The 115343-nt window shown below is 59.3% G+C and carries 99 protein-coding genes and 2 pseudogenes (1 of these 101 running past the window's edge); 64 read left to right on the top strand and 37 right to left on the bottom strand.

The genetic code is table 11. From position 1 onward, the window contains the following. On the bottom strand, positions 1–1066 hold the 5' portion of the coding sequence (locus HMPREF2967_RS01835; protein WP_070597284.1) for a nitrite/sulfite reductase. It extends 605 nt beyond the left edge of the window; the window shows 1066 of its 1671 coding nt (coding positions 1–1066); it begins with the start codon at positions 1064–1066; its stop codon lies off the left edge, out of view. Between the two features lie 229 nt (positions 1067–1295). On the opposite strand from HMPREF2967_RS01835, the gene HMPREF2967_RS01830 reads away from it, so the two are divergent. The 3 genes from HMPREF2967_RS01830 (at position 1296) to HMPREF2967_RS01820 (ending at position 4119) form a co-directional block, all read left to right on the top strand. Next, on the top strand, positions 1296–2648 hold the full coding sequence (locus tag HMPREF2967_RS01830; RefSeq protein ID WP_070684127.1) for an FAD-dependent oxidoreductase: 1353 nt from the start codon (positions 1296–1298) through the stop codon (positions 2646–2648). Positions 2649–2830: 182 nt separating this feature from the next. After that, positions 2831–3415, top strand: a complete 585-nt coding sequence (locus HMPREF2967_RS01825; protein ID WP_070530865.1) for a hypothetical protein — start codon at positions 2831–2833, stop codon at positions 3413–3415. Positions 3416–3456: 41 nt separating this feature from the next. Then, positions 3457–4119: a hypothetical protein gene (locus HMPREF2967_RS01820; RefSeq protein ID WP_070530868.1), complete on the top strand. Its 663-nt coding sequence runs from the start codon at positions 3457–3459 to the stop codon at positions 4117–4119. A gap of 93 nt (positions 4120–4212) precedes the next feature. On the opposite strand, the gene HMPREF2967_RS01815 is transcribed toward HMPREF2967_RS01820, so the two are convergent. Genes HMPREF2967_RS01815 through HMPREF2967_RS01805 form a run of 3 tightly spaced genes read right to left on the bottom strand, consistent with a single transcriptional unit; the run spans position 4213 to position 6759 of the window. Then, the gene (locus tag HMPREF2967_RS01815) at positions 4213–4842 is read right to left on the bottom strand and encodes a DUF2625 family protein (protein ID WP_070530870.1); all 630 of its coding nucleotides are present in this window, start codon (positions 4840–4842) and stop codon (positions 4213–4215) included. A 57-nt stretch (positions 4843–4899) separates the two neighbouring features. Continuing rightward, positions 4900–6267 carry a phosphomannomutase/phosphoglucomutase gene (locus tag HMPREF2967_RS01810; RefSeq protein ID WP_070530873.1) on the bottom strand — a complete coding sequence of 456 codons (1368 nt, stop codon included), beginning with the start codon at positions 6265–6267 and terminating at the stop codon, positions 4900–4902. Between the two features lie 48 nt (positions 6268–6315). Continuing rightward, positions 6316–6759 (bottom strand): DUF3499 domain-containing protein, encoded by a 444-nt coding sequence (locus HMPREF2967_RS01805; protein ID WP_083299235.1) that lies wholly within the window; start codon positions 6757–6759, stop codon positions 6316–6318. A gap of 93 nt (positions 6760–6852) precedes the next feature. Between HMPREF2967_RS01805 and HMPREF2967_RS01800 the strand changes: the two genes are divergently transcribed. Continuing rightward, a complete protein-coding gene (locus HMPREF2967_RS01800) occupies positions 6853–7323 on the top strand; it encodes a metallopeptidase family protein (protein WP_070530875.1) in 471 nt (156 codons plus the stop codon). A 128-nt stretch (positions 7324–7451) separates the two neighbouring features. On the opposite strand, the gene HMPREF2967_RS01795 is transcribed toward HMPREF2967_RS01800, so the two are convergent. The 3 genes from HMPREF2967_RS01795 to HMPREF2967_RS01785 all read right to left on the bottom strand — a co-directional run bounded on the left by HMPREF2967_RS01795 (position 7452) and on the right by HMPREF2967_RS01785 (position 10216). Then, complete coding sequence (locus HMPREF2967_RS01795) at positions 7452–7700, bottom strand: WhiB family transcriptional regulator (protein ID WP_005528147.1); 249 nt, start codon at positions 7698–7700, stop codon at positions 7452–7454. A gap of 489 nt (positions 7701–8189) precedes the next feature. Then, the gene (locus HMPREF2967_RS01790) at positions 8190–9284 is read right to left on the bottom strand and encodes a mannose-1-phosphate guanylyltransferase (RefSeq protein ID WP_070684728.1); all 1095 of its coding nucleotides are present in this window, start codon (positions 9282–9284) and stop codon (positions 8190–8192) included. Between the two features lie 56 nt (positions 9285–9340). Beyond that, complete coding sequence (locus HMPREF2967_RS01785) at positions 9341–10216, bottom strand: glycosyltransferase family 2 protein (protein WP_070565257.1); 876 nt, start codon at positions 10214–10216, stop codon at positions 9341–9343. 89 nt (positions 10217–10305) lie between these two features. On the opposite strand from HMPREF2967_RS01785, the gene HMPREF2967_RS01780 reads away from it, so the two are divergent. The 3 genes from HMPREF2967_RS01780 to HMPREF2967_RS01770 are packed head-to-tail and all read left to right on the top strand — an operon-like array spanning position 10306 to position 13449. After that, positions 10306–11958 carry an LCP family protein gene (locus HMPREF2967_RS01780; protein ID WP_193629808.1) on the top strand — a complete coding sequence of 551 codons (1653 nt, stop codon included), beginning with the start codon at positions 10306–10308 and terminating at the stop codon, positions 11956–11958. 45 nt (positions 11959–12003) lie between these two features. Next, entirely contained in the window at positions 12004–12702 is a 699-nt protein-coding gene (locus HMPREF2967_RS01775) for a TIGR03089 family protein (protein WP_070684726.1), read from the top strand. A 24-nt stretch (positions 12703–12726) separates the two neighbouring features. Beyond that, complete coding sequence (locus HMPREF2967_RS01770) at positions 12727–13449, top strand: sulfite exporter TauE/SafE family protein (protein ID WP_070684725.1); 723 nt, start codon at positions 12727–12729, stop codon at positions 13447–13449. An 88-nt stretch (positions 13450–13537) separates the two neighbouring features. On the opposite strand, the gene HMPREF2967_RS01765 is transcribed toward HMPREF2967_RS01770, so the two are convergent. Then, the gene (locus tag HMPREF2967_RS01765; protein WP_070684771.1) at positions 13538–14470 is read right to left on the bottom strand and encodes a type IV toxin-antitoxin system AbiEi family antitoxin domain-containing protein; all 933 of its coding nucleotides are present in this window, start codon (positions 14468–14470) and stop codon (positions 13538–13540) included. 156 nt (positions 14471–14626) lie between these two features. Beyond that, positions 14627–15508, bottom strand: a complete 882-nt coding sequence (locus tag HMPREF2967_RS01760) for a LysR family transcriptional regulator (protein ID WP_232770575.1) — start codon at positions 15506–15508, stop codon at positions 14627–14629. Between the two features lie 130 nt (positions 15509–15638). Between HMPREF2967_RS01760 and HMPREF2967_RS01755 the strand changes: the two genes are divergently transcribed. Genes HMPREF2967_RS01755 through HMPREF2967_RS01745 form a run of 3 tightly spaced genes read left to right on the top strand, consistent with a single transcriptional unit; the run spans position 15639 to position 19695 of the window. Further along, the gene (locus tag HMPREF2967_RS01755; RefSeq protein ID WP_070684721.1) at positions 15639–17294 is read left to right on the top strand and encodes a thiamine pyrophosphate-dependent enzyme; all 1656 of its coding nucleotides are present in this window, start codon (positions 15639–15641) and stop codon (positions 17292–17294) included. 12 nt (positions 17295–17306) lie between these two features. Beyond that, positions 17307–18641 carry an aromatic amino acid transport family protein gene (locus tag HMPREF2967_RS01750; RefSeq protein WP_070565234.1) on the top strand — a complete coding sequence of 445 codons (1335 nt, stop codon included), beginning with the start codon at positions 17307–17309 and terminating at the stop codon, positions 18639–18641. Positions 18642–18654: 13 nt separating this feature from the next. Continuing rightward, on the top strand, positions 18655–19695 hold the full coding sequence (locus tag HMPREF2967_RS01745) for a histidinol-phosphate transaminase (protein ID WP_070684719.1): 1041 nt from the start codon (positions 18655–18657) through the stop codon (positions 19693–19695). Here the strand turns inward: HMPREF2967_RS01745 and HMPREF2967_RS01740 are convergent. Next, the gene (locus HMPREF2967_RS01740; RefSeq protein WP_083312563.1) at positions 19692–20459 is read right to left on the bottom strand and encodes a TetR/AcrR family transcriptional regulator; all 768 of its coding nucleotides are present in this window, start codon (positions 20457–20459) and stop codon (positions 19692–19694) included. The two genes, HMPREF2967_RS01745 and HMPREF2967_RS01740, sit on opposite strands and share 4 nt — an antisense overlap. Before the next feature lie 48 nt (positions 20460–20507). Between HMPREF2967_RS01740 and HMPREF2967_RS01735 the strand changes: the two genes are divergently transcribed. The 6 genes from HMPREF2967_RS01735 (at position 20508) to HMPREF2967_RS12690 (ending at position 29158) form a co-directional block, all read left to right on the top strand. Continuing rightward, positions 20508–22019 (top strand): flavin monoamine oxidase family protein, encoded by a 1512-nt coding sequence (locus HMPREF2967_RS01735; RefSeq protein ID WP_070684717.1) that lies wholly within the window; start codon positions 20508–20510, stop codon positions 22017–22019. 2 nt (positions 22020–22021) lie between these two features. Then, on the top strand, positions 22022–22966 hold the full coding sequence (locus HMPREF2967_RS01730) for a universal stress protein (protein ID WP_070684110.1): 945 nt from the start codon (positions 22022–22024) through the stop codon (positions 22964–22966). Continuing rightward, positions 22963–24516, top strand: coding sequence for an APC family permease (locus HMPREF2967_RS01725; RefSeq protein ID WP_070684715.1), 1554 nt, complete (start codon positions 22963–22965; stop codon positions 24514–24516). The genes HMPREF2967_RS01730 and HMPREF2967_RS01725 overlap by 4 nt, the downstream gene beginning before the upstream one ends. 25 nt (positions 24517–24541) lie before the next feature. Beyond that, positions 24542–25918: an NAD-dependent succinate-semialdehyde dehydrogenase gene (locus HMPREF2967_RS01720; RefSeq protein ID WP_070684713.1), complete on the top strand. Its 1377-nt coding sequence runs from the start codon at positions 24542–24544 to the stop codon at positions 25916–25918. 553 nt (positions 25919–26471) lie between these two features. Continuing rightward, the gene (locus tag HMPREF2967_RS01715; RefSeq protein ID WP_070684711.1) at positions 26472–27656 is read left to right on the top strand and encodes a class II histone deacetylase; all 1185 of its coding nucleotides are present in this window, start codon (positions 26472–26474) and stop codon (positions 27654–27656) included. Continuing rightward, entirely contained in the window at positions 27653–29158 is a 1506-nt protein-coding gene (locus HMPREF2967_RS12690) for an APC family permease (protein ID WP_232770574.1), read from the top strand. The genes HMPREF2967_RS01715 and HMPREF2967_RS12690 overlap by 4 nt, the downstream gene beginning before the upstream one ends. A 204-nt stretch (positions 29159–29362) precedes the next feature. Here the strand turns inward: HMPREF2967_RS12690 and HMPREF2967_RS01705 are convergent, their stop codons facing one another. Continuing rightward, positions 29363–30592 (bottom strand): aromatic amino acid transport family protein, encoded by a 1230-nt coding sequence (locus HMPREF2967_RS01705; RefSeq protein ID WP_070684706.1) that lies wholly within the window; start codon positions 30590–30592, stop codon positions 29363–29365. Positions 30593–30670: 78 nt separating this feature from the next. After that, positions 30671–31999, bottom strand: coding sequence for a 4-aminobutyrate--2-oxoglutarate transaminase (gene gabT, locus HMPREF2967_RS01700; protein WP_070684704.1), 1329 nt, complete (start codon positions 31997–31999; stop codon positions 30671–30673). A 117-nt stretch (positions 32000–32116) separates the two neighbouring features. Between gabT (HMPREF2967_RS01700) and HMPREF2967_RS01695 the strand changes: the two genes are divergently transcribed. Continuing rightward, a complete protein-coding gene (locus tag HMPREF2967_RS01695) occupies positions 32117–33562 on the top strand; it encodes a PucR family transcriptional regulator (RefSeq protein WP_070597262.1) in 1446 nt (481 codons plus the stop codon). 4 nt (positions 33563–33566) lie between these two features. Here HMPREF2967_RS01695 and HMPREF2967_RS01690 read toward each other — a convergent pair whose 3' ends face one another. Next, entirely contained in the window at positions 33567–34976 is a 1410-nt protein-coding gene (locus tag HMPREF2967_RS01690; protein WP_070684702.1) for a helix-turn-helix domain-containing protein, read from the bottom strand. Between the two features lie 228 nt (positions 34977–35204). Between HMPREF2967_RS01690 and gabT (HMPREF2967_RS01685) the strand changes: the two genes are divergently transcribed. From gabT (HMPREF2967_RS01685) to HMPREF2967_RS01655, 7 genes are all read left to right on the top strand, one after another. Next, positions 35205–36530 (top strand): 4-aminobutyrate--2-oxoglutarate transaminase, encoded by a 1326-nt coding sequence (gene gabT / locus HMPREF2967_RS01685; protein WP_070523350.1) that lies wholly within the window; start codon positions 35205–35207, stop codon positions 36528–36530. A 35-nt stretch (positions 36531–36565) separates the two neighbouring features. After that, the gene (locus HMPREF2967_RS01680) at positions 36566–38014 is read left to right on the top strand and encodes a flavin-containing monooxygenase (protein ID WP_070684700.1); all 1449 of its coding nucleotides are present in this window, start codon (positions 36566–36568) and stop codon (positions 38012–38014) included. A 15-nt stretch (positions 38015–38029) separates the two neighbouring features. Then, positions 38030–39010, top strand: coding sequence for an alpha/beta hydrolase (locus tag HMPREF2967_RS01675; RefSeq protein ID WP_070597256.1), 981 nt, complete (start codon positions 38030–38032; stop codon positions 39008–39010). Positions 39011–39109: 99 nt separating this feature from the next. Beyond that, positions 39110–40420, top strand: coding sequence for a YkvI family membrane protein (locus tag HMPREF2967_RS01670; RefSeq protein ID WP_070597254.1), 1311 nt, complete (start codon positions 39110–39112; stop codon positions 40418–40420). Between the two features lie 32 nt (positions 40421–40452). Beyond that, positions 40453–42171 (top strand): helix-turn-helix domain-containing protein, encoded by a 1719-nt coding sequence (locus HMPREF2967_RS01665; RefSeq protein ID WP_070597251.1) that lies wholly within the window; start codon positions 40453–40455, stop codon positions 42169–42171. 118 nt (positions 42172–42289) lie between these two features. After that, positions 42290–43408 carry an alcohol dehydrogenase catalytic domain-containing protein gene (locus HMPREF2967_RS01660; protein WP_070597250.1) on the top strand — a complete coding sequence of 373 codons (1119 nt, stop codon included), beginning with the start codon at positions 42290–42292 and terminating at the stop codon, positions 43406–43408. Positions 43409–43509: 101 nt separating this feature from the next. Continuing rightward, positions 43510–45042, top strand: coding sequence for a permease family protein (locus HMPREF2967_RS01655; protein ID WP_070530937.1), 1533 nt, complete (start codon positions 43510–43512; stop codon positions 45040–45042). 166 nt (positions 45043–45208) lie between these two features. Here the strand turns inward: HMPREF2967_RS01655 and HMPREF2967_RS01650 are convergent, their stop codons facing one another. Continuing rightward, a complete protein-coding gene (locus HMPREF2967_RS01650) occupies positions 45209–45898 on the bottom strand; it encodes a TetR/AcrR family transcriptional regulator (RefSeq protein ID WP_070684698.1) in 690 nt (229 codons plus the stop codon). A 144-nt stretch (positions 45899–46042) separates the two neighbouring features. On the opposite strand from HMPREF2967_RS01650, the gene HMPREF2967_RS01645 reads away from it, so the two are divergent. From HMPREF2967_RS01645 to HMPREF2967_RS01635, 4 genes are read left to right on the top strand one after another with little or no spacing between them, the layout of a single operon-like run. Continuing rightward, entirely contained in the window at positions 46043–47551 is a 1509-nt protein-coding gene (locus HMPREF2967_RS01645; RefSeq protein ID WP_070523376.1) for a flavin monoamine oxidase family protein, read from the top strand. A gap of 13 nt (positions 47552–47564) precedes the next feature. Continuing rightward, positions 47565–48455: a universal stress protein gene (locus HMPREF2967_RS12685; protein WP_083299233.1), complete on the top strand. Its 891-nt coding sequence runs from the start codon at positions 47565–47567 to the stop codon at positions 48453–48455. After that, positions 48452–49975 (top strand): APC family permease, encoded by a 1524-nt coding sequence (locus HMPREF2967_RS01640; RefSeq protein ID WP_070523379.1) that lies wholly within the window; start codon positions 48452–48454, stop codon positions 49973–49975. Before HMPREF2967_RS12685 ends, HMPREF2967_RS01640 begins: the two co-directional genes overlap by 4 nt. Positions 49976–49983: 8 nt before the next feature. After that, the gene (locus HMPREF2967_RS01635) at positions 49984–51357 is read left to right on the top strand and encodes an NAD-dependent succinate-semialdehyde dehydrogenase (RefSeq protein WP_070523382.1); all 1374 of its coding nucleotides are present in this window, start codon (positions 49984–49986) and stop codon (positions 51355–51357) included. A gap of 47 nt (positions 51358–51404) precedes the next feature. On the opposite strand, the gene HMPREF2967_RS01630 is transcribed toward HMPREF2967_RS01635, so the two are convergent. After that, positions 51405–52586 carry an acyl-CoA dehydrogenase family protein gene (locus HMPREF2967_RS01630; RefSeq protein WP_070523385.1) on the bottom strand — a complete coding sequence of 394 codons (1182 nt, stop codon included), beginning with the start codon at positions 52584–52586 and terminating at the stop codon, positions 51405–51407. Between the two features lie 87 nt (positions 52587–52673). Here HMPREF2967_RS01630 and HMPREF2967_RS01625 point away from each other — a divergent pair, with 87 nt between their 5' ends. The 5 genes from HMPREF2967_RS01625 (at position 52674) to HMPREF2967_RS01605 (ending at position 56053) form a co-directional block, all read left to right on the top strand. Beyond that, a complete protein-coding gene (locus tag HMPREF2967_RS01625; RefSeq protein ID WP_070523388.1) occupies positions 52674–53084 on the top strand; it encodes an acyl-CoA thioesterase in 411 nt (136 codons plus the stop codon). A gap of 77 nt (positions 53085–53161) precedes the next feature. Then, a complete protein-coding gene (locus tag HMPREF2967_RS01620) occupies positions 53162–54133 on the top strand; it encodes an NAD(P)H-dependent flavin oxidoreductase (protein ID WP_070523392.1) in 972 nt (323 codons plus the stop codon). Between the two features lie 2 nt (positions 54134–54135). After that, entirely contained in the window at positions 54136–54936 is an 801-nt protein-coding gene (locus HMPREF2967_RS01615; protein WP_070523396.1) for an enoyl-CoA hydratase-related protein, read from the top strand. A gap of 234 nt (positions 54937–55170) precedes the next feature. Then, a complete protein-coding gene (locus HMPREF2967_RS01610; RefSeq protein WP_209167619.1) occupies positions 55171–55551 on the top strand; it encodes an MmcQ/YjbR family DNA-binding protein in 381 nt (126 codons plus the stop codon). A gap of 55 nt (positions 55552–55606) precedes the next feature. After that, positions 55607–56053, top strand: a complete 447-nt coding sequence (locus HMPREF2967_RS01605) for a MarR family winged helix-turn-helix transcriptional regulator (protein WP_070523402.1) — start codon at positions 55607–55609, stop codon at positions 56051–56053. Between the two features lie 21 nt (positions 56054–56074). On the opposite strand, the gene HMPREF2967_RS01600 is transcribed toward HMPREF2967_RS01605, so the two are convergent. Then, positions 56075–57310 (bottom strand): M20 family metallo-hydrolase, encoded by a 1236-nt coding sequence (locus HMPREF2967_RS01600; RefSeq protein WP_070684696.1) that lies wholly within the window; start codon positions 57308–57310, stop codon positions 56075–56077. 9 nt (positions 57311–57319) lie between these two features. Continuing rightward, a complete protein-coding gene (locus HMPREF2967_RS01595; RefSeq protein ID WP_070684694.1) occupies positions 57320–58912 on the bottom strand; it encodes an amidohydrolase in 1593 nt (530 codons plus the stop codon). A 141-nt stretch (positions 58913–59053) separates the two neighbouring features. Between HMPREF2967_RS01595 and HMPREF2967_RS01590 the strand changes: the two genes are divergently transcribed. From HMPREF2967_RS01590 to HMPREF2967_RS01565, 6 genes are all read left to right on the top strand, one after another. Beyond that, complete coding sequence (locus HMPREF2967_RS01590; RefSeq protein ID WP_070684767.1) at positions 59054–60193, top strand: helix-turn-helix domain-containing protein; 1140 nt, start codon at positions 59054–59056, stop codon at positions 60191–60193. A 138-nt stretch (positions 60194–60331) separates the two neighbouring features. Further along, complete coding sequence (locus HMPREF2967_RS01585) at positions 60332–61684, top strand: MFS transporter (protein ID WP_070597226.1); 1353 nt, start codon at positions 60332–60334, stop codon at positions 61682–61684. Positions 61685–61749: 65 nt separating this feature from the next. Beyond that, a complete protein-coding gene (locus HMPREF2967_RS01580) occupies positions 61750–62358 on the top strand; it encodes a cation efflux transmembrane domain-containing protein (RefSeq protein WP_070597224.1) in 609 nt (202 codons plus the stop codon). Positions 62359–62765: 407 nt separating this feature from the next. Continuing rightward, entirely contained in the window at positions 62766–64148 is a 1383-nt protein-coding gene (locus HMPREF2967_RS01575; RefSeq protein ID WP_070597222.1) for a hypothetical protein, read from the top strand. Positions 64149–64367: 219 nt separating this feature from the next. After that, a complete protein-coding gene (locus tag HMPREF2967_RS01570) occupies positions 64368–65522 on the top strand; it encodes an alpha/beta hydrolase (RefSeq protein ID WP_070684692.1) in 1155 nt (384 codons plus the stop codon). A 50-nt stretch (positions 65523–65572) separates the two neighbouring features. Further along, positions 65573–66967, top strand: a complete 1395-nt coding sequence (locus HMPREF2967_RS01565; RefSeq protein ID WP_070684765.1) for a GntP family permease — start codon at positions 65573–65575, stop codon at positions 66965–66967. Here HMPREF2967_RS01565 and HMPREF2967_RS01560 read toward each other — a convergent pair. From HMPREF2967_RS01560 to mmuM, 3 genes are all read right to left on the bottom strand, one after another. Next, a complete protein-coding gene (locus HMPREF2967_RS01560) occupies positions 66964–67455 on the bottom strand; it encodes a gluconokinase (protein WP_070523424.1) in 492 nt (163 codons plus the stop codon). The two genes, HMPREF2967_RS01565 and HMPREF2967_RS01560, sit on opposite strands and share 4 nt — an antisense overlap. A 68-nt stretch (positions 67456–67523) precedes the next feature. After that, positions 67524–67910 (bottom strand): hypothetical protein, encoded by a 387-nt coding sequence (locus HMPREF2967_RS01555; RefSeq protein WP_070684690.1) that lies wholly within the window; start codon positions 67908–67910, stop codon positions 67524–67526. Positions 67911–67953: 43 nt separating this feature from the next. Then, on the bottom strand, positions 67954–68844 hold the full coding sequence (mmuM, locus tag HMPREF2967_RS01550; protein WP_070684688.1) for a homocysteine S-methyltransferase: 891 nt from the start codon (positions 68842–68844) through the stop codon (positions 67954–67956). A 555-nt stretch (positions 68845–69399) separates the two neighbouring features. Here mmuM and HMPREF2967_RS01545 point away from each other — a divergent pair. Both HMPREF2967_RS01545 and HMPREF2967_RS01540 read left to right on the top strand, forming a co-directional pair. Next, positions 69400–69954, top strand: a complete 555-nt coding sequence (locus tag HMPREF2967_RS01545) for a CAP domain-containing protein (protein ID WP_070565169.1) — start codon at positions 69400–69402, stop codon at positions 69952–69954. A gap of 82 nt (positions 69955–70036) precedes the next feature. Next, positions 70037–71377 (top strand): AAA family ATPase, encoded by a 1341-nt coding sequence (locus tag HMPREF2967_RS01540; protein ID WP_070684686.1) that lies wholly within the window; start codon positions 70037–70039, stop codon positions 71375–71377. Positions 71378–71535: 158 nt separating this feature from the next. Here the strand turns inward: HMPREF2967_RS01540 and HMPREF2967_RS01535 are convergent, their stop codons facing one another. Beyond that, positions 71536–73050: a sodium:solute symporter family protein gene (locus tag HMPREF2967_RS01535; protein WP_070597212.1), complete on the bottom strand. Its 1515-nt coding sequence runs from the start codon at positions 73048–73050 to the stop codon at positions 71536–71538. A 240-nt stretch (positions 73051–73290) separates the two neighbouring features. Here HMPREF2967_RS01535 and HMPREF2967_RS01530 point away from each other — a divergent pair, with 240 nt between their 5' ends. Next, positions 73291–74007 carry a FadR/GntR family transcriptional regulator gene (locus tag HMPREF2967_RS01530; RefSeq protein WP_070523448.1) on the top strand — a complete coding sequence of 239 codons (717 nt, stop codon included), beginning with the start codon at positions 73291–73293 and terminating at the stop codon, positions 74005–74007. 9 nt (positions 74008–74016) lie between these two features. On the opposite strand, the gene HMPREF2967_RS01525 is transcribed toward HMPREF2967_RS01530, so the two are convergent. From HMPREF2967_RS01525 to HMPREF2967_RS13365, 5 genes are read right to left on the bottom strand one after another with little or no spacing between them, the layout of a single operon-like run. Next, positions 74017–74727 (bottom strand): N-acetylmannosamine-6-phosphate 2-epimerase, encoded by a 711-nt coding sequence (locus tag HMPREF2967_RS01525; protein WP_070523451.1) that lies wholly within the window; start codon positions 74725–74727, stop codon positions 74017–74019. A 41-nt stretch (positions 74728–74768) separates the two neighbouring features. Next, positions 74769–75710, bottom strand: coding sequence for an ROK family protein (locus tag HMPREF2967_RS01520; protein WP_070597211.1), 942 nt, complete (start codon positions 75708–75710; stop codon positions 74769–74771). 31 nt (positions 75711–75741) lie between these two features. Next, on the bottom strand, positions 75742–76686 hold the full coding sequence (locus HMPREF2967_RS01515; protein WP_070523457.1) for a dihydrodipicolinate synthase family protein: 945 nt from the start codon (positions 76684–76686) through the stop codon (positions 75742–75744). 45 nt (positions 76687–76731) lie between these two features. Next, complete coding sequence (locus HMPREF2967_RS01510) at positions 76732–77310, bottom strand: 3'-5' exonuclease (protein ID WP_232770573.1); 579 nt, start codon at positions 77308–77310, stop codon at positions 76732–76734. Further along, positions 77307–77477, bottom strand: a complete 171-nt coding sequence (locus tag HMPREF2967_RS13365) for a hypothetical protein (protein ID WP_232770572.1) — start codon at positions 77475–77477, stop codon at positions 77307–77309. The genes HMPREF2967_RS01510 and HMPREF2967_RS13365 overlap by 4 nt, the downstream gene beginning before the upstream one ends. 187 nt (positions 77478–77664) lie before the next feature. On the opposite strand from HMPREF2967_RS13365, the gene HMPREF2967_RS01505 reads away from it, so the two are divergent. Continuing rightward, entirely contained in the window at positions 77665–79527 is a 1863-nt protein-coding gene (locus HMPREF2967_RS01505) for a DUF262 domain-containing protein (protein ID WP_070597206.1), read from the top strand. A gap of 120 nt (positions 79528–79647) precedes the next feature. Next, the gene (locus HMPREF2967_RS01500; protein ID WP_070597203.1) at positions 79648–80154 is read left to right on the top strand and encodes a GNAT family N-acetyltransferase; all 507 of its coding nucleotides are present in this window, start codon (positions 79648–79650) and stop codon (positions 80152–80154) included. Positions 80155–80231: 77 nt separating this feature from the next. Here HMPREF2967_RS01500 and HMPREF2967_RS01495 read toward each other — a convergent pair whose 3' ends face one another. Continuing rightward, complete coding sequence (locus HMPREF2967_RS01495; protein ID WP_070684684.1) at positions 80232–81944, bottom strand: bifunctional metallophosphatase/5'-nucleotidase; 1713 nt, start codon at positions 81942–81944, stop codon at positions 80232–80234. A gap of 128 nt (positions 81945–82072) precedes the next feature. Then, positions 82073–82534: an ASCH domain-containing protein gene (locus HMPREF2967_RS01490; protein WP_070523473.1), complete on the bottom strand. Its 462-nt coding sequence runs from the start codon at positions 82532–82534 to the stop codon at positions 82073–82075. 319 nt (positions 82535–82853) lie between these two features. On the opposite strand from HMPREF2967_RS01490, the gene HMPREF2967_RS01485 reads away from it, so the two are divergent. The 7 genes from HMPREF2967_RS01485 to HMPREF2967_RS01455 all read left to right on the top strand — a co-directional run bounded on the left by HMPREF2967_RS01485 (position 82854) and on the right by HMPREF2967_RS01455 (position 90302). After that, the gene (locus tag HMPREF2967_RS01485) at positions 82854–84047 is read left to right on the top strand and encodes an ATP-binding protein (RefSeq protein ID WP_083306827.1); all 1194 of its coding nucleotides are present in this window, start codon (positions 82854–82856) and stop codon (positions 84045–84047) included. A gap of 409 nt (positions 84048–84456) precedes the next feature. After that, complete coding sequence (locus HMPREF2967_RS01480; RefSeq protein ID WP_070684682.1) at positions 84457–85704, top strand: arginine deiminase; 1248 nt, start codon at positions 84457–84459, stop codon at positions 85702–85704. Between the two features lie 269 nt (positions 85705–85973). Further along, positions 85974–87248, top strand: coding sequence for a hypothetical protein (locus HMPREF2967_RS01475; RefSeq protein ID WP_070684680.1), 1275 nt, complete (start codon positions 85974–85976; stop codon positions 87246–87248). Positions 87249–87278: 30 nt separating this feature from the next. Then, positions 87279–87851, top strand: coding sequence for a hypothetical protein (locus HMPREF2967_RS01470; RefSeq protein WP_070523482.1), 573 nt, complete (start codon positions 87279–87281; stop codon positions 87849–87851). 3 nt (positions 87852–87854) lie between these two features. Next, positions 87855–88436 carry a hypothetical protein gene (locus tag HMPREF2967_RS01465; RefSeq protein ID WP_070684066.1) on the top strand — a complete coding sequence of 194 codons (582 nt, stop codon included), beginning with the start codon at positions 87855–87857 and terminating at the stop codon, positions 88434–88436. Positions 88437–88645: 209 nt separating this feature from the next. Next, on the top strand, positions 88646–89899 hold the full coding sequence (locus tag HMPREF2967_RS01460) for an ATP-binding protein (protein WP_070684763.1): 1254 nt from the start codon (positions 88646–88648) through the stop codon (positions 89897–89899). Between the two features lie 55 nt (positions 89900–89954). Beyond that, complete coding sequence (locus tag HMPREF2967_RS01455) at positions 89955–90302, top strand: DUF2200 domain-containing protein (protein WP_070684678.1); 348 nt, start codon at positions 89955–89957, stop codon at positions 90300–90302. Between the two features lie 34 nt (positions 90303–90336). Here the strand turns inward: HMPREF2967_RS01455 and HMPREF2967_RS01450 are convergent, their stop codons facing one another. Further along, on the bottom strand, positions 90337–90567 hold the full coding sequence (locus HMPREF2967_RS01450) for a hypothetical protein (RefSeq protein ID WP_070597191.1): 231 nt from the start codon (positions 90565–90567) through the stop codon (positions 90337–90339). A 1-nt stretch (position 90568) separates the two neighbouring features. Next, positions 90569–91147 (bottom strand): nucleotidyltransferase family protein, encoded by a 579-nt coding sequence (locus HMPREF2967_RS01445; protein WP_232770571.1) that lies wholly within the window; start codon positions 91145–91147, stop codon positions 90569–90571. A gap of 466 nt (positions 91148–91613) precedes the next feature. On the opposite strand from HMPREF2967_RS01445, the gene HMPREF2967_RS01440 reads away from it, so the two are divergent. The 8 genes from HMPREF2967_RS01440 to HMPREF2967_RS01405 all read left to right on the top strand — a co-directional run bounded on the left by HMPREF2967_RS01440 (position 91614) and on the right by HMPREF2967_RS01405 (position 100507). Further along, complete coding sequence (locus HMPREF2967_RS01440) at positions 91614–92576, top strand: DUF2891 family protein (protein WP_070684674.1); 963 nt, start codon at positions 91614–91616, stop codon at positions 92574–92576. A 156-nt stretch (positions 92577–92732) separates the two neighbouring features. Next, positions 92733–93731, top strand: a complete 999-nt coding sequence (locus HMPREF2967_RS13360; protein ID WP_232770570.1) for a sortase family protein — start codon at positions 92733–92735, stop codon at positions 93729–93731. A gap of 296 nt (positions 93732–94027) precedes the next feature. After that, positions 94028–94765, top strand: a complete 738-nt coding sequence (locus HMPREF2967_RS01430; RefSeq protein ID WP_070684672.1) for a hypothetical protein — start codon at positions 94028–94030, stop codon at positions 94763–94765. Between the two features lie 419 nt (positions 94766–95184). Next, positions 95185–95550, top strand: coding sequence for a hypothetical protein (locus HMPREF2967_RS01425; protein ID WP_070684670.1), 366 nt, complete (start codon positions 95185–95187; stop codon positions 95548–95550). Positions 95551–95773: 223 nt separating this feature from the next. After that, positions 95774–96535 (top strand): 5-oxoprolinase subunit PxpA, encoded by a 762-nt coding sequence (locus HMPREF2967_RS01420; protein ID WP_070684667.1) that lies wholly within the window; start codon positions 95774–95776, stop codon positions 96533–96535. After that, positions 96535–98082 carry a 5-oxoprolinase subunit B/C family protein gene (locus HMPREF2967_RS01415; protein ID WP_070684665.1) on the top strand — a complete coding sequence of 516 codons (1548 nt, stop codon included), beginning with the start codon at positions 96535–96537 and terminating at the stop codon, positions 98080–98082. Before HMPREF2967_RS01420 ends, HMPREF2967_RS01415 begins: the two co-directional genes overlap by 1 nt. A 24-nt stretch (positions 98083–98106) precedes the next feature. Next, a complete protein-coding gene (locus tag HMPREF2967_RS01410; protein ID WP_070684663.1) occupies positions 98107–99885 on the top strand; it encodes an acetyl/propionyl/methylcrotonyl-CoA carboxylase subunit alpha in 1779 nt (592 codons plus the stop codon). A 22-nt stretch (positions 99886–99907) separates the two neighbouring features. Beyond that, positions 99908–100507, top strand: a complete 600-nt coding sequence (locus HMPREF2967_RS01405) for a GntR family transcriptional regulator (protein WP_070523521.1) — start codon at positions 99908–99910, stop codon at positions 100505–100507. 94 nt (positions 100508–100601) lie between these two features. Here the strand turns inward: HMPREF2967_RS01405 and HMPREF2967_RS01400 are convergent, their stop codons facing one another. The 3 genes and pseudogenes from HMPREF2967_RS01400 to HMPREF2967_RS01390 all read right to left on the bottom strand — a co-directional run bounded on the left by HMPREF2967_RS01400 (position 100602) and on the right by HMPREF2967_RS01390 (position 104824). Beyond that, positions 100602–102653 carry a KAP family P-loop NTPase fold protein gene (locus HMPREF2967_RS01400; RefSeq protein ID WP_070684661.1) on the bottom strand — a complete coding sequence of 684 codons (2052 nt, stop codon included), beginning with the start codon at positions 102651–102653 and terminating at the stop codon, positions 100602–100604. A gap of 236 nt (positions 102654–102889) precedes the next feature. Then, positions 102890–103670 (bottom strand): annotated as a pseudogene (locus HMPREF2967_RS01395) (putative hydro-lyase). After that, positions 103661–104824: an NRAMP family divalent metal transporter gene (locus tag HMPREF2967_RS01390; protein WP_185963349.1), complete on the bottom strand. Its 1164-nt coding sequence runs from the start codon at positions 104822–104824 to the stop codon at positions 103661–103663. Before HMPREF2967_RS01390 ends, HMPREF2967_RS01395 begins: the two are co-directional and overlap by 10 nt. Before the next feature lie 324 nt (positions 104825–105148). Between HMPREF2967_RS01390 and HMPREF2967_RS01385 the strand changes: the two genes are divergently transcribed. From HMPREF2967_RS01385 to HMPREF2967_RS13515, 5 genes and pseudogenes are all read left to right on the top strand, one after another. Further along, complete coding sequence (locus HMPREF2967_RS01385; protein ID WP_070684659.1) at positions 105149–106309, top strand: acetyl-CoA C-acyltransferase; 1161 nt, start codon at positions 105149–105151, stop codon at positions 106307–106309. Next, positions 106310–108496 carry a 3-hydroxyacyl-CoA dehydrogenase/enoyl-CoA hydratase family protein gene (locus tag HMPREF2967_RS13500; RefSeq protein ID WP_070684657.1) on the top strand — a complete coding sequence of 729 codons (2187 nt, stop codon included), beginning with the start codon at positions 106310–106312 and terminating at the stop codon, positions 108494–108496. Positions 108497–109387: 891 nt separating this feature from the next. Then, positions 109388–109687 (top strand): IS3 family transposase, encoded by a 300-nt coding sequence (locus HMPREF2967_RS13520; protein WP_311523059.1) that lies wholly within the window; start codon positions 109388–109390, stop codon positions 109685–109687. Then, the gene (locus HMPREF2967_RS12970; protein WP_166684816.1) at positions 109684–109923 is read left to right on the top strand and encodes a DDE-type integrase/transposase/recombinase; all 240 of its coding nucleotides are present in this window, start codon (positions 109684–109686) and stop codon (positions 109921–109923) included. The genes HMPREF2967_RS13520 and HMPREF2967_RS12970 overlap by 4 nt, the downstream gene beginning before the upstream one ends. A 90-nt stretch (positions 109924–110013) precedes the next feature. Continuing rightward, positions 110014–110232: pseudogene (locus HMPREF2967_RS13515) on the top strand (integrase core domain-containing protein); the annotation flags it as partial. Between the two features lie 28 nt (positions 110233–110260). Here HMPREF2967_RS13515 and HMPREF2967_RS01365 read toward each other — a convergent pair. From HMPREF2967_RS01365 to HMPREF2967_RS01350, 4 genes are all read right to left on the bottom strand, one after another. Beyond that, positions 110261–111076, bottom strand: coding sequence for an ABC transporter ATP-binding protein (locus HMPREF2967_RS01365; RefSeq protein WP_049156256.1), 816 nt, complete (start codon positions 111074–111076; stop codon positions 110261–110263). Then, the gene (locus HMPREF2967_RS01360) at positions 111076–112200 is read right to left on the bottom strand and encodes a FecCD family ABC transporter permease (RefSeq protein WP_080975109.1); all 1125 of its coding nucleotides are present in this window, start codon (positions 112198–112200) and stop codon (positions 111076–111078) included. The genes HMPREF2967_RS01365 and HMPREF2967_RS01360 overlap by 1 nt, the downstream gene beginning before the upstream one ends. Then, positions 112197–113354, bottom strand: coding sequence for an ABC transporter substrate-binding protein (locus HMPREF2967_RS01355; RefSeq protein ID WP_049156259.1), 1158 nt, complete (start codon positions 113352–113354; stop codon positions 112197–112199). Before HMPREF2967_RS01355 ends, HMPREF2967_RS01360 begins: the two co-directional genes overlap by 4 nt. Positions 113355–113506: 152 nt before the next feature. Then, a complete protein-coding gene (locus tag HMPREF2967_RS01350; RefSeq protein WP_231732355.1) occupies positions 113507–114868 on the bottom strand; it encodes an MATE family efflux transporter in 1362 nt (453 codons plus the stop codon). Positions 114869–115343 lie beyond the last annotated feature (475 nt).

Here is a 115343-nt window from a genome sequence, read left to right as displayed (position 1 = left end):
CCACAGTGGGCTTGACACCCACGTAGAACTTGCCGTCCCGCTGGCGGTGCACGCCGAGGTGGTCGCGGTTACCGGGGGCGATGGGGAGCGGGAGGCCGTCGAGAAGCGGCGCGTCCAGATACTCCTCTTCTAGGACCCTGCGGAACTTCTCAATGCCCCACTGCGCCACCAAGAATTTCAGGCGCGCGCGGTTGCGGTTTCGGCGGAAGCCATAGTCGCGGAAGATGCGCGCAACACCGGCCCACACCTCCGGGACGCGCTCAAGCGGGATCCACGCGCCAAGGGATTGCGAGAGCATCGGGTTGGTGGACAGGCCTCCGCCCACGAAGCAATCGAAGCCCGGCCCGTACTCGGGGTGCTCGGTGCCAACAAAAGCGATGTCCTGGATTTCGTGCGTCACGTCCTGCCGGGAGTTACCAGAAATGGCGGTCTTAAACTTGCGCGGGAGGTTGTGAAACTCCTCGCGCGGGAGATAGTTGTTCTTAATCTCCTCGATGGCCGGGGTGGCGTCGATAATCTCGTCGGCCGCCACACCCGCTACCGGTGAGCCAAGGATGACGCGGGGCACGTCGCCGCAGCCCAGCAAGGTATCCAAGCCGACGGAGCGCAGTTTCTCCCAAATAGCGGGGACATCTTCAATCTGAATCCAGTGCAGCTGAATGTTCTGGCGGTCCGTAAAGTCCGCGGTGGAACGGGCATAATCGCGGCTAATCTCGCCTACCGCGCGCAGCTTGGCGGGATCCGCGCGGCCCCCGTCGAAGCGCACGCGCATCATGAAGTATTCATCCTGCAGCTCGGCGTTGGTGAGCTTGGAGGTCATCTCACCGCCCAGGTTCTGGTTGCGCTGGGTATACAGGCCCAACCACTTAAAACGCGGGGCAAGATCCTCGGCGGGGATGGAGGAGAAGCCCTGCTTCGAGTAGACATCGATGACGCGCTGGCGCACGGCTAAAGCGTCGTCGGCCTGCTTGATCTCCTCGTCAGCGTTAAGCGGGGCGGTGCCGTCGATCTTCCACTGGCCTTCCGGTTTTTTCGTGCGTGGCTTTCGCTGTGTGGCGGTGGTCATAATCTGCTGCCTTTCGTCGGTTACTGAAAACCTACCGGTCTAGCCAAAACAGACAAAGCAGTCTTTTTTATTTTCGCCCGAATATGCAAAGCACGCTGGGTTTATGCCACAATGTTCTCCGAATGTAATTAGGCCCAGTTGCCCTACAGCAGACAAGCCGGTTCAATGAAACCCACGCTTGTTTAGACCTAAGCTTTCGTTAGTTACTACAACATTCCGAAAGGCCATCATGACCCAGCAGCCCCTGAAAGTAGCCGTCATCGGCGCCGGCCCAGCCGGCATCTACGCCTCCGACATCCTGGTGAAGAAGACCGGCGGCAACGTTCAGATCGATCTCATCGAGCAGATGCCAGCCCCCTTCGGGCTCATCCGCTACGGAGTGGCTCCGGACCACCCGCGTATTAAGGGAATCATTAACTCCCTGCACCGAGTGCTCGACACCGAACAGATCCGCCTTCTGTCCAACATCACTGTGGGCCGCGATGTCACCGTCTCCGAGCTTGAGGAATACTACGACGCCGTCGTCTTCGCCACCGGCGCCGTTGGTGACCGGGGCATGCAGATCCCGGGCTCCGATCTCGAGGGCGTCCACGGCGCCGGCGAGTTCGTCGGTTTCTACGACGGAAACCCGCGCTTCGAGCGCTCCTGGGACTTGTCCGCCACCGACGTCGCCGTGATCGGCGTGGGCAACGTGGGCCTCGACGTGGCCCGCATCCTGGCCAAGACCGGCGATGAGCTTAAGGAAGCCACCGAGATCCCCGATAACGTCTACGAGTCCCTGGCCAAGAATCAGGCCACCACCGTGCGAGTCTTCGGCCGCCGCGGTCCGGCACAGGCTAAGTTCACCCCGCTGGAGCTCAAGGAGCTCGACCACTCCCCCACCATCAACGTGGTGGTGGACCCGGAGGACATCGACTACGACGAGGCCTCCCTCAAGGCCCGCGAAGAGGCCAAGTCCTGCGATCTGGTGTGCCAGACCTTGGAGGGCTACGCCATCCGTGAGCCCAAGGATGCGCCGCACACCCTGCAGATCCACCTCTTCGAGCAGCCGGTGGAGTTCATCGGTGAGAACGGCAAGGTCACAGCAGTAAAGACCGAGCGCACTGCCCTCAACGGCGATGGCTCCGTCACCGGCACCGGCAAGTTCACCGAGTGGCCGGCACAGGCCGTCTACCTGGCCGTGGGTTACCGCTCTGATGCCATCGAGGGCGTTCCCTTCAATAAGCAGAAGAACGTCATCAACAATGACGGCGGCCACGTTGTCGACCTCGACGGTGACGTCGTGCCGGGCCTCTACACCACCGGCTGGATCAAGCGCGGCCCGGTGGGGCTCATCGGTAACACCAAGTCCGATGCCACGGAAACCATCGGCATGCTGCTTGCCGACGCCGATGCGGGCAACCTCTCCCACTCCCGCGAGGAGGACATCGTGGAACTCTTCAAGTCCAAGGGCTTGGAGCACCTGACCTGGGAGGGCTGGAAGAAGCTCGACGCCGCCGAGCGCGCACTGGGTGAGGCCGAGGGCCGCGAGCGCAAGAAGTTCGTCGAGTGGGAAGAGATGGTCACCCACTCTCGTGACTAAGGCGCACGCGCCGAGCACCTAACCGTGCATGTCTAAGACAAACACAGCGGGCGCGGGGAGGAAGCACACACGCTTCTCCCTGCGCCCGCTGTGCGTTTCGGGAGGCCCGCGCAGCCAATCGTTACGATGGTGGCGCGCTCGTCTTTATAATGAAGCCCACCCTCATACAAGGCGGATAAGATTTGACTTTCGAGATTGCATATAACCAGCCCACAGCGTTTTTCTGGCAAGACCTTGAATCCACCATCGCCACCGTCAAGAGCGACTTTGATCCGCTTTTTCTCAACTTCGTTGAAATTGACAAACCCGCTAAGCCACTATCAAATCTCGATCGAGTCTGGATCTTCCAAGAGCAAAACGGAATAACCGCGGTGAGCTATTCGCTCGACGAGTCAGATCGCCTGTTCCAGCTCCTCATTCACACACATGAAGAACTCGAACATCCGCCCCTAGGGATGGCGATTACGAAGACCGAGGTTTCCCGGCAATGGGTACTCATTGCTTACTCGAATCAGCTAGATGCGATGACGCGTTCCTACTCCCAACATTGGCTCGGGAAAGAGACCACCGAAGATTCAATGGCTCCCGACTTTCCAGTAAAAGCTCAAGATATGAACGAACAGCGCATTCTCGAATTCCTTGAAGAAAACGGCCTCGACGTTGCCATGTCTTCAGCTTCACCAAGAAGTGCACGATATTTCCTCGTCACAAACCGAGAACTGACTCTAGAGGAGTGGGAGGAATACTACTCTCGCATGGGAAACTGAGTTACTCTACAACCAACAATGGCACCAGCGACGGAGCAACAATGAGCACAGAACGAGTAATCATCCACCTCCCAACCACTCCAGCCGCGCCAGATGAGATCTACAACCTCGTGATCTCCGCTAGCCAGGCAGAAAACCACTTCTCGCAACAAGCTCTGCAGCTCTACCAATACCTCACCAAAGTATTAGCGCCACACAAGATAGCTGTGGAGCTCACCGGATCAAATTGCCTTGCCATCAGCGATTTCGACGACCACATCGCCCAGTTACTCCTATCCGTCAGCCCCGTGCTTTCCTACTTCGCAACGTTCACCGTCCTCGAGAACGAGCAGTTGGTGTGGACATTTGGTGATGAAAACTCAAACTTCACCACCGAAACGATGGAGTACCAAGCGCCTTGGGCTAGTCTCCGCAGCATTCCTTACTGGATTGATTACATCACTACAAATGCTTGGTCGCTAGCGAACCTCAATGTGGGAACCGATCCGCGGGATTTCCTGATCATCAGTGACAACACCAAAATTGAGCATTACATCCAGTGTTACTTCAGCCCAGACAGCAACAACTACCGCGTAGAAATGCGCCTCGGCGATGCTCTGCACCACTACTGGTGCGATAAGAACGACGCCGCAAGTGTCATCCAAGAACTCTCCACCTGGATGACTGCCCCCCCAACCACTCCACCGCTGGGTGGAACAAACTAGATATTTCATAGCTCACGTCTCAAGGTTGCACGTGTGGTGAAAGCAGTTTGAGTAAATTGAGCTGACCCGTGCCCACTTCTAGGCGGTGCAGTCCTACTTGGTGCCCAGTAGCTCCTGGATGCTGACGACCGACTTCGTCGCCTTACTCACGTCGCTGCCCTCGACAGAGGAGGGCGGCGGGTAGAGGAAAATGCCCTGCGTCAGTGCCAAGGACGCCACATCGTCCTGCCAGCCAGGCCAGCGCAGCCCCTCGAAGACCACATCGAGGCCGCCACCCAGCGCAGCAAGAAGGAAAGCCGAGTAGCCGCCACCAAGCCCATCCCATGTGAGGGTGTCAGGCCCGAAATAGCAGACCTCGCCGGGCGCAACACCCAGCGCACCGCCATCGATGGCGAATAGGCCGCCGAGGACATCATGCCCGACAATCAGCTCGCCGGGCGGCGCCGACATGTCGCCGCCCAACCCGTTAGCTTCCGCGATACTCGGCAGGTGTTCGCTGCCGCCGCCGTACAAACGTATCCAGCCGTGGTCGACGACGATACCGCCGGTGTGCAAAGCAACGGCTCCCATCGGTGATGCGGCGGTAACCTGCAGCTCCCACAGAGAGCGCCGCCCTCGCTCTGAGTCAATGGGCAGCACGACTGCATCAGATTCAGCCAGTGGCTTCTGCAAGTGGGGCCAGGCCGGTTCGTCGACGGCAATGAGGCTTTCGATGTCACGCATGGAGGCTCCTTCGCTTGTCATGTTCATGCCTTCAGCTGGAGGGGCGGTGGCGGTTTTCTAGGCGCGGATGATGCCGAGGACCTCGTCGACGATGGCCTGCACCTCATCAGCGGTCTTGGCCTCAACGTTGAGGCGCAGCAGCGGCTCAGTGTTGGAGGCGCGGACGTTGAACCACGCGTCGGTGCCCTTCAGCTGTACGGTCACGCCGTCGAGCTCGTCGACGGACTCAATCTTGTCCGCCAACTCATCGAGCACGCGCTGCGTCGTAGCCTTCTGGTCATCCACGGTGGAGTTGATCTCACCCGAGGCCTCATAGCGCGAGTACTGCGCCATGAGCTCGCTCAGCGGCTTGTCCTGCTCACCCAGAGCAGCCAGCACGTGCATGGCAGCGAGCATGCCGGAGTCCGCATTCCAGAACTCCTGGAAGTAGTAGTGCGCGGAGTGCTCGCCACCAAAGACCGCCTTCTCCTTGGCCATCTGGGCCTTGATGAAGGAGTGACCCACGCGGGTACGCACGGCCTTGCCGCCCTTCTCCGCGATGAGCTCCGGAACGGTCTTGGACGTAATCAGGTTATGGATGACGGTGGCACCAGGGAACTTATCCAGGTAGCGCTCCGCGACCAACGCACAGATGGCGGACGGGGACACCGGCTGGCCCTTCTCATCCACCACGAAGCAGCGATCCGCATCGCCGTCGAAAGCAAGGCCGATATCCGCCTTCTGTTCGACGGTGAACTTCTGCAGGTCCACCAAGTTCTTCGGATCCAGCGGGTTAGCCTCGTGGTTGGGGAAGGTGCCGTCGAGCTCAAAGTAGAGATCCCGAACGTCGAAAGGCAGGCCCTCAAAGACCGCCGGGACGGTGTGGCCACCCATGCCATTCGCGGCGTCGACAGCCACGACCAATGGGCGGGAGTTCTCCAGCGGCACCAGGCCGCGAAGGAATGCCGCGTAGTCCGGAAGAACCTCACGCTCAGTGACGGTGCCCGGCTCACCGTCGAAGGCCGGGGTGCCGTCGATCAGCATGTCCTTGATCTGCTCCAGCCCCGTCTCCTGCCCCACCGGAACAGCGCCCGCGCGGCAGAGCTTGATGCCGTTGTACTTAGCCGGGTTGTGGGAGGCGGTGAACATAGCGCCCGCGCAATTGAGGTGGCCGGCGGCAAAGTACAGCTCATCGGTGGACGTGAGGCCGAGCTGGATAACATCAAGGCCCTGCGCGGCAGCGCCCTCAGCAAAGGCGGCTGCCAGCTGCGGGGAGGACGGACGCATGTCGTGGCCTACTGCCACGGTGGTCTCCCCTTCCCCGCGGAGGATGGCGGCGTAGGCCGCTCCAGTATCGCGGACGAGGGTTTCGTCGATGTCCTCGCCCACCACGCCACGGACGTCATAGGCCTTGATCACTGCATTGAGCTGTTCACGAGTTCGCATAGCCCACAAGCATACCCCCGTCGGTCGCGGTAATCCGCGTGCGACGAACTAGTCGGCGTCCGGAACCACCGTCAGGTGAGCGCGGCGGCGCTGGCGGGCATCGTGGACGCGGCGGGTTCGGAACACGGGGTGGTTCGAATTCCGCGGATCCGCGCCGTCGAAAGTAGCGGAATAGTCAATGGGATCGGCGCCGGAACCAGCAGTGGAATCATCCACCAAGCCAGTGGTCACGCGCCCAGCCTCACGGACCGCCTCGGCGAGAGCTGTAAGGTCATCATCCTCATCGAGCTCGATGCGGTCAACGCGCACCATTTCCCATCCTTGCGGGGCGGTAATTCGTGCGCTGTGCTTTTCGCACAGATCCCAGGCATGGGGATCGGTTTCTTCGGAGAGCGGGCCCACGACGGCGGTTTGCTGCGCATAGGCATAGGTCAACGTCGCCACGGCGGGACGGCCGCAGCCGGGGCGGGAGCAATGGCGAGAGCTATTCACGGGCCCAAGTCTAAACCCTAACTTGAGATTTAGATAGTTCAGCGCGGCGCGTCTCGCCGCGAGCCCACCTCGATGCGGCTTAGACTAAGCCGCATGACCACGCCCCGCCCGCATATTCGCCCGGCCCGCCACCGCCATGGCCGTGGTGCCCGCGGACCGCTGTTGCCGCAGAATACGCCGCGCTACCGCAGCAGCGCCGAGCGCTTCGACATGGCCGCGCTCGAGGCCTACGCCCCCATTCACAATGCCTTTGCCGAGCAGCTCACCGGACTCGATCTCGCCGTTGATACCGTGCCCCGCATGCGCCTCTCAGTTGATATGACTGTGTTGCCGGATGAAATCATCGCCGATGGCCCTGTTCCGCTCGGGCGCATCGTCCCGGCGGGCGTGGATTCCAAAGGCCAACCCACGCGCGCCCGACTCGTCATTTTCCGCATGCCCGTGGAGGAGCGCGTGCACTCCGCGCAGGAGCGTGAAGAGCTACTGTCCACGGTGCTAACCGCTCTGGTGGCCAATTACCTCAACGTCGATCCCGGTGATATCGATCCGCGTTTTACTTGGTAAAGGCTAGGGGTGCAGAGCGACCCTGCCCTAAAACCACTTCTCCCCCTCACCGCCGAGACCCGAGCCAAATGACATAGGACTGTGCAGTGAGGGGGAGCACTGATGCTGGTTAGTAGCTGCTTTGAGCTCTAACCAATCTCACGCTTGAGGCGGCGACGCTCACGGTCCGAAAGCCCGCCCCAGATACCGAAGCGCTCGTCATGCTCCAAGGCATACTCGAGGCATTCATCACGCACCGCGCAGGCCTGGCAGATGCGCTTGGCCTCGCGGGTAGATCCTCCCTTCTCCGGGAAGAATGCTTCTGGATCCGTCTGGGCGCACAGCGCCTGGTCTTGCCACTCCTGCTCGACGGCACCAAAGAGTTCATCGAGCGACATCTCTGCAGCAGCACCGCCACGGAGAATAGCGCTGTTATTCGTTGTATTGTCCACGCCGCTTCCTTTCTCCGAGGTCGTTTCTCTCTTGATTCGATGGCACCGACCCTACACCGAAAAGATTTTCCGGTGCCGTGCCCGCCGTGCCGTTGATTACACTGATGTCATTTCACACCGAATCACTAAATATCGTCAACCTGTCGCGGGAGATTTTTCGGCGGCTCCAGCGAAAACGCTGTACATCATCCTCAACTTTCACATCCGTCACAGTTTACCTATCTAGGGGGCAATCATCGGGGGTACTACATGTAGTGGCCACCCCCAACCCTGTGAACAATTCTAAGGTTGCTTCGGCGTGTCGCCACCCAGTTGGACAAAACACATGGATCTCAATCGCACCATGAAAACCATGCGTCACGCCCAAAAGATACGGAAAGCACCGAGAAGGTTCCTTCCTCCTCGGTGCCTTGTCCTCCTTTTACGGCGCAGCGCTTAGGCGTCGGAGCTGAAACGCACGCCAGCGTCCGGAATGCTCACACCCGGGAAGACGCGCATGCCGCCCTGCAGTTCGCAACGCGCGCCAATGGTGGCGCCTTCACCAATAACGCAGCCATCGATATGCGCGTTGGCACCGATGTGCGCGCCCGAGGCAATGATGGAGTTATTAATGATGGCACCCGGCTCAATGGTCACGCCATCGAAGACCACCGTGCCGTCCAGACGCGACCCCGCCCCAATGACAGACCCGCGGCCCACAGCCGTACCCGACAGCAACAGCACGCCACCGGCAATACCCGCGGACCCATCCACCACGGACTCGCCCGTGCGGCCCACCAGCAACGGTGAATGTGCAATGCCGCGCACCAAATCGGAGGAACCGCGGACGAAATCATCCGGGCGGCCCATGTCGCGCCAATAGGAATTATCCACGTGACCAACAACTAGGCGGCCGGACTCCAGCAGCTGCGGGAAGGTCTCGCGCTCCACGGAAACCACGCGGCCCTCCGGGATGGTCGCAATAACATCCTTCTTGAACACGTAGCAGCCAGCGTTAATCTGGTTCGTCGGCGGATCCTCGGTCTTCTCCAAGAAAGCGGTCACCCGCCCGTTGGAATCCGTCGGGACGCAGCCAAACGCGCGGGGATCGGCAACGTTGAGCAGGTGCATCGTCACGTCGGCATCCTTCGAGTGGTGAGTATCGAGGATGCCGTTGAGGTCCATACCGGATAGAACGTCACCGTTGAACACCATGACCGTATCCTGGCGCAGCTTGTCGTAGACATTGCGGATACCGCCGCCCGTACCCAGCGCGGTTTCCTCCACGACGTACTCGATCTCCAGACCCAGATCTGAGCCGTCCCCGAAGTACTCCTCAAAAACCTCCGCCTTATAGGAGGTGGAGAGCACCACGTGCTCAATCCCCGCGTCCTTGATGCGGGCGAGGAGGTGCTGAAGGAATGGGTAGTTGGCCGTGGACAGCATCGGCTTCGGTGTGCCAATCGTCAGCGGGCGCAGGCGAGTGCCGCGACCTCCCACCAGAATGACGGCATCGGCCGTCGATCCCCACTGGGGCGCTGATTCAGTCATATCGTTCCTTAATCTCTTTTCAGATAAGCCACCGTTAGTGTATAGGCGCACCTAGCTCAGGAGCCGTCGCGGCACGCGCTTAATACCAGCCCACGTACGCGCAGCCCCAGCCACAAGGCCACGCGCAGGGGCGCTTGGTACCAGTGCGGGTGCCTGTCCGCCTGGAAGCGATAGGCCGAATCATGGTGCGCGCGCAGCATTGCGCCGCGGTGCGCCTGCGTCGAATGGCCTTTGGCGTGGGTAATCACCGCCGTGGGGCAGAAGATATTGCGCCAGCCGGCGCGGACGAAGCGGTCACCTAAGTCCACATCCTCCAAATACATGAAGTAACGCTCATCAAAGCCGCCAATCTGTGCAAAAGCCTCCCAGCGCACCAACAGACAGGAGCCGGATAGCCAGCCGGCGGGGCGCTCGCTGTCCATGTCGGCGTCATCGCGGTAGGCGCGCGACCACGGGTTGGAGGGCCAGATCGTTCCGAACAGCGCATGGCCAATTCCCGTGAGCAACGTGGGCACTGCGCGCGCCGAAGGATAGTTACTGCCGTCCGGCTCCACGATGCGCGGCCCCACCGCCGCGGCATCCGGGTGACGGCGTGCGCACGCAATCAGCTCATCCAGGGAGCCTTCGCTAAAGGTCACGTCCGGGTTGGCGATGAGGAAAAATTCGTCATCGACCCCACGCGCACGCACAAAGCGCGCGCCGGCATTCATCCCCGCGCCGTAGCCGATGTTGCCGCCGGTATCGAGGAATTCCACGTCCACGTGTTCCCGCGCGGCGGCTTCCGGCACCCCGTCGGTCGAGCCGTTGTCGGCAAGGATGGTGAGGGTAGGGCGGGACGTCGCCAAGCGCAGCGATGCCAAGAAGTCGCTGAGGTAACGGCCAGGAGAAAAGGTCACGGTGACCACGGCCAGGGGTTTCTGTAAATTCTTCACGATGAATCTGAGCGTACCCAACGCCAACGCGCGCACGCGCCCGCGACACTGCTTCACGTTTTTGCAGCGAGCTCACCTAAACTAGTCCCGTGACTTCCCCGAACTCCCCGCGCGCCGCCCGCCATATCCAGGCCGCGCCCTCGCAGTCCGCGCCCACCGCCCAACGAGGATCGACGCCGGTGAAAGCCATCGTCGCTTTCTTGTCCGCCGTTGTCCTCGTGGTCTCCGGCGTGGGTTACTTCACCGTGGGCAAGCTGGGAAATGACATCTCCTCTGCGTCGAACCTGGCACTGGGTAACCAGGGTGGTTTCAAGGACAGCAGTCTCGATGGCGCGGTCGATATCCTGCTCGTGGGCAAGGACTCCCGCACCGATGCCAAGGGGAATCCGCTTTCCGAACAGGAGCTGGCAGATCTGCATGCCGGCGTGGACGAAGGTGAGGAAAACACGGACACCATCATGGTGATCCGTATTCCGAACGACGGCTCGCGCGCGACTGCCGTGTCTATCCCGCGCGATACCTATGTCCACGACAGCGAGTTCGGAAACACCAAGATCAATGCTGTCTTCGCGCTCCACAAGTCCGCCAAGATGGAGGAGCTCCAGCAGGAGAACGCTGAAGCTGAGGCAGCAGGTAAAAAGCCTCCCTACACGGAGAAGGAGATGGAGAAGGAGAGCACGGAGGCCGGCCGTGCTGGTCTCATCTCGATGGTGCGCACGCTCACGGATGTCAGCGTTGATCACTACGCTGAGGTGGGGCTCTTGGGCTTCGTGCTGCTTACCGACGCCGTCGGGGGCGTCGACGTCTGCCTCAACAATGATGTGGATGATCCGATGTCCGGGGCGAAGTTCCCGAAGGGGCGCCAGACCCTCAAGGGCTCCGAGGGCTTGTCCTTCGTGCGCCAGCGCTACGACCTGCCGCGCGGCGACCTCGACCGCATCGTGCGCCAGCAGGCCTACATGGCCTCGCTGACCTCGAAGGTTTTGGATTCGGGAACGCTGACGTCCCCGGGCAAGCTCAACAAGATCGCCGATGCCGTGGAGCGCTCCGTTGTCATCGATGATGGCTGGGACATCATGGGATTCGTCACCCAGCTGGCCGGACTGGCCGGCGGCAACGTGACGTTTACGACGATCCCGGTGACCTCCATTACCGGCGTGGGTGACTATGGCGAATCGGTGGTGACCATCGATACCGCGGAGGTCCACCGCTTCATGGATGATCTGGCCAAGTCCCAAGAGAAGGCTGAGGAAGAAAAGAAGTCTGAGGATGCCCCAACCGACCAGGAAGGCGAAGACGGCGAAAAGCCCGTGGCCGAGGACCTCAACCTCCACGTCCTGAACGCCGGCACCGTCGACGGCATGGCCGGCGGAATCGGCGCGTGGTTGAAGAACGTGGGCTACACCGTTGAGCGCACCGCCAATGCGCAGTCGGGCCTGTATACCGAGTCCCAGATTGTGGCCGCGGATGCCAACGATGAGCGCGCCCAGGCCTTGGCTGAGCAGCTCGGTGGCCTGCCGGTCACGGCCAACGAGGAGCTCGAGCCGGATACCTTCATCGTGGTGGCTACCGATGACTACTCCGGTCCGAAGGACGACTCCGCGCAAGAAGAGGAGGCTACCGCCGAGACGAGCGAAGGCGGCGACACCCAGCAGGTGGGTACTCCGGGCGATGACTTCGGTACCGCCGAGGTGGCACCGGAAATCGACGCCGGCGGCGACGGCCCGCGCTGCGTGAATTAAGAGCGTCGTGGCGGGCTGAGCGCCCGCCACCTACGATGGGCGGACATGGAACTCCTTCAGCATCTCTTGTCCGCCGATGCCTCCGCTCCCCGCCTCAGCGTCTACAACGAAGCTGACGGCACCCGCATGGACTTCTCGGCGCAGACGCTGGAGAACTGGACCTCCAAGATTGCCAACATGCTGCTGGAAGAGCTCGACCTTGAGCCCGGCACCGATTCCCGCATCCTCATCGGCCTTCCGGTGTCGTGGCAGGCAGCGGTCATTGCGCTTGGGGCACTAGCCGCGGGCATCCCCTTTGACATTACGGATGGTGCGGCTGCCCCAGAGCCGCACGCCGATGATGTCGCCGTAGTTTTCACCTCCCCGGAGGCCTACCTCGAGGCCACCGCCGGCTCGGCTTCTACCCCACTGGTCGACACGGTGCTGGTCACGCAGGATCCTTTTGGCCGCGGCGTGGTTGAAAGCGGCGGCGAGTTGCCGCTCGGCACCATCGACTTCGGCCCCACGGTGCGCTTTTATGGCGATCACTTCTATGGTTCCACCACTCCGCTTCCGGAGCTTTTCCCCACCGAGTTGGGCGCTGAGCGCGTGCTGTCTCCAGGGTGGAGCGACACCGCCTCCTTCCAACGTGCTGTGTTAGAGCCACTGGCTGCGGGTGGCTCGGCCGTCATCGTGTCCGGATTGTGCTCGGCGGACCGCTTGGAGGAAATCGCGGCCAACGAGAAGGTCACTGTCCGCGCTTAAAGCTTGTCGTGAGATAGTAGAGCGATGTTCAGCTGGCTCTACGTCTTCATCGGTCTGCTCATCCTCGTGGGCACAATCTGCCAGGGAACCATCGGATTCGGCCTAGGCACCATCGCCACCCCAATCTTGGCGCTGATTAAGCCGGAGCTCGTTCCCACGCTCATCTTGTTGCTGGCCTTCGTCATTTCAACCACGACAATGCTCAAGTCACGCTCAGCGGTGTCGTGGGACATCGTGGCCATTTCCTCCATTGCGCGAATACCCGGCTCCCTGCTCGGTGCATGGGCCATTGCCTCCCTCTCCCACCGCGGGCTCTCCCTTTTCATCGGCTGCGCCGTCATCTTTGCCATGACCTTGTCCAGCCTCGGCTGGTCGCCGAAGCGAACCACCACCAACATCGCGGTGGCGGGCGTTGCCTCTGGGTTCCTGGGTACGTCCACCTCCATCGGTGGTCCGCCGATGGCGTTGGTCTTAAAGGGCTACGACCCCGCCCGCATACGCGGCACCCTGTCGGGCACGTTCATCATTGGCTGCGCCATCTCGCTGGCGATCTTGGCCTTAAGCGGGCAAATCACCAGCCTGCAGCTCACCGCGGCCGCGGCCTACCTGCCGGTAGCCATCGTGGGCCTCATCGCTGCCGGATACCTCAACCGATTCATCAACGCCACGGTGCTCAACCGCATCGTCATCATCGTGGCCATCAGCGCGGCTGTGGCGCTCATTGTTGAGGGGCTGGTTGCTGCCTAGCGTCCGCGGCCTACTGCCAGGACCACGCTCCACACTGCCCGTTCTGCCAAAGTTCTCGCCTCCGACTCAAGATCTGTCAATAACTTTGTCAACTAGGGCAGTCGGGCGGCTGCGGGACGTCGGGCGGCTCAGGCGGGTCCGGTGGCAGATACCCCAAGTGCTCGCTGTATTCCCAGGGCTTTGGCTTGGGCGGCAACACTCCCTCATGCCAGAAGCCGATGAATTTGAAGTAGCGCTTCTCGAAGTCCGGATTCCTGGCATTGGCTATCTGGTCGATGACATAGTCCAGATGATGTGCCACGCAATGACCTGTGTAGCGCAACGTGAGCCACCCAATCAGCGCACCCTCGTTGTTCTTCCAATGGTCTCGTAGCCATGCCTCTCGCTGGGAATGGAATTTCATCCCGTTGATTTCTACCGCAACCTTGAGCTCTGGGAGCACGATGTCCCAGGTGTAGTGGCCGATAACAACGTTGCACTCAACTTTGAGCCCACGCCTCTTCAGTCCCTTCGCCACCTTGACCTCCGCACCGGAATCCGTGAACAGGGCGGCTTGCTCCAGCATCCGTTGGCTTGCAACAGGGATGACATTGAGTGCTTCGCGGTGGCTGTCCAAGCGAGCACGCCCCGACTTAGAAGAATAGATAGATTCGAAGACGCGAATCCCCTGATCAGGACTAACGGACTTCATAGCGACAAGAGGATTAAGAATCCGGATCCCCGACAAAGTGACAAAACTAGTGACGCTCACCCGTGAATGCACATAAAAGGTCGATGCCGGCATTCGCTCCACGCTGGCGAGCCTCAGCGGAAAAGTGACAGGCTCGCCAAGGAGTACCTGGGCAGCCGTTGTACCTGTCGCCTTAAGGTATGGACGGTGCTCCTGCAACAGCTTCAAAAGCTCTAAAGGCTCGGGCCTGCCCCAGACGTAGATTCCCTTGGCGATTCTCGCAATCTCCCCACGGCTCACGCGAGTTGCAAGCGCGCCTTTAGATAGGCCGCGCACAACGCCATGGTTCATGTCATTCCCCCCGGAAAGTTTGGCCTCCACGCTAACATGGCGCCCCGCCACATGCCGAGCAACTGCCCGTTCTGCCAAAGTTATAGCCTCTGATTCAAGATCTGGCCTGATTTTTGGCAACAACGACAGTTATGCCCAATGCAAACTAAGCAGACCCTAGCGAAGCGACCCCTCAATAAAACTGCGGAACCGCCGAGCAATCTGCTCTATCTCCTGCCCCGCGAAGTGGCCCGGGGACCATGCCGCCACCAGTGGCACACCGCCCAGCGCGCGCTCGCCATCAACGACATCAAAGCCCACCAGCCGCGCCGGCTGCAGCTCCGTCATTAAAGCTACAGCTCGCCCGGCACGCGCCAAGGCGCATAACGTCGCCGTATCATCGCACTCCACGTGCGAACCTAAGGCGTAGCCGGCCGTGCCTACGAAGGAATCCACCACCCCGCGGGACACGCTGCGCCGCGAGGGCAACGCCACATTTTCCTGCAGCAAGCGCTCAACCTCCACGCTTGTCGAACCCGCGCATTCCAGCGCCAGCGGGTGCGTCGGCGGCGCCCAGGCGCGCACCGGAATCGTGCCCAGCGGCAAGGAAGCCACGTCATTGCCCGGCGGGATGGTAGCAATCACCATGTCGGCGGTTCCTTCCAGAGCGTCGAAGACGTCGTAGTGCGAGACCGGAGTCGTCGTAAGCAGAGGAATCGACGAGCCGGCGGCCTCTATAAACGGAGCGAGAAGCGTCGACATCGTCGTCGGCGTGGCCGCCACGCACAGCGCCGGAATTCTGCCAGCCCGAAGTGCCTCCACCGCCTGCCCGGCGCGCGCGGATGCAGCGAGGAGGCGGCGGCAGGTAGGGATGAGGGCATGCGCTGCGTCGCTCAGCACAAGCGCAGATCCAGCCCGCACGAAGAGCTCAAGGTCCAGCTCCTTTTCAAAGCGCCGCAGTTGGCGGCTCAGCGCCGGCTGGGTAATTCCGAGGCGTGAGGCGGCAGCGGTCACCGTCCCGGCCTCAGCCACCGCGAGGAAATATTTGGCCTTCACCATGTCCATTCCCCTACTTTTACCAGCCCCCATGCCCTATATGCATGGCTTTAGAGCTTTAGCAACATTAGACAACATGACATCATCAAAGAATAGTGAGACCACTACCACAACGAAGTCAGAGAGGTTCTCCATGTCACATGTCGGCGCCGCCATTGCCGCATCCCTTGCCGCGCACAATGTGCCCCGCGCATTCCTCGTACCCGGCGAAAGCTTCCTTCCCGTGTTGGACGGACTCTACGATTCCCCCGTCGAAGCCATCGTCTGCCGCCACGAAGGCGGCGCCACCTACATGGCCGAAGCCCAGGGCAAAGCCACCGGCCAGCCCGGCGTCGCCATGGTCACCCGCGGGCCCGGCGCGGCCAACGCCTACGTCGGCATCCACACCGCTTGGCAGGACGCTACCCCGCTCGTCCTCTTCGTCGGCCTCATCCCCACCTCGGACCGCGACCGCGAATCCTTCCAGGAATTCGATCCCAAGGCGTGGTTCGGCACCCAGGCCAAGCAGGTCTTCGTCCTCGACGATCCGGAGCGCGCCTCTCGCGTCGTGGCCGAAGCCTTCTTCCAGGCCCAGCAGGGCCGCCCCGGCCCCGTCATCGTGGGCCTGCCGGAAGATGTTCTCCACAAGGAGTTCACCGGCACCATCCACCCGCCCATCCCGGTTGCGGAAGGCGCGCTTTCCGACGATCACCTGGGCCTCCTCTCCCGCGAACTGAGCCACGCAGAGCGACCACTTATTTTCGCCGGCGGTCCGCGCTGGACCCCAGAGACCGCGGAGAAGATCACTCGCTTCGCCGAAGAGCACCGTATCCCGATCATTCAAGACTTCCGCGCCGCCGACCACGTGCCTTTCGACTCCCCCGCCAACGCCGGCTGGCTCGGCTACGGCCGCGACCCCCGCGCGGCGCAACTTTTGGAAGCCGCCTCCCTCGTCATTGAAGTTGGTGCCGTTCTCGGTGATGTTCCTACCGACGGCTATACCCTGCGCCAGTCACCGCAGGCGCGCAACATCGCCATCAATCCCGACACCAGCCTGCGCGGGCACTCGGTACCCCTCGAGAGCCACATCGTGGCAAGCCCTGTGGCCGTCGCCAACACGCTGGACCGTCTAACCGTCGAGGGCACGGAGCAGCGCGGCGAGTGGTTTGATTCCGCGCACGCGAACCACCTCAACTTCGCCACCCTCCCCGAGCCCGCAGACTACCGTCCAGGCAAAGAGGGCACCGCCCACATGGAGGCCATCCTCGCAGCGCTCCACGAGCAGTTGCCCAAGGACTCGATCTACACCTTTGGCGCCGGCAACCACTGCATCTGGGCCCAACAGTTCTTGCGCTCGACGGTCTACCCCTCCCAGTTCAGCGTGCGCAACGGCTCGATGGGCTACTCCATCCCGGCCGCTGTGTCCACCAAGCTGCAGTTCCCGGAGCGCACCGTGGTCACCATTGCTGGCGATGGCGAATACCTCATGAACGGCCAGGAGCTGGCCACCGCGCTGCAATACGGCGCGCCTTTCCTCATCATCGTGATGTCCAATGGCGAGTTCGGAACCATCCGCGACCACCAGAAGAAGCACTTCCCCGACCGCGTATCCGGCACGCAGCTGGTGAACCCGGATTTCGCGGCGGTAGCCCGCGGCTTCGGTGCCCACGGCGAGCTCGTCACCGATGACGCACAAGCACCGGAGGCCGTGGCCCGCGCTTTGCACGCCATCGCCAACGACGGGGTACCGGCACTGATCAACGTCATCACCGACCAAGAGCATTCCCTGCCTATTCCGCCCACCAACTAAAGGAGGCTCATCATGAGCTCTACCAACACTCCCCCAACAACCACGCCACCCACTACTGAGCTGAAGGAGGGCGAGCACATTGTGGGCGATGGGGTCGTCGCCAAGCAGCGCCCCGCCGCATCCACCGCATCGTGGATCATTACGCTCTTCGGTACCGCCGTGGGTGCCGGCATCCTCTTCCTGCCGCTCAACGCCGGTGGTTTCGGGTTCTGGCCGCTGGTCTTCGCCACGGTCTTCATCTTCCCGCTGGTGTTTTTCTCCCACCGCACCTACGCGCGCATCGTCGCGGGCGCCCCCAAAGAGGACCACGGCAAGGACATCCTCGAGCTGGTCTCGCAGTACCTGGGCAAGGGCCAAGGAATCGTCTTCGCGGTGCTGTATTGGATCACGGTCTTTTCCACGGTCCTGATTTACGGTGTCTCCATCACTAACGCGGTGGATAGCTTCATCGTCAACCAGCTGGGCGGGCCTTCGCTCGACCGGTGGCTACTGGCCATGCTCTGCGTCGGCGTCATGACCGGTGCCTTCGCCATCGGCCGCAAGCCCATGATTTGGCTGGCCCAGGTGCTGGTGTACCCGCTGATTATTGCGCTGGCCGTCACCTCCATTTACCTCATCCCGCGCTGGGACCTGCAAAGCTTCCTTCACTTTGATGACGGCTCGGATGGCTACGGCGGCATTTTCAAGGGAATTTTCCTCATCCTGCCGGTGCTGGTCTTCTCCTTCTCCCACATGGCAGCGCTGTCGCAATTCGCCCTCGATATGCAGCCGCAGTACGGCGAGAAGACCGAGAAGCGCGTCTCCCGCACGGAGTTCTACACCTCCATCCTGCTCGTGGTCTTCACCATGTTCTTCGTGTGGTCCTGTGTCCTCGCGCTCGGCGCCGACGGCATGAATGAGGCCCTCGAGCAAAACATCCCGGTGCTCTCCTACTTCGCCAACGTCACCGGCACGCCGTTCATGGCCTACATGGCGCCCATCGTGGTCATCTGCGCCATCGTCTCCTCTTACTTCGGCCACATGCTCGGCACAGAAGAAGGCACGGAGTACCTGCTGAAGAACGCCGCTCCGAAGCTGGCGGAGAAGGTCTCGCACCGCACGCTGCTCAACATCATTTATGTCATCGCCTTCGTGTGCACCACGCTCGTGGCGATCTTCAACCCCTCCATTATTTCCATGATTTCCGTGGTCTCCGGTGTCTTCGTGGCGTTCATCGTTTACCTGGTTCCGGTGTACATGTTCAAGAAGTTGGACGTGTACAAGCACTTCCGCAATGACCCGTGGAACTACTTCGTCTTCGGCATGGGCCTGCTGATTATGGCCGTGACCATCTGGGACATGATTTAGAAAGGACGTGATTATGCTACGCAATGATCTCTCGAGCTTCCCCGAGTACAAGGTGGGCAAGGACTTCCCCAACGCGCTCAAGCTCTCATCCAATGAGGTCCCCTTCCCGCCAGCTGAGGACATCATCGCCGCGGTTGCCGACGCCGCCCGCACCACCAACCGCTACCAACAGCCCGGCAGCCTGGAGCTCACCAATGCACTGTGCAACTACTTGGGCGTGCCGGCGGATAATATCTTCGTCTCCGCGGGCTCCACGCCCATCCTGCAGGCCACCATCTTGGCGTCCTGCCATACAGGCGATGAGGTCATCGTGCCCTGGCGCAGCTTTGAGGCCTATCCCCTGTACGTGCGCATGGCCGGCGCGGAACCGGTTCTGGTCCCACTCACGGAGGATTACCGCGTCGATCTGGAAGCAGTACTCGAGGCGCTAACGGAGAAGACCAAGCTCATCATCTTGTGCAACCCCAATAACCCGACGGGCACCGTGATTACCCGCGGTGAATTCCGCGCCTTCATGGACAGGGTGCCCAAGGACGTGGTCGTGCTGCTGGATGAGGCTTATTGGGAGTACAACGACGCCCCCGATACCCCGGATTCGGTGGAGGAATACCAGCGCTACCCCAACCTGCTCGGCGTGCGCACCTTCTCCAAGGCGTGGGGTTTGGCCGGCATGCGCGTGGGCTACGCGGTGGCGGGCGAAGAGATCATCAACGCGCTGCGTCTGCTCTCCCTGCCACTGACGGTGACCGCCATGGCGGAAACCGCCGCCGTGGAGGTGCTCAAGCGCCACGACGAGCTTGCCGACGCCGTCGAGATCACCAAAGCACAGCGCGACCGCGTCTGCGCGGAGCTGGGGGCTGAGAAGTCCTACGGCAACTTCGTCTGGCTGCCGCGTGCGGATGCCTCGGAGGTGGAGACGAAGATGCTCGATGAAGGCGTGGTCATCCGCCGCTACCTCGACGAAGGCGTGCGCGTGTCCATCACCGATGAGGCCGAGACCACCCAGTTCTTGGAGGCCTGGAGGCGCGCGGGCATTGAGCCTTGGAGGAGCTAGCTATTCTTCTCGTCGGGGAGATCTGACAGGAGGGCTTCAAGGCCTAAGCGGAACGGCTCGTCGGCGTAGGGATTCCTCTGATCCTGACTCTCTGCCATGGAGGCGTCCGGTGAAAAAGCACCGCGCGCATCGGCCAGTGCCGGTGCGCGCGCCTCACTATCCACCGGAAGGTCAAAGATGTCTTCGGGGGCGTGGACGTCGTAAGCACTGCCATAAATGAAAGATTCCAACGCCACGATGCGTGGCATGATGGCCGAGCTCGGAAGACCGGTCAGCTTCAAAACTCGGGCTAGCACTTCGTACATTTCAACCGTACGAGGTGCTCCAGAAATAGGTGTCAACGCAATAATCCGCACGAGCGGAACATGCCGTGCGCAGACATCGCGGTAGGACGTTGCCCAACGTATGAGTGCATCGCGGGGTGAGAGTGTCGGGGTGGCCTCCAATGCGGCATACAAGGAACTGCATTCCACTTGCTCCATGACTGCATCTTCGATCAGCGCGAGCAAGTCATCTTTCCCCGAAAGGTGGTTGTACAACGCGCTGGTTCCCACGTTTAGACGGCGGGCAATGCGCGCCATTGTGAGTTTTTCATATCCTTCTTCCCCCACAATGGTGAGCGCAGCCTTAGCGATCTTTTCGCGCGTAACCAGCGCTTTATGGGGGCGACCTTTAGGCCGATGCGAATTCACAGCTCCGAACCCTTGTCTCACGTTACGTTCCTTCTGTACAGTGATATGAGACACAAAATGAATGATGTTCATTTTGCCACACCTGCCCCTTCATCGTCCCATAGGAACGGAGACACCTTCATGACTTCACTCGTCAATCCAGACAATCCCGTTATCGAGCGCGATGTCGTCGTTATCGGCGCCGGCCCCGCTGGCCTCATGGCCGCACATACCCTAAAGAAGAAGGGCCTGAGCGTAGCCGTCCTCGAAGCTCGCGAGCGCGTCGGCGGCCGTACCTGGAACGGCAAGGTCAAGGATGCACAGGGAGTCGAGCACTTCGTAGAGCTCGGAGGCCAGTGGATCTCCCCCGACCAGACCCGCCTCATCGAGCTCGTTGATGAACTCGGCCTCGAAACTTTCTCCCGCTACCGCGAGGGCAAGTCGATCTACGTCTCCCCTGATGGCACCCGCCACGAGTACGAAGGCACTGTATTCCCAGCCGATGAGAAGACCATTGCTGAGATGGACCACCTCATCAAGATCATGGATGAACTCGCAGCGGAAATGGACCCCGCAAACCCTTGGTCCCACCCGCGCGCCAAAGAGCTAGACTCCATCTCTTTCCGCTCTTGGCTTGAGGAGCTTTCCGACGACACTGAGGCCATCGACAACGTTTCGATTTATGTGGCGTCCGGCATGCTGACCAAGCCCTCCTACACGTTCTCCACTCTTCAAGCAGTGCTCATGGCTTGCTCCGCAGGCTCCTTCAGCAACCTTGTCGATGAGGACTTCATCCTGGATAAGCGCGTCGTCGGCGGTATGCAGTCCGTTTCCTTAACTCTTGCCAAGGGCTTGGGCGACGATGTCCACCTCGGCACTCCTGTGCGCGAGCTTCACTGGGCGGAGCCGGATGCATCTACCGCGGACGAACTCAACAACATCAAGGCAGATGTTCGCAATGGTGTCGCCGGCAATGGCGAAGCCGGAAATGTTACCGCCATTTCGGAGAAGGTCACTGTAAAGGCCCGTTTCGCCGTTCTGGCTGTTCCGCCAAACCTGTACAACCGCATCTCCTTCGTCCCGCCGATGCCGCGCGACCAGCAGATTGCGCACCAGCACATCTCCATGGGACTGGTTATCAAGGTCCATGCCATCTACGACACCCCGTTCTGGCGCGAAGAAGGACTCTCCGGCACCGGCTTTGGTGGCGGTCGCCTCGTTCAGGAGGTTTACGACAACACCAATTACGGCAAGAATTTTGCCGAATCGACCGCAGATAAGGAAGACACCTACGGCACCCTCGTGGGCTTTGTCTCCGACGTTTATGCAGAGGAGATGTGGCACCTGCCGGCTGAAGAGCGCAAAGAACGCATTCTCGACGCCATGGCAGATTACCTTGGCCCAAAGACCAAAGAGCCCATCGCTTTCTACTTGTCTGACATGGCAGCCGAAGAGTGGACGCGTGGTGCCTACGCTACCTCCTATGATCTCGGTGGACTCTCGCGCTGGGGGCACCTCCAGAATCAGCCGACCGGCCCCATCTACTACGCATGCTCCGACATCGCTGCGGAAGGTTACCAGCACGTCGACGGCGCAGTACGCCAGGGCGAGATCGCCGCACTGGCTATCGCAGAGCAAGCAGCGAAGGCTTAAACATGGCTCCCGCAAGTTTCCCTCGCCGCAGCACTAGTGGTTGCATCCTCGTGGGCTACGTCGCTACCGATTTCGGCAAAGACGCGTTGCGCTTAGGAATTGCTCTCGCAAAAGAGCGCAACGTGCACCTCGAACTCGTTATGGTAGCCCCCGCGCATAGCTCCTTCTCGGGCGTTTACCCGCACGACCGTGGCTATGACTCCATTGTGGAGGAACAAATCGCTGGATGGCTGGAGGAGGCTCTCGCGGAGGTTCCTGAAGAAATCACTGCAACCGCACGCATCGTGACGGGAGATTCCGAAGCTGCCGCGCTCTGCGAAACTGCGGAGACCCTTGGTGCTGACTTGCTCGTCGTTGGCGCCCGGAAGGGCGGCCTCTTCGGACGTTTCCAGATGGGTTCCGCGGTCAATGCGCTCTTGCACTCTGCCCCCGTTCCTGTCGCGCTTGCACCACGCGGATACTCCTACCCAGGCCCTATCACTCGAGTCACAACCTTCTTCGGTCCTCGTCGTGGCACCTCCGACGTCATTGCGATCGGCCTTGATCGTGCGCGTCGCCGTGAGATTCCCTTGCGGCTCGTTTCGCTCGTCCTAAGCGGTGAGTCTGACATGCATGGGCTCGGAACCGACGTGCCCAGTGCGCTCAATGCTTATGCCAACCGAAAACTGGCTGACTCCGCTCAACACATGCTTGACGCCGGGCACGCCACCACCGAGGTGGCGTCTGGCAAGGATGTCAGCACTGCGTTGGAAAAGCTGAACTGGCAAGACGGGGAAATCGCCGTTGTCGGTTCCTCCCGCATGGCCGTTCCTGGACGCCTCTTCTTAGGCTCAACAGCGTCTCGAATGCTCCGCTTGATCCCAGTCCCCATGGTTGTTGTGCCCGCCGGCTATATGCAGGCCGGCAAAGAAAACAATCTTCTATCGAAAGGTGGTGACAACACATGACCACCACGACCCCTTCGACGCCAACCACCCACTCGGTAAATGAGACAGCGTCGAACAAAGGCCTAGCTACGGGCCGCGTCGGATTGCTTGGCGCAGTAGTCATTGGCGTCAGTTGCATCGCCCCTACCTATACGCTGACCTCCGGTATTGGCCCAACGATTTCAGCTGTGGGTCAATACGTCCCGGCAGTGCTGTTGCTGGGCTTTATCCCCATGCTGCTTGTAGCGTTTGCCTACCGCGAGCTCAACAACGCAGTCCCTGATTCAGGTACTTCCTTCACGTGGGCTACAAAGGCCTTCGGCCCGTGGGCCGGCTGGATGGGAGGATGGGGGCTTATCACCGCCACGATTCTGGTGCTATCAAACCTGGCGGCGGTGGCCGTCGACTTCTTCTACCTACTTCTTGGTCAGCTCTTCAACAACCCGGCTATTAGTGATCTGACCCGGAACCTGTGGGTCAATATCCCGACTACCTTCGTCTTTATCGCTATCGCGGGCTACATCTCTTACCGCGGCCTCGACTCAACACAAAAGCTGCAGTATGTACTCGTAGCGATTCAGATTGCTGCCATTGTGCTTTTCGACGTCGTCGCAATCCACAACGCCTATAACAACGGCGGATTCGACTTCACACCGATTTCGCTCGAATGGTTCAACCCGGTTGGCATCGGAAGCTTTTCCCTCATTGCTGCGGGCATCTCACTGTCCATCTTCATGTTCTGGGGATGGGACGTAACCCTCACGATGAACGAGGAAACGAAAAACCCCGAAAAGACGCCGGGTCGTGCAGCTACGATCACCGTGCTCATCATCATCGCGCTGTATATCCTCACCGCGCTGGCAGTCATCACTTGGGCCGGCACAGGTGACACAGGCCTGGGCGCTGGTAATCCAGAGAATCAGGAATCGATTTTCGCGGCGCTTTCAGAGCCTGTCTTGGGCAAGGCCTCGATCCTGATTTATATCGCGGTTCTGTCCTCTTCCTTCGCCTCCCTGCAGTCCACGATGGTGGGCCCCGCCCGCACCTTGCTGGCTATGGGCTATTACCGCGCTTTGCCGCCGGTGTTCGCAAAGATCAGCCCCCGCTTCCGTACACCGTCGACGGCCACCATTGTTTCCGCTGCAGCAGCAGCCGTGTTCTACGCGGTAACCCGCCTTATTTCGGAAAACGCGCTATGGGACACCATCGCTACGATGGGCCTCATGGTCTGTTTCTACTATGGAATTACGGCCGTGGCCTGCATCTGGTACTTCCGAACCGAACTGTTTAGCTCGATGCATAACATCGTGTTCAAGTTCCTCTTCCCCACTGTGGGCGGCGGATTCTTGCTCATGATGTTCTTCATCACTGCATTCGATTCCATGGATCCGTCCTACGGATCCGGGTCTGATATCGGTGGTATCGGCATGGTCTTCATATTGAGCGTCGCTGTCTTAGGGCTCGGCGTATTCATCATGCTGTTCACCCGCTTTGCCCACCCAGGATTCTTCAAGGGCGAAACCCTCACGCGAATTTCCTCGCGCGACGACGACCAGCAACCGCTGGTCTAACTACACACGAGAAAAGGAGTAATCAATGTCCAACACCTATCGCGTACAGAACCCCGTAACCAATGAGGTAGTCGAAACCTTCGATACCGCTACCGACGCTGAAGTCGAAGCAGCACTGGCAAAGTCCGCCGCGGCTTATAAAGAGTGGTCTGCACGCCCCATCTCTGAGCGCGCAGAAATCATGACCCGCGTCAGCGAACTCTTCGAGGAACGCAAGGAAGAACTAGCCCAAATCGCCGGCGAGGAGATGGGCAAGTTCCACTCCGAGAGCATCGAGGAAGCTGAGTTCTCTTCCGCCATTATCAAGTACTACGCCGATAACGGCGCAGACTTCACCAAGGACCAGGAGATCCCAACTGCCTCCAACGGCACGGCAGTCATCCGCCGCCTGCCTATCGGCCCACTGCTCGGCATCATGCCGTGGAATTTCCCCTACTATCAGATCGCCCGCTTCGTGGCGCCCAACCTGATGCTGGGCAACACCATCATTCTCAAGGATGCGGAAATCTGTCCGCGCTCGGCCCTCGCCGTTCAGAAGATCATGGATGACGCTGGCGTTCCTGAAGGCGTGTACAAGAACGTCTTTGCTTCCCACGACCAGATTTCCACCATCATCGCGGACTCTCGTATCCAAGGTGTATCTCTTACCGGTTCTGAGCGCGCAGGTTCCATCATCGGCGCGCAGGCCGGCGAAAACCTCAAGAAGGCTGTTCTCGAGCTCGGCGGCTCTGACCCGTATGTCCTGCTCGATACTGACGACGTCAAGGCAGCTGCGGAGCTGGCATGGGGCACGCGTATGTACAACACCGGCCAGGCCTGCAACTCGAACAAGCGCATGATTGTCATGGAAGACATCTACGACGAGTTCGTCGCTGAGCTCGAGCGCCTCGCCAACGCTGCAGTAAAGTCCACTCCGGACAACCAGACTGAAGGCGCATACTCTGCGCTGTCCTCCCGTGAGGCAGCCGAAAAGCTGCGTGACCAGCTGGACCGTGCCGTTGCTGCCGGTGCTAACTTGCGTGCAGGCGGCGAGCTCTCTGAGGAAGGTGCTTACGTCTCCCCTGCTGTCATCACCGATATCCCGGTTGGCTCCGATATTTACTACGAGGAGTTCTTCGGCCCAGTCGCGACCGTTTACAAGGTAAGCAGCGACGAAGAAGCCCTCGATTTGGCTAATAACACCCAGTACGGCCTCGGCGGCACCGTGTTCTCCCAGGACACCGAGCGTGCCGCCGCTGTCTCCCGCCGTCTCGAGTGCGGCATGGCCAATGTCAACACTCCCGCAGGCGAAGGCGAAGAAATGCCATTCGGTGGCGTAAAGCGCTCCGGCTTTGGCCGCGAGCTCGGCCCACTTGGCATGGATGAGTTCGTTAATAAGCAGCTCTACTACGTGGAGAAGTAGCCCGAAATAGATCACCAAAAGGGTGTTGGATTATCGACGGATAATCCAACACCCTTTTGGTTTTTCGTACGCCCCAATTGAAGTAACACCTGTCACACCAAGCTCAAAACGAGTCCACCTGCAATCGGCATTAAAACCCCCATCAAGGTTGGATTAATTCTTATACCAAATTAAAAACCTACAATCCTCCACGCAAGATAATATTACTCACAAATATCTCCAACGAAATAATCGCGAAAAACTTTCACTCCTACCCACTCACCTGCACAGTTACAAATATTTACGAACGATAGATCACCCAACCTGCAATCAGTCCACCCCCACAACGGGGTAGCTAGTTGTGGATTTTATTCGATTCGAAATGGCTATATTTCCGTTAGTAAAGACCTCTAATAGCAGCTCCAAAACAGCGGACTCCACCGCCAATATTAAAAAACATAACGGCACCTTAGAGAAATCAACTTGCCCCGCAATTAAGGCGAAAGCAGTCTCCCAAATCACACTCGGCAAGTACTATGGTTTGCAACACCACAGCCGAAAGAAAGGATTGTAAATGTCAACCAAAAAGCAAGATAAAGTCTCTGTGGGTTATCTCTGGGACACGCTCTACGGATGGCACGACACGGGCACGGGTGGAAATGCACCGGCAAACCCAGCCCTTGGCCTACAACCCGTGAACCGCCACTTCTCTTCGCCGGAACCAAAGCGACGCCTAAACGAATTAGTGCAGGTCTCTCAGCTCCGCAAACACCTCACCAATCTTTCGGCAAAGCCGGCGACGAAAGAGCAACTCGAAAGAATTCACTCCAACGAACACATCGAGTCGATGCTCCAACAGTCTCAACTACCGAAAGGTGGCGATTGTGGAGATGGAGGATCACCGTTCGGACAAGGAGGCGCCGACATTGCGAAGCTCTCAGCTGGCGGCGCAATTGAAATGACTCGAGCTGTACTAGACGGAGAGGTTGACCGAGGGTATGCCTTGATTAATCCTCCGGGACACCATGCTGAGCGGAACCGTGGCTTAGGCTTCTGCCTTTTCAATAACGCTTCGGCTGCAGCGTCTTTTGCTCTCGAGGAACGCGGTCTAGAAAGAGTTGCAATCGTAGATTGGGATGTTCACCATGGCAACGGAACCCAAGACATCTGGTGGGAAGACAACCGTGTTCTCACAGTATCCATCCACCAAGATAGAAATTTCCCGGTCGACAGTGGTTTCGTCGAAGAACGAGGCTCCGGAAAAGGCAAGGATTTCAATCTGAATATCCCCCTTCCTCCAGGAAGTGGCGACCTAGTGTATGAAACCGCGCTTAATGAGATCGTCATTCCAACGCTTGAAGAATTCAAGCCAGAATTAATCATCCTTAGTACAGGCTACGATGCCGCGATGATGGACCCTCTAGGCCGCATGATGGTAACAACCTCGGGCTACTACAACATGACTCAGGCTCTTGCAGCTGCTGCAGACAGCCTTTCTGAAGGAAATCTAGTCGTGGTCCAAGAAGGCGGCTATTGCCAGTACTACGTTCCTTTCTGCGGTCTTGCAGTATTGGAAAGCCTGACCGATGAAGACTCCGGTTTCAAGGATGAATACGCCGAAATCGTGGAAGGACAAATTCGAAAGACGTTCACACACGAACAAATCGAATATCTGAGAAAGGCATATACCACTCACTTCAAAGAAGACAGCCCCGCGCTTGAAAGCCTCTCCCCTGCTACAAGTGATGGTGCCGTATGAGCGAAAAGATTCGTACCCTCAAGACGCACAACATTGTCTTTCTAGTAATTGCAGCAGCTGCTCCTTTAACGGTGGTTTCCGCCGGAGTAACGGCAGCATACGCCACATCTGGAATGCCAGGAGTTCCTCTCGGCTACCTGCTTTGCGGAGCACTCGTGGCATTCTTTTCAGTCGGCTTCTGCGCTATGGCCAAGGAGATACCCAATACTGCTGCATTCTTTTCCTACGTCTCCGCCGGCCTCGGGAAAAGTCACGGTTTAGCAGCTTCTTCACTGGCTATCGTTTCTTACACTGCTATGCAGATCGCACTTTACTGTCTTCTCGGATACACAGCATCTAGCTTATTTGAATCGATAGTAGGCACCTATATCCACTGGGCGGTGTGGGCACTCATAGCTTTAGGCCTAGTGGCATTTCTAGGCATTAAATCTGCCGATGCCACTTCGAGAATTCTAGGAGTTCTTCTCCTCTTAGAGTCTTGTGCCATCGTGTTCTTCTGTGTTCTCGCAATCCGCAACCCTGCAGATGGACTCTCGATTGGCACCTTATCTCCATCAGCGCTCATTGGAACTGGCACAGGAACTCTTCTCGCGTTCACTATCGCCGGGTTCATGGGTATTGAAAGCAGTGCTATGTACTCTGAGGAGGCAATCAATCCGGAGAAAACCATCCCAAACGCTACGCTTATATCAATTCTGATTATTTCCGGCTTTTATGGATTCTCTTCATGGTCAATTGCCCAAAGCACTGGAGAGTCTCAGGTAGTTGATTCTGCGCAAGAATCTGGTTCGGATCTGTTCTTCAACTTTATTGCGAGCCAGGGATACGAGTCCATCGTTCCGCTAATTCAGCTTCTCTTGGTCACCTCCCTCTTCGCAGCCGTTACAGCCTTCCATAATTCTATTTCCCGCTACCTCATGGCGCTGGGGCGAGAACAGGTTATTTGGAAGAACCTCGGCACGACTAGCGAAAATGGTGCCCCTGTTGCGGCATCGCTTTTCCAATCTTGCTTCGGTTGGTTTGCCATCGCCACGGCACTGCTTGCTCAAAAGCTCTCAGGATATGACGAAAGCTTTCCATCAGCAATCGTGTTCTCTTGGATGAGTAACGCTGGTGGTTTCGGACTCGTCTTCTTGCTTCTAACCACTTCGGTCTCGGTTTACTTCTATTTTAGGAAGCACAAAGGGCTTTACCCAACGTTCGTCACAAAAGTGGCGCCAACTATCGCCATCATTGGATTCGGCGCAATGTTCGTGCTGATCTTGGCCAACTTCGAGAACCTCATTGGCGATGCCGAGCTGTGGTATTTGGTTTTCGTGATTCCAACCATCATCCTCTTGTGTGGAGTAGCTGGCTTTGTTCGCGGCGAGCTGCTCAAGCGCTCTCATCCTCATATCTATAGCAACATCGGTTCTGGACATCCCCCAGGCGAAAGCCGCGTGCAGAGTAGGACAACCGCTAAGCCGCAAACCTCTCAACTAGTCGCATCAGCACAAGATTGATCCAAAGCACGAAAACGTGATTACGGTGCTGATCCCGTATAGAAAACCTCATGGACGTACGCCCCGATTGTGCAGAGCTAACGAAATCTGCCGGTAACGACACGAGCGGTGATGGGGCGACTTTGCAGTAGCCCCATCACCGCCCGAGAACATCGCTCGCCTGAGTCTAGGATCTCGTACCTTTCTCAGGACTAATCGTTTGTACTAAGCCCAACCCGCCGGCACCAGCCCGACGATGGAGATGATCGAATAGATGAAAGCCAAGAAATACACCACGATGATGGTTGCCTGAATAGCCGGGTGCGCAAGACCGCCCACGGTCCAGCCGGGATCGCGGTCGCCCTTCTTGCGGGAGGCGTGCAGCAGCATCACCGGGATGACGGACATGATGGCACCCGCAAAGCCGCCCGCATAGGACAGCGCCGCAACGAAGCCGCCGAGGCCTGCAATCGAGATCACCAGTGGCGGTACCACCGTCAGCGCCACCGCGATGATGCGCTGCCCCTTCACGCCTTCCCAGTGGAAGATGTCGAGGACGTTGCGCATGGTGGTGAAGCCAATCGCCAGGAATGACGTCAGCATGGCCGCCAGGGCAAAAATGTTGGCTAGGTAGTAGGCAACCGGGCCAAGTGCCTCACCCCAGGCGATGGTCACCACTTCGGTGACCTCCATGCCGAGAAGGCCGAGGGCTGCAAAAGGCACCAGCGCCAGGGTAAAGCCCGTGATGACCATGCCAACGACGATCGCACGCGCGGTCTCCTGCGGCTTCGACGGATCCATACCCTGGACCAGCTCCGGAACCACATACTGCGCCAGGAAGGAGAACACCGCCAGGTTCAGAATCGGGACGATGAAGAAGGGGTGAAGAACCAATAGGTTGTCCACCTTGATACCTGGGCCCAGGATGGTCCATCCGCAGAGGACAGCGATGATGATGGCCATGCCGGCGGTAACGGCGCCCTCAGTGGCACCCGTGGTGTGCAGACCGCGGTACATCACCCACGAGCCAAACCCAAAGAAGATCAACGTGCCCAGAAGCGGCGGCAGGCCGAAAATGTTGTTGATCAAGTCACCGGAGCCGGCAGCATAGGCAATGAGCGCACCGATACCGTTGACGATGATGGCGACGAAGACCAGCCACCGCCCCCACTGCCCCAGGTAATGCTCGGCCAGCCCAGAGACTTGCAGTGTGGCCTTGGTGCGCATGGCGGACTCCGCCACGTACAACATGGAAATGGTCGTGAGCGTGCCAGCCACGAGCAGGGCGATGACGAGCGCGAGGAATCCACCGTTGCGAGCGGCATAAGGAATGGAGAGAACTCCAGCGCCGATGTTGGTGCCGAAGATGAGGGCAATGCCCTGCACGAAGGACAGCGCGGGTTTGAATTCCTTCGTGGATTCATCCTTCTGCGGCACAGAAATGTTGTTGGACAAAGACTTCTCCGATGACTACTAAATGGCTATTAAAACGTGAACTCACCCGGCCATCGCCGGGTGAGAACTGCATTGGCCTTACTTGTATTCGTTGAACTGCTTGACGACGACCTGCAGCGCCTCACGCCACAGGTCCTCCGGGATAGCCAGCGAAGGCAGGAAGCGGATGACGTTGTGGTCCAGGCCGCAGGTCAGCAGCAGGACGCCCTCGGCCTTGGCACCGTCAGCAATCTTGTGCACCAGCTCGGAGTCCGGCTCGCCCTCAGCGGTCACGAACTCGAGTGCGAGCATGGCGCCGCGGCCGCGGAACTCGGCCACACGTTCATCGCCCAGGATGGGCTCCAGCTCCTCGCGGGCGACCTTCTCCAGGTTCTGAGCACGCGCACCGAAGTCCTTCTCCTCAAACTCCTTGAAGGTTGCCAGCGCAGCGGCGCACGCCACCGGGTTACCGGTGTAGGTACCGCCCAGGCCACCAGGCTGCGGGGTATCCATGATTTCCGCGCGGCCGGTCACTGCCGACAGCGGCATGCCGGAGGCAATGCCCTTCGCAATGGTCACCATGTCCGGCACGATGCCCTCATGGTCGGAAGCGAACCAGGTACCGGTGCGCATCATGCCCGCCTGGATCTCGTCGATGATGAAGACGACGTCGTTGTCGTTGCACCACTTCTGGATTGCTGCGAGGTAGCCCTCAGCCGGAACGACGAATCCGCCCTCACCTTGAATCGGCTCGGCAACGACGCAGGCCAGGTTGGTCGCGCCGACTTCCTGCTCGATCATGGTGATGGTCTTCTTGGCTGCCTCGGCACCACTCAGACCATCGCGCAGCGGGTAGGACATCGGTGCGCGGTAGATCTCCGGGGCGAAGGGACCGAAGCCGTTCTTGTAGGGCGATTGCTTGGCGGTCATCGCCATGGTCAGGTTGGTGCGGCCGTGGAAGGCGCGGTCCATGACCACCACACCACGCTTGCCGGTGTAGTTGCGGGCAATCTTTACTGCGTTCTCGACAGCCTCAGCGCCGGAGTTGAACAGCGCGGTCTTCTTCGGGTGGTCACCCGGGGTGACCTCGTTGAGCTTTTCTGCCACGGCCACGTAGGACTCATAAGGAGAAACGGTGAAGGAGGTGTGGGTGAAGTGCGCGACGGCCTCTTGGACCGCGGCCACGACGGCCGGGTTCGAAGCGCCAGCGGAGGTCACGGCGATGCCGGAGGCGAGGTCGATGAAGCGGTTGCCGTCGGCGTCGGCAAGAATGCCGCCATCGGCATCCACTACGTAGCCCGGAAGCGACGGCGCCATGCCCGCGGGGAGGGCGTTCTTGCGGCGCTCATCCAGGGCGGCGCTCTTCGGGCCCGGGACCTGCTGGCCCAGGTGGCGAGACTGCTCAATGTGGTACTGAAGTTCCTGCATGGTCTTCCTTTTGTGCTCGGATGAATAGTGTGCCCCTTAGTGTGGTCTCCACCACCCTCCGCACACTATGGACGAGATGTATAAATTTCCTCCCCATAGCTGTGTACTCTGTCCACCATGCGTGAGATTTCCTTCCGCTGGCTGCTCAACCAGCGCTCATTGAACCTGCGAAGCATCGTCACCGGTAGCGCCACATTCAACACCATCCACGCTTCCGAGCTCGCGGACCCCAGCGAGTTCACCTCCCCCGGCGCGCTCATGCTCACATTGGGGCTTGCCTTCCAGGAAGAACCGGAGGGCTTCGAACGCTATGGTGCGGCCCTGGCCGCGGCCGGTGTGCAGGGCATTGGCTTCGGCACTGGACTGGCCTTCGGCGAGGTTCCTACAGAACTTATCCGCGCCTGCTCCCAGCACAATCTCACCCTCTTTGAGGTCCCGCGCGCCACCCGTTTTGTATCCATCACCACGGCCGTGGCTCAAGAACAGGCCCGCTTGGACAACAACGCGCACTTTTCACTCCACCGCCAGCAGGAGCGTCTCAACCAGGCCGCGGCCACGAGCATCAGGGTGCTCGTCATGCAAGCCAGCAAAGAACTCGGCGCCGCAGTGGCGGTGGCAAGTTCCTCCGGAGCGGTGGTCAGCCGCAGCGATCGCGGTCAGCTCAGTGCGGCCGACGCCGCGGTGGAGGCCGCGGAGCAGACGGGGCGGGGAACGGGGACGTCGACAAGCACAGGCGCAACCATCACCAGCATCTTCGGCTCGGCGGGACGGCGCTGGGCCATCGCGGTAACGCGTGCAGAGAAGTTCGATTCCTACTCCCGCGCGCTCATCCGGCACCTCGCGGGCCTGGCCAGCCTGCTCTTAGATCATCCCGACACCACTGCGCACACGATCCTCGGGGCGTTGGCGCTTGACGCCCAACTGGCCGGGGTTGACTCCCCTGCCTTACAGGCGGCCTTCCATACGGTCGATAGCCACGACCTCGTGGATGTTCTGTTTCTCACGGCACCATCACCCTCCCGCCTCGCGCGGGCATTAAGCGAGATTGGAAAAGCCGAGCCTCTCAGCCTCATCCGCCCGGAACACGATTCCGCGCTTATCGCTCTTCCCCCGGGCACCGCGCACACGAACTTGTGCGGGAAACACACCCGCTACCTCCGAACGTCCATCCTGCAGCACACCCAATGGCAAGCGTTGACACCGGCGCTCTTGTCCTCTCTCCAGAGCCACGCGCGCAGCCTGCAACTCGGTACTGTGGCGACCTTCGATTCTGCTGCCCCTACCTGGCTGGCAGAACCCGGAGTACCCGAGGCCCTCGCTGCACGGCGCGCGGCCACAGTCAGCCTTCTTACCGAGCACGATGCGCAGCACAACACAGAGCTGTGCGCCACGCTGCGTTCCTTCCTCGTGGGCAACGCCAACTTGGCCACCGCCGCCGCGGAACTCGGCGTTCACCGCCACACCGTGCGCGCCCGCTTGGACAAGATCGAGCAACTCTGCGGCGTGGACCTGAGCAATCCCGTCACCCGCGCGGAGCTGCTCTTGCTCAGCCTTGACTCTTAAGAACTCAGTCCGGAACGCTCACGCCCAGGATGAGAAGTTCCGCCGCCACGAGAGGATCCTTAAGGTCCACCTCCAATAATTCCTCCAAGTCCGCGATGCGCTTGCGCACGGTGTGGCGGTGCGAATGCAGCTCCTCAGCGGTGCGGCTTACATGCCCGCCGGCGCGCAAGTAAACCTCCAGTGTTTCCGCCAAGTCGGTGCCGTGCTCGGCGTCAAAGGAACGCACCTTGCCCCAGGTCTCCTTCGCGCGGTTGTGCACCGCTCCTTTAACCCGAGGGTCCCTAGTCCAGCTCAAGGTGCGCGATTCCGGCCCCGCAAGCATCCCCGGCTGCAGCCCGAAAGCGAAAGACTCCAGCTCGTGGACAATCCCCACCCCCAGCTCGGCCCACGGCATGGGTTGGCCCACGACGATCCGCTTGCTCCCGCGAATATCGCGCAACAAATCCTGCAGGTTTTTCATCGTTCGGTTTCCCCTAAAGAGCAGAAGGCTGGAGGACTTATCCAGCGCGTACTCGAAGAGCAAACGCCCGTGGTCTTGAAGGCGGGCGTCCAGGGCCTGGATGAAGCGCTGGTGAGCCCGCTCCCCCTCGGATTTCACCAAGACCGGGCGCACCCTCCCCTGCGCATCGCCCACGAGGTGGAAGATGCGCCGCATGGGATCTTCGGGTTCGTCCAACCCCAGCTGAATGGCCAAAGCCATGGAGTTGAGCTCATTCTGTGTGCGCCGCAGCTCTTGTGGGCGCTTCACGCTAAGCTCCGCTAGGCCCGCGGCCTGCTTGAGCAGCGCGCGCTCGTTCACACCGAAGCCATCACGCGACACTGCCAAGAGCCCGAAGGAGCGCGCACCGTGGTCGGCCAAGCGCTGGGCCAAAACACTCCACCCGCCCACGCGGCGCGCGGCGTAGAAGTTCTGGGCGCGAGTATCGGCGATCACCGTTGCCCAATCCACCGGAGGCAGCCCCGGGTAGCTCGACTGCGCAAAGACGCGCCCGTCTTTATCGACGAGGCAGGAATGCGCACCCAGGAGGCGACTGGTCTTGTCCACGAGGGCATCGAGGCCGGCCACGGCAGCGTCGTTCAGCGCGCCCTGCTGAGCAATGAAGCGCTCCAACCCTTCCTCGCGCTGGCGCTGCAGCTCGTCGTGCAAACGCGCGAGCACCGAGACGAAAGGTACGCGCCGCGCCACCGTGAAGAGCGAGATATTGCATTCCCGAGCGGCCTCCAGCATGCCGGGCGGAACCTCGGCAAAGGCCAGTCCAACGCCGAAACCCACCCCCGTCACCCCACCCTCGGCCACCTTGCGGATGTACTCTTCCAGTTCCTCAGGCCGTCCTTCAAATGCCATGCCGGTGAGCAAAATGACGGCCCCGGATCCCACGAATTCGCGCGGATCGCGCAGTTCACACGGGTGCATCACGGAAAAGGAACGCCCACAATCGTGCAGAATTTCTATCCCCAAATCAGGCTGATTAGCCAACCATCTCAGGGAAACGCTTCCCTCTTCCAGCCCGACCGCTACTCCCGTATCCAATGTGGACAAATTCTCACCATTCTTTCACCCAGTTGTCTATGGCCCTTATGAAGTTTAGCCGCCAGAATGACCTACGTCATAAAAAATCCCGAGTATTAAGGAGCAGACAGCATGCAGGATCTCAAGCACCGCCTCCCCCAGGAGCGGAATGTCTCCAGCGCAATCCCTGGCCCCCGCAGCCAGGAGCTGAATGCCGCCCGTGAAGCAGACGTCGCTGCTGGCGTCATCCCGGGCTACCCCTCCTACGTCACCGACGGTGATGGTGGCGTGCTTGTCGACGTCGACGGCAACACCATCGTCGACTTCGCATCCGGCATTGCCGTGACTTCTGTCGGCGCGTCCAACCAGCGCGTTGCCAAGGCCGTTGCCGAGGCTGCCAGCCACCTGACCCACACTTGCTTCCTCAACGCCCCGTACCAGGGCTTCGTCGAGGTCTGCAAGAAGCTCAACGAGCTGACCCCGGGGACCCACGAAAAGAAGTCCTGCCTCTTCTCCACCGGTGCTGAAGCAGTGGAGAACGCCATCAAGATCGCTCGCCGCTACACCGGCAAGAACCGCGTCGTGGTCTTCGACGGCGCCTTCCACGGCCGCACCAACCTCACCATGACCATGACCGCCAAGAACAAACCCTACAAGCAGGGTTTTGGCACCCTGGCCGCTGATATCTACCGCGCGCCGATGTCCTACCCGCTGCGCGACGGCCTCGACGGCAAGCAGGCAGCAGCGCGCACCCTGCGCTACATCGAGCAGTACGTCGGCACCGAAGAACTGGCCGCCGTCATCATCGAGCCGGTTCAGGGCGAGGGCGGCTTCGTCGAGCCGGCCAAGGGCTTCCTCCCGGCGCTGCAGGAATGGTGCACCGACAACGGCGTTGTCTTCATCGCCGATGAGATCCAGGCCGGCATCTGCCGCACCGGCTCCTGGTTCGCCTGTGAAGACGAGGGCATCATCCCGGACCTCATCACCACCGCCAAGGGCGTGGGCGGCGGCATGCCACTGTCCGCTGTGACCGGCCGCGCCGAAATCATGGATGCACCGGACCCGGGCTCCCTGGGTGGCACCTATGCCGGTAACCCGGTGGCCTGCGCTGCTTCCCTGGCAGCCTTCGAGGAAATGGAGGAGCTGGACCTCAACTCCCGCGCTCGCGAAATCGAGGCCATCATCCGCGAAGAGCTGGAGCCGCTACTTGAGCTCACCACCGTTGCTGAGGTCCGCGGCCGCGGCGCCATGATCGCCATCGAGCTGGTCGATGACAACAACCAGCCGAACGCCGACCTCACCGCCAAGGTAGCCAAGACCTGCCGCGAGCAGGGCGTGCTCATCCTCACCTGTGGCCTCGACGGCAACGTCATCCGCCTCCTGCCGCCACTGGTCATCAACGAGTCCACCCTGCGTGACGGCCTCCAGGTTCTGGCTGAAGCTATCCGCGCGAACTAATCCGAAACACCAACACCTCAAGGAGACACACCACTATGAAGATCTACGACTGCATCATCCTCGGCACCGGCTACGGCGGACTGGGCATGGGCGCCCAACTTGTTCGCGACGAGCAGCAGGACTTCCTCATCCTCGAAGCAGCCGACGAGGTCGGCGGCGTCTGGCGCGACAACACCTACCCGGGTGCTGCCTGCGATACCCAGGCTCTGATCTACTGCTACTCCTACTTCCTCAACCTCGGCGTCTCCCGCATGTTCGCCGGTCAGGACGAAATGCAGGGCTACCTCAAGGCCCTCGCCGAGGAGTTCAACCTCTACGATCACATCAAGTTCAACCACCGCATCACCCGCGCCGAGTGGAAGGAAGACCTCAAGGCGTGGGAGATTGAGGCCAACGGTGAGACCTACTACGGCCGCGTCTTCGTCGGCGCCTGGGGCCAGCTCTCCAAGCCGAAGATCCCGAACTTCCCGAACCGCGAGGCATACCAGGGCGTGCAGTTCCACTCCGCCGAGTGGAACCACGACGTCGACCTGAACGGCAAGAAGGTTGCCGTCATCGGCAACGCGGCCTCCGCTGTCCAGCTGGTTCCGGAGGTTGCCAAGGAAGCGGAGAAGCTCTCCGTGTTCCAGCGCTCCGCAAACTACATTCTGCCGCGCAACCAGGTCATCTTCACCGAGGAGGAGACCAAGGAGTTCCAGGAGAACCCGGATTCCTACCGCGCCATCCGCCAGGAAATCCACGAGGTCCGCGAGGAGGGCTTCGACCGCACCCGCAAGGGCACCGACTCCGCCGCCGAGGGTGTCGAGCAGGCCATGGAGCACCTGCGCTCTCAGGTCAACGACCCGGAGCTGGTGGAAAAGCTCACCCCGACCTTCGCCTTCGGCTGCAAGCGCATCCTGCGCTCCGATGACTTCTACCCGACCTTCAACCGTGACAACGTGGAGCTTGTCACCGCTGGTATCGAGAAGTTCACCGAGACCGGCATCCGCACCGAGGACGGTGTCGAGCACGACTTCGACGTGGTCATCTACGCCACCGGCTTCCACTCCCAGGAATTCCAGGGCGACCTGCCGATTGCCGGCCGCGACGGCATCGACCTGCGCGAGCGCTGGAGCAACTCTCCGGAGGCTTACCTGGGTATGACCGTGGATGGCTTCCCGAACTTCTTCATGCTCTACGGCCCGAATACCAACCTCAACCACCACTCCGTGGTAGCCATGCTCGAGGCACAGGACCGCTACATCTCCCAGGCCGTTGCTTACCTGCGCGAGAACCCGGAGGCAGCCCTCGACGTGAAGAAGAACGTCATCGACGAGTTCAACACCCGCATCCAGAAGGAACTCGAGGAATCTGCGTTCTCCGCTGACTGCTCCTCGTGGTACAAGAACGAGGAAGGCCGCGTCATCAACAACTGGTCCGGCAACGTTGCTGAGTACTACGAGCTCACCGACAAGCTGGAGATCAACGACTACGAGCTGGTCTAGAAGGTAGTGATCACGATGCACACTCTGCACGACGAATACTCCGGGCGCCCCGTCGCTGAGGATGCGTGGAAGGCGCTGAAGCCTTTCCGCGATGGTGGAGCGAAGTCCTTCCATAACTTCCCCATCCCGCAGGTGCGTGAGAACTACGTAGCCTCGGCCCACGCCAACCCTCTCCACGAAGAAAAGGAACCTGCGACCACAGATTTCCAGGTCGACCAGTTCCAGGTTCGCCTTTATGACCCCCGCCCGGAGGCAGAACGCGGCCAGGAGACCCCCGCGGTGCTCTACATGCACGGCGGTGGCTGGCTCATGGGCAACCTGGAGACCCACCACTCCTCGGTACGCCGTATCGCGGTGCTGACCGGCCTCCCGGTCGTCGCGGTGGATTATCGCCTCGCCCCGGAGCACACCTACCCGGCGGCTATCGACGATTGCCGCGCCGCCTACCGCTGGCTGTCCAACCCCGAGGCAGAGCACGGACTGACCGTGACCTCCATCGCGGTCGCCGGTGATTCGGCCGGCGGCCAGCTGGCTGCCACGTTGGCGAATGAGTTCGCGGTGCTTGACGACGTCGCCAAGCTCAGCGCCCAGATCCTGCTCTACCCGATCACGGATTGCTCCCGCGAGCGCACCGAGAACGGTGCTTCCTACAAACGCCTGGAGGAAGGCTTCCCTCTCGCCTCCGACACCATGCGGTGGTTCATCGATACCTTCGTCACGGAGGAATCCCAGCGCACCGCCACGGATCTCTCTCCGCTGCTGTTGGAAGAGCTGCCGGAGGGCCTGCCCCCGTCGCTCGTCATCACGGTGGACAACGATCCACTGGCGGATGAGGGCATCGAGTATGCCGGGAAGCTAGCTAAAGCTGGCGTCGACGTCACTCACAAGCACCTCCTGGGCTACCACCACGGGCTCTTTACCTCCGCGGCGATCATTGACCGCGGCGAGGAGGAGCTTGCTGGAATCGCCGAGTTCATCAAGGCAGTGACGAGATAACAGCTATCGCTCCATCACACACGGGGCAGGCACCCTTCCTAGGCGGCCTGCCCCGTCTGCATAAGTAGAAGCATTAATCCATCCACAGTTAGGTTCACCATGCTTAAACGCTCATTCGGCATCGCGATGGCCTTCATCGGCGTGCTCGCGGGAGCCTCCTTCGCGTCCGGCCGTGAGGCCCTCCAATACTTCGTTGCCTTCGGAAACATGGGCATCGTCGGTGCCATCGTCACCGCACTGGCCATGACCATTTCCGGAATCACCATTCTCCAATTGGGTTCTTATCACCGCGCAAAAGAACACACTTCTGTGTTCAACGCGGTGTCCACGCCAATTGTGTCGAAGATCCTTGACTTCGCCACGCTGACCTGTCTTTTCTGCATCGGCTTCGCCATGTTCGCCGGCGCCGGCACCAACCTCAACCAGCAGTGGGGCTGGCCGGTGTGGATCGGTGCGATCCTCATGCTCATTCTCACGCTGCTGACTGGTTTGCTCGATGTCGACAAGGTGACCATCGCCATTGGCGCTATCACCCCGTTCATCATCATCCTGCTGACCATCGGCACCGTGTATACCGTGTTGACGTCCAGCCCCGATTGGTCACACCTCAACGAGCAGGCGCAGACCATTCCCACCACGCTGCCCAACTGGTGGGTCTCCGCCATCAATAACTTGGGCCTCAACGTCATCGTGGTGGTCTCCATGATGATCGTCATCGGCGGCAACTTCCTCGATGCCAAGGAAGTGGGCTATGGCGGCATCCTCGGCGGCCTGTGCTTCCTGTTCCTGCTCGCGGTCCTGGTGGGCGGCCTCTACGTTTCGGTGGGCCCGATTACCGACGCCGAAATGCCAACCTTGGCCATGATTGAGCAGATTCATCCAGCGCTCGGAGTCGCCATGTCCATTGCTATCTACGGCATGATTTATAACACCGCCATCGGTATGTTCTATGCCTTTGCCAAGCGCCTGACCCGTGGCAAGCCACAGCACTTCTACAAGGTTTATGTCATCTCGGTGCTCATCGGATTCGTGCTCTCCTTCGTCGGCTTCTCTAACCTCATCGGCTGGGTATATCCGATTCTGGGCTACATGGGTATCGCCATCATGTTCATCATCGGCTTTGCTTGGATGAAGAACCGCAAGGACCTGCAGTCTGAGGCCGATCTGCGCCGCCGTGCCCGCGAACTACTCAAGAAGCGTTTTGAGAATGACAACCATCTCTCTGATGAGGAAATGCGCGAGCTTTCCGCTATCGCCCGCAATTCCTCCATTCCCGAATCTGACTTCATCAGAGAAATCATGACTGAGGTCGATTCCGAGGACGTGCCCGAAGAGCTGCAGATTGGTGATGGCAAGCTCCACGCGCTCATCACTGGCAAGCCCATTCCGCGCACTAAGAAAAAAGTCTGATCCTAATAATCTGATCCAAATAAACTGTAGGCATGTCTCTCCTCGGCACCGTACTCTCCCACCTCGCCAGCGGCACCCGTGTCCCCGACGAGCTGCGAGAGCAACTGGATGCCGAGGAGCTCAGTTCGCTTCGGGCCGTTGAGGAGACCATGCGCGCCAACCACACGTGGCGGGTGATGTCGACCAAGCTGCTCGATGTTTCCCAGATGCTCAACTCGGGCCGCGAATCATCTGATATCTTCCACGCCATCGTGCGCCACGCGCGCACCACTATTGGCACGGACGTGGGTTATCTCAGCCTCAACGATGAGGGCTCCGGCTTTACCAAAGTGCTGGCCACCAGCGGTGTCGTCACCGAGGACTTCCGCACCATCAACATGCCGATGGGATCTGGAATCCTCGGCATTGTGGCCGCCACCAACCGCCCGGCGTGGACCTATGACCATTCCGCCGACCCCAACGTCACGCACGTGGATTACGTGGACCGCGCGGTGGAGGCCGAAGGCATCCGCGGTATCCTTGGCGCTCCGATTCGCATTGCCGGGCGCACCATCGGTGCGCTGCTCGTGGGCGACCGCCACCCTCGCCACTACACGCACGAGGAAATTGCCGCGCTCGAGGTGCTTGGCTCTATTACCTCTGTGGCATTGGAAAATGCGCAAGTCATTGAGAGCCAGGGCGAATCCGTTGCCGAGCTAACCCGATCGCAGATAGCTCTGAGCCGCCATGTGGAAGAGCTGCAGTGGCTCAATGAGGTCAACGCGAAACTGCTTCACGTGCTCATGAATAATGCCAGCTTCGAAGAACTCGAACGCGTGCTGACTGAAAGTCTCGACGCTCCGGTGATGCTGTGGACCACGGAGGATGCCCCGGACACTTTCCCAGCAAGCACGTTCCCCGTGGAGTTTAATGGCCGTGCACTGGGCACGATTGGTGTGGACAAGCAGCTCAGCGACGCCGAATTGCGCGTCATCAGCCACGCCTCCGCGGCTTTTACGTCAATCGCCCTTTTTGCTGAGGCGCTTGTCGACGCCACCGCGCGCAAAGTCGATGACCTGGTCTATGCCGTGGCTCTCGGCAATGCCGGGCGCGAGGAGATTGCTCGCCTGCGACATCTGACGGGTATCAGCCTGAACTCCTCAGCACAGCTGTATTTCGTGGGCCTGCACTCAGCAAAGAGCCTGCCCACTCGTCCGCAGCTGGAGCACCTCTTGCCGGGCAATGCCGCTATTACGCACCACGATCAGCACGTGTGCGTTCTGTACCAGCCGGATCGGGGCATCGATACGGCGCTGGCCCCGTTGCTATCTGAGTTCCCCGATTTAACGGTCTCCGCCATCGGCTTTGATGGCCTGAGTGAAGCGCGCAGCGCACACGATTCCGCTATGTCTTACCTGGAGTCAGCGCTCGCCCTGGGAGTGCGCGGCCGCCTCATCACCGAGGACTCCCTGGGCACAGTGGGCCTCATCTTGGGTGCGGACCCTCACGCATTGAACGCTCTATCCACGCGCACCATCGGCCCGCTGCTGCGTTATGACGAGGAGCATTCCACGGAGCTGACCGATACCGCCCACCACTATCTGCTCTCCGGGCACAGCATCCCGCAGACGGCCCGCGCCATGTTCATCCACCCCAATACGGTGCGCCAACGGCTCGACCGGATCGCTGAGTTGATGGGTGATGAGTGGGCCGTCGGCCAGCGCGGGCTCGATGTCTTCGTGGCGCTGCGCGCCCACATGCTCGGCAAGTAGAGAATTCCCTATCTAAATAGCTGTCTGATGTAGATTCCCCCATACCGTTCCTGCCCTCATCGACATCCTGTGGCGTACATTACGTTGCATTAACCCCACCCGATGTCTGGAGGTAGATATGTCTGACACGATTACCATTCGCGGCGCTGTCTTGGAGCGCTCCGGCGATGAGCGTCCCTACGCCGATTCCAAGCCAATTACCGTGAGCGAGCTCGAGCTCACCGCCCCCGGCGAAGGCGAGATCCTGGTCAAGATCACCGCCGCTGGCCTCTGTCACTCCGACCTCTCCGTGGTCAACAACAACCGCCCCCGCCCGCTGCCGATGCTTTTGGGTCACGAGTCCGCTGGCATCGTCGAGAAGATCGGCCCAGGCGTGACCAACGTCAAGGTTGGCGACCACGTGGTCATGACCTTCCTGCCGCGCTGCGGCGAGTGCGCCGGCTGCAAGACCGACGGCAAGATGCCCTGTGAGGTCGGCTCCAAGACCAACAACGAGGGCACCCTCATCCGCGGTACTCGCCACCTCACCCGCAATGGTGAGATGGTCCAGCACCACCTCGGTGTTTCCGGCTTCGCCACCCACGCAGTGGTTTCCGAGCTCTCCGTCGTGCCGGTGGGCTCCGATGTCCCGGCGGATATCGCCGCTATTCTCGGCTGCGCCATCCTTACTGGCGGCGGCGCCATCCTCAACGAAATCGATCCAAAGCCCGAAGACAGCATCGCCGTCGTCGGCCTCGGTGGCGTGGGCATGGCCGCCATCATCACCGCCGCTGCGCTCGGCGTGAAAGAGATCGTGGGCATCGACATGCAGAAGGACAAGTGCGAAAAGGCCCTCGAAATCGGTGCTACTTCCGCCATGACCCCGCAGGAAGCTGAAGAGTCCGGCAAGAAGTTCACCGCCGTCGTGGAGGCCGCCGGCCACCCGAAGGCCCTGGAAACCGCCTACAAGGTCACGGCACCGGGTGGCCTGACCGTTACCGTTGGCCTGCCAGCACCGGGCTCCACCATCACCATCGACCCGCTCGTGATGACCGGTGAGGCACGCCGCCTGCACGGCTGCTACCTGGGTTCCTCCGTTCCGTCGAAGGACATCCCGAAGTACGAGCAGCTGTGGCGTGAGGGCAAGCTCAACGCCGAGGCCCTGATCTCCGACCACATCAAGCTCGAGGACATCAACACCGCCATGGACCGCCTGTCCGACGGTGTGGCACTGCGCCAGATCATCGAGTTCGACTAAGCAAGACTCGTCTAAACCTCAACCACTTCGCCTTTCCTCACCAAGCCCTGCGCGGTTCGCGCCCGTGGGGCTTGGTCCCTTTTCTTTGAAAGGAGGCCGTCATGGCCGCAACCACCGAAGCCGCCGAACCCGAAGAACAGGGAATCGGTCAAGCTTCGCCCCACTGGAAAATGGGGCCATTTGATGTCCGCTTGCCGTTCGTGCACTACCGCATTGAGTGGCCGGACTTTGCCCAAGGCCTGTTCATGTGCGTGGTCGATCTGGGCGCTATCCCCCTGATGACTGAGGCCCTCGGCATGCCCTATGAGGCGGCACTGGCCGTCGTCATGCTCAACGGCCTTCTCTACCTGACCCACCACCTCTTGGGTGACCCGGTTGTCCCGGGCTGGATTACCCCAGCTATTCCGCTGCTGACGGTCTACATCCAGACCTTCCCGGAAGGAGAGCAGCGAATCTGGGCGCTGATCAGTTTCCAGCTCTTGCTGGGCATATTCTCCTTAACACTGGGTATAACTGGGTGGGCGTCAAAGGTCGTTCGCCTCATTCCTTCAGGTCTGCGCGCCGGTATCGTGCTTGGTGCCGGTATTGCAGCGATTATCTCGGTATTTCAAGAAGACGGACGTTTCCACTCCTTCCCTATCACCATCACCATCGCGGTGGCCGTGGCCTTCTTCCTCATGTATTCGCGCGGCTTCCAGGCACTGCGGCAGAAGGCCGCCGGCTGGCGCTTCCTGGCTTCGCTAGGCATCCTGCCCGCCATCTTCGTCGCGGTCTTCGTCGCACCGCTGGCCGGCGAGGCACCGTGGCCGGACGTGGAGTGGGGCTTCTCCAAGCCTGACTTCATCACGCTGTGGTCTGAGTACACGGTCTTCGGCGTTGGCTTGCCGCCGGCGCACATGTTCCTTACCGCCATCCCCACAGTGTTGGCTGCCTACATCGTCGTCTTCGGTGACGTCCTGCAAGCCAACGCCGTTCTCAAGGAAGCCGACCATGTCCGTACGGATGAGGCCGTGGTCTACAGCCCGTCGCGCGCACACCTCCTCTTCGGCGGCCGCAACATGCTGATGTCCATCATCGGCCCAGACATCGCCATGTGTGGTCCACTGTGGGCGGCGATGCACGTGGTCATCGTTGAGCGCTACAAGCAGGGCAAGCGCGCCATGCGCACCATATTCGGTGGCGCGGGCTCCTTCCGCTGGGGCACCAACACGGGCCTCCTCCTGCTACCGATTACCTCTTTCGTTGAGCCTATCCTGCCGGTGGGCTTGGCACTGACGCTCATCATCCAGGGCTTCGTATCCGTGCGTGTGGGCATCATGGAGGCCAAGAACCAGAAAGACCTCGGCATCGCAGGCATAACCGCTGGCGTGCTGGCCACCCAGGGCGCCGCGTGGGGATTCGCCGCCGGCATCATTATGGTGCTGGTCATCTACGGCAAGGACATGTTCAAGGACGAGCGCGACGGCACCATCCGCAACTTCGATGAGATCGATCCGGAGGAAGGCTTCGCCGACGCGCAGGCGGATTTCACGGAGCTGGCAGAACTCAATGATCTAGACGCTGACGGGCACCCGATCGATCCGAACGCCCACCGCACAGGATCCAAAGAATCTCCAAAATCTAGCGAGACCTAAGCTCAACCAGCTTATTCCCCAAGGTGCTTCCCTCCCCAATAGCAGTTCACCCCTAGCTGCAGGGGAGGGTTTCGCACGTCATCCTTCTTTGTCAGCTATTCGAGAAGCTGCTGGATGGAATCCGTTTTATCCGTGGGGCTGTGTTCTCTAAATAGACGTCACAAATCTAAGCCTCATTTGATGATAGGAACTGTTCCAACAGGGCTTCCAAACCAGTTTCAAACGACTTGTCCGCACGAAGTTTAGATTGTTCGCTCTCCTCCGAAGACTGCTCTCGGAATTGAGCCAAGTAGATGTCATTCATCTTGTTCAATGGACTATCTCCAGGCCCAGGCGATTCAAAAATATTCAAAGGCGCATGAACGTCGTAAGCAGAACCAAAAACAAAAGACTCTACTGCGACAAGCCTCGTAATAACTTCCGCTTCGGGAACTCCAGCGAGTGCAATTACTTGGACGAGCAATTCGTACATCGAAATCGTTTGGGGCGAACCATAAAGTGGAAGCTCAGTAATTACGCGAATCAGCGGAATATTATCAGCCAGAATATCCCGATACGACCATGCCCATTGCCGAAGCGCATCAGCTGCTGGTAGTTCCCCTGCAAGGGCGTGCTTCAGCGACGAAGTATCGACCTTTGCAATGATGTCATCTTGTACCAGAGCCAGCAGTTCTTCTTTGTTGGAAATGTGATTGTAGAGCGCTGCCGTACTAACCTTCATTGACCGAGCTACCGCTGACATCGATAGGGATTCAAGCCCCTTGCGATCAACAATTTGCAGTGCGGCTGATGCTATTTTTTGCCGGTTCACCAGCGCTTTCAATGGCCGCCCTTTGGGGCGCGAAACATTTACCACTGTGATCCCTACAATTCTTACCGCGCGTTTGTTACTGTAGTCACAACGTTAAATTAAACCCTTTAATTTAACGTTGAAACACCATCGTCCATACGAAGGTCTCACTCACCGCATACCTACTGCACGCGAAGGAGAAACGCTCCAATGGTCACGCAACGTAATGGTAATCCCAACGCCGAAGAGCGCACAGTCGATGTTGTAATCATCGGCGCCGGCGCTTCAGGGCTAATGGCTGCCCGTACCCTCAAGAAAGCAGGAAAATCAGTCTGCGTTCTCGAAGCCCGCAATCGCGTGGGCGGCCGTACCTGGAACGGAAAGGTACTCGACGACCAAGGTACTGAACACTTCATTGAGATCGGCGGCCAGTGGATTTCCCCCGATCAAACGCGCCTCACCGAACTCGTCCAAGAGCTCGGACTCGAGACTTTTGATCGGTACCGCGAAGGAAAATCAGTCTACGTGTCCCCAGACGGCACGCGCCACGAATTTGAGGGAGATACCTTCCCAACGTCAGAGGAAACCGCCTCCGAGATGAATCGATTGATCGCTGAGCTCAATCAGCTGGCCGAGGAAGTCGACGCTAACGCCCCTTGGGAGCACCCACGAGCCAAAGAACTCGATAGCCAATCCTTCCGTGACTGGTTAGAAAGCCTATCTGACGATTCTGAGGCAATTGACAACATCTCGCTTTACATTTCCTCTGGAATGCTTACTAAGCCTTCCCGCACCTTTTCCGTACTTCAAGCAGCTCTGATGGCTTCATCTGCTGGTTCTTTCGACAACCTTGTTGATGAAAACTTCTTGCTTGATAAGCGAGTTGCCGGCGGCATGCAGTCAGTTTCCATAACGATGGCAGAGGAACTCGGCGATGACGTCATTCTCAGTTCACCTGTTCGCACTCTCGAATGGGCTACGCCAGATCCTTCTACGGCAGACGCCCCCAACAATGTTGAAGCGGACGTCCGCAATGGTGTGGACAACAATGGTGGACCGGGAACCGTAACTGCCTATTCTGATCGCGCTGTTGTCCATGCTAAAAACGCTATCCTTGCGGTTCCGCCAAACCTCTATAATCGCATTTCCTACGTGCCTCCCCTGCCGCGAGAACAGCATGTTGCCCATCAGCACATTTCCATGGGTCTCGTCATCAAAGTTCATGCAGTCTATGAAACTCCCTTCTGGCGTGAAGAGGGACTGTCCGGTACTGCATTCGGTGGCGATCGACTCGTTGCCGAAATCTATGACAACACCAATTACGGCAAAAACTTCGCAGGCGGTGAGGAAGGAAAAGAAGACGCATTCGGCACATTGGTTGGCTTTGTTTCCGACGTTTACGCCGAAGAGATGTGGGCTCTCCCCGCTGAAGAACGCAAAGAGCGCATCCTCGATGCAATGTCCATTTACCTTGGTGACAAGGTGAAGAAGCCAATCGCATTCTTCCTCTCCGATATGGCGGCCGAAGAATGGACTCGCGGAGCCTACGCAACGTCATACGATTTGGGTGGACTATCGCGTTGGGGCCATCTTCAGAACAAACCAACCGGCCCTATCTATTACTCCTCTTCTGACATCGCTGGTGCAGGTTACCAGCACGTCGACGGCGCGGTGCGTATCGGTGAAGCCGTTGCGAAACAGATTCTTGGGCAGGGATAAGCGGTGACTGTTCATGAATCCACCCACAGATTTTCCGCGCCGCAGGGCTAACGGCTCTCTGCTAGTCGCATACATCGACACCTCTGACGGTCATGATGCTCTCCATTTAGGAATTGCTCTCGCGCGTGAGCGCCAGGTCAACCTGAAGATAGTCTCGGTTATTCCTCCTGTTAGTCCTCAAGGTTTTGGTGTTCAGACTCAAGATCCTGGTTACAACGCGATTGTGCGAGAACAAACCGAACAGCGTCTCGCCAGTGCGTTAAATAGTCTTCCCGCTGACATTTCTGCGACATGGCACGTCGTCGAGGGGACAGAACCCGCACTTGCCTTGAATGATGCCGCGCAAAAACTTGAGTGCGATTTAATCGTCGTCGGAGCACGCTCAGGCGGACTTTTGAACCGATTCCGCATCGGTACAGTACCAAGTTCATTGCTATACACAGCACAAACACCAGTAGCGCTAGCTCCTCAAGGCTATTCATATCCAGGACCGATAACGAGCATTTCTGCCCTTGTTGGCCCGCGCCGAGGACGATCAGATGTCGCGGCAATCGGACTCGACCGCGCAAACCGCCGAGAGATTCCATTACGCATCATTACTTTGAAGATCTCCGGAGAAGATGCCGGGCACGGATTTGAGCTCCCACTCTCAGAGGCAATCGAAGGAGCGGTTTCCAAGGGACAAGCGTCACGCATCACTACTTCGGGATCAAGTGTCCAGTCAGCGCTGCGAAACCTTAGCTGGGAAGAGGGCGAAGTGGCAGTTCTTGGTTCTGCGCGTATTGCCGGCGATGGTCGGCTCTTCCTTGGCACAACTGCTCATCGAATCCTCAAGCACTTACCAGTTCCAACCATTGTTGTCCCTTCGGGCTACATGTCGCTGAAAGGAGGTGCTCCCTCATGAGTGAACAACCAGCAGTTTCAGAGAAAGGATTGGCAGTCGGCAAAGTCGGTTTGCTCGGAGCTGTCGTCATTGGCATTAGTTGTTTGGCGCCAACTTACACACTCACTTCGGGAATCGGTCCTGCCATCTCGGCCGTGGGCGTCTTCGTTCCAGCCGTTCTCATTCTGGGGTTTATCCCCATGCTGCTTGTGGCCTTTGCTTACCGCGAGCTCAACAACCGTGCTCCTGATTCAGGAACCACTTTTACATGGGCGACCAAAGCCTTCGGCCCGTGGGTCGGTTGGATGGGTGGCTGGGGTCTGATCGCCGCCACGATATTGGTCCTATCGAACCTTGCCGCAGTGGCCGTTGACTTCTTCTATCTGCTCATCGCACAGCTTGCCGGTAGACCAGAGCTCGCTGAACTCACACGCAACCTCTGGGTAAATATTCCAACCACACTTGTGTTCTTAGTTGCTGCAGCTTGGGTCGCGTATCGAGGTATGGACACAACGCAGAAGATGCAATACATCCTCGTTGCAATTCAAATCATCGCAATTGTCTCCTTCGATGTCGCAGCATTATGGAGGGCTTACAACGGAGATGGATTCGATTTCACCCCCATCCAATTCAGCTGGTTCAACCCATTTGAAATCAAGGACTTCTCGGTGGTTGCTGCCGGAATCTCCCTATCCATCTTCATGTTCTGGGGCTGGGATGTCACCCTAACTATGAATGAAGAAACGAAAAACCCAGAAAAAACTCCTGGCCGGGCGGCTACCGTCGTCATCGTCATCACGATCATTTTGTATGTACTTACAGCGGTAGCCGTTATGGCATGGGCGGGCATCGGCGAAAGCGGACTAGGCGCCGGTAACCCAGACAATCAGGAATCAATTTTTGCAGTGCTTTCTTACCCGGTTATGGGCCCATTTGCCATCCTTATTTATATCTCGGTTCTAGCTAGCTCTTTTGCATCCTTGCAATCCACGCTGGTTAGCCCCGCCCGCACGATTCTGGCGATGAGCTATTACAAAGCTCTTCCCCCACAATTGGCTCGAATCAGCCCACGATTCCAAACTCCAACCGTCGCAACGATTGTCGCAACCGTCGTTTCTGGAGCCTTTTATGCCATAACAAGAGTGCTCTCAGAGAATGCACTTTGGGACACAATTGCTGCTCTTGGTCTCATGATTTGTTTCTATTACGGCATCACAGCAGTTGCCTGTCTGTGGTATTTCCGAAAAGAACTCTTTACTTCAGTAAGGAACTTCCTGTTTAAGTTTCTATGCCCGTTGCTGGGCGGTGGCTTCCTTCTCTTAATGTTTTTCATCACCGCTTATGACTCCATGGACCCGAGCTTTGGTTCCGGTTCTTCTCTTGGAGGGGTCGGAATCGTCTTCATCCTGGGCGCCAGCATCCTCGTGCTCGGATTAATCCTCATGTTCATTACCCGACTCCGCAACCCAGATTTCTTCACGGGCTCAGTAATCAGCCGTAGTGAATCCAGTTCAGATACAACAACCCCAAACTTTTCCTAGGAGGAAAAATGTCTCAGTACCGTGTACAGAATCCAGTCAACAACAAGATCATTGAAACTTTCGATGCTCTCGATGATGCTGCTATTGAGCCAATCCTCGAAGCTTCTTCCGTAGCTTTCACCGAATGGTCTGGAACTCCAGTCTCACAACGAGCAGAAATTGTGGCCAAGGCAGCTTCACTCTTTGAAGAACGCAAAGAAGAACTCGCTGCCATCATTGCTGAAGAGATGGGGAAGCCACTTCCGGAAGGCGTTGAAGAAGCCGAGTTCTCATCTGCCATCATCCAGTACTATGCGGACAACGCGGAGAAGTTTCTCGCGGATCAAGAGATCCCTACGGAGGCGGACGGTAAGGCATTCATTCGCCGCCGCCCATTCGGGCCTCTGCTCGGCATCATGCCGTGGAACTTCCCGTACTACCAGGTAGCGCGATTTGCAGGACCCAACCTTGTCGCAGGAAACACCATCATCCTTAAACACGCGGAGATTTGCCCGCGTTCTGCTCTGGCGATCGAAAAGATCTTTCTCGATGCCGGCCTTCCGGCAGGGGTGTACACCAATGTTTTTGCTACCCATGAGCAAATCTCTACCTTGATCGCAGATCCCCGCGTTCAAGGAGTTTCTCTTACCGGATCCGAGCGGGCCGGAGCTATCGTTGGTGCACAGGCTGGCCAGCACCTCAAGAAAGCTGTACTCGAGCTTGGAGGTTCAGATCCATATGTCATCCTCGACACGGATGATGTTAAGGCTTCAGCCGAACTCGCTTGGGGTACGCGTATGTACAACACCGGCCAAGCCTGCAATTCAAACAAGCGGCTTATTGTCGCAGAAGACATTTATGACGAGTTTGTTCAAGAACTAGTTAATCTTGCGCAACAAATGGAGCCAGGACTACCGGATACTGCCGGGGAAACTGTGTATGCCCCGCTATCTTCCCGTAGCGCTGCAGAGAACCTCAAAGAACAGATCGAGCGCGCTGTTTCTGCTGGAGGCCAGCTACTGGCGGGTGGTGAACTCTCAGAGGAGGGCGCCTACATCTCCCCTGCAGTAATCACAGATATCCCTCGAGGTAGCGATTCCTATTATGAGGAATTCTTTGGACCGGTCGCCACGGTCTACAAGTTTAAGACTGATGAGGAAGCGCTCGAGATAGCTAACGACAATGTCTTCGGCCTTGGCGCAGCAGTGTTCTCTCAAGACTCCAAGCGAGCCCAAGCAATTGCTGAGCGCATCGAATCTGGCATGAGCAACGTCAATACACCAACTGGTGAAGGTCCTGAACTCCCCTTTGGTGGTGTCAAGCGTTCAGGTTTCGGTCGCGAGCTTGGTTCACTTGGTATCGAGGAGTTCATCAATAAACAGATGTACTTCATCGCCAACTAAACACAGCTAGGCCCGAAGCCTCTTCATCAAGGGACTTCGGGCTACTTTTAGCTAAACGCCTGCTCCCCCGTCAGCACACGCCCCAGAATCAGCGTGTGGATCTCATCGGTGCCCTCGTAGGTGCGCACCGATTCCAGGTTGGCGGCGTGCCGCAGCGGCGAGTAGTCCGCGGTGACGCCGTTGCCGCCCAAGATGGTGCGGGCTTGGCGGCAAATCTCGATGGCGGTGCGGCAGTTCGCCAGCTTGCCCACCGAAATTTGATAAGGCTCCAACGTTCCCGCGTCCTTGGCGCGGCCCAGGTTGAGCGCCAACAGCTGCCCCTTGTTCAGCTCCACCGCCATATCGACCAGCTTTTGCTGCGTGAGCTGGAAGGATGCCAACGAGCGGTCGAATTGCTTGCGCTCCTTGGCATACTTCAGCGCCACCTCCAAGGAATCGCGCGCAGCGCCCAAAGCGCCAAAGCTAATGCCGAAACGCGCCTCATTAAGACACATGAACGGCCCCTTGAGGCCAGGGTGCTTGGGCAGCAGGGCGTCGCCAGGCACGGCCACACCATCCAGCGAAATATCGCACTGGATGGAAGCGCGCATCGACAGCTTGCGAGTGATTGGGGTAGCTCTAAAACCCGGCGTAGATGTCGGCACAATGAACCCGCGCACGCCCGCCTCCACCCCGGCGGCGGAGGCATCCTCCTCGGACACCTTGGCCCAGATGATGGCCACCCCGGCCACGCTTGCCAGGCCAATCCAGCGCTTCGCGCCATCCAGAACCCACTCGCCTGAGCGGTAGCGCGCCACCGTCGCCATGCCCGCCGGGTCGGAGCCCGCGGTCGGCTCCGTTAGCCCGAAGCAACCGATGACGTCACCCGCGGCCATCTTAGGCAACCACTGCTTCTTCTGTTCCTCCGAGCCGTGTTTATAAATGGCCGACATCGCCAGCGATCCCTGCACCGAGACCACCGTGCGAATTCCCGAATCGCCGGCCTCTAGCTCCTGCATGACCAACCCGTATTCCACGGCAGTGCGCCCGGCGCAGCCGTAGCCTTCCAGGTGCATCCCGAACAGACCAGCCTCCGCCAGCACCGGGAAGATCGAGTCCGGCAGCACCGCTTCCTCGTACCACTGCGCCACGTGCGGGCGGATGTGCTCATCCACCAGTGCGGCCACGCGGTCACGCGTGGCTTTTTCTTCTTCGCTCAGGAGGGCATCGATTCCCAGCAGATCCATCATTGCATTCTCCTCACGGTTCGAGTGACGAACCACAATTCGTATGTATAGTAATACGCATCACTCTACCCGCTCCCCCAAGGAGGAACAATGCGCGCGCCCGCCAACGCCATCCCAGTGCCCCTCGCTTTGCGGTGGTCCGACCAGGACGCGAACGCCCACGTCAACAACGCCACGATAGTCACCCTCCTCGAGGAGGCACGCGTCCGCGCAGCCGCCGCACTGACCGGACCCGTCGCCACCGATACCTACGCTCACGTGGTGCGATCCCTCGAAGTGCAGTACGAGGCCGAGCTCACCTACACCGATTCCATCGAGGCGCGGGTCTGGATTTCCCGCATCGGCAACACCTCCTACCAGGTCGCCCACGAACTCATCCAGGACGGCACCTCGTGCGTGTTCGCCACGGCGACGCTGGTGCTTATCGACGTCTCCGCGCGCCGCCCCATCCCCCTCCCCGAGGACCTCACCGAGCGCCTGCGCGCTCATTTCTCCGAATAGCCATTCACTGCCTATCGCCCAAAACTTCCATCCGCTTCTCTCCAATTGCTAGTCACTCACAAAGGAGCACCACCCTCATGATTTCCACCCGCGTCACCGAGATGCTCGGCATCACTCACCCCATCATCCAAGGCGGCATGCAGTGGGTCGGCCGCGCCGAGCTCGCCGCCGCTGTATCCAACGCCGGCGGCCTCGGCGTCGTCACCGCGCTCACCCAGCCCACCCCGGAGGATCTCCGCCACGAGATCCGCCGCACCCGCGAGCTCACAGACAAGCCCTTCGGCGTCAACCTCACCATGCTGCCGGCGATTACCCCGCCGCCCTATGCGGAGTACCGCGACGTCATCATCGAAGAAGGCGTAAAGATCGCCGAAACCGCCGGCAACAATCCCAAGGAGCACATGCCGGCCTTCAAGGACGCGGGTATCACCGTCATCCACAAGTGCACCTCCGTGCGCCACGCGCTCAGCGCGCAAAAGGTAGGCGTGGACATCGTCAGCATCGATGGCTTCGAATGCGCTGGCCACCCTGGCGAGGATGACATCCCGGGCCTAGTCCTCATCCCCGCCGCCGCGGATCAACTCGATATCCCCATCATCGCCTCGGGCGGTTTCGCGGATGGCCGCGGCCTGGCCGCCGCGCTCGCTTTGGGCGCCGAGGGCATCAACATGGGCACCCGCTTCGTAGCCTCCGCAGAGGCGCCGGTGCACGAGAACGTCAAGCAGGCCATCGTGGAGCGCTCCGAGCTGGATACCCAGCTCATCCTCCGGGAGCTGCGCAATTCCACCCGCGTGGCCAAGAATGCCGTGAGCGATGAGGTAGCCGAGCGCCTCGCTCAAGGCGCGGAGTTCGGCGATATCCGCCACCTCGTTGCCGGCAAGCGCGGCCGCGCGGTCTACGAGACCGGTGACTTGGATGCGGGCGTGTGGACCTGTGGTACCTCGCAGGGGCTTATCCACGACGTCGCCCCGTGCTCCGAGATCGTCTCCCGCATTTCCGCCGATGCCCAGCGCATCATTTCCTCCCTCACCGAACTCGTTAAGGACTAACCATGACCGACGCCATCCTCACCCGCCGCGAAGGCTCCGCCCTTATCGCCCAAATCAACAACTCCGCGCGGCGCAACGCCATTGCCAAGGAACACTGCGAAGCACTTTCGGCCGCGCTTGCCGACGCCTCCCAAGACCCCTCCATCCGCGCCCTCATCATCACTGGTGATGAGACCGCCTTCTGCGCGGGCGCGGACATCGTGGCGGCGGCACAGGCTGCGGCTGCAGCGCAGCAGTCAGGCGAGACCCCCAACCCGGCTGAGTCGACGATGCTGCCGCAGCTCAACGCGCTCGTCACCGAAATCCAGGCCGCCGAGATTCCCGTCATCGCTGCGGTCGAAGGCGCAGCCGCCGGCGCTGGGGCATCGCTGGCCTTCGCCTGCGATCTCATCGTGGCCGGCGAGCAATCTTACTTCACGCTGCCCTTCGGCAAAATTGGTCTCATCCCCGACGGCGGTGTCAGCCTCACCGCGCTCGCCTCCGTGGGGCGCCACCGCGCTCTTGCCTTGGCACTGCTGCAGGACAAGCTCGGCGTCGCCGAAGCGGAGGCGGCTGGGATCGTCGCCAAGCGCGCGCCCCAGGGCCAAACCCTCGAGGCCGCGCTGCAGCTAGTCCAACGCCTGCATATCGCGCCACGTGACGCCCTGGCCAAGGCCAAGGAAGCCATCAACCGCACTGCGCTTGGACAGCTCGATGAGCAGCTCGCCTGGGAGGAGCCCACGCAGTACGCACAGATGGATTCGGCAGGCCACAAGGAAGGCGTCATGGCTTTCCTGGAGAAGCGGCCCGCGCGCTTTGATTAGCGGCGGTTTTGACTAGTAGAAAACTGCCAGGGAGACCACATGGTGAATCCAGCGTCGCCCGCCATACTCATTCTTGTGCGTTTGAGAGAGCGCATGCGAGAGAGAGAACCCCTCACCCTCCAGAGGGCGGCCAGTGGCCGATACACGGAGGGACTTGATAGAGACGCCGTTGGGCCCCTTTCTTCGAGAAATCGAAAAAGGGGCCCAACGGTGTTTTCACCTAGTGTGGACCTCATGAGCACCGCTGCCCTAGACCTCCATGCCTGCGCCACCGCACGCGCTGCGGAGCTTCCCGGCGCCACGCTGACACACCCCTTCGGGCCGGACTGGGACGTCTTTAAGGTACGCGGCAAGGTCTTCCTACTTCTCACCGCCGTGACTGGTTCCCAGCAAGCCATCCTCAAGGTCGAGCCCCTCGATGGCGAAGCGCTGCGCAGAGAGTATTCCTTCATCGCACCTGGCTACCACATGAATAAGCGCCATTGGGTTTCCGTGTATCCCGACGCCAAGCTCACCCCGCAGCTGCTGGCCGAACTCGTGACGGACTCGTACCGCCTCGTGGTGGAGAAACTCCCTCGCTCGCAACGGCCCATCGATCCCTCCACCTTTGGTTAGGGTTGTCAACGTAAACATTTGCGGACGCGAGTCCTCAACTCTTACGCTGGATCGCGTGAGCAAAAATGAGCTAATCGATGAGACCATTGCGGAATATCGCCGCTTCGAGCGCGCCCGCGCGCGGTTCGATACGGAAGCGCGCCGCGAATACGGGATCACCGGCTCCCATCTTTCGCTTCTCCGGCTCATCGATAAGAAGAGCCCCATCCCCATCCTGCAGCTGCGCAAGGAGTTGGGATGGCAGCCCGCCACCATCGGGCAGGCGGTCAAGCGCTTGGTGCGCGATGAGCTTATCTCCATCGATGATGATCCGGAAGATCTTCGCCGCCGCCTGTGCAGCATCACCGAGGAAGGCCAGCACTTCTTGCTCCACGTCCCCCTCACCGGCCCGGTGCGCCTGCGCACCTACGAGCACAGCGAGGAAGAACTAAAAGCAATGAAGCGCGGATTCGAAATCGCGATGAAGGCCTTCGGGTATGAACCGTGGAGCGATGAGGACTAGCGCGTCGTCCGCGCTAGCAACCTAGCGCTCGCCGCACCCGGATTCCACGAGGCGCTGAGCCACGTGCGTCAACACGTCCACGCCGGCCACGCAGTCCTCTTCCGTGGTGAACTCCTTTTCGTTGTGTGAGATGCCGTCGACGGACGGGATGAAGAGCATGACCGTCGGCACCACCTCTTTCAGGTTGGTCGAGTCATGCCCGGCCACCGTGTAAATCTCTTGGTGCGGATACCCGAGCTCCTGCACGACCTCACGGGCTAATTCCACGCCGGCGGCCGGGTAAGGGTTAAGCGCCCACTCGTGCGTCGGGGTCAGCTCAACCGAAGTGCGTGATTCCTCTTCCGCCGCAGAAATGATCTCCTGCAGGCGCGCTTGGGCCTTGTCCAGTACCTCCGTGGAGGGCGAGCGCACATCCACGTTGAAGCGCACCTCCCGGGCGATGGTTACCGGCGAATTCGGCTCCAGTGTTAACTGCGAAACCGAGGCCTGCAGCTGGCCTTCATCGAACTCGTGGGTCAGGCGCTCCACCGAAGCAATGATGAGGGAGGCACCGAAGAGCGCATCCTTCCTATCGGCCATGAGAGTGGAACCGGTATGGCCCTGCTCACCGGAGACCACCGCCTGGAATTTCTTCGCGCCCCACGTGGCGGTGACCAGACCAATCGTGTTGCCGGCGGCCTCAAGTTCCTTACCTTGCTCGACGTGAATCTCCGCATAGGCCGCGAGCTTCGGGGCTTCACCGCGTGGGGACCAGCCCGCTTCCTCCTGGGCTTGCGCGACGGTGACGCCGGCAAGGTCGGTGGCGCAGTGGGCGCGCTCAAGCGCCAGCGTTCCCACAAACACGGAGCTGCCCATCATGGAGGGTGCAAAGCGTGAGCCCTCCTCGTTGAACCAGTTGATGACCGCCAGGTTATAGCGCGCCTTGGCGCCCGATTGCGCCACGCGCCCGGCCGCGTGGGCTGCGGCCAGCACGCCATAGGCGCCGTCGAAACGGCCAGCCAAGGGCTGCGAATCCAGGTGCGAGCCTAGGCCCACGTACTCGGCGCCGGGGGCAAGCTCGAAGAGCCCGTACTGGTTGCCAATCTCGTCGTAGATGACGCGCGCCCCGAGAGACTCCAGGACCTCATGGAACCAGGCGCGGTTGAGGTTATCGCCGGCACTGGCAGCCTGCCGCTCCACGCCTCCGCCCGCAGTGGCACCGTTGGCGGACATGGCCTGGAAATCGGCCAGGAATTGTTCGTTAGTGGTTGCTCGCATGTCTACTCCTTAAAAGCTTCCGTAGCGCAGCTCGCCGCCCACGATGGTGGCGGCCACGTCGATGGTGGATAGGTCATCAGTGTTCAGAGGGTCCTGGGAAAGCAGCACGAAATCCGCCAGCTGCCCCGGCATCACCTGCCCCTTGCGCCCGGCCCAACCAGTCGCCGCGGCCGAGCCGGCGGTATAGGCGTAGAGAGCCTCGGCTGGGGTCAGACGATCCTTAGGCCCATAGTCCCGGCCCGAGGCGGTGCGACGCTCTACGAATGCCTGCATGACCTCCAGCGGCACGCCGGGCGCCACTGGTTGATCGGAACTGCCGGGGAGGATGAGGGAGGCGTCGAGAAGCCGCTTGCCCGGGTAGCTCCACGCGGTGCGCTCCGGACCGAGGGACTCCGCCATCGCATCACCGAAAGCCGGGATGAACAGCGGCTGCGGCACCACCACGATGGGCTTGCCGCGCAGACGCTCGATCTGATCGGGGCGCACCACGCCGCCGTGCTCGATGCGGTGCGGCATCGCTGGCGCGCCATGCTTGTCGACGGCCTCCTCCAGCGTCTCAATCGCAAAATCCACTGCCGCATCGCCGATGGCATGAATGGCCAAGGACCAGCCGGAATTCGCCGCCTGCAGCGCACGTGTTCGCATCTGCTCAGGATCGCCCTGGAAGTAGCCGTGGTGGGAGCAGCAGGCGTAGTTCTCGCTCAGCGCGGCGGTGGTCCCCAGCAGGGAGCCATCGCTGAAGATCTTGACGGGGCCGACCTGCAGCCACTCGTCACCGAAGCCGGTGCGCAGGCCGCCGTCGAGTCCCCAACCGGGACCGTCGGAGGCGTGGCCGGGAATCTCGTGGAGCACGTCCATGGTCACCATCACCTGCATGCGGGTGTGCAGGGTGGCGTTTTGATAGGCGGCGATCTCGCGCGGGCTGTGCCCGATCCAGCCGCCGGCCACCCCGGCATCCGTGACGGAGGTCAGACCGCGCTCGAGGTAGCGGCGCGTGGCCAGCTCCAAGGCACGGCCGATTTCCTCGCCGGATTCCGGCAGCGTCACCTCTTGGATGGCGCGCATGGCGTTTTCATCGAGCAGCCCCGTGCAGTGCCCATCGGCATCGCGGACGAACTCGCCGCCTTCCACCTTCGGTGGGTTGGTGGGATCGACGCCCGCCGCGCGCAGGGCCGCGGTGTTGACCGTGTAGGCGTGGCCGGAGTTGTGCTTGATCAACAGCGGAGCGCCACCAGTAGCGTGGTCGAGCTGCTCTATCTCCACCGGGGCATCCAGCCCGGAGGGACGGAATCCGGAGGCCACCACCCAACCGTCGGGGTTCGGGTCGGCGGCTCGCACGGCGGCGTAGACCTCATCAGGAGTTGTGACCTCGGAAAGATCCACCTCGAGCAGCGTCTGGCCAAACCACACGGTGTGGGAATGCACATCGTTAAAGCCAGGAGTGAGCGTGCGCCCGCCGGCATCCCACGTCTCGTCGGCGGGCAGGGCGCGGGCAGCCTCCCCCACCGCGAGGATGCGCCCGTTGGCAAAAGCCACCGAATCCGCAACCGGCCGCGCGGGATCCTGGGTCAGGATGTGGGCGTTGTCGATGCGTGTGATCATGCGTCCTCCTGAGTTCTCCTGTTTCTCCGACAAAATACACGCGACGCGTGCTGTGCTAGTCCCCACATGCTAAACGCAGCAGTGATGCGCATCTCGACATAGAGGGCAATTCACCAGCGCCCAACGTGTAGCGTTGTGCACATGCACGAGAAGCGCTGGCACGATATCGTCGCGAAGGTCCATGGCACCATCCCCCGCTTGGTTGAGGATTTCCTCGCCGCCTTTTCCCGCTCGGGGCGCTACGGCGATTCCTTGGTGAGCGAGGACGAGCTGCGCCTGACCGCCTTCGAGGTTTTCGCGCGCATCACGGACGTGCTGGTTGGGGCGATGGATGAGGAGGAACTGCGCACCCACGCCCAGAGTTTGGGCCGGCGGCGCGCGCACCAGGGGGTGGAGCTAGCCACGCTGATCGACGCCATCCAGCTCGACTTCACCGTCCTCTGGGAACACCTGCGCCGGGCCGCCGGCGCGGATCAGGAGGCACTCATCGACCACGTGGCGCAGGTGCACTCCGTTGTGACGATGTACAACCTGGTGGTGCGCGATGCCTACCGCTTGGAGGAGGCTCGCGGTCAGCACGACGTACACCGCGCCCACGCCCGACACTTGGAGAGGCTCTTCGCCACCGAATCCCTGGGTGCGCTCGGCATCGCGGAAATCACCCGCGCGCTCAACCTGGATGCAGATTGCCACTTCGACGTCGCGGTGGCCCACCCCACCGCTGCGGTGGAGATGCGCGCGTTTCTCGACGAACCCATCTCCTCCGGCGAAGCCTTCGGCCATGGCGCGCGTGGGATGTTCGTTGCCTTCTGGCCTAGAGACCAAAGGAACAGCGAGCATCCCACACTGGACACCGGCGCAGAGCTCACGGAGATCTCGGGCATACTTTTCCGCGACGTCATCGGCTTAGCTGGAGTTCGCGCGGCGGCGCAGCAAGCGCCGCGCATCTTCGATGCCACCGGCCCGCTGGACAACTTAACCGAAGCGCCCGACGCCCTCTGGGCCGTCGCCGGCGATGCCATTGCAGACTTCCCAGCCAGCGGCATCACGGAGCTCACGCAAGCCATCACCGAGCTACGCCTTGCCAACGCGCCGCTCTACCAAACCATCACCACCTACCTGGATTGCGGCTCCATCAAGGACTCCGCCGAGGCGCTGCACTGCCACCGCAACACGGTGCTCAACCGCCTGCGCCAGGTCACGGAACTCACGGGACTCGACATCACGCAGCCGAAAGACGCCGCGCGAGCATTGCTGGCGTTGCACCGGACCGAGCGATAGCTCTTGTGCAGAGGAACAAGGTTCCCTCTCTGTAGATGGGTCGATGCATAGAAAACTCTTCAAACCATTCACCGGAAGGTGACGTGCACCTAATGTTTCCTAGAAAGGTAATGCGTTTCACATAAGGAGCATTTCGATATGACTACCCACGCACCCCCTTCCAACCCGGCCCAATCCGGCAGCGAGGAAATCCAAGTCGAGTCAAAGGACGTCTTCCGCATCGCCAGTTCCGCGTTCGTCGGTACAGCCCTCGAGTGGTACGACTTCTTCCTCTTCGGTACCGCAGCCGCGCTTGTCTTCAACGATCTCTTCTTCTCGGGAATGTCAGGCACCGGCGCAACCCTGGCATCCTTCGCCACCTTCGGAGTGGGCTTCCTGGCACGCCCACTCGGCGCGGTCATTTTCGGTCAAATCGGCGACAGGATGGGCCGCCGACCGGCCCTCATTATCTCCATCGTCGTCATCGGCGTGGCCACCGGCGTCATCGGCTTGCTTCCCACTTTTGACAGCATTGGCATCTGGGCGCCCATCACATTGGTCATCCTGCGCCTGCTTCAGGGCATTGCCGTCGGCGGCGAATGGGGCGGCGCAACAACCATGGCCATCGAGCACGCCCCAGCCGAGAAGCGCGGTCGCTATGCCGCTTTCGTGCAGATCGGCTCCCCCGCCGGCACGCTGCTTTCTTCCGGAGCCTTCGCGCTTGTACTCATGCTGGACGATGCCACAGTGAGTTCCTGGGGTTGGCGTGTGCCTTTCCTCATCGCCTTTCCTTTCCTAGCGGTAGCACTGTGGATTCGCACGAAGGCTGAAGAATCTCCTGTTTACAAGGCCCTTGAAGAGGAGGCAGAAGCAGACGAGGCCGCACACCAGGGCTCACTAAAAGAGCTCTTCACTGAGCATTTCTCACAGCTGTGCCTAGCCTCCGCAGCCGCTTTCCTGGGCATCGGCGGATTCTTCGTCATGAGCACCTATGTCCTCTCCTACGCCACGACCACGCTGGACTTCGAACGCCAGACCGTCGTAAACGCCACCCTCCTCGGTGCCGTGTGCCAGATTTTTATCAACATCATCTTCGGCCGCATCGGTGAGAAGATTGGCCCCGGTCGAGTTATTGGATACGGCGCGCTCGCCACCGCCATCATGGCGTGGCCGCTGTGGGCGATGATCGATACCGGCAATGCCGTTCTCCTCACGCTTGCCGTCTGCATTGGACTGTCCCTAGTCACCATCACCTATTCGGTGTCGGGCGTCCTCCTCTCGGAGGTCTTCCCTGCGAACGTCCGCTATTCCGGCGTGGCTATCTCCGCCAACATCGCGTCGGCAGTATCGGGCCTGCTCCCTTTCCTCGCCACTGCATTGAACGCATCCAATGAGACCCCCAGTTCTACACCGGGAATCATCATCTTGGCTGTCACTGCCTTAATCACAGCCTTCGGCGGTTTCGCCGGCGAGAAGCACCGCCGCGAAGACGTCGTCACCATCGTCGACTAGCCCGAAACAGTTCATAAGAAAAACAAGTTGGGACACGGCACTCAAGCCCATTAAGCTCAGGTACCGTGTCTCACGATCTCTCCTCCTCCACCCTGAACGCACGCGCCCGGCGGGTTGTCGCCTGGGTGGCCGCGCTGAATCTCGCCGGTTTCTTCGTCGAATTCGTCATCGCCTGCATCATCGGCTCAGCCTCACTCTTCGCTGACGCCGCCGACTTCCTCGAGGACTTTCTCATCAACGCGCTCGTGCTCTTAGCGCTGCGCTGGTCGGTGGAGGGGCGTCGCAAAGCAAGCTATGGCCTAGCCGGGCTCATCCTGATCCCCGCGGTGGCGTCCTATGGCATGGCGATATGGAAGATCATCAGCGGCGCCGTTCCTGAGCCACTCACACTTTCCGGCACGGCCATTTTCGCCATGCTCATCAACTTGCTCTGCGCGGTGCTGCTGGTGCAATTGCGACACGGAGGTGCGCTCACGCGTGGGGCGTGGTTGGCCGCACGCAATGACGTCGCCGCCAACATTCTTATCCTCGGCGCTGGTCTTGTGATGCTGGCGTGGGCGAGCCCCTGGCCAGACATCGTGGTCGGCCTCATCATCGGCACCATCAACCTGCGCGCGGCGGCTGAGGTCTTCGAACAGGCACGCGCGGAAGACCCAGAGATCGAAGAAGACTAACGCGCCGTTTTTAAGAATTACTTAAGCAAACGGTGGTCGGTTGGGGTCTGCTCCTTAGACCACAGAGGCTGAAATTGCGCGTGACACGAACCCACAAACACCCTTTCACTCCCCCTAATGGGGTCATTCTTTAGTTTGTGCACGAACGGTCAAAGAGACGTTTTCCCAGAATACGGTCTAGTTAGACAAAACCAAGGTCGGCGCAAATTTCTTAGTCAATTGTTCACCCGGGGCCACCCGATCGAAATGTATTTCTGCATTTAAAAATATAAACAATTCAAGGGGTGCGTGATCCTGAAAAGCGCCTTATTGTTGCAACACGTCACGCACTGGGCATGACAGCGCGAACACAGCGCCACCACAGTGCGTCACCGCATTGCCCCAAACTTTCATCCAGGAGAACAACAATGACCCAGCGTCGTCGTACCGCCGGCTTCATCGCCGGCCTCGCGATTGCAGGCACCGCCCTCATCGCACCGGCTGCATCCGCAGCAACCCACACCGAGTCCTACCCGGAGACCCCGGCTGTCAACGCCAAGCTCCCCATCGTTCACACTTCCCACGGTTCCGACCACATGAAGGCCAACGTCCTCAACCCGCGTCCGGTATGTAACCCGTGGGAGGACCACCGCACCGTGGTCTACAAGGTGACCGACAACTTCATGCCGGCTGGCACCATCTCCACCACCAACCAGACCAAGAAGGACATTCCGCTGCAGCAGAACCTGTCCAAGTCCCAGTCCATCACCCTGTCCGTCAACGGTGACCGCACCGAGACCACCTCCATGAACATGGGCGGCAAGGGCTCCGGCAAGGGTGCTGAAGGTTCCTTCGGCGTCTCCCACCAGATTGCCACCAAGCTCGGCGCTTCCGCTTCCTACTCTCTGTCTTGGGAAGCTGGCCAGTCCATCGGCCCGTACGACGTTCCGCCGAACCACACCGGTGAGGCTACCTACGGCTTCCGCGTTCTGAACATGACCGGTACCCAGCAGTACTGCAAGCCGAACGGCACCTGGTCCACCCCGACCTTCTGGTCTGCAATGCAGCCGATGAAGAACGAGGTTCGCGTCAAGCTGTACGACGACATCGCTGATTCCTACGCTCCGAACAAGGACGCTCAGAACACCACCGACGTCAACGACCCGAAGGTTGTTGAGGAGGAGAAGTCCCCGGAGGCTGACGCTGAGGTCATCAAGGACAACGAGGTCGCTCCGGAGGAGAAGGCCGTGTCCGAGGCTGAGGGCAAGAAGGAAGAGGAAGCCGACAAGAAGGTCCAGGAGGACGTCGAGAACGGCAAGACCGACGAGGCTAAGCAGAAGCTGGACCTGAAGCCGGTTCTGACCACCTCCGGCGCTAAGCACGCTGGTTACGCTGGCACCGTTGCTCTCCGCCTGGAGAACGTCGGTTCCGAGCGCTACTACGGCGACTTCCCGGCTGTCCAGTACCGCGTTGATGTGAAGACCGCTGAGGGCCCGAAGGGCGTTGACCGCCTCATCACCCCGCGTTCCTCCAACGGTGCTCACATCCGTGACCTGGGCTTCGACGAGAAGTCCTCGACCCGCTCCTTCGAGGTCACCCTGGCCAACCCGATTAACGCTGGCGAGTCCGCTCGTGTTGCCAACCTGGACTTCGGCGACGGCAACACCAAGGAAGGCCGCCTGAAGAACTACATCGAGGTCACCCAGATTTCCCGCCTGAAGGGCGACAACTCCACCGACAACGACCAGAACGTTGACTCCCGCGAGATCACCGTGAAGGACACCGGCAAGAAGGCTGAGGGCCTGTTCTAAGGAACACCCCTCGCCCACTGCAGAGAGTGTGCACAGCCCGCCGGCGCTTAGTCCGGCAGTGAGAGAGTGAGAGGACCCCGACCGCTTGATGAAAGCGGTCGGGGTTTCTTTATGCCCTTAATCCGCTTCCACCAACTGTCCCGCAGCTCTCCCGCTGCCCCGCCTTCGTTAACGCCGGGGAAGTTCTGCGCTGCAGGGTTAGTTGGCTATTGTGAACTAATGAAATTCTTTCGCTCCGCACTTGCGGGCATTCTCTCGGCGGGGTTGATCATCTCCCCCGCCCTCGCTCAGCCGGCACACGCACAAGCACTGGATACGATGAGCAGCGATGCCGCCAACATCGATCAGCACTCCAGCGCCCTCGATCCTATCGCCCTGGGACCGCTGGCACCTCTACTCTTCGCCGACAACATTTTCGCCGCCTGGGCACAGGTGCTTCAGCAATTGAAAGTCCCGGTGTTGGCACCAGACGCTACGCGCCCACCGGCGACGGCAGCCCCGGCACAACTGCGCGGACTGCGTCACGTCCAGGACAACGTGTGGGAGCTAAAAGCCTATTCACCGGCCATGGACCGTGTCATCACCAACGACATCATTCTTCCTCCAGGAGGATTGGAGAACACGCAGCCCCGCCCGAGCTACTACCTACTGGGTGGTGCCGGCGGTGGCGAGGACGCACTGTGGTGGGACGGCGGAGGGGCCTCCGAGTTCTTCCGTGACAAGCATGTCAATGTCATTTCCCCGCGTGGCGCATATGGATCGATGATGTCCGACTGGGCGCAGCCTCATGACACCCACGGAAAATACAAGTGGGCCACCTATCTGACAAAGGAACTCCCGCAGCTTATCGACGCCGAGTTCCACGGCAACGGCCGCGACGGAATCGCGGGTCTAAGCAACTCCGGCGGCCCCGCATTGGAGCTAGCCACGTTCGATCCGCGCTTCAAAGTGTCTGGTTCCTTCTCCGGTTGCCCCTCGACCACAGGTGTTCTCGCGCAGTCCTTTGCGTGGGCAAGTGCTGCGTTCTACGGCACTGACCCGGCTCGCTCCTTCGGCGCGCCGTGGGATCCGGCGTGGGCGCAACATTCGCCGGTTCTCAACCTCGATCAGCAACGCGGCCGAAAGACTTTCGTCATCGTCTCCCGCGGCGGCCCGGCCGATTTTGACGTCGACATCGAGGACTCACCACTTCCCGCGCTGGGCCTCAACGAGCGTTTGGATTATTGGTGCAGCTCTTATTACGCCAAGCAGGCCACCGCAGCTGGCGTAGACCTTGACTATTACGAGCTTCCCGCGGGGCGCCACACATGGGGGCTGTTCCGGCGCGAGCTGGCCATCAGCTGGGCCACGGTTGGCCCAGCGCTCGGGGTGTAACCCCTAGATCACCGCAGGCTGCAGAAGTAAAATCAACATTCATGAATGTCATGGATACTTGGGAGCCCACGCTGGGCACCGGACCACTGTTAGGGATTGCGGTTGCGGCCATCGCCGTCATCCTCGTCCTCGTCATCTACTTCAAGGTGCACGCCTTCGTCACCCTCGTCACGGTCTCCGCGCTCACCGCCTTGGCCGCTGGCATCCCGCTGGATGGTGTGGTTCCCACCATGACGAGCGGCTTCGGCTCAACGTTGGGTTCCGTAGCCTTGCTGGTGGGGTTGGGCGCCATGATCGGGCGTCTGGTAGAAACTTCCGGCGGTGCTAAAACGCTTGCCGACGCCCTCGTGAAACTCTTCGGCGAAAACAAAGCGCCCCTAGCACTCGGCGTGGCCTCCCTCATCATGGGCTTCCCCATCTTCTTCGACGCGGGGCTCATGGTGATGCTGCCGGTCATCTTTGCCGTCGCTAGGCGCCTGGACGGCCCAGTTCTGGCCTACGGCATCCCCGCCGCCGGCGCCTTCTCTGTCATGCACGTCTTCGTGCCACCGCACCCGGGTCCTGTCGCGGCCGGTGAGTTCTTCAGCGCGGACATCGGCCTCATACTCATCTTCGGCCTCCTCGTTGCGCTGCCCACGTGGTATCTCTCCAGCTACCGTTTCGGGCTCCACCTGGGAAAGAAGTATCCCTACCGCCTCGAGGAAGCCATCACCGGCGCCTTGGTCAGCGATGCCGAACTCCCGGATCGCCCGGCCTCCCCGGCCTCAGTAATTGGCATCCTGCTCATCCCCATGATCCTCATCTTCGGCAATACCGGGTTGACCACGCTGGGCACCGCTGGTGTTGTTGATCCTTCCGCCACGTGGGTGCGCTTCTTCGTCTTCTTGGGCCAAACACCCATCGCGCTGTTGATTACCACTCTGGCAGCGATGGCCGTGCTGGGCCTGCGCCGCGGGGAGGGCAAGAGCGCAATTGAGAAGACCGTGGAGTCTTCGCTCGGACCGATCTGTTCCGTCGTCCTCATCACCGGTGCGGGCGGCATGTTCGGTGGGGTGCTGCGCACCAGCGGTATCGGTGATGCGCTGGCGGACTCCATGTCTAACCTCGGCGTCCCTGTCATCCTGGCCTGCTACCTCATCGCGGTAGCCCTGCGTCTGGCGCAAGGCTCGGCCACCGTTGCGCTGACGACGGCCGCCGCGCTCATGGTGCCTGCCGTGGAGGCTGGCGGCTTCAGCGAAATCCAGTTGGTCCTCATCACGCTCGCCACCGCAGCCGGCTCCGTCTTTGGCAGCCATGTCAATGACTCGGGCTTCTGGCTCGTTGGCCGTCTCATGGGCATGGACGTGTCCACCACCCTGAGGACGTGGACCGTCAATCAGGCGCTGATTTCCTCGATTGGCTTCGGCATCGTCCTTATCTTCTACGGCGCCGCCGCGCTGTTCTAGGCCTGCAGGTACTCGGCCGCCGCGGCGGCCAGCTCCTCCGGGGTGGCGCTGACATCCAGCACGATGCCTGCCTCCTCCGGCCGAAGTTCCTCTAGAGTCTCGAACTGCGAATCAAGCAGGGACACCGGCATGAAGTGTCCGGTTCGCCGGCTCATGCGCTCCTTGAGCAATTCATAGGAGCCGTGCAGGTGGATGAAGACCGTATCGGGTGCTGCGGCGCGGATGATGTCGCGGTAGGAATGCTTGAGCGCGGAACAGCCCACGATGGCCCCGGACTCTTGTTCGGCGAGAAAGCGGCCGATGGATTCGAGCCAGGGTTTCCGGTCATCGTCGTCAAGCGCCTGCCCCGAGGCCATCTTCTCGATGTTCGCCGCCGGGTGCATATCGTCCCCATCCCGGAAGGGAAGGCCGGTGCGCTGCGCCAGCAACTCCCCGACCGTCGATTTGCCGCAGCTCGAGACTCCCATGATCACCACGTGCTTGCGCATCAATCCTCCTTAAGACAGCATCCGATCCTACGCGCTACGGGGCGTCGCGCGGCTGACCACAGCGCGGCTTAGCCCAGTGGCCCGTAGCCAAAGTCGCCGCGCTGCACCTCGCCGCGGGCATTCGGATCAAAGGTGGCACACAAAGCCGCCGCCACGTAGCGCACGCCGCCCTCCGGCGCGGAGGAGCCGACGCGCTCTGCACAATTCTCAAGAGCAGGCATGCCGATGCTCTGCCCCGGCATAGTCATGGAGAAGAAGGATGCGGCCATCATGGTGTTGCCATCGGCGCGCACGTACTCTGAGGAGCCTTTGATGGCCTGCCATGCAACTGCCCCGACGGGATCGGTGCGGAACTGATCCCGCTCAGTCTGGGTCAGCTCGGCGTTGGCGGCGGGCACGGACAGCGTTGTGATGAGAAGTGCAGCGGATGCGGCGAGTAAAGGAAACTTTTTCATAGGAACACTCTATCCTCTGACCCGAGGATTGTCGCGGCGTTTTCTATTTGCCGTCGAAGCGGATCGATCGATGCAGCTGCCGAATCCCAGCGGGCCCCACGCGGCAGCAGCCGCCCAGAAGGCCGACCCCAGCCGCGCGCATCTCGGCTGCCGCCTCAGTCAAGCCCATCGCACCGGCAGGAGCAGGACGCCAGTCGCGGGCGCCGTGGTCCCAGATCTCTCCACTGTTGGGACATGCTAAAAGCGGCTTATCCGTTCCAGCACGCAATGCCTTCACCACCGCCCATACCTGCGGTGGGCGCACACAATTCACACCCACGGCCCCCAGCCGCGGTGTCTGGTTGGCCAGCGCGATCACCTGCGAGAGCTTCGTCGGGTCGGCCGCGATGGCGCCGGTGATGCTCAACGCAAAGGGCTTGGGCTGGGCCGAGAGCAGCTCCAGAAGCACCGCGGCCTCATCGACATTCGGGATGGTTTCTGCAAGGAGGAAGTCGGCCTCCGTGTCCGCGAGCACCTCTACCCTGCGGGTATGCCAGCGGCGCAATTCGTGCGCCGAAAGACCATAGGCACCGTCGTACTCGTTGCCCCGGCCCGGACCTGCTCCATAGGGGCCAACGGATGCGGCAACCAATTGATCACCGTGGGCAGCATGTCTGTCGCCGGCCTTGCGGGCGGCGTCACGCGCTACCGTGACGCTGCGGCGCAAAAGAGACTCCGCCTCCCCGCCCAGCACATCGAAGGTGATTTGATAGGAGGCCGTGGTGGCAATCTGGGCGCCGGCGGCAAAGAAGTCCGCATGGGCAGATTCGATGAGGGCGGGGTTCTCACGCAGCACGCGCGCCGACCACAGCGGACCCGAGATGTCGTACCCCAGGGCCTCGAGGTGGGTTCCAAGGCCGCCGTCGAAAAGCAGCGGCGCGTCAAAGAGGGCCATGGCGCACGAGCCTAGCAATGCGTGGGCAGCCGACCCCCACCATGCCAATAGGTTTCATTAATAGTTGCATTACTTTTCTTAATCTTTTACCTTCTGACACTGAGCCTCAACAGCCCTTCTTCCTGCTCATTGCCATGCTTTTCGACGTTCCCCTCTCACTCAGGTTCCTCACCGGAGGATAAACGCAAACTATACTTTCCCAGCCTTAATCCAGGGATTTTTGAAGAAATTCCTGAGTTTTTGAGAATAGTTGACACATCACCAGCACTTTCTTGGGAAAGCTTTCCATCAACCTAAGAAGCCACCCCCAAGTGCCACCCCCGCCGCCCGTCATTTCTAAAGAAAACTATGCGATTTCAAGCCTTCAGGGCGGCAAACCCAAAAGAAACTTAAACCCGCCGCGCGAAGACACATAAACTCACAGGCAAACCTTAAAACTGCTGGTCAGATGGATTTTGAGCACCCAAAAGAGCTTTAATTTTAAGTGAAAGTACCGCTCGGTACGAGGTCGAAAAAGCCTCCACTTAACACCTGAAGCAGAAAGAGGTGCCCGCCATGTTCCGCCTCCCATTCGGACATAAAGCCACAAAGATCGTCGCCCCGGTTGCTGCCGTTGCAGCACTCTTCGCCGGTTCCATCAACGCCCCTGCTCAGGCTGGTAGTTCCTTCGGTGCATTCAACCCGGCTGACTTCGGCTTCACCATGCCGTCCGTTGCCGGCCCGGCAGCCCCGGCTCCGCACGCTGCAGCCAGCGTTCAAGGCCTCATTAATCAAACCAATGCGCAACGTGTGGCCAATGGCCTCGCACCGCTGCGCGTTGACCCGAACCTGACCAACCTGGCACAGGATTGGGCCAACACCTTGAGCCGCGATGGCAGGACTCGCCACCGTCCGAACTACTGGACCTTCTACCCCGCCGGCCTACCCGCTGGTGGTGAGAACGTCCTCCAGGCATGGAGCGACTACTCCGATGCCAGCCTGGTGAAGCTGTGGATGGATTCCCCCGGCCACCGCAAGAACTTGCTCGACCCCCGCGCTAAGTCCGTGGGAATCGGCCTGACCGTCGCCCCCGACGGCCGGTTGTACGCCGTGCAGAACTTTGGGCGGTAGATCTAAAACCCGAAAGGGGCGCAGTTAGGCGGCTCATCCTGCGCCCCTGGGTGTTCACTCGCTGCACGCTATAGTGGACTCCATGCTCACGCGACTCGAAGTTGATGGTTTCAAGAACCTCAAGAATTTCAGTGTCGATCTCGGCCCTTACACCTGCATCGTGGGCCGCAATGCTGTCGGCAAGTCAAATATCTTCGACGCAATTTCTTTCTTCGGCTCAACAGCCAATGCCTCTCTCAACGATGCCGCCGCCAATCTCCGCGGTCTGCGTGGCGATATCAGCGAAATCTTTGGCAACGACACGAACTCGATCACGTTTGCCGCCGAGATGATCGTCCCCGCAACTTTTCGAGATGACTTCGGACAAGAAGTAGAAATCACCACGACTTTCCTGCGGTACGAGCTTGAATTCCAACTCGTGGAGCAGGAATTCACTGCGGATCAAGTCGTGCGAACCATCGAACTTGTCCGTGAGGATCTCACGGCACTCACCCAAAAGGACGCCCGTGAAAGGCACCCCTGGGCTGCAGAAGCATTTCGCAAGACTGCTATTAAAAGCACAGGTGGCCGCCCCGCGTTCATTAAGACAACGGCCGAAGACTCCATCGAGGTTAAGTCGGGTAGAAGGGGGCGCAATCCGCACCTTCCCCTGAAGGAAGTTCGCTCCACGGTTCTATCCGTCTACGGGCGCAGCGCGGATTACCCAGCAATTGCTGCAGTACGTAGAGAGCTTTCCACGTGGAAGCTACTGGGCCTTGAGCCGACTGCGATGCGTGCTCCGAGCGCGATGAGTGATCCGTCAAGCGTCGATGCCCGCGGCGCCAACCTCCCGGCGGCCCTCGCCCGCCTCACGCAGGAAATCGGCGATCAAGCAACTGTTCAATTAGAAGACACGCTCCTCGATCTCGTTGATGTTCGCTCGATTGACCTCGACATCGACAGCTCGCGTCAGTTGATCACGCTTCAAGCAGAAATTGGCAATGCACCGCTGCTTCCCGCGCGTGCGCTCTCGGATGGAACACTGCGTTTTATCGTCCTGGGTCTCCTCGCCATCGACCCCAGCACGAACGACGTTTTATGCTTCGAAGAACCAGAAAACGGCATTTATCCCGACAAGCTTCGCGCTATGTATACGCTCCTGCATGAGCTGGCTGTCGATTCACGCCACCAAGTGGGCCCGGACAATCCCCTGCAGCAAATGATTGTGAACTCCCACTCCCCTGCCTATTTATCCCTACACCAAGAGGATTGGGGCGAACTACTTGTCGCCGATAGCCACCCCATTGACAACTCCTTAAGGCTCCTTCCAGTCCTTGGCAGCGAGAATTGGCGGACCATAAATCCAGGAACACCGGGCGTTATCGCAACGGTCATCGAAGAAATCCTCCACGTTTCCTTGAAGCATCAGGATGAAGCTGCTTGAAGCACAACTACTGGGACACCGGTCCAGAGGCGGCAACCCCACCGACCACAGCAACAGCGTCGAAGCCCCTCCACACTCGTTACGAGCACGCCGCGGCCATGCGAGATGTACCCCACGGAGAGCAACAACTCACGCTGCGTGGGCTTAACTTACTTGATTTAAGCAACAGGCGTTTGCATGGCGCTACGCCGCGTGTACTCAAGGTCCTTTCCGTAAATAGTCAAGCCCGTGATGTCGTGCTGGTCCGATTTCCGGAAGATGAAGGATGCCAGATAGCCGATAACGAGAGTTCCTACGAACGCGACAATCGAGACCAAGAATGGGCCTTGGTCCAGCTTTCCAGCGAAGTACGCAGCAATCGCTCCGCAAAGGAGCCCGATGAGAACGCCATTGGAATTTGCGGACTTCGTAAAGATACCCAAGACAAATACCGCAGTGAGCGGAACTCCAAAAAGACCGGTGATCGCGAGGAACAGGTCCCACAGGTCCGACTGGTTGGTAATGATGAGATACAGCGCAACGGCCAATCCGAAGGTTCCGGCAACGATGATGACCAGGCGAGAGAAAGTAACCGACGCTTCCTTCGGGGAGAAGCGGTTATAGATATCCACGACAACGCACGCGGAAATCGAGTTGAGCGAAGAAGAAATTGTCGATTGCGCAGCCGCCAAGATGGCAGCAATCAAGAGTCCGGCAATGCCTGCAGGCAGCTCCGAAAGAATGAAATACGGCACTACAGCAGAAGTGTTGACTCCCTCAGGCAGACCACCCTTCGCTTCGTAGAAGTTATACAAAGCCGTTCCCATCCCGTAGAACAGCGGAATAGTTATCAGCGCCAGAATTCCGTTGACGATGAGAGACTTCTTCGTCGCTTGAATCGTAGGAGTCGTTTGGTAGCGCTGAACGACGTCCTGAGAAGAGGTGTACTGGTGCAAGCTGTTCAGTACATTTCCGATAAAGATGAATGGTATCGAGGAGAAGACTGCATTCGTGGTGAAGTTGTCCGCTGAGTAGAACTTTCCTTCTTCAGCGGCGTTAACCACCGCACCGCTAAATCCGTCGGGAGTCATAGCCATGGCCGTCAGCACTACCGCTGCAGCGCCAGCCAGCAGCAGGACACCCTGAATCACATCAGACCAAATCACGCCTTCCATGCCTCCCAGGAAGGTGTACACAATACAAAGAGCGCCTACAAACGCGGCGACGACCAGCGGGTTGATATCTGCCACCGACGTGATCGCCAATGTTGGCAAATAGATAACGATGGCGATGCGCCCGACGTGATAAAGAACGAAGAGGAGCGAGCCGAGGACTCGGAGGGCTACGGAGAATCTCTCCTCGAGGTATTCGTAGGCCGTAGTGACATCCAGCTTCCTGAAGAACGGAACATAGTAACCGATCAAAATTGGAACAATGGCAAAAATAGCGAGGTTACCAGCCGAGTAAGCCCAGTCAGTCAGATACGCCTTTTCCGGAGTGGACATAAACGTGATGGCAGACAGCGTCGTGGCATAGATTGAGAATCCTGCCGCCCAGCCAGGAATCCTGCCACCCGCTTTGAAGAATTCGTCCTGATCACTGCCGGCCCTACGCGCAAAATAAGCGCCGACAAGAAGCATTCCCAGGAGATAGAGGATCAGAACTATCCAGTTGAGTGTTCCGAATGATTGCATTTGGCCTTCCCTTCAGGGCTTTCGATATAGAGAGCTAAATCACTCTCTAATTTGTCTGTGCAACAAAGCATGTTAGAAGATACAATACATCAGACGTCTGATGTTTGAAGGGATTTAAGATATAGCCGTCTACCCCTGATCGTCAGAGCGGAGTGCTACTCCCCCGCAGCGCTCATCCTTTAAGTACCCCGCCAACGTGGAAGGCTTAAGATATATCGAAAAGAAAAGAGGGATTAACCAGTGCACACCGGAACGTGGGGATTCAGTGAAGCCACACATCGCCCTGCCTCAACCACCCAGCAGGCTGTAGAAGGCATCAAACAATACATTCGGGACAACGCCCTCAAGCCCGGGGACACTTTGCCAACCGAATCAGAGCTCTGCGAAGAGCTTGGCTTCTCTCGCTCCTCTGTCCGAGAGGCCATCAGAATCCTAACGACGCTAGATATCGTCGACGTCAGGCACGGAACAGGAACGTTTGTCTCCAGCACGTCCCTCAAAGCTCTAGTTCAAGGACTCATTTTTCGAGCGACTCTCGACGCTGATGACAACCTTGAAACACTTCGTGATGTAGTGGAAATCCGGCAGGCGATTGATCTTGCTATCGGGCAAGAAATCACAGCCAAACTCGACCCCTCGAAGCTAGAGCAGTTGAGCATCATCGTGGAAAAGATGTCAGCCAAGCGGAAGCAGGGCCTAAACTTTGCCGAAGAGGATCGGGAGTTCCATCAGGTGCTGCTTTCCGAAATTGATAACCCGATCATCCGTGAGCTCAATGATGCCTTTTGGCAAGTGCACATGAACGTCATTCCGCTTCGCAAGTTGGAAGAACCACAGGACTTCAGCAGGACGGTTCGCGCGCACCAAGACATCGTCGATGCTCTACAGAACAATGACCTGAAGAAGTATCAAGAGTCTGTACTCAGGCATTACGAGCCTCTGCTGACTTCGCTGTGACAATCCGCGTCAGCTATTGAAGCTCCGCGTAATCCAGGCAGGATCTGTGATGGCAGTGCCAATGATGATTGCATCGGCGCCAGCGCGCTTTCCTGCAGCCACATCATCGCGCGAGGCAAACCTGCCTTCGCCTATCAAAAAAGCATCTTCACCACAGAGCCGTCGCCCCTCTGCCAAGCATTCAAGATCCGGACCTTCAGTCTTGCTCCGGAATTCTGTATAGCCGGCCAGCGTCGTTGAAATGATATCCGCCCCCGTGTGGTGCGCCTGCTGCATTTCTTCCGGGGTTGAACAATCGGCCATTGACAAGACATTAAGCCGGTGACACTCTGCGACAAGATCAGAAAAGCTTGAGCCATCAGGCCTAGGGCGATCCGTGGCATCTGCACAGATAACAGCTGCCCCTGCCTCAGCCAATCGACGGACGGACTCTACAGTTGGCGTGATATAAACCCCCTCACTCCCCTCCTTTGTAAGGCCGAAAACTGGTACATCTACTGCAGCTGCGATTGCCTCGACATCCTCGATGCCGCCATACCCGCCACACCGGATTGCACGGCTTCCTCCCTCAACGCACGCACGAGCGACATGCGTCAAGGTATGGGTATCGCGCATTGGGTGACCATCTGGCGCTTGCACCGAGACAATCACCGAGTTTCGAATTAACCCTTGGACTTCTTCTCGGCGTTCCGCCAGTTCACTACTCTTAAACCTAAACATATACCTGAGCCTTCTTCTGGATATATCGCAGATAAACGGTGCTAAAAAGCGTTATCTCGAGCAAAAGCCGCTGCACCCACTAACGGTGCTGTCGCCGGAGATTCAGTAACCCGAATTGCAACGGAGCGATTCGGCTTCAATGCGAAATCCTCTATGGCCTGACGGAATGGTTCTTCCACAGCGGCACCAATCTGACACACACCGCCGCCCAAGACAACGGCATCAAGATCAAGAGCCGAAACAAGACCAGCCACCGCACGGCCAAGGCCATAAGAATTCCCTCGAATAATCCGGGAAGCGAGTTCATCTCCCTGGTTCATTCTTTCCACGACCTTTTCGAGGGGAAGCACTAACTGGGCCCGTTCCTTCCACTGCACCCGCTCGCTCGCCGGGTTCGTAGAAAATTCTTCATAATACGCAGCCAAGCTATTGCCGCTCATAATGTTTTCGGCGCGGTCCGCAAAGCCCCGGAAATCAGCGCACAAGAGCTCCGAAAACTCTCCGGCCGATCCGGTAGGTCCGCTGAGCAGACTCCCGTTATCGCTTACCGCACCACCGACACCAGTTCCCAACGAAAGGTACAGGACTCTGCCGGACTGGAACTCCCTCGCGGCTCCGAGCATCAGCTCTCCGTACGCCCAGACTCTCACATCATTGTGAACAGCACACGGAAGGTCAACAACCTCTTTCGCGACCTCACGAAGATTGGTACCAGACCAGTTCTTAATGGTGTCCCCGTTGTAGGTGACGAGTCCCTCAGGTGCCTGAATCACTCCTGGCGAACCAATGCCGATTCGCGCCGGGGCAATGCCCGATCCTTCCAACGCCAGCTGAACGGCTTTCTTAATCTGCTCCTGTGGCGAAGCACCGGCCGGCTGGGTAGGAATCTTTCCCAACGCAACTGCCTGCGTTGGGTCTTCATCAGACACGAAGCCCCAACCAATCTTTGTTGCACCGACATCAAGCGCAAGGGTACTAGTCACTCTTCACTCGTTTCGTCGTAGTTCAGCGAAATTAGGGCTCGATCACCTGAGCGGCATCGACGATCTCATGAATCTTAGCCAGCTCCTCATCATTCAGAGCGACGTGCGGACGGGACATCAGCCCCGACGGAAAGACGCCCAGGTGGTGAAGCGCTGCCTTGAAGCTGCCGAGACCTTGCGAGCTTCCGCCCATGCGGGTCCCATCGCCCACACCAACGATGGTGAAAAGGTCACAAATCTTAGACTGCAATTCCGCGGCCTCGGCATACGCCCCGTCCACCAGTAGCTCATGCAACTTCACGTAGGAAACCGGGTCCACGTTGCCCAGACCAGGTACCACGCCATCGGCACCTGCCAGGTAAGCAAAGTCGACCGTAGTTTCCGAGCCAGTTAAAACCACAAAGTTTTTCACCCCAGCCTTGTCGCGGGCGCTAATCAGAGCACGCGTGTATCCATCATTGCCGCCAGAATCTTTAACGCCAGCGAGCACACCTTCCTTGGCGAGAGAAATAAGGGTAGAAATATCCAGTACCGAGTGAACACTGACCGGAATGTTGTACGCGTAGATGGGAGTCTCTGGCGCGGCTTCGTGAAGAAGTCGGAAGTGCTCAGCAATTTCTACATCGTGAGTACGAACATAAAAAGGGGCAGTGGCAACTAGACCCTGGACCCCGAGCGCGACGGCATCTTCAATATGCTCAATGACTCGCGGAGTCGTCATGTCAATCACGCCTGCAACTACCGGAACTCGCCCGCGAGCCTGTTCCGCCACCGTTGCAATGACTTCCTTACGCTGCTCTCGTGTAAGGAAAGCCACCTCACCTGAAGAACCGAGAACGAACAGACCATGAACACCAGCCTTAATCAGCCGTTCGGCCTGACGCTTGAGGGTATCGATGTCGACGGAGTAGTCCTCGTTAAACGGAGTCAGAAGCGGCGGTACAACGCCGTGCAGGAGCTGTGTGCTTGCAGTCATGTCTTGAACCCTTCCTATTCACCTTTTCACTTGAGTCATAAGACATCATACGTCTCCTGCGATTGTGATGCAGCTCCTTCCAGCGAAAGGAAGCAAAGGAAGAGAACTGACTAACCTAACCTGGCAACAGCTCGGAGGCCTCCCCACCACGCTCACTACGAGCACATCGCGGGCGCGCGAGGCTGCTACGTAGAGCAACGCCCGCTCGCGCTGCAGCGCCTCGCGGCTTACATCAAGCAAGATGACGTGCGTGAATTCTAAGCCCTTGGCGTTGTGCATCGTCATCACCGCCATCGGGCGCTCCCGGGACGTGCGCCGCCCAGTGCTCACGGCCACGCCCAGCTCGCCCAACTGCGTGGCGATCTCATCCTTGCGCGCATTAGTCCGGGTCAGCACACCGATGGAGACATCGTCATCCCCGAAGGTCCAGTCCCGGATACGCGCGGCCAAGGCCTCAGCTTCCTCCGCCTTGCTCGCAGAATTCAAGACAACCGGCGCAGGACCCTGGCGCAACGAACGATAACCATGCAGATCGTCGATATTCTCTTCCGAATCCACCCACTCGGCACCGTCCAGAATCGCCGTGGCATAGCCCAGGTTCTGCCGGGTCGTGCGGTAATTCACGCGCAGCTTCGTCGTGGCACGCCCTCGCGTTTCAATCCCGTAATCACGCAGCACCAACCGCTGCCCATAGATGCGCTGGTGCGCGCGACGTTGCTGACCAGCCAGTGCTCATCACAGCAGGAGATGGGTACATCGAGGGCGAGCTGGGAGTAGTCGGAAAGGCTCATGGAGTCCAAGGCATCAGCGGGGCTGGACCTTTTGGGAGGATTGCGGCTCAGGAGTTCGAGAACATTTCACCTGGCTAAGCCCAACACCAAACGCAGCCTTTTGCTGAAATAAATCTCCAGAGTTCTCCTCCCCTTTGCCCCTTTTAAGGCATGCTGGAGAAGACTATTCGCTACAGAGGAGGCTCCGGTGGGTTTCAACACCAACATGCACCAACTATCGGCGCTGATGCGCAATACCGAGAACGGAGAGATTCAGCTCCCCGATTTTCAGCGAAAGTACAAGTGGGAGGACGAGCGCGTCCGCCAGCTCCTCATAACCATCTTCCGTGGGCATCCGTTGGGCATCATCATGTTGCTGGAAACCGGCAATTCTTCTGTCAGGTTCAAGCCACGGCCCATCGAAAGCACCGAGGCGACTGCTACTTCCGAGCCCAAGTTCTTGCTTCTCGACGGCCAGCAACGACTGACATCGCTTACCCAAGCCCTCAAGGGTGATGGTGTTGTTCACACCAAAGACTCACGCGGCAAGCGCCTCGACCGCAGGTACTTCATCAATATCCAGAAGTCTATTGAGGATCCCTTCGAGCTGGATGAAGCAGTGATCTCGGTACCGGCTGATGGAGTTATTCGAACCAACTTTAACCGCGACATCGTTCTCGATCTCAGCAGCCTGGAGAAGCAACACGAAGCGGGTTATATCCCCGTTTCGCTACTGCTTGATCAGATGGGGCTTTTCGAATGGTTCGGCAAGCTAGGTGACACCGAGCTCATGACCGCATTCAGCGATGGGATCATCCGTCAGGTCAACGAATACAAGATTCCCGCAATTGAGCTCGACAAGCAGACGGACAAGGCAGCGGTGGCCACTGTCTTCGAAAAGGTCAATGTCGGTGGGCTCCCACTAAACGTTTTTGAGCTCCTCACAGCAGTGTTTGCAGGCGATGCCGAGTACTACGACAGGTACCAGCACGATTTCCGCCTCAACGACGACTGGGTGGAGACTAAGGAACTGTGGAAAGAACATGATGTCCTCCACAAGGTGGAGAACACTGACTTCCTCCAAGCAATCACGATGCTGACGACTCTTGAGCGAAGCAAGCATTCTTCGGGAGGCCGCAAAGTCGGTCTGTCTGCCAAGAGGGAAGACGTTTTAAGGCTTGAGTTGAACGACTACCTCACCTGGCGCGACGCCCTACGTCAAGGATTCATCTGGGTAGCAGGCTTCCTAGCGGATCTGCATATTTACCGATTCAGGGATGTCCCCTACCCGAAGCAATTAGTTCCGCTAGCTGCCATCGCCGTTGTTCTTGGCAAGGAAGCAGACAAGCACCACGTCAAAGAGAAGATTACGCAGTGGTTCTGGAGTGGAGTCTTGGGCGAGCTTTATGGCTCTGCCATTGAGACGCGCTTCGTGCGTGACCTTGAAGGGGTGCCTGCTTGGGCGATGGGTGAAGAGACTACCGCCCCACGCACCGTGCAGGACGCTACCTTTGCGGAATCCCGCCTTCATTCCTTGCGCACCCGCAATGCCGCGGCATACAAGGGCATTGCTGCACTGATCATGGCACAGGGCTCTACGGACTGGGTCGAAGGGAAGCAATTCGGCGCTTTCCAGTACAGGGACATGGCCGTAGACATCCACCATATTTTCCCTAAGGACTGGTGCAAAAAGAACGGAATTGATGATGAACGCCGCGAGTCTATCGTCAACAAAACGACGCTGAGCGCACGTACGAACCGTGTCATCGGTGGCGTCGCACCGTCGGCATACTTGACCAAAGTTGAGAGCGAATCAGGCTTTGATGCCAACGGCGTAGACGACGTTCTCCGCGGACACCTCATTTCGCCCGAAGCACTGCGCAGCGATAACTTTGATGCTTTCTTCGAGCGTCGAAGGGAATCACTCTGCGCACTCATTGAGGGCGCTCTGAAGAAGACGGTTCAGCGCGATGTCAGCGAAGGAAACGCTGTGGAAGACTCGTCATTCTTCGAGGAAGAAGCGCTTGAGGAGCCTGTCCAAACGGGAGTCGACCCCCTATCGGAGGCCTAAGGCAAAGTTGTTTCCTCTCTGACCGGCGCAGCCGGGCAACTTTCGACCAAGAGTGACGGCACTACGTGTGTGCAGATTAGGCAACCTGGCCGAACGCCGCTCTCAACCTCAGGACTCACAATGAATGATATTCATACTCTTCGCACTTCCCGACTCAATCTTTCGGCACCGACAGATGCCGACGTTGACGCCATCTTTGCCATCCACTCGGACGCCCGCACTTACGAGCACCGCCCTGAACTGGTCATGAAGACCAGGGAGGAAGCCACGGACCTGGCACGCGCGTGGCAGGCCAACTGGCACGAGAATCATCTGGGATACTACGTGGTATCCACGCTCGATGGCACTACCATAGGATTTACTGGCGTGCGCCATAGCGAAGAAGCCGGTGAAGAAGTGCTCAACCTCTACTACCGCTTCGCGCCTGAATCGCAGGGCAAAGGCTACGCCAAGGAGGCCGCAGCCGCTGCAATTGCCAGCGCGCGTGAGCGTTTCCCGCAGCTCCCAGTCGTTGCGATAATCGACCCCACTAATGAAGCGTCGATTGCCCTAGCCTTGAAGCTCGGACTTCAGCACGTCCCCGGCGCAGGAGTGCAGGATGACTATGAGGTCTACCGACTGGGCTGATAAAAATATCTCGACACTCGCAGCTCAGCCACTCTTTTGAAACGTGGGAATGACTCCGTAGAACTGAAATGCCCTGGTTATTGATGCAGTCCCTGCAAGGGGAAGCGATCCGAAGGAAGATTTAGTTGCCACGAGCCCGGCAAGAAGGTCTTCAGGTAGCGAACAATCCCCTCCAGTACGGGCTTGGGAGTAAACGCGACGAAAGCACCCGCCAGTGCGGCAATCACCCCGATAGCAACGGCTGCTCCTCGCGAAGATCCAATCGATGATTCTTCTGCCTTCCCACCGTTTGCTGGACCGTTTGACTTATCGGGAGTCTTCAAAGGTAAGAGCTCACCATGCCGCTTGATGAACTCGGAGAAGACATCGACGTCGATTGCCGTGCCTGTAGAAGTAACACGCGCATCGCTGAATGAATCGATCTTGTCGCCACCATTTACCACGTAGTTGCTAACGGCTAGTGAATAGGTGGCATTCATGCCCATTGACGTGCCATCATCGAGCTTTATCGCCGTGACACGCTCGCCAAATGGCGCAGATGCGTCGAAATCAAACGTGAATCCGGCAGTTCGTGGGAAGCCGTTTCCACCGTCCGGGTTGGATTCAATACCCTTTTCCAGCGCATCTTTAATCTGTGCGCCTGTCGCTTGAATCGCGATTGGTGAGTTTCCAAAAGGAAGCACCGATTGCGCATCGCGACGGGTCAAGGTCCCTTCTTTCATGTCGGCACGCTGACCGCCACCGTTCTGCCATCCGAGCTGGGTATCGAAATGTTCGCGGTATGCATCCGCTACCAACGGACCTAGTTCTGCTTTTGATAAAGCCTGCGTCGCAGTACCAAGTTGCTCGCCCAGTTGGCGGTCTAATTCACCGTAGAGTTTCTCGCTGCGTGTCTTCCACTCTTCGTTAGCCCTAAGCGATGGATTGACCGGATGGTTCACTACTTTCACTGTGTTCTCCTGTGTGGACCGGTCAACAGTGATGTCGAGGTGAACCAACGTTCCATAATCAGCGCGCGGTGCGACAATCGGCCGACCATCTGCGGTGTAGGTTACTTCTTCCGGTGATTGCGCCTCGTTTTCTTCACGCAGCGCTGCTGCAAGCTCGGGAATCTCTTCCATTACCCGAGTGGTGTCTTCTTTTGAAATCTGGCTCAGCAAAACGATTGCATCGACGCCTTCTTCTTGGAGCTTGTTAACCCCGGCGCGTGCGGAATCAATGAAGTCCCCCACTACCACATCCTTGGCGGCTACCGTTCGATCAAGGTCGGCAGTAAGAGAAACAAACCCGACGGTGAGGTCGCCAGACTTAGCGGTGAACGTGGTTCCGTCCTCGCTGATCGGCTCGCCATTCTGGGTAGTCAGATTGCTGGAAATCCATGGAAACTCGGCCTTTTCGATAAGGCTACGAGTATGGTCCACACCGTAATCAAAGTCGTGGTTGCCAAAATTGCCAACGTCCACACCGAGTTCGTTAAAAGCCTCTACAAATGACTCACCGCGAAAGACTGAGCCGAACAGGCTGCCGGCAGCAAGTTCTCCACCAAAGGCGACAATGGGGTCGCCCTCTTCTTGACGGATATTCTCCAGAGCAGTTGCCAAGTAAGCGATGCCGCCTTGGTGACTACCGTCATCCCAAGTTCGGGGCTCGAACTCCTTCATATCCTGGAAGTAGACAATGTCTCCGGTCGCTACTGCCGCCTGGCCTGGGTCCGATTCAGCAGCAATAGCGTTAGAGGCGTTGAGAGAAAGAAGAGCAGTCAAAGCAAGAATGGTGTGACGATTGCGCATAGAGGCATTCTGCCTATCGCGACTAGAGGTTCCCCGACCTTGAGGCAAAATCTAGATGAACATTCACAGTCCAGATGTTTACCGCTGGGCACGAGCTACGAATACGCCTAGCTCGCGGGCATGCCCCTTCAGGAATCCCACGGCTCCAATGCCTTAACCGGGTACCGCCCATCAACAGCAAAGCGCTGGCACACCACCTGGGTGTCATCGTTGATGTCTAGTTCTCCGATGTACTCAACGAAATCGGGCGAACACCAGAACTCTTCATGCCCGGCGCGCCATTCGCTGGCATCGGTGTAGCCTTCGCCCTCGGCGATGGCATGCTTGTCGCTGACGTCGGCGAGCCGGCGGACTTGGACCTCGATGGTGCGGATGACGCACACCACGTTGTCGTGTGAGTCGAGGACAGCCTCAAGAGTGCCCACGTCCTCGCGCGGGTCGTGGTCGCACGGGTGCTCGGCCAACAAGGACGTCGTAGTGGTTTTCGTGCCGTTCAGGATGGCGGTGACGAGGGCGTCGCGAAGCGGGCCAGGGAAGGCGAACTCACCGCGCGGCAGTGCCGATATGGGTTCCAAAGTGTCCTGAGTCATACGTTCACAGTACGTGGCCAGTTAAATGTTGCTGAGTGAGTACGCACTCGCTTTCTGTTCCGACCGGCCGGATGCTCGCTCCCCCAAACTCGCTTCATCCACGACGATGTCCGGGTGCATCCCTTGCGCCAAAGATGCTCCTTACAAAGAACTTGTAAACCAACTTCTTTCCCAATCGCTCCATGCCGCGCCACTGCCTCCTATTAATAGCGACGCAGGCCCTTCTTCAAACTTCAAAGCTCTTCATAAACTTCAAAGAATTCACAAAATTCATAAACTTCACAAGACTTCAAAAGCTCTGTGGTCTAGAGTGAGGGACATGAATCCGAAACACACCAACCCTTTTACGGCTACTCTCGGCGCCACTCCCCCGCTGTTGGTTGGCCGCAGCGATGCCATTCGTGATTTCGGTTTTGCACTCGATGAAGGCCCTGGTGCCCATGAGAGGATCTCACTCATCATCGGACCACGCGGCATCGGCAAGACAGTCCTTCTTAATGCCTTCGAAGACGAAGCGCTCGAGCGCGGTTGGCTCACGCTCAGTGACACTGCAACGACCGGTTTTGTTGAGCGACTGCGTAGCAGCATTATTCAGCTTCTGGCTAAGGAGAGGAAACAGCTCAAAGGCCTCAACGTCTCTATCCTCGGCATTGGAGGCGGGCTCAATTGGGATACCCGAGCTATCGCAGAGTCCACGTACTCGCTCCGCAATGCGCTCAAGGATTTACTGGCCTATAAACGTGAGCTCGACCGGAAATCCCGCCAGGAGCCCGGTGGGGTTCTTGTAACACTGGATGAAATGCACCATCAACGCAGCCAGGAGCTCATAGAGTTCGGCGCCACGATTCAACATTTAGTTCGCGAGGGTGAGGACATTTCCGTTGTCATGGCAGGCATCCCGTCCTCAATTAGACCTTTGCTTTCCGGGAAGCTGAACAGTCGTGGCGACACCAATCCAGTTACCTTTCTTCGACGCGCTAACCGCATTGAGCTGGGCAGGGTCTCCGATTCGGATGTACGTGAAGCACTGGAGGAACCCCTTCACAGCGCCGCCACCTCATGGTCACAGGACGCTTTGGAAACCGCGGTTGAGGCGTGCCATGGATATCCATTCATGATCCAGCTCGTCGGCCAGTGCTCATTCAGGGAAAAGGAACGTACCGCTGACGGAGGTACCGAGATTTCTATCGACGCTGCCCGGCGCGGAGTCGCAACAGCACAGCGCAAGCTCGGCCAACTTGTTCATGAGCCAGCGCTGTCGGACCTCTCCCCCGTCGACCGAAGCTTTTTGGTCTACATGGCTCAAAGCGATGGCCCTTCCAAGATGGCGGACATCAAGGCACGCTTCAATAAGACTGATTCTTATGTAGGCAACTATCGCCGCCGGCTTCTCGACGCCGAAATGATCACCACCACGGGCCACGGCGAAGTCGATTTCGCCTTGCCGTACTTACGCGACTACCTCCGCGAGCACGCGGCAAGTCTCATAGCCGAGGACTTCGACGCCCAGTAGCGAGGCCTCCCTCGCCCTCGGACTGCACGCCACACCTACCCCCGCGCGTTTACATCTCTACTATTCGCGCAGAGTTTCCATTCCTCTCAAAGTTATTCATCCGGCTCGCCGGGAAATGCAGCACCTGCCAGCGTAGGTGTTGTCGCAGTGGCGGAGGAAGAGGCGTCGACAAGCGCGGCGTGGAACCTCACTATGTGCGCGCCGGAGCCGTGTGAATAAACGCGGATAATAGTATGCGTCCAGTCGCAAAACCTGCACCTACATGGGGTTTCTTCGGCTTCCGGTAGCTTGAAAAAGCTCGAACTTTTCTTAGAATTGTCGTCTAGTTCACATATCACCACCCCGGGTGCCGCTGCTCACCACGCAACTGGATGGCACAGCGCACCCGTACCGAGAAAGGTTCACGCACATGACAACTCCCCCGCTGGGCGTTTGGTCCGAGGTTGGCAAGCTCCACCAGGTCATGGTGTGCGCGCCGGGGCTCGCGCACGAGCGGCTGACCCCCAGCAATTGCGGAGAGCTGCTTTTCGACGACGTCCTCTGGGTCGACGAAGCCAAGAAGCATCACGCAGAGTTCGTCGCCAAGCTGCGCAGCTACGGCGTCGAGGTGCTGGAGATGCACACGCTCCTGGAGGAAACCCTGGCCACCCCGGGCGGGCGTGATTTCATCCTGGACTTCAAGCTTTTGGATAAGAACGTTGGTGTCGGCATCGGCGGCGAGCTGCGCCACTGGTTCGATGACATGTCTAACAAACGCCTGGCGGAGCTCCTCATCGGCGGGCTGCCCTTCGCCGAAATCCCGGAAGGCCTAGGCCACGGAACCATCGATGCCATGCGTGAGGTCTACGGACCTTCCGCTTTTGCGCTGCGCCCGCTGCCCAACACTCAGTACTCGCGGGATAACTCGGCGTGGATTTATGGCGGGGTCTCGCTCAACCCCATGCGCATGCCGGCGCGCCACCAGGAAACGCTGCTGACCAGAGCGATTTATAACTACCACCCACGGTTTGCGCAGGCGGATTTTCAGTTCTGGTACGGAAATACCGATGAGGAGCCAGGCCTGGCTTCCTTGGAGGGCGGGGACATCATGCCGATCGGAAAGGGCATCGTCCTCGTCGGCATGGGTGAGCGCACCACCTGGCAGGGAGTAAGCCAGCTGGCCATGCGCCTATTCCAGGAAGGCGCGGCCGAGAAGATCATCATCGCCGCCATGGCCGCCGACCGCGCCTCGATGCACCTCGACACCGTGCTCACCTTCCTGGATGCAGATAAGGTCACCGCCTACCCCAAGGTCGTGAACACCATCCGACCCATCGTCTTGCATCCCTCCACGAGCACGGCGCCTTTCGACGTCGAACTGCCCACCCAGTCTTTCCTCGAGGTCGTCGCCAAGGCGCTTGGCGTCGGGAGTCTGCAGGTGGTGGAAACCGGTGGGGACACCTATGCCGCTGCCCGCGAGCAGTGGGATGACGCCAATAACGTCGTGGCCATTGAACCGGGCGTGGTGGTGGCTTATGACCGCAACAAGCACACCAATAAGAAGCTGCGCGCCGCCGGGATTGAGGTTGTAGAGATTGGCTCGGCGGAGTTGGGCCGCGGGCGCGGGGGCGGGCACTGCATGACCTGCCCTATTGTGCGTGATGCGGTGGACTACTAGAAGGTTTTCCGGCTTCCAACCACCAGTGCGCGTATCCCATAAAGTCAAGAGACCGGGTCTGCGTTGACCCACCCACACGGGGTTATACAGAAGTTTGTGTACGAAAGATCAATGGGCTGGCCAGCAAATACTTAACGCCACTAACTTTCTTTAAGGGCTAGAAGCCGTTTCCCATATCCATTGGCTACCCCCTTGCATGCCTCCTAAAATAAGTGCGGATTCTACAAATCTCTCACTTTCGCTTAATAAAATATAAGGACGGTACACAGGTGCTCTCAAAGGGACTGCGCGCGCTTGCACCACTGGTGGCAACCGCGGCATTAATTACCCCCTCGGCACAGGCGGCCAACATTCCGCCCATGCCACAGGCCTACCCCATCACCAACCTCTACAAGAGCTGCAGCGCAGCAGGTGAAGACAACGCCACTCCCGAGTGGCACTTCGCAGAGACCGGCCGCCGCTACTTGAGCGACGGCACCCTGCAGTTTAAGAACACCACGAACCAGGAGGTGCCGTACACCGCCTCCGTGGAAACGGGCACCAACCACAAGATTGAGGCCAACTCCAAGGCCGCTATGCCTTCCGGCTGGGACACCACCGCCAAGTCCGACATCGGGCTGAAGCTGAGCAACGGCTGGCAGGAGAAGGAAACCTTCGGCCCCGTCACCTTGAAGCCGGGCGAATCCTTCCGCGTGGAATACGGCGTGGTGGAAAAGGACTTCATCTCCATGTTCGTCGGCTGCAACGATGACCGCCTGGAGAACATGCCCGGCGCCAACGTCATCCGCGGCAAGGGCCCGGCTGAGCGCTATGCCTTTGCCTACATCATCAAGGCGGATGGTTCGATTTCGGACCTCGCCATGGAGATTCCTTCCCGCTCCCCGGGCGCGAACTCCAAGCCCATCGAGGGCAACTACACCTCCGTGTCCGGCCCCAGCCTGGAGAAGATTGCGGACCCAAAGAAGGATGAAATCATGCAGCCTTCCGAGGACCTGCAGCGCGACCCGTCCTGGCCCAAGGAAGGCGATACCTGCGAAGGCCGCGATAGCTCCTGGTACCCGCTGGACATCACTGCGGTGAAGCCGACCTTCCGCAAGCCGGGCTACTCCACAGACTTCCTCAACTGGTCCAAGGGTGACTATGAGTACGCGCCGGTCACCGATTTCGTCGTCGGCGCCGAGCACGCACCGTACACCAACTGGCAGGGCAACCGCGGCGATATCCCGAAGGGCTGGCTGGAATCCGTCGGCGCGGTCAAGCGCGCTTACATGCCGGTGGGAACCGAGCTCGAGCACATCGACCTGGCCCCTGGTGAGCGCGTCCGCGTGGAGTACGGCACCACCATGACCCGCATCAACTACCGCGAAATCCACTGCGGTAAGGACGGAAAGTACAGCCTGACCTCCAACTACAAGCAGACCACCGCTCCCAGCGGTTTCTGGGCGGAGGCCACCATCACGGGCAAGGACGGCTCCACCCGCACCGAGGACGTCACCCCGGACGAGTACCGCGAACTCCCAGTCCCGACCCAGACCATCTACTAATCACCCTTTACTTCCCAAGGAGAATTCACCATGTTCAAGACCAAGATTGCTTCCACCACCGCTGCCGTGGCCATCGCTTGCGGCCTGATCGCTACCCCGGCCGCTAACGCCCTCCCGGCACGTGACCTGGGCCCGGCCAACCCGACCACCATCGGTGAGCACTGCACCAACCCGGGTGACACCGGTCAGACCGTTAAGATCAAGCGCACCTACTTCGACGGCTCCGCCGGCTCCTGGACCGTGTCCAACTACAACGACGAGCCGCTGCCGGTCACCCGCTCCATCAAGGAAACCAAGACCAAGACCTGGAACGTTTCCGCCGGCGTTGACTTCAAGCTTCTGGATCTGATCAACTTCACCTTCTCCTCCAGCTACACCGACTCCCAGTCCTACGAGGTGGGCGAGCAGGTCGGCCCGTACAACATTGCTCCGGGCAAGACCGCCGTCATGCGCGCCGGCTGGGTTGTCTCCGACTTCGAGGGTCAGAAGACCATCTGCGGTTCCGATAACACCTGGCAGGCCAACGGTGGCACCTTCACCGCTACCCTGCCGAAGGAGCGCCACGTGGAGGTCTCCACCCGCGACAACAACGATTGGGGCTAAGACGTGCTGAAGAAGTCCATCGCGAGCGCCTTCGCCGCGCTCAGCCTATTGGCGGCCGCTCCTGTGGCCCACGCCGCTGACTTCGGCGGGGACTTCGAGCTGCCGCAGCGCTGGAATGATGATTTCAAGCCGGGCACGCACTGCTCGACGCCCGGTGAGAACGGCACCTACGTCACCGCCACCCGCCGGTGGTTCAAGCAGACCGACGCCGCCAGTGTGGCCAACCGCAATGATGAGCCCGTGCCTGTCAGCCACACCGTGACCCAGGCCCGCACGCAGACCATCGAGGTCTCCGGTTCCATCAAGGGCGAGGGCGAACTGGCCAAGGTTCTGACCCAGACCTACGGTTTCAACTACGTGCACGAGCAGCACTGGAAGCTAAACCAGGAGGTTGGCCCGTACACGCTGCCGGCAAACTCCCAGGGCAAGCTGGTGTGGGGCTTTACCATGCTCGACACCGACGGCCAGGACGTGCGTTGCAACACCGACCAGGAATGGGAGGCCGTGGGCAAGCCCTACTCCGCCACCGTTCCGGAGGCGCGCTACTCCGAGCTGCAGCTTGGCGACGCCCCCGTCTGGGACTAGCCCTCCTCCTCAGGCCTCACAGAAGAGGGCACCCCAAGCCGTTTCACGACGGCTGCGGGTGCCCTCTTTTTGGCGTTCCACAGCGTGATCAAACGGCAGCGCGAGCATTGCAGAACGGCAATGAGAACCTTGCAGAACCGCAACGAGAGCATTGCAGAACCGCAATGAACATCTTGCAGAACCGCAACACCGCAGGTAGATTGACGGCCATGACTCATTCTTTTCTGCATAGAAACGCACTAGAACTGGCGGAAGAAGTTCTGTCAGATACACCTGTGCTGACTATTTCCGGCGCACGCCAAGTAGGAAAGAGCACCCTTGTCCATCAATTACTCGAAGGTAGGGAACATAGATTCATTAACCTTGATGAGAGCGCTTCGCTGGTATCTGCGAAAGCAGATCCAGACGGCTTTGTCAGACAGCTCCCCGAAGGGACACTAGCCATAGATGAAATTCAGCGCGCACCAGAGCTGTTTCGCGCGATTAAAGGCGCACTCGAAGAAGATCGACGGCCGGGTCGTTTTATCCTTACCGGATCATCCAACCTCCTCAGTCTCACAGGAGCTGAAGAATCTCTCGCTGGCCGCGCAGAAACTATTCGCCTTCACGGCCTCAGCGTGGGCGAACGTTTAGGTATCCACGAAGACTTTGCAGGCCGAATGTGGTCATTAAAAGATGCAAGCGTACAACCCGCATCCGCCCTTTCCCGGGCTGACTACTTCCAGCTCTTCTGCACGCCGAGTTTTCCAGGACTTAGGGATTCTAGTCGGCGACGGCAACACCGGTGGTTCGATGCTTATATTGAGCGAGTCTTGTCAAAAGACGCTGCCGAGCTCTACGGCATTCAATTCCCTGACCGCTTACACAATCTTCTCGCCAAGTTTGCTGCACAAGGCACCGCGGAACTTGTAGCGGCGCACATTGGGCGTGCACTCGACATTCCCGAACGCTCAGTCCCTACCTATGTAGCTGCTCTGAATGATGTCTTCTTGATTAACCAATTACCATCATGGGGAACAAATCTTGAGAAGCGAGCTATCTCTAAGCCTAAGGTCTTCCTCTCGGATACCGCACTGGTCACAAGTCTGGCAGGCCTCGAGCCAGAGGCATTGGAGATGAACATTTCCAGCACGCTTAGCGGCGGCATCTGCGAAGCCTTTGTTGCCAACGAGCTTCTGAAGCAGAAAGCATGGTCATCAGTTGATTATCGCCTCTTCCACTTTCGGACTTCTACTGGCAAAGAGGTTGACCTTGTGCTGGAATCACGATCCCGGGACGTTGTTGGCGTGGAGGTCAAAGCCGCAATGTCGATCCAGCCGAAGGACTTTGCTGGCCTGCGCTATCTTCAGCAGGTAGCTGGTGATTCTTTCCGCGCAGGAATTGTCTTGTACACAGGCAAGGACGTCTTGCCGATGGGTGAAAACCTCTGGGCAATGCCAATCTCGACGCTCTGGCACGGCTAAACCGCGACAACGAACGGCCGCCGCGCGCCATGAGGCCCACCGATATACTGCGCCCATGTCTCAACGCATCTTTTCCGTTCCCTTCGCCGATATTTATCCGCACTACGTTAAGAAGGTAGAGCGCAAAGGCAGGACTGTCAGCGAGCTTCACGAAGTCATCACTTGGCTTACCGGCTACTCGGTTGAGGAGCTGGAACGGGTCCGGAAGCAAAAGGTCACCCTCGAGGACTTCTTCGAGCAGGCCCCGCACCTGAACCCATCCCGCTCCCTCATCACCGGCAGCATCTGCGGGCACCGTGTCCAGGACATCGAGGACCCGCTGATGCAAAATATTCGGTACATGGACAAGCTCGTTGACGAGCTAGCCAAAGGAAAAGCCATGGAGAAAATCCTTCGCGGCTAGCCTTCGCTAACTACGCTATTCAAAGCTTCAAGCTTTAAGCCACAAAGGGATACGGCGGCGCGGTCTTCTCACGGAAGAAGTAGCGCGCGTGCGTGTGTCGAACGGACTCTAGGCTTTCAGCGCCAATGGCAACGAGCTCAACGTCTGGGTCATCGTTGATTTGATCGAGGTCGTGACGGGCAAGAGTTGCCGCAGTTAGGGATTCAAACTCCGTGACATTCAGTGCACCCGTCGGACGGTGATACTTAATAAGAAAAGCCGGCATACTATTTACTCCCTTCCGACTCGTTTTCTGTCCGTCTCCGGTCGAGCTCACTAATTAGCCTATCCAACATCCTAGAAGTCCTTTGCCGCAATGGCCGGGCTTCACGCAACTCCACCGTTTCCACTGGGCGCTCGGCAAACGGAGAAGAGAGCACATCGAAGTATTTTTCTACTCTATGCACCACTTCTGAAAGCTCATGCAACGAGCGAACCTGGGTCTCAAATTGCAACGGTACGTGCTCTCCGAGCTCAAGGTATCGGATGCCGCGACCGTACAAGTCACCAGCAAGTTCATAAAGGTTAGCCCATCGTGACTGGAGCGCCGTCCGGAGCTGAAACTCAGCCCGGCCTGCCGGAGAGTAAATATGTAAATGGATCGCCCTATACCCAGAGTGCGGCTTTTCTCTCATGTCCTGAATTTTGACGCGGTCGGCTCCCCTTTCTTCGAAGTCCTGAGCAAGTAACTCCGCCAGCCTTGATTGTTCAGAGAGCGTCACATCAAAGTCCATTCGCACTCCTGAAAAATCTTGGATGCTCTCTAGCGGGAAGCTCGGCATTCTCCGCAGTTTCTCAATGAGCACCTGCCGAGTCTTGACCCGCGAACCTATAAGGAATCGTGTCGAGTCCGGTTCCACAACGGAATCTGTCGAGCGCTCCAGCGGCACGCTCAGTTCATTCAGTGTCGACGCTGCCAAGGACTCAAGATGGTCACAAAGAGCAGACTGATGTATGAGTATGCGCCGATATAACTCTTCATCGATCTCTTGCCCGGTGCGCAACGCACTACCTATTCGATGCACTTGTCTCTTACTAAATGTCGTTGGCTTGTTTTTCCAAGAACTTCACAGTTCCCCCTTTTTCGATAGTGGCAACCCCCAAAGGCGAAGAGCATTGCCAGCGATTTCAGACACCCACACATCCCCACCCCTTGGATGCCTGCCCTAAAGACTACGAGGGCGACCGGACACCAACACCACATTTTCGGATATATGTTCGACGTTTGCGCTGAAACGCACATCCCACCTTCAGCTTTGCCATACTTGACGCATGACCACGCTAGAAACTTGTGCCAGCGCCTGGGCGGAAGCAATTGTGGCCGCACTCGAGCGCGAATTCCCCGCCGCGATGCACCACACGAGCGCTTCCACAGAAGACTGCGACGTGCGCCCGCGCGAGCTACACCCCAGTTTTTACGGTTGTTTCGACTGGCACTCCAGCGTCCACATGCAGTACTCAGGCGCGCTACTAAACAAGATTCTCGGGCCCGAGTCTCCGAAAGAACTTGCCGCGCTTCTCGACGATCGCCTCAGCACAGAAGCCCTCACCGACGAATACAACTACCTTGTCGATCATCCCGGGTATGAGATGCCCTATGGGCGCGCTTGGCTGCTGCAGCTAGCCTCTGTCCGCCCCAGCGAAGCGATGAACAAGCTCGTTGAGCTAACCGCACAGCACTGCCACGACTGGCTTGAATCACTCAACCAACCGGTGCGCCACGGCATGCATTCCAATACAGCCTTCAACCTTTTCCTCATCCTCGAGGCCTCGGAGAAACTCGGACTGGATTCGCTGGCGAGTTCGGTGCGCGAGGCCGCTGTCCGCCTTTTCCGCGACGACCACAACTACCCGCTGGAGTGGGAGCTGTCCGGGCACGATTTCCTATCCAACGGGCTATCGGAGGCTCTGCTCATGTCGCGCGTGCTACCGGACTTCCCACACTGGTTCGACGGCTTTCTTCCCCACCGCAACGAAGCGCTGGAATCTCTCACACAAATCCCAGAGGTGCTCGATCCAACCGACGGCCGCCTGGCCCACCTCTACGGCCTGGCGCTGACCAGAGCATGGATGCTCGTTGAACTCGCCGAGCATTTCGATGCCTCCGTCCTACCACGCGCCCAAGCACTAGCAGCCAGTGCGCAACCGCAGCTTGTCGACGGCCACTTCATGTCCACCCACTGGCTCATCACCTACGCGCTACGCTTTCAGTTCGCCGTTGATGCAAGACATTAGCCACAAATAAGGCTTCCCTCATCACCAGCCATCCAGGCCGAGAGTTCAGGCCGGCAAGCCAAGACTGCCCCTGCAGCCATAGTGAGCGCATACGGAATAGTTACTTAGCGAGTAGTACTGTAACTTTCTAATTATCGTTCTCTTCAGGAGCTCACTATGGATTCTCGCTACTCGGCACAGCGCGACAACTACCGCCTGCCAGAAGAAGGAATCCGTATTGATCTGCGCGCCGAGCGTGCCCGCCAGAAGGGCTCTACTCACGACCGCGAGAGCACTGCCCCTGAGCGCCCTTCCTACCGCCCGCGACGCCGCCCCAGCCAAGAACGCCTAGCTTCGTCCCCGTCGACAACTTCCCCTTCCCGTCGATCCGCTTCAACGTCGGCGCCTGCCCAACAAACGCCATCCCAACAAGCGCCGACCCGAACGACACCGAAGCAAACAACAAAGACTGCACCACGACGCCAAGCATCGCGCCCGCGAACACCCATCAGCCGTCGCGGGTTGGGAGTTCTCCTTATTTTGGCGATGGTTCTCGTCGGCATCGTCGCCGCGCTCCAGTTCAATAAGGAGCCAGACGCGCCCGCGCCACAACCAACCGATGTGGTTGCGGAACCCGCCGCCGTCATCGAGCCCTCCCCAGCGGTGGAGATGTACATCCCGACAATTGATGTGCGCGCAGAGTTTGAAGAAGGCTCCTGTCGAATCAAAGACAATAAGATCAACCCCGACTCGATGAATAAGGCTTGTACCTACACCGCGGAGGATAAACCCTATTCGCTCCCTGGTACGGATGCGCAGGACGTCGTGGTGGTCGCCGGACATACCGGTGCGGGAGTACCAGCGGTGTTCAATAACCTCTATGACGGTAGCGCCGACGAGCACAAAGCCTCTGTGGGCGACAAGTTGTACCTGCGCACACAGAACTCCGGCGAGCAATGGCTGGTATACACCGCAACAGATCTGCACGATCCGTCGAAGGACGGCCTTGAGCAGGACGAGAGCATCTGGGGCACCGATGCCCAACCCGGTCGCCTTCTCACTATCAGCTGCATCCAGCCGGCCAACCCTTTGGCTGCTGCGGTGCGCAATGCCGTGGTGGGATGGCAGTTTGAGGGCGTAACCGAAGCTCCTGACCCCGCCGCAGAACAGAGCTAAGCCTGGTGCAGCATCCCCCGTTCAGGGGGATTTCCGCCACTACGCGCAGTTATCGAACATTTTCGCAGCTCAACAGACAACACCGTTCTTATCCTTGCAGGTTAACACGCCTTGTAGCGCCGCCCGTGAGGACCTCAACCCACCGAACATGCCACCCGTTTGGCACGAAAAGCATCCGCCATGTTACGGAGCGAAATTTCGAAACCCTTGTGATTAATGTGAAAGTTGTGGCTATTGTGGTTCACGTCGGGTTGAATCCCTCTCACATACCTCACAAACCCCGCAAGGAGAAGCTTATGAAGCGCATCAACCGCACCCTGACCGCAGCCGTTCTGGCTGGCTCCCTCGCACTGGGCGGCACCGCCGTTGCCTCCGCCCAGATTCCGGCTCCGGCTGAACTCACGGTCGATGGCGTCACCTACCAGAAGCAGGCCGACGGTAGCTACCAGCACCGCAACGAGAACGGCGAGCTGGACGGAACCACCAAACTGACCGCAGAGCAGGCACAGTGGGCTTGGGAGCAGCAGCAGGCTCAGCAGGATGCCGACGCGCCGACCACCACCAGCGTGATGGCCCCGGACATGGACATGACAGCCACCGGCGAGGCTACCGCTCCGTCTTCCGTTGACTACCCGATCAACGGCGAGTCCGAGGCTGAGCCGACCAGCGCCGAGTTCGACAAGAAGCAGCTGGCTTGGCTGGCTTTGCCGGCCGCCCTCATCATCGGTGGCGTGACCTGGTACCTGGCCAAGGACGGCAAGACCTACGTGAAGTCCGAAGAGGCAGCTCAGAAGGACGCTCCTTCCGCTGAGGAGAAGGCCGCTTCCGAGAAGATGCTGCAGGAGAACAAGGACGAGGTCATCGCCCAGGGCGGCAAGGTTGCTGAAGGCACCGCCGCACAGACCCCAGCACAGTCCCGCGGTATCTCCGCTGAGACCGGTTCCAACACCGTTGCTCGCGGCCTCGCCGCACTGGCAATCGCAGCGATGATCGCCGCTGGCGCTGTCGTTGCTCGCCGCAAGCTCTTCATCTAAGAGGTTTAAGGCCTAGGGCCAACAGGCAACCCATCCGCGTCTCCCCCTCTCCCTACCGGGGGTGGAGAGACGCGGCTTTTGCGGTTTTATGCGCCCGTTGGGCCACCACTTTTCTGGCCGCACCCCTTGGAGGAAGTTAAAAGATTCAATAGATGAACTAGCACGCAAGCAAGCCCCACAACCCGAACCACGCAGGAAGTTTCATCCCACCACCACAAGGCTCGGCGCCACTCGACGAGCCAGCGCACCCTGACACAACCATGAAAATTTGCGTGGAGTAGCTTAAAAATTGGAAATAGTTTGACCTACCTCACTTTTTCTTGGTTAGTATGTGGGAAGTCGACATCAGTTAACGGTGACAACATCGTCTGATACGGCGTTGACCAAACTTTCCCGATCTAACCCCAGGAGTAAGAAACATGAAGCGCATTTCCCGCAACCTCACCGCCGCAGCCCTGGCCGGCGCCCTCGCACTCGCAGGCGTCACCGCCGCCAACGCTGAAGACACCACTGGCCAGAGCACCAACGCCACCTCCAGCACCGGCACCGAAGGCGATAACGGCAGCAGCAACCAGGGCGGCGACGCCGGCAGCAGCGACGAAGGCAAGGGCGACCAGAGCAGCGAGGATCAGAGCTCTTCCAACGACATCAAGGGCAAGCTCTCCTCCGAGGACGGCAAGCCAACCGGCTTGGGCATCGCCGTCATCGTCCTCGGCGTCGTAGGCGCGCTGGCCGCAGCTGCACCGGCCGCAGCACAGGCACTGGGAGTCAACCTCCCGTTCTAATCTGATTCCTGCACCATCGAGCTTCAAACGCGAAGCTCTTAGCAGCGCCGGCCCACCGGCGCGAGGCAGCCGCACCCCCATCACCGTCGTGATGGGGGTGTTTTCACGTCCCGCCCATCCACAGATACGGGACACACTTCACAAACCTACGTGATGCGGGCTACACTAGGCACCCATAGATTGTTCAACAATTCGGGAACTATAGAAGAGGTGTCCTCCTGTTATGAGCGCGCTGCACATAGACCTCAACGCTGACCTCGGCGAAACCACCGCCGGCAACCCCGTGGCCGATGACGCCGCGATGCTCCAGCTCGTCTCCTCCGCCAACGTCGCCACCGGCTTCCACGCCGGCGACCCGCACTCCATCGCGGGCACCCTCAAGGCGGCCGCAGAAGCGGGAGTCACCGTCGGCGCACACGTTGGATACAACGACCCAGCAGCATTCGGGCGCCGCTTCATCGATTACGCACCTGCCGAGCTTGCCGACGAAGTCACTTACCAAATCGGCGCCCTCCAGGCCCTGGCCCAGGCCAACGGCACCCAGGTGGCCTACGTCAAGCCGCACGGCGCGATGTACAACACCATCGTCCACCACGAGGCCCAGGCCCACGCGGTTATCGACGGCATCAAGGCCTTCGGCGACCTCCCCGTCATGCTGCTGCCCGGCGGCATCGCCGTCGACATCGCCGAAAAGAAGGGACTCACCGTCATCCGCGAGGCCTTCGCTGACCGCAACTACAACCCCGATGGCACGCTCGTCTCACGGCGAGAGGCGAATGCGGTGATGGGTGATGAGGGGGACGTCGTCAAGCGCGTGCTCGAAGTCGCTGAGACCGGATCCATCACCGCCGTCGACGGCTCCGTGCTCAACGTGGACGCCCAGTCGGTGTGCACACACGGTGATTCGCCCGGCGCGGTACAGCTGCTGCGCGGTGTGGTCAAGGAACTGCAGGCGCGCGGAATTGAGATTCGGAGCGCCATCTGATGCATATTCACCCCGTAGGAACGCGCGCGCTGCTCATAGAGCTGGAGGACTTGTCGCAGGTCATGGCGTGGCACGCGGCACTCGACGCCAATCCGCTCAAGGATCAAGTCGATGCCATTGCTGCAGCCACCACCTTGCTGCTGACCTTTGCCACGCCGAATTCCGCCGCCGCAGCCTCTGAGAAGCTGCAGGATTTCCGCCCCACCGCGCAGGCGGGCGAGGATCCACGCTTTGTGGAGATCGACGTCCTCTATGACGGCGAGGACCTCGACGAGGCCGCCGAGTTGATGGGCATGTCGCGCGAAGGCCTCATTGACTGGCACACGTCCACCGAGTGGCTCGCGGCCTTCGGTGGCTTCGCCCCCGGCTTTACCTATTGCACCCCGGCGGACCCGGCGCAGAATTTCAACATCGCGCGCCGCGCCACCCCGCGCACCGCGGTGCCGGCGGGTGCCGTCGGTATTGCTGGCGGTTTCTCCGCGGTCTATCCCAGGGTCTCCCCCGGTGGCTGGCAGCTGCTGGGTACTACCTCGACGCCGATGTGGGAATCCGATGCCCACCCGCCAGCGCTGGTGCAGCCCGGTGACCGCGTGCGCTATCGCGCGGTGAGCTCGCTGCCGGACGTGGTGTCGACCACGCCTTTCGGCCGCCGCACCCCCGCGCGCCTGCCGCGCATGGAGGTCCTCGATGCCGGTCTGCTCACGCTCTTCCAAGACCAGGGGCGCCCCGGCCGCGGCAACTTGGGTGTTACGCCCTCGGGTGCGGCGGACCTGGCGGCGGCTGCCACGGCCAACGTCGCGGTGGGCAATCCGCGCGGTGCCACCGTGCTGGAGAACATCGGTGGCATCCGTCTGCGCGCGCTGACCGACGCCGTCATGTGCGTCACCGGCGCCCAATCCCGCGTCCTGCTGGACGATATGCCGGTGCACCTCGCGCGCCCGGTGCTCGTCACCGCTGGTTCGACGGTGACCGTGGATCCCGCGACGGTGGGCCTGCGCAACTACATCGCCATCCGCGGCGGCATCGTGGCGGATGCGGAGCTGGGCTCTGCCTCGACGGACGTGCTCTCTGGGTTGGGGCCGCAGCCGGTGCGGCTGGGCGACGTCATCGGCGTCCTCCCCCGCTCCACCGCGATGACCGATGCCCAGCTGAGCAACCCGATGCGCGTTCGTGAAGGCGCGAATGGCCAGACCGAGGGCGTGCTGCGCTGCGTGCTCGGCCCGCGCGATGACTGGTTCACGCCCGAGAGCCTGGAGGCCTTCCTGGCCACCGAGTGGACCGTGACCGCGCAGTCCAACCGCGTGGGCGTGCGCCTGCTGGGTCCGGAGGGCTCCGTGGAACTAAGCCGTGCCCGCGAGGGCGAACTGCCCTCGGAGGGCATGGTCGCCGGCTCCGTCCAGGTTCCGCCGAGTGGCGAGCCGGTCATTTTCCTCCGCGATCACGCCGTGACCGGCGGCTACCCGGTCATCGCCACGGTCCTCGAAGAAGATATTGATATTGCCGCGCAGCTCCCGCCGGGGGCGACGGTCCGCTTTGAACTCGCTTAAACACTAGTAAAGGAACACCCACCCATGATTTCTGCAGTCCTTATTGCTAACCGCGGCGAGATCGCCGTCCGTATCGCCCGCACCGCGCGCGACATGGGCATCCGCTCCATCGCCATTTACTCCGAAGCCGATGCCGGCGCCCTGCACACTCAGGTGGCTGACGAAGCCTACGCGCTGCCCGGCAACTCCGCGGCGGATACCTATATGAACGTCCCCGCGCTCCTCGATATCGCCGTGCGCGCAGGTGCCGATGCCATTCACCCGGGTTACGGCTTCCTCTCGGAGAACGCCGACTTTGCCCGCGCCGTGGCCGAGGCCGGCCTGACGTGGATTGGCCCGTCGCCGGAGTCCATCGAGCTGCTCGGTGACAAGATTGCCGCGCGCCGCGTGGCCGAGGAAGTCGGTGCCCCGCTGGCACCGGGTACCTCCGATCCCATCGATGACTGGCAGGAGGCCCGCGCCTTCGCCGAGGAACACGGCCTGCCCATCGCCATCAAGGCCGCTTATGGCGGCGGCGGACGCGGCCTCAAGGTGGTGGAGAACCTCGAGGACATCGAGGCCGCCTTCAACTCCGCCGGCCGCGAAGCCAAGGAAGCTTTCGGGCGCGCGGAGTGCTACGTGGAGAAATTCCTGACCCACCCGCGCCACGTGGAGGCGCAGATTCTGGCCGATACGCACGGCAACGTCGCCGTGCTGGGCACCCGCGATTGCTCCACGCAGCGCCGCTTCCAAAAACTCATCGAGGAGGCCCCGGCGCCCGCGCTTTCCGACGAACAGCGCACCGGCATCCACGAGGGTGCCCGCGCCATCTGCGCGAAGGTGGGCTACACCGGTGCCGGCACGGTGGAGTACATTGTCTCCGAGGATGGCACGATTTCCTTCCTCGAGGTCAACACCCGTGTGCAGGTGGAGCACCCGGTGACTGAGATGGTCACGGGCGTGGACATCATTGCGGAGCAGTTCCGCATCGCTTCCGGCGAACCCCTCTCCTTCGCGTCCGATTCCACGTCTGAAGCATCCGCTTCAGACGCGTCGGACCCCAGGTCCGACGGCCACGCCTTCGAGTTCCGCATCAACGCCGAGGACATTCTCAACGGCTTCGCCCCCTGCCCGGGCACCATCGTGCGCTTCGAGCCGCCGACGGGTCCGGGAATCCGCATGGACTCCGGCGTGCGCTCCGGCTCCATCGTGCCGCCCTACTATGACTCGCTCGTGGCTAAGCTTCTGGTCTGGGGGCCGACCCGCGAGATCGCCCTGAAGCGTGCACAGCAGGCCCTCCAGGAATTCGACATCGAGGGCGTGCGCACCGTGCTGCCCTTCCACCGCGATATGGTCTCCTCCCAGGTCCTCGTGGATCACGGCGACGCCGATGCCGCAGCCGGCATTTACACCGACTGGCTCGACCACAACTACCGCCCCTCCGCGGAGGCCACGAGCGCTACCATCCCCGTCGAGGCCATCTACGCGCAGCGCACCCGCGTCGCGCTGGAGATCGACGGCAAGCTGGTCAGCGTGGGCTTCCCCACCGATATGCTGTCGCAGGGGCAGGTGAAGGGGGCGTCGGCAAGCGCGGCCTCCGGTGCCAGCGCCAGCGGCAACGAAGTGACCTGTCCTTATGAGGCCAACCTCGTGGCATGGAACGTCGAGGACGGCGAGACGGTCGAGGAAGGCCAGGCCATCGCCACGATTGAGGCCATGAAGATGGAATCCGCGGTCAAGGCTCCGTCCGCGGGCACGCTGAGCCGTGTTGCGAAGGAAGGCTCGAGGTTGGAACCGGGCGCGGTTATCGCCACGATTTCCTAAGCGGCGGGCTACTGTAAGTCGCATGCTTGCTGATTCCGTCGCGTCCGCGCTCCGCGCCGCCATCTCCGAGGGCGAGTACATGCCCGGACACCAGCTCAGCGAGGTCCGCGCGGCCGAGCGCTTCGAATGCTCCCGCAACACGCTGCGGGAGTCCTTCGCCATGCTCGCCTCCGAGCGCATCGTGGAGCGCATCCCGCACAGGGGCGTCTTCATCGCCACCCCTGACGGCGATTTCGTGCGCGATCTCTACTTGGCGCGCGCAGCCATCGAGCCGGCCGCGGCGCGCTATGCCACCTTCGAGGACCCAGGCGAGCTGGTGCGGCTGACAGAATCCGCAGTGCTTAACGACGCTCCCCGCCCCCTCATCAACCAGCGCTTCCACAAGCAGCTGGTCGCCGGTTTGGGCTCGCCGACGCTGGACCGCTCCATGTCGCACCTGCTGGCGCGCATGCGCTTGACCTTCTTGTTGACGCTGGAGCGCTACCCGCAGATTCACGATAACCACGTGCAAGCCAATATCGACTTGGCCCACCTCATTGCGCAAGGCGAGCGCGAGGCGGCCGCCGATGCCTGCCGCGCGGACTTGATGCGCGCGATGGAATCGATTCTTCGCGTTCTCTAGCTTTCACTCGCGAAATCCGTCACAGTCCCTATTACAACTGGACGATTCACGCCATTGCTAGGTGTACGGGTGAAACGTTCGGCGGCTGTTCGCTTCAGAATGGAGAGTTATCCAGAACAGAATCGTAGATGCTCTCGATATACGGAATAACCCAATTCACATGTTCTTGCGTACTGATGCCTTTTACAAGGATTGGATTGACGGCGCTCTCGAGCGTGAATCCGAATTCGACCTTACGACTGGACGCGTCAGTGAGTCTGGGAATATTCTCATCAGCTTCCAATTTTCGAATGATATCCCACCACTCGGACCCAAAAAATTGGAGTAGTTCCTCCACTGGGACTGGGCCTGGGGCTGCCTTATCCTCGCGCTCTTCATCCAAGTCGATATTTCTCCTCGAACCGAATCCAATCTGGAGGGAAGTTTTGTTTTGCCTTAGCGAAAGAAACTTCGGACGGCTACGTGTCTTTAACCCCTCAAGTTCTTCGACACTATTGGCCATGTACGCCGAATAGTCAGGCTGCTCAAGATAACCAATGGGAGCAATAATAGCTCCTCGCCTAAACGCATTTGCGTCCTCATTCCTTCTCTCCTGGATTAAACTATTCAGTGAATCCTGGAAAAGCAGGATTGGGGGCTTAGGATAGCCTTCCCCCTTATATAAACCTTGGTAAATTAGTTTTCCAGTTGTAGATCCTTCATCCACATTGCTTTCACCAGTCGAAGCTTGGTCTACATTAACAGAGGTGACAACCGTGTATTCTAGAGCGTCTTTCAGAAGGTCCCACTGAACAGAAACCTCGTCATCATCCTCGAACTCCCTTTTCAAAAGGTAGCGGAAATTAGTGAATTTGCTCCGATCATCGGGGCGAATATCCCAGCGGGGGTCGTCACTTTCGCTCACGACATTTTCTTCATTGATGAGAAGTATTCGCTCCACACTAGCCTGCGCATCCTTCGCGGCAATATTTTCAGACGTCTCTTCTTTAAAGCGGCTAAAAGTAGTAGCGTTGAGTGTCAGTTCCTGATAAGCCTTAGGATACGCAATTTCCATCGCAATCAGAAGGAAAATACGGTAGAGATGCTCGGAGTCCTCGGATACGCGGCGATGGGAAGACGTTATAATCCGCGTCAACGCATACGCATTAAACAATCGTTTAATTGCACGCGGATTAACCCCCACAGATAAATGCACCGCTTTGGTATATCGGTTTAGTAACGCCCTATCTTGAGATATTTCCGTATCGAGCTGCTCTTGAATAAGTTTGGCCGGATCATAGGCGGCCGTAGGCATATTAAACGGAACTTGGACGATTTTATCGAAAAAAGAACGCGCTTTCCATTCGCTCGAAACGTCTTCACCTGCTTCATGAAAATACCTCTGACTGATTCCGAGCTTCACTATGTCAAAATCAATAGCGAGCACAAATACAGTGTTGCTTACATCAAGAAGCACTTTGAATACTTCCAGCAATTCAACTGCAAGCTCCGGCTTGAGTCGGTCTAAATCATCGACAAAGAATACGATTTTCTCTTTACCCTGCTTTTCGCAGTACTTCTCTACAAGAGTACTAAAGCGCTGCTTTAAATCTAGGAGCTCGTCAGAGTTTGCCCTCACTTCCCCTGACTGTACGTAATTAGTCAGATCTACGCCCTGCGTCGCCCCTAGTGTAACAAAGCTAAAGCGAGCTAATTTTGTGACCGTCTGTTTAATTCCCTCCACCAGCTGATCATAATCAGAAAGTGGATTCTCCCAAGGCTTGGAGGATGCCCTAACCTCGGACCGGAACGTATCAACGATTCGTTGAAGCACCGAAAAAACGAGTGTTTCATCGGCATTAAAGAGCGAATATTGCCACGTGTTGATATAGACGACGTCAATTTTTTCTCGGTAGTCCGATTTTAGAGAGTCCATAATGCTATTTAACGCAGATGTTTTTCCGGACCCCCAGGCGCCTTGGACTGCCAACGTCATCGGCGTCACGCAGCCTCGGATAAATTCGGACAAACCTTTGTAGTAGTTAGTCAACTCGAGCTTATCCAACGACTCAATAGCGATGTCGCCTCTGGGCTGAATCGGCAGGTCGCTGACGCCATACTGTGTTTTTCTAGCGCGTTCTGCTTTCGCCCGCCCTTTTTTCGCCATGTCTACCGCCTTTGACAATCAATAACGTCCAAGATGCTCAAGGAATCGCACCGCACATGTGATGGTCTCCTTATTTTTTCATGCTACCTGTGCCCAACACTCTTGCTCGGGGAATTTAGACGCACAAGATTTTGGCTCCGCCCATGAAACGCTCTCCCTGCATCGCGCTCAGTGCGAGCATCCCTCCACATGTGCCTATATCGGTCTTGTCTCCAGGTGATGTCTCCGCCCCTGTGTTAAGGAATAAGATAGTCGCGGTCCGGGATGTCGGTGACCAGCATCTTGCCCGGGGCATGCGTAATGGCCAGGCTGGGCCGCGAGTTCATCACGATGGCCTGCGGGGTCACGCCGCACGCCCAGAAGACCGAGATGGTGCCCTCAGGGATGTCGACGGCTTCGCCGAAATCGGGCTGCGACAAGTCCTCGATGCCGATGGCAGTAGGGTCGCCCACGTGAACCGGGGCACCATGGACGCCCGGGTAGCGGGAGGTGATGCGGACGGCATCGGCAACCTGGCTCGCGGGGATGGGGCGCATGGAGACAACCATCGGCCCAGAGAAGACTCCAGCCGGCGCGCAGGGAATCGAGGTGCGATACATCGGCACGTTGCGGCCCTGATCAATGTGGGCGATGGAAATGCCGTTCTCCACGAGCGCATTCTCAAAGGTGAAGGAACAACCGATGAGGAAGGAGACGATGTCGGCGGAGTAGAAGGGGGGAAGCGTCGTCAAGCGTCTGCGTAAGCTGGCCATCCTCATAGATGTTGTAGGCCGGGATGTCCGTGCGAATATCCCCGCCCGGGATGAGCTCAGAGGTGAACTGCCCGGCCTCCAGCACACCGACGATGGGGCACGGCTTGGGGTTGCGCTGTGCAAAGAGGAGGAAGTCGAAGGCGTACTCGCGCGGCAGCGCGATGAGGTTAGCCTGCATGAAGCCGCGGGCGTGGCCGGCGGTGGTGGTCATGTCGTGCGCGCGGGCGAAGGCGCGCACATCTGCGGGAGTCTGCATTATGCCCATAGTTCAACGATTCCCGAGATGGATTTAACGCCAATGAAGATTTCCAGCGCGAGCGCCAAGACGCCGGCGATGAGCAGCCACATCGGCTGCTTGACGCCGTGGGTGAGGTCATGGCGCTTGAACGCGACCCACATCACCATGGCGAAGGCGATGGGCAGGATGATGCCGTTGAAAGCACCCGCGAAGATGAGAAGTTTTTGCGGTGCGGAATTAAGAATGCCGAAGAGAATGGCGCAGACCACAATGAAGCCGACGGTGAGGAAGTTGCGGGTCCGCGGGCTGACCTTCTGGGTGGTCACGAAGGTAATGGAGGTGTAGGACGCGCCGATGACGGAGGACAGGCCGGCCGCGAAAAGGACGACACCGAAGGCGCGAAGGCCAAACTCGCCGGCGGCCTGGCGGAAGGCGTCGGCGGCCGTGTTGTCCTCGGAGAGCGCAACACCCGTGGCGACGACGCCCAGGACCGCGAGGAAGAGCAGCACGCGCATGATGCCGGTGACGATGATGCCGAGCACGGAGGTCTTCGTAATCGCGCCGACGTTCTCCGGGCCGGACAGGCCCGAGTCGATGAGGCGATGTGCGCCGGCAAAGGTAATGTAGCCGCCCACCGTGCCACCGATGAGGGTGGTGATGACGAAGAAGTCAATGCTTTCCGGCATGACGGTATTCTTCAGGGCCTCACCCACCGGCGGCTGGGAGACAATCGCCACGTAAAGCATGAGCAGAATCATGATGGCGCCCAGCGCGGCGACGATGCGGTCAAGCGCGACGCCCGCCCGCTTGGACAGGAAGATGAAGATGGCGATGGCCGAGGCGATGAGGCCACCGATGCGTGCATCGATGCCGATCATGGCGTTTAGGCCCAAGCCGGAGCCGGCGATATTGCCGATGTTGAAGACAACGCCGCCGATGAAAACTAGGACAGCGAGGAACCAACCCAGGCCCGGCAGCACAGTGTTACCCAGCTCGTTGGCGCGCATGCCGGAGACAGCGAGGATGCGCCAGACGTTGAGCTGGATGGCGATGTCCACAATGATCGACAGCGCAATAGCGAAGGCGAAGGCCGCGCCCATCTGCACGGTGAAGACGGAGGTTTGGGTCAAGAAGCCCGGGCCGATGGCAGAGGTGGCCATAAGGAACATGGCGCCGGCCATGGCGCCGATGCCCTTGGGGGCTTGCGCTTCTTTCGGCGCGTCCTGTGTAGTTCCCTGGGCTGCTTCCTGGGAAGCTGCGGAGGAATTGGTTGATTCCAAGCTCATTGTTGGGCACCTTTCGTGACGAAGGTCGCATTTAACGATGGTGAAAGCATAAGGGTTGTTGAACAATCTGTAAACAACGCGGGGGTGGCGCACGTTACACCCACGCCATAACTACAGCCCCTCACACACCTTCCAGTGAAGCTCCGTTGCACGCGGCGAAAAAGTGACCTAGGATACCTAGTTAACTAATGATGATTCGTTAAACCTACGGAGGAGCTCATGCCCCAAGACATCTACATCGCGGGCGCCGCGCGCCTGCCCGTCGGAAAATTTGGTGGTAGCCTGGCCCGACTTTCCCTCACCGAGCTCGGTTCGCTTGCCGCCGAAGTGGCTATTGATCGTTCGGGGCTAACTGGTGCAGACCTCGATACCGCCGTAGCCTCCAACGTCATGCCCGTCGTGCCGAAGGACCTCTACCTCTCACGCGCCATTGCCAAGAACGTCGGCATGCCGGACTCCTCCACTGCGATGGGCGTCAACCGCCTGTGCGGCTCCGGAGTCCAGGCCGTCATCAGTGCGGCCCAACTTCTGCAGTCTGGCGACGGCGCCCTGGCGCTGGCCGTCGGCGCGGAATCCATGAGCAACGCGCCCTACTCCGTCGAAGGCGCACGCTTTGGCAAGCGCATGGGTGACGGCAAACTCTATGACTGGCTCACCGGCGCGCTCTCCTGTCCCTTCGGCACCGGCCATATGGGCGTAACCGCGGAGAACGTCGCTGCAGATAACACCATCACCCGCGAGCGCCAGGACGAGTTCGCCGCCGAGTCCCAGGCGCGCGCCGCCCAGGCCCGCGCGGAGGGCGTCCACGCGGAAGAAATCGTCCCCGTCGGCGAGCTGGACTTTGATGAAGCGGTGCGAGAGACGGACGTCGAGAAGCTGGCGAAACTCAAGCCCGTCTTTGTTAAGGACGGAACCGTCACCGCCGGCAACGCCTCCGGCATCAACGATGGTGCGGCAGCCGCCGTGCTCGCCACCGCGGAGGAAGTAACCAAGCGCGGCTTGGACCCGCTGGCGAAGATTGTGTCCTGGTCCATCGCGGGCGTGGACCCGACGCGTATGGGCATCGGCCCTATCGCTGCCGTCCCGAAGGCGCTGGAGAAGGCCGGGCTGAAACTGGAGGACATCGACCTCATCGAATCCAACGAGGCCTTCGCTGCCCAGGCCATCGCCGTGCAGGACCAGCTGGGCTTCGACCCGGCGAAGACGAATATCTACGGCGGTGCCGTCGCACACGGCCACCCGGTCGGTGCCACGGGCGTCATCCTGCTGACCAAACTGGCGTATGCACTACGCCGCGAAAGCAAGCGCTATGGCCTGGTCACCATGTGCATCGGCGGCGGTCAGGGAATCGCCATGATTATTGAGAACGGAGCGAAGTAAATGAGCATCACCAAAGTAGCCGTCATCGGCGCAGGTTCCATGGGTTCCGGCATCGCCGCCCTCTGCGCGTCCGCTGGGATGGACGTTGTCCTGCTGGACCAGAACGCGGAAGGCGCGCAGCGCGGCGTCGACATCCAGCTCAAGCGCAAAGGCTTCCACCTGCCAGAGTTCGCCGAGCGCGTGCGCGCCAGCGATGACTACGCGCTGTTGGAGGACCGCGAGTGGGTCATCGAGGCCATCTTCGAGGACCTCGGCGCCAAGCACTCGCTCTACGAGGCCATCGAGCCTTATTTGTCTGCGGATGCTCTGTTGAGCTCGAACACCTCGACCCTGCCGCTGGCCTCCCTCCTGGAGGGCGTGCCGGAGGCCCGCCGCGAGAAGTTCGCTATCACGCACTTCTTCAACCCGCCGAAGGTCATGCGGCTGGTGGAGCTCATCGCCTCCGGCTCCACGGAGGCGGCGCTGCGCACGACCATCGAGCAAACCCTGGGCAAGATTGCTCTCGAGTGCCGCGACACCCCGGGTTTCATTGCCAACCGCGTGGGCTGCTACTGGATGGCCGCCGGTGTGGCACGCGCCCGCGAGTTCGACGTGAGCTACGAGCTTGCCGACGCCTCCTTCGGCCGTGCCTTCGGCATTCCGCGCACCGGTATTTTCGGGCTGCTCGATTACATCGGCCTCCAGCTGGTCAAGCCGATTTGGAAGTCTTTGGAGACGGCCCTGCCGGCGGGCGATCCGCTTCTTGACGTCCCCCTCGGCGATGACTCCTTTATCGAAGGTCTCGTTTCTCGAGGGCTCACCGGCCGCACCGGTGACGGCGGCTTTTACCGCGGCCGTGACGAGGTCATCAACGCCTCCTACGAATACGTACCCCGCACTCAGCCCACCGATCCTGTCGTGGGACTCAAAGATCCGCGCGAGGTCATGGAGACCGATTCGCCGGGCGGCCGTTTTGCCCGCGCCGTCTTCCTCGGCACGCTGGCGTACTGCTGCGAGGTCGCACCTGACATTGCGGACCACGTGGGCCTCATCGACGAGGGCCTTACTCTTGGTTTCGGCTGGAAGAAGGGCATCTTCGCGCTTGCCGACGCCATCGGCATCGACTGGGTCGCCTCCGCCTACGGCTCCAACGTCCCGGCCTTGGTCTCCGCCGCGGCTTCGGCGGGCGGTTTTTACGGCAAGGGCTCGGTGCTCTCTTCTCAGGGAGAACGTCAGGAACTCGCGCCGCGCGAGGGTGTTGTCACCCTGGCTTCTCTGGATGCGGAGACCATCGTGTCTCAGGAGGCGGGCGCTGTCCACGCGGTCTCCACCCCGGCTGGCCGCATCGGCATCATCGACCTACACACCCCGATGAACTCCCTGCCAACGCCCGCCCTCGAAGTCATCCGTGCCGCTCTGGGCGCCGTGACCTCGGAGAACCTCGTCGCGCTGGTTATTGGTAATGACAAGCCGGTTTTCTGCGCGGGCGCAGACCTCGCTTCCATCGCTTCCGCTGGTGAGTCCGGCGATGCCTCGCTCGTCGAATCCCTCCTTTCGGACGGCTCGACCACCCTACGCGCCCTTAAGTTCGCCCCGGTTCCGGTCGTGGCCGCTGTGCGTGGCGTCGCTCTGGGCGGCGGCTTCGAAACCGCTCTGGCCTGCGACCGCATCGTGGCCCACGCCGATACCCGCCTTGGCTTCCCGGAGCGCACCGTGGGCCTCTACCCCGGCTGGACCGGCACCATCTCCTCGCTGGAGCGCCTCAAGGCGGCCGGTGTCGAAGACTATCACCAGAAGGCCTTCGATTTCATCGCGTCCGCCCGCAACTTCTCGTCTGCTTTCGAGGCACAGAAGGCTGGCTTTTTGTCCTCGGATGATGTCGTGCTCATGTCCTACGACCACGTCCTCGCCCGCGCTATGGAGGAGGCCGCCACCCTGGCCGGCTCCTACACCCCGCCGGCCGATGAGGAGATTGAGATGTACTCCGGCTCCCCCGCCCTCGACCGCGATTGGCCTATCGAGGGCACCACCGAGAATGACCACGTCATCGTGGCCAAGCTCGCCGAGATGTACACCGGCTCCGGCTCGCTGAGCTTCACCGAGTTCTGCGACCGCGAGGTGGAGTACGACGTACCGCTGGTCCTCCTGCCCGCCAACGTGGAGCGCGCCAAGCACATGGCCGCGACCCGCAAGCCGCTCAACAACTAGCCTGCGCCACCCTCATCGCAAATGGTCCCCTTACTCTGGTCCCCTTTACTCAGCAAAGGGACCATTTGTATGGGGTTTTGGTGTGGAGATGGTCCCTTATCAGCACTAAGAAACCAAAGTAGAAGGACCATCTAAACTCGGCGGTGCTTGATGAGGCTCGCTTTCCACCCCACCACTATGCGCTACGGTGCGACCTCACAGCCTTGAGCGCTGCCCGCACCTCACTGACCACTCGTGGTCTTTCATAAAGCAATTCGCTCGGGGAATACGGCAAGACAACAAAGCCTAGATTCTGGATGTGCTTTTCACGCTGCCGCTCCGCCCGGATGACCTCATCCACCGGTTTGCCGTAGGTGATTCCGTCATATTTCACATGCCCATCAATAACGAGTTGGACGCGATTTTCGTAGATAAGCGCAGTAGCGGGCAAGGCACGTTCGTCCCGATTGACTTTGACGCGGTCGTCAAAGCACGCACAAGACGTGTGAAGCTAACATTGTAAGTATTGTGGGCTCGCTACACCACAACGCTGGCCCAGCCGGGCCAGCGTCACTACAGCTACGACCGGTTCCGCCAACTGGTTGCCTCCCATGTCGACGCGGCCGGGCTGACCGCCCGGATCACCCATGCACCAGGGCATACGATGCAGGTGGATTGGGCAGGTACGAAAATGCGCCTGTACGACCCTTCAAGCACACCGGGGTGAAAGTCACCATTTTCGTTGCTTTGTTGCCGTATTCAGGGATGCTCTTTGCATGTGCGTGTGCTGACCAGCTTTTTCGCCTCACGACCAGGCCCCAAACGTTAAGAAATGATCCGGTTCATCGATAAATACCGGAATCATTTCTCTGTCGAGTTCATCTGCACCGGAGTTGAAGATTAACCGGGCTGGTGGGTTTATCACCTCGCGTGGTTATCGCCAGTCCAAAGCCCGTGGGCTTAAGTGCTCGTCGCCTTCGTGACGCTGTGCTGATTGAACGCATTGGTGCCATTCATCGGGATAATTACGGTGTCTACGGCGTGCGGACAATGTGGCATGCGCTTGACCGTGACGGAATCGACATCGGTCGTGAGCAAACCGCCCGGCTGATGCGCCTAGCTGGTGTTTCTGGCACAGGCACAGGCGGATCACCAATCACAACCCGTACACCTCAACAGGCCGGATCTGCGCCCGGATTTGGTCGAGCGTGAGTTCAAAGCCCAAGGCCTTAAACAAGCTGTGGGTGGCCGACATTACCTACGTGCGTACGAAGAAGGGTTTTGTGTACACCGCGTTTGTCACTGACGTTTACTCCCGGCGGATCGTCGGATGGGCATTATCGGACTCGATGCGCACCGAGGTATTACCGCTGCAAGCACTCAACCAAGCGATTGTGAGCGCGAAGGAAACAACAGGCCTTATTCACCATTCGGATCACGGCTTATAGTACGTCAGCGTTGTCTACAACCAGCGTCTCGCCCAGCACGGGATTGCCGCTTCCACTGGGACCGTCGGTGACTGAAATGACAATGCTCTAGCTGAAAACGTTAACGGCTCTTACAAGAATGAGCTCATCCATACTCGCAGGTGGAATGATGTTGTCGAGGTAGAAATCGCGACGTTCGAGTGGGTGTCATGGTGGAACGAGGTAAGGCTCCACCAAAGCCTGGGATATCGAACCCCAGCCGAGGTGGAAACCGAATTGTGGAAGAAGAACCCGCAACAGGGAATAATAGAAATCAAGGAACATGCCTAGGAACAAAACTCGGGGCACTTCAAGCCCCTTATATGGCTCTGGATGTGGTGATTGCTGCAGAACCGTCATCAGTAAGGGTGACTTTTCCATCTACGCGGTAGACTTCACGCAACATTTTTGCGGTTAACACGTCCTTAGCTGCTCCGTGTGCGTATACAGTGCCCGCGTGGAGTACCGCAATGCGGTGAGCGAAGCGCGCTGCTTGTGAAAGATCGTGCATCGAAACCACGACCGCCGCGGGTGCTTCAGCTGCATAGGCGCGAATATGCTCCATGAGGATGAGCTGATTTCTTAGGTCAAGAGCGCTGGTTGGCTCGTCCAGTAGTAATGCCTGCGGCCGGCATACGATGGCCTGGGCGAAGCTTACTAATTGACGCTGGCCGCCGGAGAGCTGGGACATTGTTCGGGATTCTAGGTCTTCTAGCCCCAGCCGCGTGAGGACCGAGCTGACTCGGTCCTGTGTGGATGTGGCTACCCGTAGTCCGCTGAATCCCGTCCGGGAATGCTGGAGTGCCAGAAGTACCGATTCGAATACGGTAAGGGTGCTTTCCGGCGGGGGATCCTGTGGCAAATATACTGCCTCGGGCCCAGTGACGTCGCCGCTGAATCGGCATAGGTTAGCCATGCAGCGCAGCAAAGTCGACTTACCAGCGCCATTAGGGCCGACGAGGGCGGTGACGGTTCCAGCTTCGATCTTTGGGAGACATACGTCATTCAGTATCTGTTCGTCTCCATGGGAAAAGCACAGGTTATCTACCCGGAGTGTGGGTTCTGGCGGAACCGTGGGCGGTTGTTCCACGAGGGGGTCCTTTCTGGGGCAGGAAGTACTGGGAGAGGCGATCATTAGGTTGAGGAGACAGTTCGGGGGCGGCGTCGCAAAACAATGAGGACGACGAACACGGGAACGCCCACAATCGCGGTGATGATGCCGACAGGCAGAATCGCCCCAGGCTGGATCAGCTTGGATACCACTGAGGCTGAGGTCAGCAAAAGCGCACCTGAGATGATGGACGTGGTGAGGAAGAAGCGTTGGTCCTCACCAACGAGCATCCTGGCGATATGTGGGCCGACGAGTCCGATGAAACCAATTGTCCCGGCCATCGAAACGGCAGTTGCCGCCATAAGGGAGACTCCCACCAGCGTGTACGTGCGCAGCTTTGGGATATTGATACCCATGGACCTAGCGCGGTCGTCGCCCATTCGAAACGCGGTCAGCGTCCACGCATTGCGGTAGAAGTAAGCAATTCCGATTAGTGAGATGACCGCGAGAAGGCCGATCTGAGGCCACGTAGCGCGCGTAAGGCTGCCCAAGGTCCAGAAAACCACCTGCTCTAATTGGGTCTGCGAGGCGAGGTACTGCATTAGCGCTAGTAGAGCATCGAAGAGGAACACGATGGCTATGCCCAGCAGAATCATTCCCTCGGTACCAGAGCTCTTTGACCGAGAGAATAGGACGATCACCGCACAGGCCGCGAGGGCGAAGACCCAAGCACTGCCCGCCATTCCCAGCGCTGCCCCGATTCCCGCCGCGGTGAATCCTGAGACGGTGGCAAAGGCTGCGCCAAAGCTCGCAGCGGCGGAAATGCCCAGCGTATAGGGCTCTGCCAAGGGGTTATCCAAGATGGTTTGCATCTCTGCGCCGGCAGCAGCGAGGGTGCCACCGATGAGCACCGCTGTGACGGTCATAGGCAGACGTATATCAAAGATGATCTGCCAGTCAATTGGGCGGGAATCGCTGGGGTGAAAGAGCACGTAGAGCGCCTCATTTGCGTTCAAACTGCTGCCGATGAGGAAATCTATGGCAATGGTGACGCATAGCAGGGCCGTAAGCCCTGCGATGATCGCTACCTTTCGCCTGCTAGCTGTTCGGTACCAGTTTGACCGGGGGCGTTGCCGTTGCGGGGTAGAGTTTTGGTCGTCCACCTCGCTTCCGGTGGCAATTGATTGCGCTCGTGCTCCGTGGCTCATGGCAAACCAGTCCAGAAGGTGCCGCTAGCCTCCACAGGGAGGAATTTTTCATGTAGTTCTTCCAAATCGGCCTGCGGGTCGACATCGGAAAACAGGTCGGGGTGCATGGCTTTGGCAAACCACTCGATGGCTAGGTAGTTGTATGGGGAGTCGTAGAAGTGATGCCACGCAGCGTAGGCCCGCTTGTTCTTGACCGCCCGCATTTCCTTAAGGACAGGTTGCCCGTCAACAACGCGTTGGAAGTCTTTGGCTGCCTGTTCGGTGGACTCGTCGTAGCCCAGGGGTACAAAGCCATTCTTCTTTGGCTGCTGCTTGGCGCCGGTCCAGTCTGCGCCGGTGGCGATGATGACGTCTGGGTCTTTTTCAGCTAGCGCCTCGGGAGAGACTTGCCCCTGCTTGGCGTCGATCATATCGTCGCCCACGTTTTCGCCACCCGCTGCGTTAACAATTTGGGCTAGGTTGGACTTAGCGAAGGTAGAGCAGCAGTCGAAGTAGCCGGGAGCTCGCCAGAGGAAGGTCGGTGTGGGGGTGGCCTTGGCTTTTTCTAGGCGCTCCTGAACCATGTTCACCTTGGACTCATAGAACTCGGCATACTCTTCCGCTTCCTTCTCGTGGCCGAGTACCTTGCCGAGCAAGCGCACGCTCGGTGCGGTGTTCTTCACCGGGTCGGTAAAGTAATCGACGGTAACCGTGGGGATTCCGGCCTTTTCTAGACCGTCTACGATGCCAGCATCCTGGGCGGCTTCGAAGCTGCTTGCGGAGACAATGAAGACATCTGGACGGGAATTCAAAGCTTGCTCAACGGACATCGAGCCGTCGTAAACTTCACCAGTTTGCTCAATATCTTCGATCTCTGAGAATTTCTGTTCGTACTTCTTGTACGTGCCAGGGTCGTTCTGCTCCAGGTCATCTGGCCAGGCAACGATGCCCTGGAGCGGGTTTTCTTTGTTGAGGATGGATGTCGTGTAAAGCATCCGTTGCCCGCCCATGAGGACCCGATCGACGTTCTTCGGGACCTCGACTTCGCGCCCGAGAATGTCGGTGATCTGTTGCTTTTCTCCGTCATCTGCGGTCTGTTGTTCATCGTTAGTGCTGCAGGCAGCGGTCATAAGGAGGGCAGTGGCGGTGACGGCTGAGGCGACTACGCGGGCCATTCGGTGGTGAGGGGCGCGTGGGGTTTTAAAACCGCGAGCCCTAGTTGTCGTGAGGGACAAGGCAATCCTTTCTTCCAAGTGGATCTATTAGGTTAGCCATACCTTTGTTTATCTACAATGGGTGATGAAACTTTTACCCCCCAACATTCCCGTTAAGTCAGTTCATTCAGTCGGCGGGAATATGTGCGTAGCAGCAGTACCGCCGTGGTTGCGAAACCCATGATGAGTCCTAACCAGACGCCATATCCTTCCCATCCGAGGAGCTTTCCAAATATCAGAATCCCGGGGACGCCAACCAGCCAGTACCCGACGAGGGTGCAGCGTAGCCCTGAGGTGGTGTCTTTCAGGCCTCTCAGTAGGCCCACTGCCACGTTTTGGATTCCTTTGGCGAACTGTTGCAGTACCGCGAGACATAGGAGCAGGACGGCAATGTGAAAGGTGGTGGGATCTGCCTCTTTTAAGAAAGGATGCAGTACCCACCTGCCCAACAGAAGCCACAGCGCGCCCATTATTCCCAGATACGTGACCACGACGAACAATATGCGTCGGGTAATCTCGCGCACTGAGTCGGCACTCTCGGCCCGAGCCCTTGTGATCAGCACCGAGCCGCCGTGAGAAAAGCCGATGCACACTTGGTAAACGATGTACGCCAGTTGGTTCACAATATTGTGCGCCGCTAGCATCTGTGGGCTAAAGGTCCCCATCACTAAACCGGCGATGGTTGTTATTGCAGCCTCCGAGCCATAGGTCAGACTGACTGGTACCCCGAGGCGGACGAGGCGGCAGATAGTCTCCCCATCTCCTTTACACGGAAGGATGTGGAAATAGGGCTGTAGCTCGGGAATGCGCAGTACCACAATCCGGAAGGCCAGGAAGGTAAGCAGTTGGATGACAGTTGTAGAAAGCCCGATGCCCGCTACCTTCCAGTGATCCGAGGCTGCCCATGTCATAAATAACCAGTTCAATGCGATATTTATAAATATCGATATCAGCGTGATGGTTAACAGGGAGCCGGGTTTTCGCATGCCCACGGCGAATTGGCGCAGGACGTTGAGCCACATCATCGGGACTAACCCGGGTGCGAGCGCAAGGGTCATGGCGAAGGTGAGTTGGGCAACGTGCTTGTCGATGGGCAGAACAAGGACCAATCCGCCTAGGGCGATGACCAGTAACGCGCCGAGAATTGCAGTGCCAGTGGCCACCGCGAAGGAGGAGCGCACAGCCCGCCGGATCTGTTCTGCTCCCGCCTCGCAATTTTGACAAGAGGTTTTCTCTTTTTCCATTTTTGCTGCTGCTTCAGCCACAAGATTTGCCCCGGCCGTCACCATGCCCACGCACATCGTGCGGATCTGGTTGTAAAGCTGCATCGCTAGGCCGCCGCCGGCTATCGCCAGTACGCCCACGGACTGCAGCATCAATACGTCCGTGGTGGTCAATGCAACTCCGGCGAGTTGTACTCCAGCGATGGGAAGGGAAATTCCCAGAACTTCGCGATATTTCCGGATGGATTTCAACCTCGCAGCCACCTTCAACTTCGGACTAACATTCGTCTCGGCCCTCGCTTCTCATCTTCTAAACCTCGCCCATTTTGGCGGCTGGTCTCCAATGTGCTGCGGTTTCTAGCGGTAGATACGCAGCACATCCGATTCATTTGCGGCCTCCAGGCCGTTGAAGCGAATGGCGCTGCGATACATCTGCACCAAAGTTGCAATCGGACGCTGCCGTCTGCACCATGGAAATTAGTGGTTCGCCCCTGCGGATTCAGCTGGTGCTGGCCGATGCCCCAGCGGTACCACCGTTGGTTGAGACCGAATCCCGTTCAGGGCTGGTGTTTGCAGCGGCAGAGACTCCCTTCGGAAAGTATAAAGATTATACCTAGTTTAGGTAAGGCTACCATAATTGAAGATTTCCACTTCAAACACTTCAGGTGGAAGGAGTGTGAAGATGGATAGGAGTGAAGTGTCCCAGGTTTTGTTCCGTCTGAGTAGA

This window comes from Corynebacterium sp. HMSC059E07 (assembly GCF_001814395.1).
In the GTDB taxonomy this organism is placed as follows: domain Bacteria; phylum Actinomycetota; class Actinomycetes; order Mycobacteriales; family Mycobacteriaceae; genus Corynebacterium; species Corynebacterium hesseae.
Note: the sequence above shows the minus strand (reverse complement) of the source record. Positions and strands in the feature narration are given on the sequence as shown.

What these genes read in the sequence shown, in the direction of transcription:
- HMPREF2967_RS01425 (WP_070684670.1), top strand. Translation starts at nt 95,185, where the DNA reads ATGAAGCGCATTTCCCGCAACCTCACCGCCGCAGCCCTGGCCGGCGCC.
- mmuM (WP_070684688.1), bottom strand. Translation starts at nt 68,844, where the DNA reads ATGGCCCTCTTTGACGCGCCGCTGCTTTTCGACGGCGGCCTTGGAACC.
- HMPREF2967_RS01795 (WP_005528147.1), bottom strand. Translation starts at nt 7,700, where the DNA reads ATGTCGCTCGATGAACTCTTTGGTGCCGTCGAGCAGGAGTGGCAAGAC.
- HMPREF2967_RS01440 (WP_070684674.1), top strand. Translation starts at nt 91,614, where the DNA reads ATGACCACGCTAGAAACTTGTGCCAGCGCCTGGGCGGAAGCAATTGTG.
- HMPREF2967_RS01595 (WP_070684694.1), bottom strand. Translation starts at nt 58,912, where the DNA reads ATGATCACACGCATCGACAACGCCCACATCCTGACCCAGGATCCCGCG.
- HMPREF2967_RS01495 (WP_070684684.1), bottom strand. Translation starts at nt 81,944, where the DNA reads ATGCGCAATCGTCACACCATTCTTGCTTTGACTGCTCTTCTTTCTCTC.
- HMPREF2967_RS01715 (WP_070684711.1), top strand. Translation starts at nt 26,472, where the DNA reads ATGTCAACCAAAAAGCAAGATAAAGTCTCTGTGGGTTATCTCTGGGAC.
- HMPREF2967_RS01765 (WP_070684771.1), bottom strand. Translation starts at nt 14,470, where the DNA reads ATGAACCATGGCGTTGTGCGCGGCCTATCTAAAGGCGCGCTTGCAACT.
- HMPREF2967_RS01485 (WP_083306827.1), top strand. Translation starts at nt 82,854, where the DNA reads ATGAATCCGAAACACACCAACCCTTTTACGGCTACTCTCGGCGCCACT.
- HMPREF2967_RS01670 (WP_070597254.1), top strand. Translation starts at nt 39,110, where the DNA reads ATGCTTAAACGCTCATTCGGCATCGCGATGGCCTTCATCGGCGTGCTC.
- HMPREF2967_RS01645 (WP_070523376.1), top strand. Translation starts at nt 46,043, where the DNA reads ATGGTCACGCAACGTAATGGTAATCCCAACGCCGAAGAGCGCACAGTC.
- HMPREF2967_RS01540 (WP_070684686.1), top strand. Translation starts at nt 70,037, where the DNA reads ATGCTCACGCGACTCGAAGTTGATGGTTTCAAGAACCTCAAGAATTTC.
- HMPREF2967_RS01720 (WP_070684713.1), top strand. Translation starts at nt 24,542, where the DNA reads ATGTCCAACACCTATCGCGTACAGAACCCCGTAACCAATGAGGTAGTC.
- HMPREF2967_RS01725 (WP_070684715.1), top strand. Translation starts at nt 22,963, where the DNA reads ATGACCACCACGACCCCTTCGACGCCAACCACCCACTCGGTAAATGAG.
- HMPREF2967_RS01690 (WP_070684702.1), bottom strand. Translation starts at nt 34,976, where the DNA reads ATGCACCCGTGTGAACTGCGCGATCCGCGCGAATTCGTGGGATCCGGG.
- gabT (WP_070523350.1), top strand. Translation starts at nt 35,205, where the DNA reads ATGCAGGATCTCAAGCACCGCCTCCCCCAGGAGCGGAATGTCTCCAGC.
- HMPREF2967_RS01675 (WP_070597256.1), top strand. Translation starts at nt 38,030, where the DNA reads ATGCACACTCTGCACGACGAATACTCCGGGCGCCCCGTCGCTGAGGAT.
- HMPREF2967_RS01390 (WP_185963349.1), bottom strand. Translation starts at nt 104,824, where the DNA reads ATGGCCGGCGCCATGTTCCTTATGGCCACCTCTGCCATCGGCCCGGGC.
- HMPREF2967_RS01405 (WP_070523521.1), top strand. Translation starts at nt 99,908, where the DNA reads ATGCTTGCTGATTCCGTCGCGTCCGCGCTCCGCGCCGCCATCTCCGAG.
- HMPREF2967_RS01355 (WP_049156259.1), bottom strand. Translation starts at nt 113,354, where the DNA reads ATGGCCCGCGTAGTCGCCTCAGCCGTCACCGCCACTGCCCTCCTTATG.
- HMPREF2967_RS01830 (WP_070684127.1), top strand. Translation starts at nt 1,296, where the DNA reads ATGACCCAGCAGCCCCTGAAAGTAGCCGTCATCGGCGCCGGCCCAGCC.
- HMPREF2967_RS01400 (WP_070684661.1), bottom strand. Translation starts at nt 102,653, where the DNA reads ATGGCGAAAAAAGGGCGGGCGAAAGCAGAACGCGCTAGAAAAACACAG.
- HMPREF2967_RS01600 (WP_070684696.1), bottom strand. Translation starts at nt 57,310, where the DNA reads ATGCGAGCAACCACTAACGAACAATTCCTGGCCGATTTCCAGGCCATG.
- HMPREF2967_RS01655 (WP_070530937.1), top strand. Translation starts at nt 43,510, where the DNA reads ATGGCCGCAACCACCGAAGCCGCCGAACCCGAAGAACAGGGAATCGGT.
- HMPREF2967_RS01820 (WP_070530868.1), top strand. Translation starts at nt 3,457, where the DNA reads ATGAGCACAGAACGAGTAATCATCCACCTCCCAACCACTCCAGCCGCG.
- HMPREF2967_RS01745 (WP_070684719.1), top strand. Translation starts at nt 18,655, where the DNA reads ATGCTACGCAATGATCTCTCGAGCTTCCCCGAGTACAAGGTGGGCAAG.
- HMPREF2967_RS01385 (WP_070684659.1), top strand. Translation starts at nt 105,149, where the DNA reads ATGCCCCAAGACATCTACATCGCGGGCGCCGCGCGCCTGCCCGTCGGA.
- HMPREF2967_RS01800 (WP_070530875.1), top strand. Translation starts at nt 6,853, where the DNA reads ATGACCACGCCCCGCCCGCATATTCGCCCGGCCCGCCACCGCCATGGC.
- HMPREF2967_RS01450 (WP_070597191.1), bottom strand. Translation starts at nt 90,567, where the DNA reads ATGCCGGCTTTTCTTATTAAGTATCACCGTCCGACGGGTGCACTGAAT.
- HMPREF2967_RS13500 (WP_070684657.1), top strand. Translation starts at nt 106,310, where the DNA reads ATGAGCATCACCAAAGTAGCCGTCATCGGCGCAGGTTCCATGGGTTCC.
- HMPREF2967_RS01420 (WP_070684667.1), top strand. Translation starts at nt 95,774, where the DNA reads ATGAGCGCGCTGCACATAGACCTCAACGCTGACCTCGGCGAAACCACC.
- HMPREF2967_RS01635 (WP_070523382.1), top strand. Translation starts at nt 49,984, where the DNA reads ATGTCTCAGTACCGTGTACAGAATCCAGTCAACAACAAGATCATTGAA.
- HMPREF2967_RS01775 (WP_070684726.1), top strand. Translation starts at nt 12,004, where the DNA reads ATGGAACTCCTTCAGCATCTCTTGTCCGCCGATGCCTCCGCTCCCCGC.
- HMPREF2967_RS01535 (WP_070597212.1), bottom strand. Translation starts at nt 73,050, where the DNA reads ATGCAATCATTCGGAACACTCAACTGGATAGTTCTGATCCTCTATCTC.
- HMPREF2967_RS01755 (WP_070684721.1), top strand. Translation starts at nt 15,639, where the DNA reads ATGTCACATGTCGGCGCCGCCATTGCCGCATCCCTTGCCGCGCACAAT.
- HMPREF2967_RS01620 (WP_070523392.1), top strand. Translation starts at nt 53,162, where the DNA reads ATGATTTCCACCCGCGTCACCGAGATGCTCGGCATCACTCACCCCATC.
- HMPREF2967_RS01610 (WP_209167619.1), top strand. Translation starts at nt 55,171, where the DNA reads ATGAGCACCGCTGCCCTAGACCTCCATGCCTGCGCCACCGCACGCGCT.
- HMPREF2967_RS01695 (WP_070597262.1), top strand. Translation starts at nt 32,117, where the DNA reads ATGCGTGAGATTTCCTTCCGCTGGCTGCTCAACCAGCGCTCATTGAAC.
- HMPREF2967_RS01815 (WP_070530870.1), bottom strand. Translation starts at nt 4,842, where the DNA reads ATGCGTGACATCGAAAGCCTCATTGCCGTCGACGAACCGGCCTGGCCC.
- HMPREF2967_RS01625 (WP_070523388.1), top strand. Translation starts at nt 52,674, where the DNA reads ATGCGCGCGCCCGCCAACGCCATCCCAGTGCCCCTCGCTTTGCGGTGG.
- HMPREF2967_RS01585 (WP_070597226.1), top strand. Translation starts at nt 60,332, where the DNA reads ATGACTACCCACGCACCCCCTTCCAACCCGGCCCAATCCGGCAGCGAG.
- HMPREF2967_RS01660 (WP_070597250.1), top strand. Translation starts at nt 42,290, where the DNA reads ATGTCTGACACGATTACCATTCGCGGCGCTGTCTTGGAGCGCTCCGGC.
- HMPREF2967_RS01680 (WP_070684700.1), top strand. Translation starts at nt 36,566, where the DNA reads ATGAAGATCTACGACTGCATCATCCTCGGCACCGGCTACGGCGGACTG.
- HMPREF2967_RS01570 (WP_070684692.1), top strand. Translation starts at nt 64,368, where the DNA reads ATGAAATTCTTTCGCTCCGCACTTGCGGGCATTCTCTCGGCGGGGTTG.
- gabT (WP_070684704.1), bottom strand. Translation starts at nt 31,999, where the DNA reads ATGCAGGAACTTCAGTACCACATTGAGCAGTCTCGCCACCTGGGCCAG.
- HMPREF2967_RS01750 (WP_070565234.1), top strand. Translation starts at nt 17,307, where the DNA reads ATGAGCTCTACCAACACTCCCCCAACAACCACGCCACCCACTACTGAG.
- HMPREF2967_RS01525 (WP_070523451.1), bottom strand. Translation starts at nt 74,727, where the DNA reads ATGTTTAGGTTTAAGAGTAGTGAACTGGCGGAACGCCGAGAAGAAGTC.
- HMPREF2967_RS01565 (WP_070684765.1), top strand. Translation starts at nt 65,573, where the DNA reads ATGGATACTTGGGAGCCCACGCTGGGCACCGGACCACTGTTAGGGATT.
- HMPREF2967_RS01480 (WP_070684682.1), top strand. Translation starts at nt 84,457, where the DNA reads ATGACAACTCCCCCGCTGGGCGTTTGGTCCGAGGTTGGCAAGCTCCAC.
- HMPREF2967_RS01735 (WP_070684717.1), top strand. Translation starts at nt 20,508, where the DNA reads ATGACTTCACTCGTCAATCCAGACAATCCCGTTATCGAGCGCGATGTC.
- HMPREF2967_RS01730 (WP_070684110.1), top strand. Translation starts at nt 22,022, where the DNA reads ATGGCTCCCGCAAGTTTCCCTCGCCGCAGCACTAGTGGTTGCATCCTC.
- HMPREF2967_RS01410 (WP_070684663.1), top strand. Translation starts at nt 98,107, where the DNA reads ATGATTTCTGCAGTCCTTATTGCTAACCGCGGCGAGATCGCCGTCCGT.
- HMPREF2967_RS01555 (WP_070684690.1), bottom strand. Translation starts at nt 67,910, where the DNA reads ATGAAAAAGTTTCCTTTACTCGCCGCATCCGCTGCACTTCTCATCACA.
- HMPREF2967_RS13365 (WP_232770572.1), bottom strand. Translation starts at nt 77,477, where the DNA reads ATGAGCCTTTCCGACTACTCCCAGCTCGCCCTCGATGTACCCATCTCC.
- HMPREF2967_RS01470 (WP_070523482.1), top strand. Translation starts at nt 87,279, where the DNA reads ATGTTCAAGACCAAGATTGCTTCCACCACCGCTGCCGTGGCCATCGCT.
- HMPREF2967_RS01545 (WP_070565169.1), top strand. Translation starts at nt 69,400, where the DNA reads ATGTTCCGCCTCCCATTCGGACATAAAGCCACAAAGATCGTCGCCCCG.
- HMPREF2967_RS01575 (WP_070597222.1), top strand. Translation starts at nt 62,766, where the DNA reads ATGACCCAGCGTCGTCGTACCGCCGGCTTCATCGCCGGCCTCGCGATT.
- HMPREF2967_RS01810 (WP_070530873.1), bottom strand. Translation starts at nt 6,267, where the DNA reads ATGCGAACTCGTGAACAGCTCAATGCAGTGATCAAGGCCTATGACGTC.
- HMPREF2967_RS01615 (WP_070523396.1), top strand. Translation starts at nt 54,136, where the DNA reads ATGACCGACGCCATCCTCACCCGCCGCGAAGGCTCCGCCCTTATCGCC.
- HMPREF2967_RS01415 (WP_070684665.1), top strand. Translation starts at nt 96,535, where the DNA reads ATGCATATTCACCCCGTAGGAACGCGCGCGCTGCTCATAGAGCTGGAG.
- HMPREF2967_RS01560 (WP_070523424.1), bottom strand. Translation starts at nt 67,455, where the DNA reads ATGCGCAAGCACGTGGTGATCATGGGAGTCTCGAGCTGCGGCAAATCG.
- HMPREF2967_RS01590 (WP_070684767.1), top strand. Translation starts at nt 59,054, where the DNA reads ATGCACGAGAAGCGCTGGCACGATATCGTCGCGAAGGTCCATGGCACC.
- HMPREF2967_RS01365 (WP_049156256.1), bottom strand. Translation starts at nt 111,076, where the DNA reads ATGATCGCCTCTCCCAGTACTTCCTGCCCCAGAAAGGACCCCCTCGTG.
- HMPREF2967_RS01430 (WP_070684672.1), top strand. Translation starts at nt 94,028, where the DNA reads ATGAAGCGCATCAACCGCACCCTGACCGCAGCCGTTCTGGCTGGCTCC.
- HMPREF2967_RS01770 (WP_070684725.1), top strand. Translation starts at nt 12,727, where the DNA reads ATGTTCAGCTGGCTCTACGTCTTCATCGGTCTGCTCATCCTCGTGGGC.
- HMPREF2967_RS01790 (WP_070684728.1), bottom strand. Translation starts at nt 9,284, where the DNA reads ATGACTGAATCAGCGCCCCAGTGGGGATCGACGGCCGATGCCGTCATT.
- HMPREF2967_RS01760 (WP_232770575.1), bottom strand. Translation starts at nt 15,508, where the DNA reads ATGGTGAAGGCCAAATATTTCCTCGCGGTGGCTGAGGCCGGGACGGTG.
- HMPREF2967_RS12690 (WP_232770574.1), top strand. Translation starts at nt 27,653, where the DNA reads ATGAGCGAAAAGATTCGTACCCTCAAGACGCACAACATTGTCTTTCTA.
- HMPREF2967_RS01740 (WP_083312563.1), bottom strand. Translation starts at nt 20,459, where the DNA reads ATGAACATCATTCATTTTGTGTCTCATATCACTGTACAGAAGGAACGT.
- HMPREF2967_RS01460 (WP_070684763.1), top strand. Translation starts at nt 88,646, where the DNA reads ATGACTCATTCTTTTCTGCATAGAAACGCACTAGAACTGGCGGAAGAA.
- HMPREF2967_RS12685 (WP_083299233.1), top strand. Translation starts at nt 47,565, where the DNA reads ATGAATCCACCCACAGATTTTCCGCGCCGCAGGGCTAACGGCTCTCTG.
- HMPREF2967_RS01630 (WP_070523385.1), bottom strand. Translation starts at nt 52,586, where the DNA reads ATGATGGATCTGCTGGGAATCGATGCCCTCCTGAGCGAAGAAGAAAAA.
- HMPREF2967_RS01500 (WP_070597203.1), top strand. Translation starts at nt 79,648, where the DNA reads ATGAATGATATTCATACTCTTCGCACTTCCCGACTCAATCTTTCGGCA.
- HMPREF2967_RS01490 (WP_070523473.1), bottom strand. Translation starts at nt 82,534, where the DNA reads ATGACTCAGGACACTTTGGAACCCATATCGGCACTGCCGCGCGGTGAG.
- HMPREF2967_RS01515 (WP_070523457.1), bottom strand. Translation starts at nt 76,686, where the DNA reads ATGACTGCAAGCACACAGCTCCTGCACGGCGTTGTACCGCCGCTTCTG.
- HMPREF2967_RS01640 (WP_070523379.1), top strand. Translation starts at nt 48,452, where the DNA reads ATGAGTGAACAACCAGCAGTTTCAGAGAAAGGATTGGCAGTCGGCAAA.
- HMPREF2967_RS01455 (WP_070684678.1), top strand. Translation starts at nt 89,955, where the DNA reads ATGTCTCAACGCATCTTTTCCGTTCCCTTCGCCGATATTTATCCGCAC.
- HMPREF2967_RS01360 (WP_080975109.1), bottom strand. Translation starts at nt 112,200, where the DNA reads ATGAGCCACGGAGCACGAGCGCAATCAATTGCCACCGGAAGCGAGGTG.
- HMPREF2967_RS13360 (WP_232770570.1), top strand. Translation starts at nt 92,733, where the DNA reads ATGGATTCTCGCTACTCGGCACAGCGCGACAACTACCGCCTGCCAGAA.
- HMPREF2967_RS01665 (WP_070597251.1), top strand. Translation starts at nt 40,453, where the DNA reads ATGTCTCTCCTCGGCACCGTACTCTCCCACCTCGCCAGCGGCACCCGT.